Below are 115,343 nucleotides of genomic sequence, written 5' to 3'. Positions count from 1 at the left end.
GATTCCAGTCATCCAGCTTTACACGAGACAAGGGCCCCATTCCGATAGACAGAACGCCGGCATTGTTGAAGAGGATCTCGACAGTGTGTCCATCATTTTCAAGTGTGTTAAAAAAGCTTTCGATTTCTTCCGGATTTTCGTTATGGACTTGGTGAAAATGGGCCTTTCTGTCGCATTCACTCTCTACTTGAGCCCCTTTGTCGCTGTCTCTTCCCGTAAAATGAACAGTAGCTCCTTCCTTACAAAAGAAACGAACCACTTCCTTGCCAATTCCATCCGTTCCACCGTTAACAACCACTACTTTGTTTTCGAACATCATCTGATCTCCTCCAAACGTCATAGTAAAGTCATAAAGAATTTGTAATCAGTATATAGCATTCGGATCACTGTAGGAAATTTGGGTATCGCTACTCAAGTGCTATGGAGAGCTGCTTATCATAATTAAATGATTAATTATGTTATTTTTTTCTATTTATTCAATTTTTAATATGTATAATAGTGTAAGAGATTGTTGAAATCTCTGAAATTATTCTGTAAGTATAAAGTGCTTTTCTATTAAATATGGAGAATAGGCAAAGGGGATATAGCATGAAAAAGTTAGCAGTAACTTTAGTATTGGGATTGGTTATCGGGGCAATTGGGGTGTTTGCATTTTTACAAACAAATTTATTTGGCTTCGCTGAGGGGAATAGCTCAGAGACTGGCTTAGTCCATGATCAAATTGTAGAACTGTCGGAATGGACAACATTGAAATATGAATACAGCTATGCAATAGTCAGTCGGGATAACAATAATATTCCATTCACCGACATTAATATTGCCGAGACGATAAAGCTGATCGAGTATTCAGGGTACTTGAAAGCAGGATCGGACCTTTCGGGGCTAGAAGTAACAACTGATGATGGATCCGAAAAAATATCCCTCAGGGTTCCAAAAGCTAAAATACTCGATAATGTGGCAGAAACAGAAAAAGCAAAAGTAACAGATGTTAAAGGTAATATCTTCTCGGATTATCCTTCTCAGAAAATTTTTGATGAAGTAAATAAAAACAAGAAACAAATTGAGGAAGAAAAAATCGACCAAGGCTTACTGGATGAGGCGGACCAGAGAACAGAAGAACTGTTGACTGATTTCTTGAACGCGCAAGGGTATAGTGAGGTCGTCATCGAATTTTATTGATAAAAATAAGCAGGAAGCAATCGAGTTTAACAACTTGGATTGCTTCTTTTTGTATTATATACAGCTTAGTGACGAATGAAGACATGCGCTATCATTTCACTCCAAGCCCCGACTAGCGTAAAATCAAAACCAATAGATGAGAAAAGGTGGTTTTGAGGGATGGCCAGATTGCCGATAATGATCGATACAGACCCTGGAATTGACGATGCGATGATGCTGACTTTGGCGTTTGCGCATGAGGAATTCTTTGATATGCGCTTAGTGACGACGTGTTCGGGGAATATTTCGCAGGACAAGACGAATTATAATGCACGCACCTTCCTCAGTTATATCGGTGCACAGGTTGAAGTGGCGCGCGGTTTGGAGCAGCCGATGTTCCGCGAGCTCGAGATGGCGGAAGAGATCCACGGGGAGAGTGGTTTTGGGAATGTTGAGTTTCCGCCTCCGACTTTGCCAGTGAGCGAACGGCCGGCCGTGACCGCGATGCTCGAGACTTTGCTGGCGAGCGAGGAGAAAATGACCATCGTGGCAACGGGCCCTCTGACGAATGTGGCGGCCTTATTGCTGGCGCATCCGGAAGTAAAGCCGAAAATCGAGTGCATTTCGTGGATGGGTGGAGCGGCAGTCGGCGGCAATATGTCGCCGTCCGCTGAATTCAATGCCTATGTCGATCCGCACGCAGTCGAAATCGTCTTCCGCTCGGGCGTTCCGGTCGTCATGAGCGGCTTGGACGTGACACATAAAGCATTCGTGACGCTTGAGGAAACTAAGAGCATTTTGGCTATCGGGACGGAATTTGCGGAAAAAGCGTACGGCCTTGTTACGCATTATTTGGATGTTATTAAGAGAACTCCTTTTCATGAGGAGAATTACGACCAGGTGCTGCATTTCCACGACGTCTGTGCGGTTATGTATTTATTAAAACCGGAGTTGTTTGAAGGGCAGGATTGCTTTGTGGAGGCTTCACTCGAAGGCATTACGGCGGGTGCGACGGTAGTGGATTTCACGAACCGGACAGGCGAAAAGCCGAACGTCCATGTGTTGCATAGTGTGGACCGGGAAGCGTTCGTTGCGGAATTCGTGAAAGCCGTAAAAGTCATTTCGGACCGCGTGGAATCTCGTTGATTCGACAGCTCGACAACTCATAAGAAAGCAAGGTGAAGCGTGATGAAAATCATCATATTCGGGGCGACGGGCGGCGTGGGCCAATCGGTCGTCAAGCAAGCATTGGAGCAAGGCTATGAAGTGACGGCGTTTGTACGTACGCCGGACAAATTGAAAGTGACCGGTGAAAAGTTAACGGTAGTGCAAGGAGATGCGTTCCACGTGGAACAAGTGGCCGCAGCGATTGCCGGCCATGACGCGGTCGTATCCTGTTTGGGCTCGAATCAAGGGATGAAAAAGTCAGCGGATCTGCAAACGATGGCGAAAAATATCGTGGCTGGCATGCAACAGCATGGCGTCAAGCGCATCGTTTACACGGCATCTGCAGGAATTAACGATGAACTCCCAGGCATTGGCGGAAAGTTGATGATGGGCGTGCTGAAGCAGGTGCTCATCGATCACCGCGCCGCTGTCGATGCCATTCAAGAAGCTGGACTGACCTATACGATCGTCCGGCCGATGGGCTTGACCAATGATTCCTTTAGCGGGCAGTACCGTGAATCTGAAGAAGGCGTTCCGGGTAAATCGAAAACCATTCCGCGCGCAGACGTGGCGCATTTTATCGTCAAAGCACTGGGAAATGCAGAGTATGAAAACAAGTCTGTGGGGATTGCGACTTGAATCCTCGCCAAGACGAGCAGCTGCAAATATTGCGGCTGTTTTTTGGTTCATTTCCACGATTTTCTTTATTGAAATTTTGGCTTATAGTAGAAACATCTGTTTACAAGAACTTTTCCGCAGCAAAGAATGAGGTGCATCATGGCGTTTTTGTCACGATTTAAATTGAGTACAATCATTATCTCGTTTGTGCTATTGGTGGTGTTGGTGTCGCTCGTGATTACCAATCTGCTGGTGGCAGATACATCGGGCGACCGGATCGAGCAGCAGCTGGAAGATAAGGCCGTCAGCATTTCCCGCACCGCCGCAGAGTCGCAAGTGATTCGCCAAGGCTTGGAGAGGGAAGCGGCGGAAGCGAATATACAGGATTATGCGTTGGCCGTGCAACAAGCCGCAGACGTGTTGTTTGTCGTCGTCATGGACATGGACGGCATCCGCAAATCGCATCCGAACCCGGACAATATCGGCAAGGGGTTTGCCGGGGGCGATGAACGCCGTGTACTAGCAGGCGAGGAATACACGTCGCGTGCGGAAGGGACGCTCGGGCAATCGGTCCGAGCGTTCACGCCGGTGTTTGATCAAGACGATAAACAAATCGGCGCGGTCGCAGTCGGTATTTCCTTAGAGGAAGTGGAAGCGGCGATCGGGCAAAACCAAAAGACGCTATGGATTGGTTCGTTAAGCGGTTTATTGTTCGGCATTATCGGCGCATTGTACTTGGCGCGATATATCAAAAAGAGCCTGTTCGGGCTAGAGCCTCCCGAAATTGCGCGCATCCATGAAGAACGCAACCAAATGCTTCATTCCGTTTACGAAGGTGTCATCGCGATCGACCAACATTCACGCATCATGCTCGCCAACCGGTCGGCGAGAGAGCTGTTCGAAAAAGCGGGCTTCACGGGCCGTGAGCCGATCGGCAAGGAGATCCATGACTTTCTGCCAGGCCTCAAGACGCACCGTGTATTGCTTGAAAAACATACCGTTTTGGATGAAGAGCAGGAGCTTAATGGCCTGTCGATCTTGTCGAACCAAGTGCCTTTATTGGTAAATGGCCAAGTGATCGGCGCGATGGTGACGTTCCGGGACAAGACGGAAATCGATTTGCTTGCCGAACAATTGACCGGCGTCGAGATGTATGCGGAAACTTTGCGGGCGCAGTCGCACGAATTCATGAATCAACTGCATGTCTTGCTCGGCTTGATTAAAATGGAGCAATACGAGCAAGTGTCGCAGTTTATCGCAAAATTGGTCGACCACCAGGCCGTGGAAGTCGGCAATGTGACGCGTTCCATCAAGGATCCGGTGCTGGCCGGCTTTATCCTCGGGAAAATCAGTTTTGCGAGAGAAGCACAAGTGGAACTGATGATCAGCTGCGAGACCGATATCCCAAAACCGGACGATCCCGCGGTCACGCACGAGCTGATCACAATCATCGGCAATGTGGTCGACAACGCGATCGATAATGTCCAAGAGACCCAACACAAGCGGGTGCACGCCGCATTTTCCTATATCGATGAATTGCTGACAATCACGATCAGCGATACAGGAACGGGGATCGACGAGGAATTGCAGGAAACAATATTCGAAAAAGGCGTCTCCAGCAAGGAAGGCTACCACCGCGGATTCGGATTGCATTTGGTGAAAAATAGCGTAGACCATCTCGAAGGCTCGATTGAAGTGGTCTCCGAGAAAAACGAAGGCACGACCTTCGAGTTGGTGCTGCCGTATGAAGCAAGGGGTGAAACAGATGATTAAGGTAATGATAGTAGAAGATGACCCGATGGTGGCTGCCTTGAACCGGCAATTTGTCGGGCGCATGGACGGCTTTGAGGTGATCGGCGCCGCCGAAAACGCCCAGCAGGCCATCGCGATCCTCGCGGAGTCGGACATCGATTTGGTGTTGCTCGACATCCATATGCCGGGACTCACCGGCATCGAATTTTTGCAGATGCTCCGCGAACAACAGCAGGATCTCGACGTCATCTTGATCACGGCGGCCTCTGAAATCCAGCAAATCCAGCACGCCTTAAGGCTTGGGGCTTCCGATTATTTGATCAAGCCCTTCGAGTTCAACCGTTTCCAGGAAGCACTACTGCAATACCAAAATAATTTTCATAAATTGAACGATAATAAACAAATCAGCCAGCAGGAAATCGACAGCCTGCTCGGCAGAAAACAGACGCCCGTTTCGGCGTCAACGACTGTCCAAACCTTGCCAAAAGGGCTGACCAAAACGACCTTGCAGACCCTCCGGCAAGTGATCTTGTCGAACGAAGCCGCGGTATTTTCGACAGATGAACTGGCGCAGTCGGCTCATATTTCCAGGGTCTCCGTCCGGAAATACTTGAAATTCCTCAGCGCTATCGGCTATTTGCAGGAAGACTTGACCTACGGGGTAGGGAGGCCCATCTATCAATACCGATTAAATCCCCAAGGTGCCAGCCGCCTCGATCCATATCTATAAAAGCATCAAAGCCGTGCTTTATTTTCATGTGTAATCACAAAGAACCCGGCAAGCTTATCTTAAAAGCTTGCCGGGTTCTTTGATGTCATAAATTTGAAAAGCCTTTATTTTTGTAGCACCTCTAAAAAATGCCGGGAAACTTCTTTGACCGCATCGGCTGCTTGAGGGTAGTAGCCGAGCTTTCTGACAAAAGCATGATCCATCCCCTTGTATTTAAAATGACGGACTGGAATTCCTGCTTCGAGCAGTTGGGCGGAAAACTCTTCTCCTTGAATACGCAAAAAATCAAACTCTGCCGTGATCATCGTGAGTGGCGGCATCTTGGTTTTATCGTGGCGCAATAGCGGTGAAACAAGCGGCAGAAACACATCTTCTAGATTAGTCAGATAAAGCGTCTGAATGAAACTAAGGGAATCTTTCATGGTCACCAGCTCCTGGCGAATCAATTCATAATCTTTCGACATATCGTAATGCTTTATGTTCCAGGAAGTTCTTGATACATCCGATAAATCCACCAGTGGGCAAAGCATCCCAAGGTAACGGCATTCCCATGGTGCCTCTAAACTTAGCTGCTGGACTCCGAGCGCCAAGTTGCCCCCGACACTATCTCCCACAATTCCCATTTGGTCGACGTCAATCTGAAACTCTTCAGGGTTTTCATAAATATACCGGGCAGTTTCAAAACAGTCGTTCAGTCCGTCTTGATAAGGGTGCTCCGGCGCAAGGCGATATTCCACCCCGACCACTACTGAATTGGCCTCCTGTGCCAAAAACTTGCAGATATTTTCCATGACATCCATATCGCGTTCAAAAAAACCGCCTCCGTGAAGATAAATGAGGACCGGCTTTTTTTCTGAGGTGCGGTTATAAATATTTAAAGGGATTTTGCGGCCTTCCATGGATATTTCCGAGGTTTCTGAATGAATTCCGTTGCTTAAATCTTTGTTATTTACTTCCACTCTCTTGCGGGTAATCTCCAGGTCATCGACTTCGAGCGGGCGCCTGCCGTGCGGATCAGCTTCGGTAGTAAGGAATTCTTTTACTCGGGGGTCTAAACCTCGGCTGCCTTCTTGAAAAGGAATTTCCTTATTAATGATAGCTAATTTCTCTTTTTTTGAATGTGTCGTATTTTCCTGTAATCGTGCGGTTAGCTCTTCTTGCGTATGGCTCATCATGTATCATCCTCCTTAGCAACATAGCCAATTGTGAGTGTGTGGACTATCCTAGCTGGTAAATGCCTGAAATACCGACTTGTTTTGAACCGATCTCTACTGGAATTTTTTCTGAAAAAGCCCCGTGACCGAAAAACAATATTTCCTATTTATATTCACTTGTTTCTTTAAAAAGAAACATAGAATGAAGCAATCAAAAGATCTCTCCATCGTTATTTCGGGAAATACCTACCATCCGCAACCAATTCTTTTTCGGCTGCTTTTTTTAATTACAATAAAACCAATACTTTCATAAACTAGAAGTTGTCTGAAATTTGTCTAAAATATGAAATACATTGAAAGCGCTTACCTGAATAGCGCAAGCTCAAGAAAACGAGGTGTCCAACGATGAAGGAAACAAATAAGGTTCCGCCGCAGTTGCCGGCGAGAAATTTGAAAGACAAATTCACGATTTTCAATGTGCCGATTCTATGGTTCGGGGTTTTCGCAGCCATTGCGATTTATGCGATGTATACCGAAAACTTGCCGGCCGGCATGATCGGTGCCTTGCTCATTACCATGGTGCTCGGTGAATTATTGGGATGGTTCGGCAATCATATGCCGATCGTCCGCACATTCCTTGGAGGCGGCGCGATTGTCGCTATTTTCGGATCCGCCTATATGGTCTATAGTGGTCTTATGCCTGAAAGCACAACGGCGGGGATTACGGAATTCATGAAAGATGGCGATTTCCTCAACTTCTATATTGCGGCTTTGATTACCGGCAGTATTTTAGGAATGGAATCGAAGATCTTGGTAAAAGCGGGCGTCCGCTACGCCTTGCCATTGCTTGCTGCGGTGGCAGGAGCGGTGGGTCTGGCTGCCTTAGTCGGTATGGTACTAGGATTCAGCGTTCAAGAAGCAGTGCTCGTGATCGCCATGCCGATCATGGGGGGAGGCATGGGCGCAGGCGCTGTGCCGATGTCCCAAGTGTATTCCGAAATGCTTGGCAATGAACCTGGGTATTATTTATCGATACTCGTCCCAGCTTTGGCGCTCGGGAATGTCTTCGCCATCATCTTGGCGAGTGTGTTGAACATGATCGGCAATAAATACCCGAGCCTGACGGGAAATGGCCAGTTGATCCGCAATTTCCATTACGAGAAAAAAGAAACGCCTAGCTACGATTTGGCGAAAATGGGAATCGGCGTCTTGGCTGCGGTGTCGTTCTATATTTTAGGGAATCTATTGGGTGATTTTATCCCGCTTCATCCGTACGCCATCATGATCATTTTGGTGGCAGCGCTGAAAGTCGCCAATGTCATGCCGGAAATTATCGTAGAAGGCGCGAGCCAGTGGTATGAGTTCGTGGCGCGCAACTGGACCAACGCCTTGCTAGTGGGCATTGGGGTCGCGTATACGGATCTCGAAGCCGTGCTGAATGCCTTGAGCATTCAATACGTGCTCATTGTCTTGGCAGTCGTGATTGGTGCCGTCGTTGGAGCAGGAGTCGTCGGGAAATTCATGGGCTTCTATCCGATCGAAGCGGCCATCACTGCAGGGCTATGCATGGCAAATATGGGCGGAACCGGCGATGTCGCGGTACTGTCTGCGGCAAGACGCATGGAATTGATGCCATTTGCGCAAATTTCGTCCCGTCTCGGCGGCGCGTTGATCTTATTATTGGCCAGTATATTTATACCGTTTTTCATTTAATTAATTATAATCTGAGGGAGGGGAGAAATCCTTTCCCTCTTTCTGATGGAGAGTGAACGCCGTGATTGTCAGTGAAATCATCAATGTCATTTTGCCGGTCTTTATTTTGCTCGGCATCGGCTTTTTTGTTGGCCGATTCATGGACATCGAAAAGAAGCCGGTGTCGGATTTGTGCATCTACGTGTTCAGCCCGGCCTTATTTTTCCATTCCGTCACGACGTCATCATTGGACTTAGGGGATTTAGGAAGAATTGTGCTGTTTGCCGTATTGTTATTCGCTCTCTTTGCGGTGCTCATTAAGCTTCTTGGAATCGTATTTGGGTGGACTCTGTCGTATCGCAATACGATGATGCTCGCGAGCGCATTTCCGAACACCGGGAATTACGGCTTGCCGATCGTGTTTTTCGCTTTCGGGGACGAGGGGATGGCGATCGCCATTATTTACGTCGTCATGCAATCCTTGCTGATGAATTCGGCTGGCATCTTTTATGCCTCAAACCATGATGATGTTTCGAAGAAAGCGATTTTCATTACCATCATCCGCATGCCAGGGTTTATTGCCATCACAATCGGGCTGGTTCTGAAAATAGCGGGAATCGGGGTGCCTGAGGCGCTCGGCAATGCCACGGGATTGCTCGGGCAGGCGGCGGTGCCGGTGCTATTGACGCTGCTCGGAATTACCTTGGCATCGATTCAGATCAAGACCGTGCTGAAGTTCATCGGGACGGCGGCTGTGTTGAAATTGGCCGCGTTCCCGGCAATCGCGTTCGTGCTGCTGGCCTGGCTGTATCCGGGAGGGGCGCTGGAAGCGAAAGTGCTGCTCATTTCTGCGGCAACTCCTGCGGCTGCCACGACGACGCTTTTGGCCATCAAATTCAATATGAACCCGGACATGGTATCGAGCGCAATGTTCGTCAGCACCTTGGCGAGCATCGTTACCATTCCGGCATTGCTGTTGATCCTTTAAAACGGCAAGTGCCTGGACAAAATAAATAAGGAGTCATCCCTAAGTTGCTTGGGGATGACTCCTTATTTTTGTACGTGGAATTATTGAGCTGCTTCGTCCAACTCCACCGTCACTTCCTGCAAGCCTTCCTTGTCCAAAGTCGCAAAATACACACGGCGGTCATCGAGGAACACGCCGGTGGTACCGGACGTTCCCCAGTTGATATCCAATGAATTAGAAGAATTCAACTGGAGCTGATCATCCGAAATATGGACTGTGAAATAATTCGCGGGCAGCTGCGGGAAAACCAAGGTATTTCCTTCTATGGCAGGGGCGGCTTCCCGGACCAGGCGGGGGGAATCGATTTGGTCGAGGAGTTCTCCTTCTTTTGACAGCAATGATAAAGTGCCGCCTTGATCTGTCTGGGCAGCGACGACGTATTGTTGTGCTTCGGGTACATAAGAAACGCTGTAAATATAAAATTCCACTTGTGGTAATAATTCGGTTGGCGCGACGGTCAGTTCGTTTGCCTTTGGGTCATAAACGGCGAAACGGAGGGAGGCTTCGCTCGCATCATCATTGAATTGCTGCCAAACGAGCAGCGCATTGTCGTCGGAAGCGGCAAGCATCGGCCAGCTGTCGCGGTCACCTGCTTGCGATAGTTTGATGTCATGCAACACGTCTCCATCATCTGAAACGGTGGAGACGATGACTTCCTTACCCGAACCGAGGTCATTTACACCGCCGCCGTTGACCCAGCCGTGGGACCAGAAAAGGACGTGCTGCGCATCAGTTGAAGCCGCATGCCCGGAATGTCCACCATCCAGCAAGGTGCCTTCATGCAATAACTGCCAATTGTCATCATAGAGCTTATAGCGCTGGGAAACATTATTTTTTGAATCATAGCCGTCCTCGTAGGTGATGATGCTCGTTTCATTGGTTGAACTGGCACTGACCGGCTCTTGTGCTTCCGGATTGGAAACAAGTGTGTCGAACTGGCTTTCGCCGATTTCTTTTTTATAAATATCGTGGGTCCAGCCATCTTTGCGCTGTTCCTCACTTTTTTCGGACCATAGCACCGAATTTCCGACGATGGATACGCCGTGTGCATATTTCCTTGTATCCTCAGCTGGCTGGGCAGGCTGCATGGAACAGCCTGACAGCAGGAGGGAGGCTATCAGGGTAAGCCAGTTTTTCATTTTCATTCCGCCTTTACGATACGTTTTTCAGCGTGGCGGGAGAAGCGGGTAGGGGAACGGCCGGAATCAGATGAATAAGATCATCAACCAGTTCATTGAATAAAAAAGGAAAGCTCCCCTATAGAAAGGAGCTTCCTTATAAAGCATGCAGCAGCCATAACAGCTAGGGATCGGCTTCAACTCTTAGTTTTTTTCCAAGTAAGGAAGCAGCACATCCTCAAACGTAGTCTGGTTGACGATGATCCGGTTAATCCAATAATTATCATCATCCGGGCGAATGACTTGAGGGGCTAGGATGTGGCCAGCTTCAAGGCCTTGCTCTTTCAAGATGCGTGCTACGGGTTCATTGGTATCGCCATAGGGATATGCAAAGCTTTTTATGGTGACATCCAATTCCGACTCAATCGTTTCGACGCTTTTCTTCAGGTCTTCCCTGAATGCGTCCGCTTGCTCTGGAATTAAAAAGACAGGCGTGTCGCCTTCGAAGCGATGCATATCATAGGTATGGGAGCCGAAATCCGCCAATCCGCTGTCTCTCATTTCCCGCAGCTGATCCCATGTGGCCATTTCCAAGTTGCTGAAGTCTTCATTGCCTACTTGCCCGGCAATGACGAACATGGTGAATGGCACGTTTGCTTCTTTCAGTATCGGAAAAGCGTTGTCATACACCGACACGTCAATATCATCAAATGAAATCCACACACATTTTTCAGGAAAATCGCCATCTGCTTTCGCTTTCAATAGCTGTTCTTCATTCAGGAAATTGGCACCCGCGTCGACCAAGACGTCAATTTGCGACTTGAATTCGCTTTCCAGCACGCTGTATTGTACCAGTTCATTGGATTGCAGCACACTGCGCGCCGATTTGACGAATAAGTCATCATCCTGGACGCGGTGATAATTCAGTCCAAGGCAGCCATCTTCGATCAATGTTTCCGGGAAAGACATGGCGGGCTTGTCAGCTGAGAATGCCTCGACAAAAAGCTCTTTCCGCGACAAGAAAAACAGGCTAATTAATGCGATAATGGTCGTCCAGATAAAGATCTTTTTGATCAACACTCTCACCTCCAAGAGGGACAATCGGATTCGTTTCAAAAACGGCATAGTCTTCACTTTGCAGTTTCTCGATCGCTTCTATTTTCATCAGCCCCAACGATTGGAGTTCGGCATTGCTTGCCGGGGTAGGGTAGCGCCGTCTTCTCAAGGTGCCGAATCTCTTTTTATTGTAGACATGATTCAGGTACAGCAATGCATAGAACAGCAGGAAGACGCCCACGGCTGCCGCAATGAACAAGCGGATGTCTTGGTTGACCATGTTAAAGGAAGAATTCATGACCCGTGTCAGGATATTATTGAAGCCGAAAGTGGCCGAGACGATGAACGAGACCACCAATACACTATAAAGCCAGCAAAGCATGGAAAAGATGAAATCGACGCTGGCGTAGAGCCAGGAGCGCTTGACGACAATCAGGAAACTTTCTTCTTCATACCGCGGTCTGGGCTGTTCCATACAGCGTAACCTCCTTTTAGGCGAGATGAGATTGTTTTTGGGATGGCTGCGATGACGACAGCGGTATTGATCATCCAATAAATGGCCGGATACCAAGCGGCCCAGAAATAGTATTTCAATTTCCCGTTATAGCGGGAGTCGATGGACAGGGCGATGAATAATTGAATGAGGCTGATGAACACCAAGGCGAAGGAACTGAAGGTGAACCAGAATAGCATTTCCTGCAGCGTAGTAGCCGTGAACAATAATAATAGCGTGATGAACAGCCAGCAGAAAGCCCATAGGATGCTGAACCATTGTTCGAGATACACAAGCCAGATTCTGCGTTGTTTCCAGTTGAACAATACTTTCCAATGGCGCAGGATGACTTCCTGCCCGCCTTGCGCCCAGCGAACCCGTTGTTTCCAAATGCCCGATACTGTTTCTGGCACCAGCATCCAACACAGCGCACGGGGTTCATAGCGGATATCCCAGAAACGCTTTTGGAGTTTCCAGCTGACCGCGATGTCTTCGGTGATCATGTCGCGGTCCCATAAGCCGACATCGACGAGTGCTTTTTTGCGGTAGGCGACGACGACGCCGGAAACGGTCATCACTTTTCCGAGCAGCCTTTGTGTCCGCTTGATCGCCCCGATGATCGAAGCGTATTCGACCAGTTGCATCCGGCTCAGCAAATTGTTGCGATTGCGGATCGTGGGGTTGCCGGTGACAGCGCCGACCCGTTCTCCTTGTTTGAAGAACTGATGGATCAAATAATAGGGAGCGGTATCGGCCAGCATGGCATCCGAATCGACACATACGAGGTATTCGCACCTAGAAGCGAACAAGCCGACTTGCAACGCGTTCGCCTTGCCGCGGTTTTCATGCAGCTGGATAGCCCGCACGTCACCGTACTGCTCCGACAATTTTCTGAGGATCCCGCCCGTCCCATCTTTAGAGCCGTCATTGATTAAAATGATTTCCTTTTTCGGGTAAGACAGCCCCACCAAGTTGCGGACGGTTTCTTCAATGGTTTCCTCTTCGTTATAGCAAGGAACCAATATGCTGATCATGGGCCAGTCGAATGCTTCAATATCCAAAGGCTCGCTTTTTAACTCTTTAGTCCTGAGGAAAAGGATAGAACCAGCTATCCAAAACAAGGCCATTGCGAAGGGATATACAAAAACATATCCAGTGATGAAACTATAAGGTCCAGAGAAAAGTTGTGAAAAATCCATGATGCGCCTCCTAACAAAAATGTTTGATTTTCTCAAATATTTAAATAATTTAGTTGTGAGTATAACGGTGGTAGTTATAAAGTGTCAATGAAATTTCCAAATAATTAATATTTAATTTACAAATAGGTAAATATACTTGTGTTTTATTCAATATTAATAAAATAATGTTATGCTGATTGCCTTTTTATGCGCATTCAGACTCTTCGCTTGATGATTTATTGGTAAAAAAAGGAATTCGCGTGCCAATGGCCGCAACAAAAACAGCCTGCGCCACATGAATGTTGGGCACAGACTGTTCGTTATGGGTCGCTATTCGCTAGGGGAAAGCCGTAGTTTCAATTAAACCGGATCATGCTCACATAGCCATCCAGGCTCGACAGCAATACTTCGATTTTGCCGTCTCCGTCCAAATCCCCGGCAAGCGGCGTGCCTTCAATCCCGCCCTTGACATGGACTTGGCCGAGTTCTTTTCCGTGTTTCGCCAGAATCGTAAGTGTGCCCATCATATCAGGCACCAGAATTTCATCATGTCCATCTGAATTGATATCCAAAACAGTCGTCGACCCTCGCATATTTGCAGCCAGGTAGGTCCGCCAAATAGTATTCGCTTGGCTGTCCAAGCAATAGACGAAGCCAGCCAATCCGCCGAACACGACCGCTTTTTTTCCGGGTTCGTAATCGAAGACTGTCGCTCTTGAATTGGTTTCGCTGGTCGCCCAAACCGACCAATCCGTCGATTTGTATTTCGTCTCGCCCGTTACGCCGTCCAAATAAAGTGTCCGGCCACCGCGTCCGTTGATGATGTATTCGAGCATGCCGTCATCGTCCATATCCGCATAGCTCCCGAAACAGTCGATGCCAAATCCAGCATGATTATGCCATTTTAGTTTCCCGGTTTCAGCATCTAAGCAATAGACATGCTCGTCGATGCTATTGAACAGGCATTCCAGCTTTCCATCCCCGTCGATATCCACGATTGCCGGAAACGGTTCGTTCTGTTCGAGTGAACTGAATTTCCATATCAATTCACCTGTGCTGGCTTTCAGTTTGACGCATTGATTATCAAAGGAAGTCGTGTAGAGATACCAGGCATCCGCTTCTTCGACCAGCTGGCCGGCATGCTGGTAATAAACGTCGGATTCATGAAAAGGATGTATCTCGTAAGTTGAGGTGGCATCAGGCACGGTATCAAATGCTTCTGCGATCCAAATGACGTCCGGTTCGACGCCGCTGATTTTCCGGCTTTGCCCTGCGCCGGTTCCGGAAACAATGGCGAGCTCGGCGTGGTTGCTATCCGTCCTCAGAAACGAATTGGCCGCCCAATGTTTCGTGGAATCGGTAATTCCCCATTCATTCGCCGAAGTGACTTGGCCGCTGCCTTCCCGGTAATAGAGGTTCGAATGGAACCACATCCTTTCGCCTTTTTCATCCAAGCAGTAAACATGGCCATCGTGGGAAGCGCCGAAAATTTCGATTTTGCCATCTCCGTTGACGTCGGCTGCTTGGGCACGCCCGTAATTTGGCGCGCCGAACAGGTATCTCCACAGCAATTCGCCGGTTTCCACTTTGCGGACATAGAGATACCAGTCCCAGGACTGGTAGATGACGACTCGCTGCCCATTGCTGAAACGGGCAACGATGGGAGTGGAGTAGATGGGCTCGTCGCCGGTTTTCACTTGCCATACTATTTCATGTTTGAAATTACTGGTCATCTCTCGCATCGAATCATCTCTCCTTATGATTTGTCGGTCGGCTGCGAATCGGTTGTAAATGCGTTTTGATTTAATTTACACAGGAGAGGGCACAATCCCTGCATCCTCTCTTCAACTGGTATAATGGAGCAGTGTCAAAAGCGCAGGCTTTCGATGCTCTTTTTTTGCAGAAACATGGATTTTATTAGCTGGGAGTTGGAAATAGAGATGAACAAAAAAGACATTGCCGAGATCCGCAAGCAATTCAAGTTGGAGACGGATTTACTGAAAATCGCCGAAATTTACAATGTATATATCAAGCAGGACACAAGCGAGATCTTCCACGAGGAGAGCCGTTCATTTTCCTTGCTCGACCGGGAGCAGCAAGAGCTGTTTTTGGCCAATTTCAAGAAAGTGCTCGCCGGCAAGCTCGACATCAAGCTGTTCGAAGTAAAATTCCAGCGCCCGGAAGAAGGGCAAGCGGACCATACGCAGCATTTACTGTACGAAGGGCTTCATGCGGACGATGCAGAAGGCTGGAAAGGCAATATGCAGCGCGTCGCTTTGAAGATGGTCGAAGAAACGCCATACGAGAAAGACATGGTCATCACCTTTATCCGCGGCACGTATTTCAAGACGACGAAACGCGAACCTGACGAGACGGAAGCCGCCATGCGCGACGAAGTATACACGACGCCGTTCGTCCTCAGCAGCATGAACCAGACCGAGCTGCCGAAATCGTCGCTGGTGTTTGATTTTATCGAAAAGGAATTCAAGTCGAACATCATGGCGGACCCGGTCATCAAACTGTCGTCTCCAGTTGGCGGATTCTTGTTCCCGAGCTTTACGAACAATGCCGCAGACGTCAACCGCATTTTGTATTCGGCGGCGAAAGCCAATAAGCCGGATTTCCAGTTTATCGAAAACGTGCTGAACGGCGACGAAATCACCACCGCAGAAGACGATAAAGTGGTGTTCGAAGAAATCGTTAAGCACGTCATCGGCGATGAGGTCAATTCGAGAACGCTCGCGGGTGTCTACGACGAGATCAACAGCATGCTTGAAGTGGAAGCGGAAGACGAGGACGAGCCGGCGCCGATGCTTGATTCCAAGGAAGTCGAACGCGTCTTGAAGGCAAGTGGCATCAAAGACATCAGCACGGAGAAAGTGGAACAGGCTTTCCAGCAAGTGACCGATGACCGCCAGTACGAGATGAAAGCAAGCCACATCGTGCCGAAATACGGGGCCAAATCGATCAAGATCAACACGAAAGTCGCGGAAATCAAGATCGGCCCCGAAGACTTACGTTACGTCAAACAAGTCAATTACAATGGCCGGCGCTGCATCCTGATCGAAGTTGAAGAGGATACGGTCGTGGAAGGGTTTAAGTTATTGGCGGAGGAAGAGTTGGAATAGGACAGGCCTGTTAGAAACAGAAGGCGCTGCAGTGCATATGCATTGTGGCGCCTTACGCATTTTAGAAACAACGGCTTCGGATAAAGAGGACTATTCCTTTGTCGCTAGAATTGAAATAGAGAAAGTACAATACGAATAAAGCAGGATCAGCCCCCTTGTTCACCTTACATACGATTCGCAGAATTTAAAAGAGGAGGGAGCAAGATGGCGAGCAAATTATCAGCAATCAGTATAGCCTGTGCTGTAACTTTGACGGGCTGTGCAGAGCCTGTAGAAGTGGAAGAAGTCGTGGTGGCGCAAGAAGACGACGGAATGGTTTTGGATATCACGGTGCCGCAAGTGGAAGGGCTGGATGGATTCAATGAAGAGGCGTTGAGGCTTGGTGAACAGTTGGAGGCGCAAACCAGACAGTCTGAACAAGCAGTGACGGAAGGATATACGGATGTGCATGCAGACGGAGAAATGAATTTTGAGACAAAGCTTTTGGATACTGAAACCATTAGCGTGTTGTTAAATGGAGTTTTATACGAAGCTGGTGCAGCGCATGGATATACTTACAAAGAAACGTTGAACTATGAATTACAGTCAGGTTCAGCTATCAAAATGATCGATTTATTTGAAGGAGAGAATTACGAAGCCAACCTTTTAGCTGCGGTGAATCAAGAGATGGAGGCGAGTGGACTGAAAGAGAACTTATCTTTTCCATTCGATCAAATTAAAGAAGGACAGCAATTCTATTTAACCGAACAAGAGTTAGTTTTAGTGTTTGACCAATACGAAATCACTTCAGGATCTATGGGGCCGCAAGAAGTGGCCATTCTAAAGAGCGAGTTAGAGAATTTAAAAGATATTTATAAATGAAGAACTGGGTGGATCAAAATTTTTATGCAGGTGGGATATACTGGATGAGGAGCATTTAAAGGAGGACCACTATGATAACTGAAAAAGATTTACAGTATTTGAAGCGCTGCGTCGAACTCGCCGAACAGGCACTTGAAAAAGGGGACGAGCCGTTTGGTTCCATTCTCGTATCGGCGCAGGGAGAGGTGCTGTTCGAAGACCATAACCACGTAGCAGGCGGCGACCATACGCAGCATCCTGAATTTGCGATTGCGCGCTGGGCGGCGGAACACATGGCGCCAGATGAGCGGGCCGAAGCGACCGTCTATACGTCGGGTGAGCATTGCCCAATGTGCGCCGCGGCGCATGGCTGGGTCGGGCTCGGCCGCATCGTCTACGCGAGTTCGTCGAAGCAGTTGTGCGAGTGGATGCAAGAGCTCGGCGCCGAGCCTTCGCCTGTCCGCAATTTGTCCATCCCGGAAATCCTGAAAGACCCGAACGTCGATGGGCCAGTACCGGAGCTTGCGGAACAAGTGCACCAGCTTCAACAGCGTTTGCACGAAGCTAAACAATAAGCACATAAAAAAGGACTGCGAAGAAATTCTCTTCGCAGTCCTTTTGTCTTTATTACACCAAAACAGGGATATCGCTTCGGATAAGGTGGTCGAACGCGCTCAGTGAAGCCGTTGCGCCAGAGCCCATCGAAATGATGATCTGTTTGTACGGGATGTTCGTGCAGTCGCCTGCTGCGAACACGCCCGGCATATTCGTTGCGCCGCGCTGGTCGATGACGATCTCGCCGTGCGCTGTGCGCTCGACGAAGTCACCGAGCCAGTCGGTGTTTGGCACGAGGCCGATTTGGACGAAGACGCCGGATAGTTCGACATGCTTTTCTTCGCCGGTTTGAAGGTCGATATAGGAAAGGCCGTTCACTTTATCGGTGCCGGTAATTTCCTGTGTGCGTGCATTCGTCAGCATCGTGACGTTTGGCAGGCTCTTCAGGCGGTCCTGCAAAACGGAATCCGCTTTAAGCTCTGCGTTGTATTCCAGCACCGTCACGTGATTCGTGATGCCTGCAAGGTCGATCGCCGCTTCGACGCCGGAATTGCCGCCGCCGATCACCGCGACGTCTTTGCCGGCAAATAACGGGCCGTCACAATGCGGGCAATACGCCACGCCTTTGTTCTTGAATTCCTCTTCGCCAGGAACGCCGATATTGCGCCAGCGGGCACCTGTTGAAAGAATGACGGTCTTGCCTTTGACGACAGCGCCGTTTTCGAGTTCAAGCTCGTACAGCTCTTTTTTCTCCAAGCGTTTCGCACGCTGCAAGTTCATCAGCTCGATATCGTATTCTTTCACATGCTCTTCGAGGCTTGCCGCAAATTTCGGGCCTTCCGTGTGCTTGACGCTGACGAAGTTCTCGATGCTTAAGGTATCCATCACCTGGCCACCGAAACGCTCCGCGACGATGCCTGTGCGGATGCCTTTACGCGCCGCATAGATCGCCGCGCTGGCACCAGCTGGGCCGCCGCCGACGACGAGCACGTCAAACGGATCTTTGCCTTCGAATTCGGAAGCGTCTGGTGCGCTGCCGAGTTTCGCAAGCAATTCTTCAAGCGACATGCGGCCGCTTGCAAACGATTCGCCGTTCAAGAAGACTGTCGGAACAGCCATGATGTCTTTGCTTTCGACTTCTTCTTTGAAGGCAGCCCCATCGATCATCGTATGCGTGATGTTCGGGTTGAGGACGCTCATCAAATTAAGTGATTGCACGACTTCCGGACAGTTCTGGCAGCTCAGGCTGATGTAAGACTCGAAATGGTATGTGCCTTCGAGTGCTTTAATCTGTTCCATCGTTTTTTCGTCGGCTTTCGGCGCACGTCCGCTCACTTGCAATAAGGCAAGGACGAGCGACGTAAACTCGTGGCCGAGCGGGATGCCGGCAAAAGTGATGCCCGTTACTTCTCCAGGGCGGGTGACGCTGAAGCTTGGGGTTCTCTCAAGCTCCGTGCGCTCCATTTGAATGCGCGGGGACATGGCGGACAGTTCTTCCACCAAATCGACCATATCTGTTGATACCTTATCGGAGCCGGCGCTCACTTGGAGCAGCACGTCGCCTTCCAGTAGCTGCAAGTATTGCTCTAATTGAGATTTGATTTGCGCATCTAGTATCATTGTCAAAACTCCTTAAATTTTGCCTACAAGGTCAAGGCTTGGCTTCAATGTGTCGCCGCCTTCTTCCCATTTAGCCGGACATACTTCGCCTGGGTTGTTGCGCACGTATTGTGCTGCTTTGATTTTGCCGACAAGCGTGCTTGCGTCGCGGCCGATGCCGTCTGCGTTAATTTCTGCAGCTTGGACAATGCCTTCTGGGTCAACGATGAATGTGCCGCGCTGTGCAAGGCCTTCTTCTTCGTTAAGAACATCGAATCCGCGTGAAATGCGCTGCGACGGGTCACCGATCATGGTGTATTCGATTTTGCCGATTGCATCTGAATGGTCGTGCCAAGCTTTGTGAGTGAAGTGAGTGTCTGTAGAAACAGAGTATACTTCCACGCCAAGCTCTTTCAATGTTGCGTATTGGCTTTGGAGGTCCTCAAGTTCAGTTGGGCAAACGAACGTGAAGTCTGCTGGGTAGAAGCACACAACGCTCCATTGGCCTTTCATGTTTTCTTCTGTGACCTCAATAAAGTCGCCGCTCGCCGCCTGGTAAGCTGACGCGTTAAATGGTTGGATTTCTTTTCCGATCAAAGACATAGAATAATTACCTCCTGAATGTTTTTTTAGAATGACCACAATCGATAACGCCAAAAAAAATAATCGAAGTGGTGGCTTCAATTAATATCGTTATCTGATTATAATAATTCTAATTCTATTTCCATTGTCATATGAAACGAAGATTTTGTCAAAGAGAACCCTAAGGTGTAAACGCTTTCTAGTGAATACTAATGAAAATCTCATAAACAAGCAGTTTTCCCGGGAAATAAACAAATAGAAAGAACGGTAAAGATTGTGAAATTAATAATTATTAAATATTTCAGAATAGGGTTAATAAGAATTGGCGGGAGTGATTTCTCAATGCTGAGCCCCAACTGATAGAAGAGTAGGAGAGTTGAAAAAGGGGATTTGATTGAGAAAGGCGCAAAAAAAAAGCGGGCTCCGTTTAAGAGACCCGCTTTCTATTGCACGTGAAGCCAGGATGCATCCTGGAGCTACACCCACCACATCTCATCCACCGATTCTTTGACCATGACCGGCTTCAAATTCTCCACTGCTTTGGTGAAGCCTTCGTTGATCGACATCAAGCCGTCTTCATGCTCGATGCTGACGACGTAATCATAGCCGTAGAGGCGCAAGGTGCTGACGATGTCGGCCCAAGTTTTTTGCCCATGGCCGAATCCAACGGTGCGAAAATACCAAGCGCGGTCTTTCATCTCAGAGTAGTCGGTCATATCGGTCAAGCCGTTGCGGTTGGTGTTTTCCTGGTCGATGATGGTGTCTTTTGCGTGGAAATGATGGATGGCGTTTTCCCGACCGAGAATCTTAATCGCTTCGACCGGGTCGATGCCTTGCCACCACATATGGCTCGGGTCGAGGTTCGCGCCGATAGACGGGCCGCATGCTTCACGCAGGCGCAGCATAGTCGCGGGCGTATGGACGGAAAAGCCGCCGTGCAGCTCCAAGCCGATCTTGACGCCAAGTGATTCGGCCAAGGAGTTTTTTTCTTTCCAATAAGGAATCAATTTCTTTTCCCATTGCCAGGCGAGCACTTCCTGGAAATCGTTCGGCCAGGCAGCGACCGGCCAGTTTGGGTATAGTGCGTTCTCGTGGTCGCCCGGGCAGCCCGAGAAGGTATTGACGACCGGCACCTTGAGCTTGGAAGCGAGCTGCATCGTCTTGACGAGCAGCTCATCAGCCGCCCCGGAAATATCTTTTTGGGGATGCAGCGGATTGGCGTGGCAGCTGAGCGCGCTGATGAAGAGGCCGGCATCTTCGATTTGCTTCAGGAAAGCTTGCTGCTTGTCTGCGTCTTCAAGCAGCTCGTCCAATTTGCAATGGCCATCGCCCGGATATCCGCCGGTGCCCAGTTCGATCGCTTCAATGCCTTTTGAGGCCACATAAGCCAGCATATCTTCAAAGTTCCGATCAGAAAATAAGACGGTAAAAACCCCCAATTTCATGAAAAACCCTCCATTCAAGTTTTCAGATTATACTGACATGTAAACCATTACATTCTTAACATATAGAATAAAACAGTGTAAATCAATATATTTCACGCAATAAAAATAGTTATTGACAGATAATTCTGAACAAATTATGATGAAAATGTAAACGATTTCATTTCATAACAGAAGTGTCGCGTCAGAAAGAAGGAAAAGCATATGGCAAACATACAACAAGTAGCGAAGCATGCAGGGGTTTCAGTCGCCACGGTATCCCGGGTATTGAACGGCCACGACAAAGTAACGGCCAAAACGAAACTGAAAGTGGAGGAGGCGATCCAGTACTTGAACTACGAGCCGAGCATGCTCGGCAGGAATTTACGAAATTCGGAAAGCCGCATTGTGCTGATCTTGATTCCGACGATCTCCAACCCGTTTTATTTTGAAATCATCAAAGGCATCGAGAATATGGCGCTCAGCCAGAATTACAGCATCCTGTTATGCGAAACGGATTCCAAGCCTGAAAAGGAGGAGATTTATTTCGATTTGGTGCGCAAAAAAATGGCGGATGGCATCATTTCGATGGATCCGGCAGTGAATGTCGAGACCTTGAAAGAACTCGCGCAACATTACGCCATCATCCAATGCAGCGAATATGGGGGCGGCATCGGCATCCCGTATGTCACGATCGACAGCGAGGAAGCGTCTTACCGCGCCGTAAAGCATTTGATCCAGATCGGCCACAAAAAAATCGCACTGATGAATTCCGACGAAAAATTCCTATATGCCAGGGAGCGGCGGATGGGCTATGAACGGGCATTGCGTGAACACGATATTCCGGTGAATGGCGATTATATTTTCTACACGCATGAGCTCGGGTTCGAGCAGGGTCAGATGGCGATGAAGAAAATACTGCGCCTTGAAGACCGGCCGACTGCGGTCTTTGCGGTATCGGATCTACTGGCGATCGGTGCCTTGAAAGAAATCACTGCCGCCGGTTTGCATGTGCCGAATGATGTCGCGGTCGTCGGGTTCGACAAGATCGATTTCTCCAATATGACCAATCCGGCATTGACCACCGTCGCCCAGCCAATGTACAAGATGGGAACGGTCGCGGCACGTATGCTGATCGAGAAAATCCAAGGAAAAACCGTCGACAGCGTAGTGCTGGGTCATGAACTGGTCATCCGGGAATCGACCACCGGCTAACGGGCTCAAACCGGCGCTTGCTTATCATGGGGATGGTAGAAAGAACGCTGGTCCCGAGTAGTAATGTAATCGATTACATTTAACGGATCCATACAAAACTAAGGGGTGAATAAAGTGAAAAAACTATTGCTCATTTTATTGTCTTTCGTAACGATTTTTGGACTTGCGGCATGTGGCAGCACAGAAAACGAAAGTTCGGGTTCAACGGATGAAGGTTCAGGCGATGGAGATATGACGATCGGCATTTCGCTTCCTTCGGCAACGCACGGCTGGATGGGGGCTTTGATCGACAGCGCCGAGAAACAGGCGATGGAGTTGAAGGAATCAGAAGGCATTGACTACGTCATGACCAACGCAGCAGACCCGAACAAACAAGCAAATGACGTGGATGATTTGATCGCACAAGGTGTGGACGTCATCGTCATGCTGCCGATTGAATCCGCAGCATTGACCCCAGTCGGCCAGAAAATCAAAGATGCAGGCATCCCGCTCGTCATCGTTGACCGCGAACTGGAAAACGATGCAGCGACAGTGGTCGTCAAAGGGGATAACGAAGGAATCGGCGTCAATGCCGGCAAATACTTCGTCGAGCAATTGAATGGCGAAGGGAAAATCGTCGAAATCACAGGACCGCCGAGTTCGGTAACGGAACAGCGTGGATCCGGATTTAAAGAAGCAGTTGAAGGACAAGAAGGCATGGAAATCATCGCTTCACAAAGCGGCGACTTTTCCACTGAAAAATCATTGGAAGTCATGCAGAACATTTTGCAGGCCAACCCTGAAATCGATGCCGTTTTCACTCAAGATGATGGCATGGCATTAGGCGTCATGCAGGCCATTAAAGAAGCAGGCCGCACGGATATCCAATTCGTCACAGGGGCAGGCGGCGCGAAAGGCGTGTTCGAAGACATCCAAAACGACGGGCTGATGAAAGCGACGTTCCTGTATTCACCGACGATGGTCGAAGATGCGGTGACGATCGCTGGCGATTTGGCGCAAGGCGAGGAACCGGCTGAATCGATGGTCGTCAAGGAAGCGACGCAAGTGACCAAAGAAAACGTGGATGAGTATTACGATCCGGAATCGAAATTCTAAGCCAATAGCCGGGAAATGCAGTGGAGCCATTGCATTTCCTCTTTTCCTATAAGGAGGTTAAGACATGACTTCGCAGCCTTTCGTGGCGATGAACCAAATCGAGAAATCATTTAACGGCGTCCCGGTTTTAAAGAAAGTGACGCTGGAAGTGGAAAAAGGGGAGATTCATGCCTTGCTTGGGGAAAACGGCGCCGGCAAATCGACGCTGATGAATATTTTAGGCGGCGTCCACCAACCGGACAGCGGGCAGATCTTCATTGAAGGCAAACAAGTAACTATGGCGAACCCGCACATTTCCCAGACGCATGGCATCAGCTTTATCCATCAGGAATTGAATATGGTCGGCGATTTGAAAGTGTATGAAAACATGTTTCTAGGTTCAGAAATTCGCAACAAGGCCGGATTTTTGAACGTGGAAGAAATGTGTCGCCAAACGCGTGAGATCTTGGCGGAACTGGGCGTGTTTCTCAATCCGAAAGAATATGTGCGCAATCTCGCCACGTCCTATAAGCAATTGATCGAGATTTCCAAAGCACTGCTGCATAAATCACAGCTCATCATCATGGATGAGCCGACGACATCGCTCGCGGAACATGAAGTGGGCCGGCTGTTCGAATTGATGCGCAACTTGAAGAAATCCGGCGTGTCGATCATTTATATTTCCCATAAATTAAAGGAAATCCAAGCGGTATGCGATCGCTACACCGTGCTGCGCGACGGCCAGTTAGTGAAGACGGATGACATGCAGAGCGGGAATTTAGAGGAAATCACCAAGCTGATGGTCGGCAAAGCAATTTCACAGGAGCGCTTTGTCCATGAGCACGAATTCGGCGAGATGGCACTGGAAGTCGAGCGCTTAAGCAGCCCCGGTTTATTCAAGGATATCGATTTCACGGTCCGAAAAGGCCAGATTGTCGGATTTACAGGACTTGCAGGAGACGGCCGGACGGAGCTGTTTGAAAGTTTATTCGGCTACCGCAAAAAATACACGGGCACCATCAAAGTGAAAGGCAAAGCGATGAAAATCACCCATCCGCGAACGGCATTGCAAGCGGGCATGGGCTATGTGCCGAAAGACCGCAAAGAAAATGCCATCATCAAAGATTTGAGCGTTGTCCACAATATGAGCTTGTCATCGATGGGCAATTTTGAGCGATGGGGCTTTATTCAAGACAAGCGGGAGCTGGAAAAGTTCAGCAACTATGAAAAAACCTTGAATATCAAAGTGGCCAATCCGCGCATCACCATCGACAAATTGAGCGGCGGCAACCAGCAAAAAGTAATCATCGCCAAATGGCTCGAAGCGGATACCGATATCCTGATTTTCGACAACCCGACACAAGGTATCGATGTCGGCGCCAAGCAGGAAATCTATCAGGAGATCCTCGAACTCGCCAAACTTGGCAAAGCGATTATCATCCTGTCATCAGAAGCCCCTGAAGTGTTGCGCATATGCCACGTCATCAATGTCATGTACCACGGGGAAATCACGGCCAGGTTTATGGGCGATGAGACAAACGAAGAAGAAATCATGCATTATGCCACAGGCGCGAAAAGGGAGGGAGAGCACATTGGATAATATCAACACAAAGGAATACAGCCCTGAATCTCCAAGCATGAAAAGCAGGCTGTCCTGGCTATGGTCGGAATACAGCGTCATCATTGCGTTCATCATCATTTTCATCGCTGCTTCCGTGATGAATCCGAGGTTTCTCGATATCAACAACCAATTGAACATCCTCATGCAAGTGTCGATCATCGGCATCATTGCGCTGGGGATGACGGTCGTCATGCTGTCAGGCGGCATCGATTTATCGGTCGGCTCTGTCCTGGCGCTCGCCGGCGTCATTTCCGTCTTGGCATTGAACGCATCCGGCAGCATTTTAATCGGCGTGTTCACGGCCTTATTGGTCGGGGCGTTCGCCGGATTCCTGAATGGCCTGATGGTTGCGAAAGGCAGGATCGCGTCGTTTATCGCCACACTCGGCATGATGGCCGCGGCCCGTTCGATCGCACTGTATATTGCAGAAGGCGGCAGCGTCTCGGGCGAAGTGAGCGGATTCACCGCCATCGCCAATAACAATGTATGGATTTTTGATTTGCCGGTGCTCATTTTCTTCGCCATGGCGGTGCTGATTTATATCGTCATGCACAAAACGCGGTTCGGCAGGTACGTCTATGCGCTCGGGTCGAATGAAAAAGCGGCGATGCTGTCCGCTATCCGTGTGGACCGCATCAAGATCGGCGTCTATACGCTGATCGGGACGCTGGTCGGCGTTGCGGCGGTCATTGAAACGTCACGGTTGAACTCGATTTCGTCTTCAAGTTCAGGCGCGCAATATGAACTTGACGCCATTGCGGCCGTTATCATCGGCGGCACGCGCATGACAGGCGGGCGCGGTAAAATCATCGGCACGATTTTCGGTATCTTGATCTTGGGCATCCTCAACAATATGATGAACTTGATGAATGTTTCGCCCCATCTGCAGGGCTTTGTCAAAGGCTTGATCATCATCATTGCCGTCGTGTTCCAAAAAAGAGAATAGGAGGAGATCGCATGGGTATCAAAGTAGGCATTATCGGCTGCGGGGCCATTACGAAAATGCGCCACGCGCCGGAATATACAGCGAATCCATATGTGGATGAAATCGTCTTTTACGACCGCAATCTCCACCGTTCCGAAGCGATGGTCGAATTGTTCGGCGGCAGGAATGTCGAAAGCGTCGAAGAATTGTTCAACGATCCCGAGATTACAGCCATCAGTGACTGTTCGTCGAACGAACACCATCATTTATTCTCGGCGCAAGCGCTGTTGAGCGGCAAGCACGTGCTGTGTGAAAAACCGATTTCATTGACGGTGGAACACGCCAAGGAAATTTTGGCGGCGCAGAAAAAATCCGGCAAGAAACTGATGGTCGACCACAATCAGCGGTTCACGCGCGCCCACCAAAAAGCACGCGAAATCCTGGCCGGCGGAGAGCTCGGAAAAGTCTTGACCTTCCGCACCGCTTTCGGGCATTCGGGTCCGGAATCCTGGGGCATCAATAAAACCAAGTCGACATGGTTTTTCAAAAAGGAACGCTCAGGTTTAGGAGTCGGCGGAGATCTCGGCATCCACAAAATCGATTTGCTGCATTACCTGCTCGATGATGAAATTATTCAAGTAAGCGCCTTTCAAGGAGCTTTGCACAAAACGGATGAAAACGGCGAGCAGATTGAAGTATGCGACAATATCGTCTGCAGTTTGGCGACGCAAAAAGGGCGCCTCGGGAACGCCGCTTTTTCCTGGACCTATTACGGGGAAGAGGACAATAGCACCGTCGTCTATTGCGAGAAAGGCATCATGAAGATCTACCATGACGCCGAGTATCAGTTGGAACTCATCATGGAATCCGGCGAGAAAGTGAACTATCAGCTGGAAGCGATCCAAACGAATGACAATCAGACTCCGAGCGGCGTCATTGATGCATTCGTCGATTCCATCCGCCTGGACCAGGAGCCGATCGTTACGGGAGAAGATGCCTTGAAATCACTGAAAGTCATTTTGGGCATCATGGAAGCAGCCGACACCAAGCAAGTGGTCACTATCGAAAAAGAGTCTCTCCTTTATCAATAAGGAGAGACTCTTTGGTTTGTCGAGAAACATTGGTAGCTTTTTACGTTCCGTTTCAGCCGGACGCTTTCGGGCCCACAGGATGTGGGTCATGCAGCTGGCGCGACAGGACGTCGCGTTGCCAGCTGCCAGGGCACAGTCGCTATAAACCTCCTGCTCAACTCTCACAAAGTTCGAGCTTCGCAAACGAATGACTTCGCTCATTCGCTTGCAGGGTCTTCAGCTCGCGTCGCTCCTTCGCTTTGCTCAGTCACTGCTCCCGCAGGAGTCGCCGGCTCACACTTCACTAGCGTCAAAATAATATTTCTGTCACTCACTTTTATATCTCATTAGTTATTAAATAGAAAATGAAATAGACAGGTTATGAATGAAAAGGTGCGACTTATTTCACCTGCTAAAGAGTTTCTTCTTTTTCAATAGAGGGAGACTCTTTAAAGTGTTGAAAAGACCTACAAATTGCTACAAAAAAAGGCTCTCCTTTTATACGTTCAAAAATCAATGTGTTAGCTGAGTATTTGGAGAAGCGTTCGCTCGTAACCCCTTCTGCTCAATAATGCTGCGCATTACTTTCGCAAAGATAATGTCTCCCGTAGGTCGACCTTATCTTTCCTGTGGATCAGCGAGACGACCGAGACCCCGCAAGGAGCACAGCGACTGAGGAGGCTTGGGCGCGAGCCCACGGAAAGCGAGCGATAAGCTTCGGAAAATACGCCTTCTTAACTTTCTCGACAATCAAAAGAGTCTCTCCTTCATCATTAAGGAGAGACTCTTTTAAGTTCATAGTTTGAAACGGTTGAGTGAGAAGGGAGCGATGTCGAATTCGGTGTGGCCGCCTGTTGCCAATTGGCTTAACACTTCGCCCATGACGCTGCCGAATTTAAAGCCGTGGCCGGTAAAGCCGCAGGCAAAAATGACGCGCTCGTTGTCCGGATGGCGGTCGATGATGAAGTTATGGTCATCCGAGACGGTGTATAAACAGGTTTTGCCTTGTTTCAATTCTCCGCTCGCTTCCGGCATATACAGGTCCAGGAATCTTCTTAAGTCGCCCTCATCAAATTCGTATTGCCCGAAGTTCTGGGTTTGTTCGTCTGGGTCGATTGGCTGCCCGCCATCCGAGCGTCCGACTTTTACGCCAGCGCCGTCGATGCTCGGGAAGCCGTAGAACATCATCTCGGGGCCTTCCACAAAAAAACCGGGGAATTGATCGGCATTGTACATCTCCGGGGCTTCAAACCAGCCGACCGCTTTGCGCGTTGGTTGAATCGGCAATTGCAGCTCCGGCAGCAGCCTCTTCGCCCAAGCACCGGCCGTAACGATCACTTTTTCAGCATAGAAAACACCTTGTGCGGTCGAGATTTTCACACGGTTCCCATCCTGTATATCGATGTGCTGGACGGGTGTATTCGGCACATAGTGAACGCCGTTTTCGAGCGCCAGTTTCTTATAGGCACGGATGGCATTTTCACTGTACAACACGCCTGCCTGTGCTTCGAAGCAGCCGATGAAATGATCGGGCACAGTGAAGCCCGGCCATCTGTCCTGGATGGCGCCGCTGCTTAATATTTCGAGCGGCAAGCCGTAGCTATTGGCGGCTGCAATGCTTTCCAATAGAAAAGGCGAGTCTTCTGGACCGAGCCCGATGACGCCGGTCTTGTCGAAGACTTTATAGCCAGTCTGCTTCTCCAAGTCTTCCCATAATTGTTGCGCACGCAACACTAACCTAACGTAATGCCTGCCTTCCCCGTAAGCGTGGCGGATCAACCGGGTATCTCCGTGATGGCTTCCGTTCGCATGGGGCGGGTCAAATGCATCGATCACCAATGTCTTCTTGCCTTGCTGTGCCAAAAAAGCGCCGGCGGCCATGCCCATCGTTCCAGCCCCGACGATGGCGACGTCAAAAACAGTTTCTTCGCTCATCTTGTGTTCACTCCGCTCTTGTAGTGGATGCCTGCTGCCCGGTGAAAATCCGACAGCAATTGAATATTAAAATCGATGGTATGCAATGCGGCTCGGTTTGTTAATTTCCTCCTGAATTTTTATGCGAAATTTCGATTTATTTTCAAAAAGGGTTTGACATCAATGGTTATCTCAAATACTATCGTTAATATGTTAAAAAAATTAAATAACTTATCCAGAGAGACTGAGGGACAGGCCCTATGACGTCCAGCAACCATCATATTTATGAGAGGTGCTAATTCCTGCAGGATGTTTTCATTCTGAGAGATAAGAAATTGGTCGAAGCCTCTTTCCTATTGAAAGAGGCTTTTTTGCATCCAAAAAGTGGGGAAGGTGCCCTACATAAGGCGGAAAATCCAACCCTATCATAAAAAAACTACACACCAAAAGGAGCTTGAATTATGAAAAGAAACGCTTATGTATTCGCAACTGCCTGTTTAGTAGGTCTTGCCGGGACACTTGCCGGCTGTTCATCGGAAGAGACGGCGAACGCTGACGGAGACCAAGTGATCCGCGTCGGGACGCAAAACGACTATCCGCCTTTCGCTTTTGCGGATGATGCCAACCAGCTGACGGGCTACGACGTGGACATGATGAAGGCCGTCGATGAACAATTGGACGGATATACGTTCGAATACGTCGCCGTGCCGTGGGACAGCATGTTCCTTGCACTCGAGTCGAATAAAATCCAGGCCATTGCCGACCAAGTAGCGAAAACGCCGGAACGCCAAGAAAAGTATTTGTTCACCGATGAATCGTATTTCGCAGCGGAAACGGTCATCGCAGTAAAAGAAGGCCGTGAAGACATCCAAACGATTGAAGATTTGGAAGGCAAGGCAGTCGGGGCGTTGGCGGGTGACTCCTATACTTTATTGCTTGAAGAATATAACGAAACCGCCGCCGAGCCGATCGAATTGAAATACAGCGAAAGCGGCAACCCGTCGGAAATTCTGCAGGATGTGCAGAACGGGCGCGTAGATGCTTACGTCAATGACCCGATCATGATGAACGCGGTACTGGAAAAAAATGACCTTGGCGTGGAGATTGTCGGACAGCCTTTGGTCAATGACGATATGGGCATCGTCTTGAAAGACGAAGAAAAGGGCCAGGAATTGAAGGCTTTGATCGACCCGATTTTGAAACAGCTGAAAGAAGACGGCACCTTATCCGAACTGTCCGAGAAATGGACCGGCGGCGACTACATCCCTGAATAAGCTAGCGGAAGGACAGAGACAATGGAAAATTTACTGGACTTGAATTTCTTGATCGAGAGCTTTCCTGCCATTATTTCCAGGCTGCCGGTTACGATCGGCATAGCAGTCGGCTCACTGCTTTTGAGTCTGGTCATCGGCGTGGCTGCGGCATTGATCAAAATCTATAAAGTGCCCGTGCTCAGCGTCATCACGTCGATCTATATTTCCTTTATCCGGGGGACGCCGTTATTGGTGCAGATTTACCTAGTGTTTTACGGGATTCCGAAAATCATTTATTTTCTTCAAAGCGAATACGGCTGGCTTCAGTCGGCGGACGTCAATAGCATCGCGCCGGAATTCTATGCCTTGATGGCCTTTTCCATCAATTTGGGCGCGTATTTATCTGAGACGATCCGTTCTGCGATCGAATCGGTCGACCGCGGCCAGTTCGAAGCCGCCAAAGCGATTGGCATGACGCCTGTGCAAATGATGCTGAAGATCGTCTTCCCGCAGGCCTTGACAGTAGCGATTCCGAACCTCGGCAATATGTTCATCAGCACCATCAAAGACACCTCGCTCGTGTTCATCATCGGCGTCATCGATATCATGGGGCAGGCAAAAATCCTCGGCTCCCGCGGCTTGGCGTTCTTTGAAGTGTATATCGCCGTCTCGATCGTCTATTGGATCTTATGCATTGCCGTCGAGCGCTTATTGGTGAAGATTGAGAAGCGTGCACGCAGATATGAAAGAGGGATTGCCTGATGATTAAATTGGAGAAGCTGCATAAATATTACGATCGCCAGCATGTGTTGAAAGGCATCGATTTAACCGTCGAAAAAGGCGAAGTGGTGGCGGTCCTCGGGCCAAGCGGTTCCGGGAAGTCGACGCTATTGCGCTGCATCAATTTTCTCGAAGATCCGACAAGCGGCATCGTGGAAATCGGCGGAAAGCGGGTGGATGCGGCCACCGCCAAGAAAAAGGAAATCTTCGCGCTCAGGACTGCAACGGGGATGGTGTTCCAGCAATACAACCTGTTCAAGAATCTGACTGTGCTGCAAAATGTCTCCGTCGGTTTGACGAGCGTCAAGCGGATGAAAAAAGACGCTGCTGACAAGAAAGGCATCGAGATGCTCGAGCAGGTCGGCTTGTCTTCTAAATTGAGCCATTACCCTGCGCAATTGTCCGGAGGCCAGCAGCAGCGTGTCGGCATCGCCCGTGCGCTGGCTTTGGACCCGGAAGTGCTGTTATTCGACGAACCGACTTCTTCGTTGGACCCGGAACTGGTCGATGAAGTATTGGCCACCATCCGCCGCGTCGCGGACACCGGAAAAACGATGTTCATCGTGACCCATGAATTGAGTTTTGCGCGTGAAATTTCGGACCGCGTCATCTTTATGGAAGACGGCGTCATTATTGAGCAAGGCACGGCTGAGCAAATTTTCACCGAGCCCGCCGTTGAAAGAACGAGACAATTTTTAGGGAAAGCCGTCCAAGGCTGAGGGAATAAAGTGAAACGACTGAGAGCGGAAGGATGGTTTGGAATGAACCCGATTGAACAGATATTGAACGAGTTCCCGGTCCTCATCGTGGACGGGGCTATGGCGACAGAACTTGAAAACTATGGATGCAATTTAAACGATTCTTTATGGTCAGCGAAAATATTGATGGAAAATCCGGAGTTAATCAAGAAAGTGCATGTGGATTATTTCCAGGCTGGGGCGGATTGTGCCATTACGGCCAGTTACCAGGCGACCATTGAAGGCTATCAGGAGAGAGGGCTGACAGAATCACAAGCGATCGCATTGATCACGAAGTCTGTCGAGTTGGCAACACAAGCGCGCGACGAGTTTTGGGGCGCTGCAGCGGATCGCTCGAACAGGCCGAAGCCTTTAGTGGCGGCATCAGTCGGCCCGTACGGCGCGTTTTTATCGGACGGGTCTGAATACCGCGGCGGCTATGCGATTGGCGAAGAGCAATTGGCCGCATTTCATAGAGAACGCATCCGGGTGCTGGTGGAAGCAGGAGCGGATATTTTGGCGTGCGAAACTTTGCCGTGCCTTGCGGAAGCGAAAGCGATTGTGAGCGTGCTGGAAGAATTCCCGCAAGTGTCTGCCTGGTTCACATTCAGTGCGAAAGATGAGTTCCATATCAGCGACGGGGAGCGGATCGCGGATTGTGCAAAATGGCTCGAGCAGCAACCGCAAGTGGCGGCAATCGGCATTAATTGCACAGCTCCGCAGTTTATCGAATCCTTGATTCAGGAAGTGAAAAGCGCGTCTTCCAAACCGGTCATCGTCTATCCGAATTCCGGCGCCACTTACGACCCGGGAAGCAAAACCTGGAGCGAAGAACCGTCGGCTGGTGCGTTTTCCGCCAATTCGAAAGCCTGGCATAAAGCAGGAGCAGATATCATCGGCGGCTGTTGCAGCACGACTCCCGATGATATTGCAGCGATCGCTTCCTGGGCGCGCCAAGGGAAGGCTTCGGAAGTTTAAGGCAGCTCTTGATGCGGGTGATCGTTCATTTTATAAAACCTAGTTGACAAGTAGGTTTTAAATATAGTCTAATGTGAATAAGCTTTTTTCGCATTACTTCACATTAGAGGCAGTTAGTGGGCCTCCTGATTTTTAAACAGCTGAAGGAGGGATTGCATGAACGAACAATATCCTGTCATCCAAGGAGCGGAAGCCTTCTTTCTGAAAGGCGGAAGCACCGGCATTCTATTGTGCCACGGGTTTCTCGGTACGCCGCAAAGCGTCAGGGAATTAGGCGAAGCGCTCGGCAAACAAGGCTATACGGTTTCCTGTCCGCGGCTGCCGGGTCACGGCACCCATTTCAAGGACCTGCAACAATTCTCTTATGACGACTGGTTCCGGAGTGTCGAGCATGCCTATATCGAACTCAGAAAATCGTGCACATCGGTCTTTGTCCTCGGGCAATCGATGGGCGGCACCTTGAGCTTGGATCTGGCCAGCCGCCATTCTGAAATCCAGGGCATCGCGTTGATTAATCCGGCGATCGACATCCCGCAGTTTGAAACTTACCGCAGCCGCCCGGCCCATGCTTATGTCACAGAAGATGCGCCCGACATTAAAAAAGCGGATGCGGTGGAAATCACTTACGGGCAAGCGCCGGTCAAAGCGTATCAGCAATTGCTCGGCTATATGGATGCTGTCCGCGCAAAGCTCGGCGAAGTCCGCTGTCCGGTCGTGTGTTTCCAGTCGCTTGAAGATCATGTCGTACCGCCAGCCAACACCGATTATATTCTCGGCAAGGTCGGTTCGCAACACGCGTTCAAGCACGAACTCCATAATTCCTATCACATTGCTTCCATGGACCATGAATTGGATTTCATCGTCGCCAAATCCATTGAATGGATCGAACAGGCGCATGTCTTGCCGGCTGGCGGGCAAGCGTAAACCAAATCGAATTTCAGCTTCATGTAAATAAATTCAATTTCTTCAAAATAATGTTGACAAGCCGGATCATGGGCCGTAACATGAACTTTACAATTTAATCATCTTATCGAGATTGACTGAGGGACTGGCCCTGAGACGTCAAAGCAGCAGACCGCAATGCGGCACTGTGCTAATTCCTTGTACCGCGCGTACAGAGATAAGAGAGGCGATCGAACGTATGAAACCACTCCTCTTCTTGTCGGAAAGAAGAAGGGGTTTTTTTATTACGTTAAAACCAAGTAAACAGGTAAGATAAATTATTTTTGACGAAGGAGGTGCCTTCAATGGACAAATGGTTTTCGAAATACCGTCGGAGCTTGAGCGGCAGATTGGCGCATCAACACTTCGACGCTTCATTGAAAATCTGGGAACTTGGATAGGCTTTTAAGCAGTTGCATACATACTCGAGGCATCATTATTTTTTTAATCATAAGGAGGAACATCGTGAAGAATATCATCTTTTTAGTTATTACGTTAATTGCACTTATCGGATTGGCCGGTTGTTCCGGCAGTGAAGCAAGCCCATCAGATTCAAGCGCAGCTTCAGAACCTGTAGAAGGCGGAGAATTGAATGTGGCGATCGGCGCAGATCCGAACACGCTCGATTGGATGTATACGGGGGAAAGTGCCGCACGCAAAATTGGCTGGCATATTTATGAAGGCTTGTTTGCCTTGAACCAGGATTTTGAAGCGGCACCGCTGCTCGCGGAAGATTATGAAGTGAGCGAAGACGGAAAAACCTACACGATTACTTTGCGTGAAGGCGTAACTTTCCATAACGGGGAACCAGTGACGGCAGAAGATGCCAAAGCGTCCATCGAACGTTGGCTGAAAGTGTCATCTGTCGGCAAGATCACCAACGACCACGTGGAATCCGTAGAAGCAGATGGTTTGCAGTTAACCATTCAATTGAACAAAGCATACAGTTCTTTGCTTTCTGACCTGGCTGCCCCGAAATCGGCTGCCGTCGTCTTGCCGAAAGCAATCGCTGAAGCGGCCGGCGAAAAGCCGCTCGACCATGACCAGTATATCGGCACCGGGCCTTTCCAGTTTGATTCGTGGAAGCGCGGCGATGAAATCGTCTTGGCCAAATACGACGACTATGCATCCAGAACCGATGAGACAAGCGGTTTGACGGGAGAGAAAAAAGCGTATGTGGATTCGGTCCATTTCAAGATCGTCAAAGACCCTCAAGTGGTCGTCAATGGCTTGAAAACCGGACTTTACGATTTCGGCGATGAAGTTCCGCTCGATTTGTATGAAGTGATCGAAAGCACGCCGAATATCGAAGCAGGCACCGCCACGAACGGCTATACGGTCTTGACGCCGGATAAATCGGAAGCGCCGTTCGATGACTTGCAAGTGCGCCAGGCATTGAACGCTGCACTCGATAAAGAAGCGATTGCCAAAGCAACATACGGCAACGAGGAATTTTACGAATTGGACGGCGCTTTGTTCACGCCGAACCAAACCGCCCTGTATTCGGAAGAAAACACAGACGGCTTCCTGTCCTATGATGTGGATGAAGCGAAACGCTTATTGGAAGAAAGCAGCTACGACGGCGAGCCGATCAAAATTATCTTCTCGAGCGATTCCAACGACTATAAGAAAATTGCCGAGATCGCTGAACAGCAGCTTGAAGCAGCCGGCTTTGCGGTCGAGCTGGAATCCTATGAATGGGCAACATACCTTGAGAAATGGGGAGAGGCATCCAATTGGGATCTCGTTGTCGTCGGATGGTCCCCGTTCTTCTCGCCGAACCAGGCAGGCATGTTGAGCCAGGATTCGAACAGCAGCGGCTGGTACAACAGCGAGAAATGGCAGGAGCAAATCGCCCAGTGGGCACAAGCGGAAACCGAGGAAGAGCGACAGCAGATCCTCGCCTGCTTGAACGAAACGCTGTATGAAGAATTGCCGTTTGAAAAAGTGACGAACATCTCGAATTTGAATGCGCGCACAACCGATATCCACGACTATAGCGAATGGTACGGCCCGCGCTTCTGGAATACGTATAAAACCAATTAACGACGAGCCATCAAACAGGATAACTAAGAGAAGAAAATCGTCAGGAACGATGCTGGCGATTTTCTTCCTTTTATGGAGAAGGGGGAACAAGCAATGCTGAACTACACGATTCGCCGGCTGTTGTCGGTGATTCCCGTCATGCTGGTCGTCAGTGTCATCGTCTTTATGATCGTGCATCTGACGCCCGGCAACCCGGCGTTCCTCATTTTAGGGGAGGACAGTTCACCGGAAGCGATTGCTGATTTGGAGCGTGAACTGGGCTTGGACCAAGCGCTGTATGTCCAATTCTTTAATTGGTTTTCACAAGTCATCACGGGGGATCTCGGAACTTCCGTTTACTCTTCGCAATCGGTGACCTCGCTGATCGCTGAGAACTTCGGGCCGACCTTCAGCCTGATGGCGCTGTCGACGGTGATTTTGCTCGCCATTGCCATTCCGGTGGCGATCCTCATCGTCGCGCTGCGCAAAACCGTCTTGGATCCGATCTTCACATCGGTTTCCTTGTTCGGCGTATCGGTCCCGGAATTCTGGCTCGCGACGCTATTGGTGCTTGGTTTCGGCGTCGCGCTGCCGATCTTTCCAGTAGCCGGCTATGTGCCGTTTGCGGAAGGGGCGGATGCATGGCTTCACCATATCCTCTTGCCATCGTTTGTGCTGGCGATTGTTGAAGTGGGCATCATCGCACGGATGCTGCGCGACAGCATGCTCGATTCGGTCAATCAGGATTACATCAAAACGGCGCGCGCGAAAGGCGTAAAGGAACGTGAAGTATTGATGCGCCATGTCTTCGTCAATGCCTTGATCCCGACGACGACGGTGCTCGGCGCTACAGTGGCCGGCTTGCTTGGCGGCACGGTCATCATCGAGACTTTGTTCACGATTCCGGGCATCGGCCAGCTCTTGGTCGATTCCATCCACCGGCGCGATTACCCAGTCGTCCAGGGAATTGTGCTGTTCATTGCCGGCATTTATGTGTTCGTCAATCTATTGGTGGATCTGCTGTACACATTCCTCGATCCACGCATCCGCTATGATTGAACATTTGGAAGGAGACGAAACCGATGTTTACTAAGAAAACGAATCTGCTGGCGCTGGCTATGCTATTGATCGTCGCGCTTGCAGCCATCACCGCAAGTTCCTGGCTGCCTTTCTCTCCGGCCGCGATTTCCCCGGAACAGCGCTTGACCGGCCCTTCAGGGGCACATTGGTTCGGCACGGATGATTTCGGCCGCGACATTTTCTCGCGGACCATCGTCGCGGCCCGGGTGTCCTTGTCTGTCGGCGTCATCGTTGCGGTGCTGTCGACGGTCATCGGCACAGTGATCGGCTTGATCTCCGGCTATTTCCGCAAAGTGGATTTCGTGCTGATGAGAATCATTGACGGCTTTCTGGCGTTTCCAGCACTCATCCTTGCGCTTGCGCTGGTCGCGGCACTTGGCGGCAGCATCACCAATATCATCATCGCTTTGACGCTGGCGTTTTTCCCGGTCATGGCGAGAGTCGTCCGTTCGGCGACGCTGCAAGTGAAAAACCAATCCTATATCGAAGCGGCCCAGACGACCGGATCGAGCCATGCGGTGATCATCGCCAAATACGTATTGCCGAATATTCTGTCCCCGGTCATTGTCCAAAGCACCTTCATTTTCGCGAAAGCGATTTTAGCGGAAGCGGCGCTCAGCTTTCTCGGCGTGGGGGTTAACCCGTCAACGCCGACCTGGGGCAATATGCTGCAGGAAGCACAGATCTACGTGACCATCGCGCCTTGGTATTCCATTTTCCCAGGCCTTGCGATCGTCATCACTGTTCTGGCGTTGAATTTGCTCGGCGATGGGCTGAGGGACAGTTTTAATCCACATCAAGCGAAACGCAAGCGCAAAACCAAACTTGCCTAAAGGGGGCACTCGAATGTTGCAAGTAGAAAATCTTCATGTCCATCTTGATACACCGGGCGGCCTCGTGAAAGCAGTCGACGGCGTGTCCTTTTCCATCCAGAAAGGGGAGACCATCGGCATCGTCGGGGAGTCGGGGAGCGGCAAAAGCGTGCTTGCTCATTCCTTGATGAAGCTCAATCCGGAACCGCCTGCACTGTATCCGCAAGGCACGATTCATTTTGAAGGCCAGCCGGTATTGGAAATGGGCAAAACGGAACTGAGAAAACTGCGGGGCAACGACATCGCCATGATTTTTCAGGATCCGATGTCGAGCTTGAATCCCGTCTCCAGAATCGGCAAGCAATTGATCGAAGCCATACAAGCGCATCAAAAACGGCCGAAACAGCAAGCACGCGAAAAAGCGATTGAGTTATTGGAAGACGTCGGCATTGCCGATGCCAAAGCGCGCATGAACAGCTACCCGCATCAATTCTCGGGTGGAATGCGCCAGCGTGTCTTGATCGCCATGGCGCTTGCTTCCAATCCGAAACTATTGATTGCGGATGAGCCGACGACGGCGCTGGATGTCACGATACAGGCGCAAGTTTTGGATTTGCTGAAGGGCATCCAAGAAAAATACGGCACGGCCATTCTCGTCATCACTCACGACCTCGGCGTCGTGGCCCATTTGGCCGACCGCATCCTGGTCATGTATGCCGGGAAAATCGTCGAATCGGGAAGTGCTGAAGATATCTTCTATAGAACGTCAATGCCGTATACGTGGTCGCTTTTGCGTTCGGTCCCGGTCATTCGTGAAGGCGGCCCAGAGCGGCTCATCCCGATCGATGGGCAGCCGCCGAGTTTGATCGACCGGCCGGCGGGATGCGCGTTCGAACCGAGATGCCCGTTTGCACGGGACGCATGCCGGCAAGTTGATCCGCCGTTGGAGCATCGCGAAAGCAATCATTCTGCAGCGTGCATTCTTTCGAGCAATGAATTCGAAGAACAGAAAAAGCAATTGGAAGGGGTGCTGACAACATGAGCGCATTATTGGATATCAAAGGGCTGCATGTCCATTTCCCCGTCAAAAAAGGCTTGTTGCAGCGCGAGAAAAGCTACGTCAAAGCGCTGAACGGCATCGACCTCCAAGTCCAAAAAGGCGAGACACTCGGCATCGTCGGCGAATCGGGCTGCGGAAAAAGCACACTCGCGAGAAGCATTGTCGGCCTGCAGCAACCGACAGCGGGTGAAATCCTATTCCATGGAAAAGATTACGCAGATGCGAGCGCCAAAGAACTTCATGATATGCGGCGCAATGTCCAGATGATTTTCCAGGATCCCTACACCAGTTTGAATCCGCGCATGAAGATCGGGGATAGCATAGCGGCGCCGTTGAAAGCCTATAAAAAGACCGAGCGGCTGGAATCGAGGGTCAAGGAATTGCTTGAACTCGTCGGATTGAACCCGGACACGCATTACGATAAACTGCCGCATGAGTTTTCTGGCGGCCAGCGGCAACGTGTCGGCATTGCCCGCGCCCTTGCCCTGGAGCCGGAACTGCTAATCTGCGATGAGCCGGTCAGTGCACTCGATGTTTCGGTGCAGGCGCAAGTCATCAATTTGCTTCAGGATCTGCAGAAGCAATTGGGCTTGACCTATGTTTTCATCGCGCATGATTTATCCGTCATCAATCATTTGGCCGACCGTGTGGCTGTCATGTATCTAGGAAAAGTGATGGAGAAATCGGAAAAAGGCGCGTTCTATACAAAAGTCCAGCATCCGTATACGCAATCCTTGCTGTCGGCAGTGCCGGTTCCCGACCCGTTGCTCGAGCGCGGCCGGGAACGCATCGTCTTGAAAGGCGAGCTGCCGTCGCCGGCGAACCCGCCAAGCGGCTGCGTATTCCACACAAGATGTCCCATGGCCACCGAACGCTGCAAAAATGAAGTGCCGGCACTCGAACCGAGAGGGCTCTCGGGCCAAGAAGTCGCCTGTTTTTATCCACTTGTCGAAAAACAGCCGGCTGATGCGCCGAAAGATCCGCTATATGTATAGAAGAAAAGGCATCTTTCCCAGCACAAATGCGGGAAAGATGCCTTTTTTCGATGGAGATGCCAGCGTTCCTAGCAAAGTTCTATCTAACAAAAGTAGAAATATCTACTTAACAAAGGTGGAAACTTGCGAGAAGTTTTCAGTCATCCAATAAGCGCCCGTTGTCGTGCCACTGTCCGTACATTTTATTGGCGCGTGTATTCACAATGAATTTCTCCAGCCGTTTATCGAATATTTCGCGGTCATAGCTTTTATAGCCCTGTATATTATCGATCCGGATCCGGCGGTACAGTTCAGGGAAGTTCAAGAAGTTTTCATAGACTTGCGGATCTCGTTTCAAAGCAGATTCGATTTCTTCGTCGATCGCAAAAGACTCGGGCCGCATATCAGGAAGGACGCGGCGCCCTTGGCCAGTCATCCAGCCCAATTTCTCCAGCCTTCTGACGCGCTCTTTGTTCAATTCGGTCCAATTGCTGTTTTTCCGGCGCGGTGAAAGCCGCTGGGCCAATCGATTATCGGCTGTCTTTTTCGTGATGCCGTCAATCCAGCCAAAGCATAAGGCTTCTTCCACGGCATCCAAATAAGGGATCCCTTCTGGCCGTTCCTTGGTCCCGATCAGTACCCAGCAAAACTTCGCCGAAGCCGAATTTTTCTCCAGCCACTCCCTCAATTCCTGCCTGGAACGCGCGCCAAGCATATTGTCAATTTCCATTCGGCATGACTCCTTTCTCAATTGGCTGTTCGCTTATCATTTCCACTGCGATTTCACGCCCTTCGTCAAAAAAAGGTATTCGAGAGTTATGAAGAAACATAGGGGATAGTCTTTTGTGCCACTGCGATCTTTGATAAGAGAGGAGGGAGAAATCATGGTAAGGGAAGAACGGATAAGAAATGAACGCGGGTTGAACCCGTTCACCGATATTTGGCTGCGCACGCGTGAAACCGTCCGTTTTGTCATTGAACGGAAATCCTTCAAGTTCATCATACTGCTCATCGTCCTCACGGGTTTTGCTTCCGGCTTGATCGGGATGATGAACGAACGCAGCTCGGATATGCCGGCGTGGGCGGCCATTCTGCAGGCCTTGGTGACCGGGCCGATCGGCAGCGCGTTCGGCTATTTTCTTGGAGCCGCGATCCTGGTGCTTGTCGGCCGATTGTTTAAAGGAACGGCGACGTATCAGGAAATGTTCAAGGCGCTGGTCCCGGCCCAAATCCCGCAAATTTGGCTGTTGCCGCTTCTCATCATCTGGGTGCTGGCATCACCCGAAACCTTCCTGGCTGACCGGACAGATGTGAAAGGAAACCCAATCGTCGTCATCATGTCCATCGTGATGGCAGTGGTCTCCATCTGGACATTCATCATCGTCTGCAAGGCGGTAGGCAAAGCGCACCGGGTGTCGTCCTGGAAAGGGTTCTTCATCGTTGTGCTGCCGGGGATCATCATCACATTCATTGTCTTGCTGATCGTCTTTGTGCTGTTCGCTTCATTCTTCAGTGAGTTTTTCTGAAGTTGAAAAATGAAAACATATTATAGGAAGAAATTCGGGCAACTCTTGCTGTTTTAAACGAAGCAGAAAAAGATTTGCCCTCATTTTTATCCATATTGCTGTTCAGCTGTTCTCTAGTTTAGTATAATTCTAATGTAAGAATTATTATATGCAATTGGCAATACCCAACAACATGCGTGTTGGATAGAAGTTCACCTTTTTTCATTATCAATTGGGAGGTTTTTACAAGATGGATAACAACGAACAAAAGCGCCACACAGCTGCATCCGATGCACAATGCCCAATAACAGGCGCCGGCGGGCAACAGCCGACTGACCAAACGGGCGGACACCAAGACAGCGCCATCACGACTTCGAACAAGCCAGGCAAAACGCAAAATAAAGACTGGTGGCCGAATATGCTGAATTTGAATATTCTGCACCAGCATGACACGAAAACGAACCCTCTAGGGGTAGAATTTGATTACCAAGCGGAATTCGAGAAATTGGATTACGATGCATTGAAACAAGACCTTCGCGACTTGATGACCAACAGCCAAGAATGGTGGCCAGCGGATTATGGCCATTACGGCGGATTGTTCATCCGTATGTCTTGGCACGCTGCAGGTACTTACCGTACAACGGATGGCCGCGGAGGCGGTTCTACCGGCAACCAGCGTTTCGCGCCGCTTAACAGCTGGCCGGATAACGTCAACTTGGACAAAGCGCGCCGTTTGCTTTGGCCGATCAAGAAAAAATACGGAAACAAAATCTCATGGGCTGACTTGCTCGTTTTGACAGGCAACGTGGCACTTGAATCGATGGGCTTCAAAACTTTCGGATTCGGTGCAGGCCGTGAAGACATCTGGGCGCCTGAAGAAGACGTCTATTGGGGCAATGAAAAAGAATGGCTCGCGGATAACCGCTATTCCGGCGACCGCGAACTGGAAAATCCGCTCGCAGCCGTTCAAATGGGCTTGATCTACGTAAACCCGGAAGGCCCGAATGGCAAACCGGATCCGCTTGCAAGTGCAGTGGACATCCGTGAGACTTTTGCGCGCATGGGAATGAACGACGAAGAAACCGTTGCATTGATCGCAGGCGGCCACACATTCGGTAAAGCGCACGGCGCTGGAGATCCTTCCAACGTAAGCGACGATCCGGAAGCGGCGGTCATGGAAAACATGGGCCTTGGCTGGAAGAGTTCATACGGCTCTGGAAAAGGCCGTGACACGATTTCAAGCGGCATCGAAGGCGCTTGGACTGCCAACCCGATCCAATGGGATAACGGCTACTATGAGCAATTGTTAGGCTATGAGTGGGAATTGACGAAATCTCCTGCTGGCGCTTACCAATGGACAGCAGTAGACCTATCTGAAGGGCAGATGGCACCGGATGCAGAAGATTCTTCCATCAAAGTGAAAACGATGATGACGACTGCCGATATGGCGCTTCGTGTAGATCCGGAATATGAAAAAATTTCCCGCCGTTTCTACGAAAACATGGAAGAGTTCCAAGATGCGTTCGCACGTGCATGGTTCAAACTTCTTCACCGCGACATGGGCCCGAAAGTCCGCTACTGGGGACCAGAAGTTCCAGACGAAGAGTTGATCTGGCAAGATCCGGTACCAGCAGCTCCAGGAACGTTGAAAGACAAAGAATTAACTGAACTGAAAGCGAAAATCCTGGAAAGCGGCATCAACCCGCAACAGCTCGTCAAAGCAGCTTGGGCTTCTGCCAGCACATTCCGCGGTTCCGACAAGCGCGGCGGCGCAAACGGTGCGCGCATCCGCTTTGCACCACAGCGCAGCTGGGATGCCAACGAGCCGGAAGAATTGGAAAAAGTGCTTTACTTCTATGAGCATTTGAAAGCAGAAACAGGCGACAAAGTAAGCATCGCCGACTTGATCGTCCTCGGCGGTAACGCAGCGATCGAACAAGCGGTCAAAGCAGCCGGTTTCGATATCGAAGTGCCATTCACGCAAGGCCGCGGAGACGCTCTTGAAGAGCAAACCGATGCCGAGAGCTTCAAAGTGCTTGAGCCGCTATCTGACGGTTTCAGAAACTACCATAAGAAAGAATATGCAACAAGCCCGGAAGAAATGTTGTTGGATAAAGCACAATTGCTTGGCCTGACAGCTCCGGAAATGACCGTATTGGTCGGCGGGATGCGCGCACTTGGCGCAAACCACGAAGGTTCTACAGCAGGCGTTCTAACTGACAACGTCGGCGTCTTGACCAACGACTTCTTCACGAAGCTATTGGACATGGACATCGAATGGTCACCGGTTGAGTTCAATAAATACGAAGGCAAAAACCGTGCAACTGGCGAATCCGCTGGCACTGCAACGCGCATCGACCTCGTATTCGGCTCGAACTCCATCCTGCGTGCGGTTGCTGAAGTCTACGCACAAGACGACAACAAAGAAAAATTCGTCCGCGACTTCATCAAAGCATGGAACAAAGTGATGAATGCCGATCGCTACGATTTGCAGAACTAAATCAAACACTGACTGGCCAGCATTTTGCTGGCCGGTTTTTTTGTGGTTTCATTCACCGGACAGCGAGAGATTTCAGAAAAATGTAATTTCTTGATTAATTTAATGATAAACTGGAAATAAGAGCAATCATCCAAGAGCACGTTTTACCGACACCAGATGCGTCGCAGCCACTGGATTCAGTTCAAAACGGTAAGGAGAGGATTAGATTGCCGAAAAGAAAAAGTTTTTATCAAAAGAGTTTGAGTGTAGGAGTTATAAGCTCAGCTTTGTTCATAGCGGGGTGTGGAACTGGAGACACGATCGCAGACCAGCCGGCAGAAAGTGAGCCAACTGAAGTTCAAACAACGACTGCTTCGGACGGCTCCGGCGTAACGGAAGAATCGGAAGAAGAAGCAGCAGGAGAAGCTGCAGAGACAGATGAAGAGGAAACGCAAGCCCCAGAAGAAAATGCGGAAGCTGATGCTGGTACAACCGATGAAGAAGGGGAAGCGGTGCCTGCAGACCAGAAGGGCATCACCATGCCGCTTCCGCTTGGAACGCCTCTGGCCGATTTAATTGAGCATTACGGCCAACCGACTTACGATAACTACTTCCTCGGGAGCCGGCTTGTGGTTTTCAACAAGGAAGACGGTTATTTCCTGGATGATGACAATATCGCCAAAGGGTTTTTTGTCGGCAATCCTGAGGTCTCGGTCTTCGATACCCGCATCGGCATGACCTTCAAAGAAATCGATGAAATTCTGGGGGCAAAGGGAGAAGTAGGATACGATCAGTCGGAAACCCAGTACTATCTCAATATCCATTATGTCGAGAACTACAAAATCACGTATTCTGCTGAAACGGAAGATGGCCCGGTAGTGGAAATAGTGATCATAAGAAGCAAATAAGAGCTGAAACCTTCAGTAAGCGAGGGATGTGGATGATCCATCTCAAAGAAGTTAACCGCCATAATTTTTTCGATGTCATCGGTTTGGAAGTGGCGGAACACCAGAAGTCCTTTGTAGCATCGAACGTTTTTTTCCTTGGCACAGGCGAAAGCGTACCCGGAATGCGCCTGTTTAGCTATCTACTGCAGCGACGAACTCGTCGGGTTTACGATGTAGTGCCTGGATCAGGATGACCAAGAGTATTGGATTTACCGCTTGATGATCGATGCCAATCACCAGTCAAAAGGCTATGGAAAGGCGGCGATGGAACGGCTCATCGAGCAGCTCCAACAAGACCGGGAACATCGTGTAATGTACCTGAGTTTCGAGCCGGCCAATGAAGCTGCCAAGAAACTATAAGAAAAGCTTGGTTTTGTGGCAGACGGCCGCATCATTGACGGGGAAATCGTCTATAAACTGGTTTATTGAAAAACGCCCGCTGCATCAAGTGATGCAGCGGGCGTTTTTGATGTGAAAAGGAGAAAGATAGTGTCTATTGGTAAGTTGAGGAGATAATGGGTGTGTGTTCTTGCTATAAAATCATGGCTATTTATTTGCCGGAGCGGGTCGCGATATGGTCTTCGATGTCCACATCAACCGGTTCCGTTTTCATGTAGTATTTGCCTTTTGTCAGGGCCGCCAGCATCACTGTTAGAAGTGCGGCGAGCACAGCGGCGAAGAAAGCGGCAGTATTTTGCAGGAACGGCCCTATATAGCCGAGTGCCGCAAACGTGCCGAGGCCGCTCGAGATGACCAGCGCTACGACCCCTACAGGATTCCATTTATACAGATATTCCTGGCGGGCTTCATAGAACAAGGGTCCGATCTTCAACCATTTCTTGACAATCATGGCATCCGCGACGATGACTGCTGCCCAGGCGAGCAAAAAGACGCCCTGGAAGGTCATCGCAGTACCAAGATGATCAACAATGCCGCCGAGCATCAAGGCAATGGCGGACAAGGCAGTGACGACGATCCAAAACCGTCTGCCAGGCGTAAAGTTAAAAATGTTCTCGAAAAAGTTCGATAGCGATAAGGAACCACTGTAAATATTCGTGATATTGATGCGCAGCTGCGTAAGCAAAGTAAACATGACCCCGCCGAAGCCAAGCAATAGCACGATATAGACGCCCGGATTGGATTCACCGAGGCGCACGCCAAACCAGATGCCAAGGCCGCCCATGACGCCAAAGCAGAAAATTTGCGGGATGAAGCCAATCATGACCGATCCGAGCTTGACGTCTTTCGGTTTCAGGAAGCGAGCATAATCCGAGGCAAGTAAGGCCGTCAATCCCATGATGCCGTGCTGCATGCCGATGCACAGCAACAATGCCGCACCGCCCACTTGCACGCCTTCTGGCAAATAAGTCCAGAAGGCGCCGTCATAGCCCGACGGCGTATTGAAGGTGACGATAATGGTGACCAGGAGGAACACCAGGAAAATCGGCAAAGACCATTTTTGTAGTTTGTCCAATTGTTTGATGCCAAACCAATTGAGTGGAATGACCAGAAGCCCAAAAAAGATGATGAGCGCCCATTCGGGGATAGAGGGGAAGAACGTATGAACTGCGGCGACCAGAATCAGGCCTTCGAATGCGCAGTACATGATAAAGTTTGATGCGTAGATTAAGGAGGTCAAAGAGGCTCCGATATAACCAAATCCGCCACTTCTGGATAATAGATTGACATTCATCCCTGATTTTGCCGACAGATAGGCAATAACCGTCCCGAGAATTCCTGCAACAATAATCGCGTAAACAGCGGAAATAATGGCGTTCACCGCCCCGAATTGAAGGGCCATAACACTGCCGGTCTGGAAGTAGAATATAGCAGTCGCAATTCCGAACGTGATGTTGGTGATGCTGAGCCAACCCATCTTCCGTTCTTCGCGCGGCACACGATCCAAGGAATAATCATCTTGCCCTTCTGCCTGTTTTTTAACATTTAAGTCCATGGCTTCGTCTACAGTAGTAATCATTTCTTTCGTGATATCGATCATCTCCTATATATCCTCATTATCACTCCTGCCCATTTTTATTCTTTCTGCCACAATTTTCACTATATAAGCATAACAAAGAATTAAGTGAAATTGTTCACAATATGCTGATTTTTAATATTTTATTGGTAAATTTCTTTTATTTTAAGGAATTTAAGTTATGACACCATAGAAAATACAAACAATTTATTAGGCGACAGCCAGCAGCTCGGCGAAAATTAAATGAATCTTTCCCAAGCGATTTGCCGTAAATAAAGGAAATCAGGATTAAATAGCCAACTCCATATACAGGTCATCTATGCGGTGAAAAGGAAAGGGAGGAGAAGAGCAATGGCACAGCCTCAAGAGTATCTAACTGATGAACAGCAGCGAACTCTGCTCGAAGCCTTGAAACAGCGCTTCGAACAAAACGAACAGCGCCACGAAAAGATGGGGTGGGACAATGTTCGGCTGAAGCTAGACGAAGATCCGGTAAAATTGGCGATTTTGCATCAAATGGAGGAAACCGGCGGCGAACCGGATGTCATCGGCTATGAAGCGGAGACCGGGATGTTCTTGTTTTGCGATTGCTCAAAAGAAAGCCCGAAAGGACGAAGAAGTCTTTGTTATGACCGGTCGGCGCTTGAATCCCGGAAAAAAACAAACCCGAAAATTCGGCAGTCGACATGGCAGCTGAGATCGGCATTGAATTATTGACAGAAGAGCAGTACAGGCTGCTTCAGACTTTGGATGAGTTCGATTTAAAGACGTCGAGCTGGCTCGAGACCCCCCAGGAAATCCGGGAACGCGGCGGGGCGATTTTTGGCGATTCCAGGTACGGGCAGGTTTTTGTTTACCATAACGGAGCGGACTCCTATTACGCCGCAAGAGGGTTCAGGGGCATTTTGAAAGTATAGGCGATGAAAATGTTTCACGTGGAACCGAATGAAAGAGCATAACAGCAGAAACCAGAAAGGAAGTTATTATGAAGCACCTCTTTATCAAACAAAAAGTATTCAGCTTGAGCGAGAAATTCACGGTGAAAGACGAACAAGAACGGGATCGGTATTTCGTCGAAGGCAGTTTTTTGAAAATCCCAAAGACCTTTTCGATCTTGGATGCTGAAAACCAGGAAATCGGCGTAATCACGAAAAAGACCTTTAGTTTCTTGCCGACTTTCTTCGTGGAAGTGGACGGCCAGGAAGCGGTCATGATCAAGAAAGAGTTTACTTTTCTGAAGCCACGCTATGCCATTGAAGCAGAAGGCATCGACGTGCAAGGAAATTGGTGGGAAATGACTTTTGACATCCTTCGGCATGGACAAGTCGTCGGCTCGGTGAGCAAGCAATGGCTCAGTTGGGGGGACACTTACCAAGTAGATATCCTCGATGAAACGATGGAGCATCTGATCATTTCGCTCGTCGTGGCCATCGATTGCGTAAAAGCAGACCAGGCCGCAGCCGCTTCAAGCTGATGATCATGGTATTGATTAAGTGGACAATAGCTTGCGACACTCACTTCATAAGTGGGTGTTTTTTAATGTGCATGAATAAAATTCTGAAAAAATAGATTTGAAAATTAATTCCAAAAACTTTATACTTGGAGCTATCTTCCTTTCTCTAAAACTTCACTGTGCTAGAGAAAGAGTGCAAAAAAGGAGGCGGAAGCCGGTTGGAAAAGAAAATTCGTAACCTATTTTATTTTTTCATCACATTTGGAATTGTACTATTGGCTGGATGTTCAAGTGATAACGCACAAGACGAGGCCGGCACTGCAACCGAAGGCGATAAGAGCGGCGGCACTTTGGTTTACGGGCGCGGCGCCGATTCGGTCAGTTTAGACCCAATCAATGTAACGGACGGGGAATCGATCCGGGTCACGCACAATATATACGAAACTCTATTGGAATATGACCACAATTTGGAGCTGCAGCCGAAACTGGCAACAGAATACAGCTCGAGCGAAGATGGCTTGACTTGGACATTCCAGCTGCGCGAAGGCGTGAAGTTCCATGACGGCACCGATTTTAACGCAGACGCCGTCGTCTTTAATTTCGAACGCTGGATGGATCCGGAAAACCCGTACCATGAAGGAGATTTTCCTTATTATCCGTTTCTTTACGGCGGGTTTAAAGGAGACGAAAACCACCTGATTGAATCGGTAACAGCGACCGGCGAACACGAACTTGAAATTGTATTGAAGCGAAAAACCGCACCGTTCCTTAGCTATTTGGCGATTTCCATGTTCGGGATTGCAAGCCCTGCAGCGATCGAACAGTACGGCGCTGGCATCGGCGAGAACCCGGTCGGCACTGGGCCGTTCAAGTTTGAGGAATGGAACCGCAATAACACGATCACGCTATCAAAGAATGAAGACTATTGGATGGAAGGGAAGCCTTACCTCGACCAAGTCATCTATCAAGTTATTCCCGAAAACTCGGCACGCTTGAATGCCTTGCAGACAGGGGAAATCGATATTTTGGACGGCATGAATGCAAGCGATACGACGATTGTCGAAGACACGGAAGGCATTGAACTGATTAAACGCCCAAGTTTCAATATCGGCTATATGGCGTTCAATATGGAAAAAGAGCCATTCGATGATCCCTTGGTGCGCAAGGCCATCAATATGGCGATCGACAAAGAAGAAATTGTCGATGCGTTTTATAACGGACTGGCAGACCCGGCGACTAGCCCGTTGCCGCCGTCTCTCTGGAGCCATGACGAGTCGCTGGAGAAATACGATTACAACGTAGAAGAAGCGAAGAAACTATTGGCGGAAGCAGGACTTGAAGACGGCTTTACCACGGAACTGTATACGATGAGCAACCCTCGCCCTTATTTGCCGGAACCGATGAAAATTGCGGAAGCGATTCAATCGGACTTGGCTGAAATCGGCATCACAGCAGAAATCGTGTCGTCTGAATGGGCGACTTATTTGGAAGATACAAAGAACGGCAAGCACAGCATGGCGATGTACGGCTGGACAGGCGTTATGGCGGACCCGGACAACTTTCTCTATCCGAACCTCAGCAAAACGAACGCCGAAGTGCCTGCACAAAACATCGCGTTTTATAAGAGCGACGAATTCACCTCGTTGATTACGGAAGCGCGTGAAACAATCGACCAGGACAAGCGGACAGAGCTGTACCAAGAAGCCCAGCAATTGTTCCAGGAAGACGCCCCGTGGGTGATGCTTGCCTATACAACGCCGCCTTTGGCGCAAAGCGATAATGTGGAAGATTACAACCCGCATCCGATGAGCAACGATTTAATGACAGATGTATACCTATCAAACTAAGCCTGGAGTTGAGCCGTTTTGTATAAAGTATTGAAGGAATTATGTGGATTGGTGGGGCCAAGCGGCTTCGAGCAGGACGTCCAACGTTATATCAAAGGCGAAATAGAAGGGAAAGTGGCATCTTGCGAAGTGGACCCGCTCGGCAATATTATCGCGACGATTCCGGCAACGGATGCTTCTTTGCCATCGATCTTGCTCGCCGCGCATTCAGATGAAATCGGCTTTATCGTCAAAAAAATCGAAGCGAATGGCACATTGCGCTTCGAACAGCTCGGCGGCTTCGACAACCGCACATTGCTGGCCCAGCCAGTGACGATCAAAGGCGATGACGGCTATATTCAAGGCGTGATCGGCACGCTCGCTGTCCATTACGTGAAATGGGACGACCCGAAGCGCATCGCTTCGCACAGGGAGCTGTATATCGATATTGGGGCGGCTTCGCCTGAAGAAGTGGCACAAATGGGCGTCAGAGTCGGCCAACCGGTGAGTTACGGCAGCGAATTGAAGCTGATTGGCGATGCCAAGCAAAACCGCGTCGTCGGGAAAGCCCTGGATGACCGGGCGGGCTGTGCCGTCTTGCTGGAGTTGATCAATGAATTCCAGCAAGCAGCCGATCTGGCGCATGGCGATATCCATTTCGCCTTCACTGTACAGGAAGAAGTCGGGCTTCGCGGCGCTTCCGTCTTGAGCGCAAACCTGCAGCCGGATTTCGCTTTGGCGATCGATACGACGCCGACGAGTGACACCAATGATGTGCTCATGACCGGGACCCGAATACTGGGCGCTGGACCGTGCATCAAGATCACGGATAAATCCTTGATTGCGCATCCTTTGGTGACGGGGCTGTTGGAGAAAGTAGCCACAGAGCAAGCGATCCCGTATCAACAGGAAATCTTTATGGGCATCGGCACAGATGCGGGGGCAATCCATATGACACATAAAGGTGTCTCTTCCGGAGTTGTCTCGATTCCTTCCCGTTATACGCATACACCGATTGAAATCGTAGACCTGAAAGATTTGGAGCATACAATGGATTTGGTGAAACACTTTATTTTATCGTCGAATGAACTGAGCGGGAAAAGTTTCTTGGATACCTAACAGCATTCCAGAAACGCCTTTTTGCTTGTGAACCTTAGGGGGAACGAGTGGAAAGGCGTTTTTTTGTGAAAATATATGATTTATAAATGAGTTTCTTCAAATTCCAGAAAATTGAAACTTAAGCTTAATTATTTCGTATTATAAACAAAGGAGCTGGTCGGGATGCAGAAAGGAGCAAGTAAATTGAAGATGGCGCTGGCGGTATTGACTGCGCTCGCGGCAGTGTTAACCATAGGCGGGTGTGTGGCGGCGAAAGCGGACGACCCGAAAATGGAGACGATTGAGCGGGTCTTGGAGCTGCAATTCAACGGGCCGGACGAGGAGTTTTTGGAGGCGATGTGGAATCCTGCCAACAAACAAATCGTGGACGGCGTCGAAGTGAACGAGGCATTTGAGCAGCAAGTGGATGAGAAATACGGAGCCTATTTCACCGACAGTGAATTGGATCAATTTATGCGGGTATTCGGCACCTATTTTCCGGGATTGGCTGATATTTATGGTTATGAGCTGCGCTTGGAAGACGTGGACATCGAGTTGAGCGATACGGTGGCGAATCGCTACCTGTTCACGGCAGAAGTGGCGTTTCAGAAAAAAGGCGGAAAAGAGCAGCGCGCTGAAGTGGGAGGCGTCGTGTTGTTTTCAACCGTCCAAGAAGGCAAGATCGGCAAGTTCACTTACACGGACGACCAAGGCTTATCGGAACGCTTGAAACAATAACGATCGAGTGGGAGGGATGACGATGTTCGATGAACCACCGAAATGCCAAGTGTGCGGCAGGAAAATCGAAGGCGGTGAATTAGTGGAGCTCCAGATGCGCTATCCGAAGCGCAAAGGGTTCGCGGAGGTCAAAGCGTACTTAAAACTGGAGGCCAAGTTTACGTGCGATGCGTGCTCGAAAAGCAAAAAATAACGAAAGCCCCCGTCCGAACGGCTTCCGGGGGGTGTGGAAGGCCGTTCGGACGGGGGCTTTCAAATGGCTTAATTCTCGGCAAGGAATCCTTCTTCAAAGATGCCAAGCAAATGGTCAAGTGTGATCGGGTCGCTGTACGTTGAAGCTTTCGTATTGATTTCAATGACGCGCTCTTCGCTTACAGCAGGGATATTGTTCCAGACATCGGTTTCCATGAATGAGTTGTCGACATCCGGGTTTTTGCTGAGGACGACGTAATCCCCTGCAAAGTCAGGCAATACTTCAAGCGAGAACGTGTGGACGCCCGCTTCAAGAGCCAGTTCCTCGACTTTTTCAGGCATGTTCAAGCCCATTTCCTGATAGAGGATTTCAGTGCCGCGTGCGTAATTATCACCGAATACATAGAATTCCTTATTGCCGCTTTCGATGACCGAAACAGTGGCGTCTTCACCGATTTTGGCGCGGATTTCTTCACCGGCAGCTTGTGCGCGGCTTTGGAAATCAGTGACCCAATCTGTCGCTTCCTGTTCTTTATTGAGCAATTTGCCGATTTCCACTTGCTGTTCCAAATAATCGAGCTTGCCCCATGTAAAGGCAACGGTCGGTGCGATTTCGCTCATCTTGTCGAGATTTTTCATATGTGTGCCTGCGATGATAAGGTCCGGGTCCAATTCGATGATTTTCTCCAGGTTGTCTTCCGTGACGATTTCCACATCGGACAGCCTGTCTTCAAAAAGCGGGTTGGCATTGGTCCATTCGTCGATACCGACGATATTGCCTTCGAGCGCCAAGACATTCGGCCCGTTCGTCAAGGCGATGATGCGCTGAGGGTCTGTCGGCACTTCAACGGCGCCCGTTTCCGATTCGTATGTAAATGTTTCCGCTACTGCGTCCTGTTCCGGTTCAGCAGCGCCCGTCTCTTCAGACGATTCGGCAGAGCCGCAAGCTGCGAGTACGGCCAATAACAGTAAAAGCACGAACAATAATCCTGATTTTTTCAAGTTCTTCTTCTCCTTTGGTCGAGAACGATCAATCAATAATGATAATCATTTTCAATTAGATTCTAGTTTAATCCTACTTCTCTGCTCGTGTATTGTCAATAAACTTACGGAAGAGAATTTCGCCAAGCTTGTTGTTTTCTGCCAGATTGTGAAATGTTGAAAATTTTTAAAGGAAGTGATTCGAATGGATGTTGAGTTGACACGGTTTCGCGTGAAAAAAGGAAAGTCAGAAGTAGTGGACGAATGGCTGAAGTTCTTGAACAATCACATGGAAGAAGTTCTCGTTACCTTAGAAGGGGAGAAGATGTACGTCGAGACGATTTTCCGGGAAACGCTGGACGGGGCTGAGTATTTGTATTGGTATTCGGTGCAGGGGGAAGGCGGGCAGGCGGTGGAAACCTCAACGCATTGGATCGACGAAAAACACATGGCATACTGGCAAGAATGCATCGATCCTGATTTTGAAGCCGTCGATTTATCGGTCGAAGCGATCATGATTCCCCGCCATATCCGAAATCATATGAAATAAGGCGGGCTAAAGCAGGAGCCGCGTTCTTTTTTATGAAAACGACTATCTATTTCCTCAAATTTCCATCTTCATATTCCTTTGATTCCTTAAAAATGATAGGATGAAAAAAATGGGAATTTATAGACTGCCCGGATGCGCCAATACGCATTGGAGCAGTTGCGTAAGAATGGGGAATAGCGATGCTGAAAATAATTCGGATTATCCTTCAATTAAGTGTTATCGGAATAGGAAGCTATACATTATTTACCGAAAAATTGGTTTTGACGCCGCTCGTCATGCTGCTCGCGGGATTGTTCATGCTCGTTGCAGGATTCGAACGGATCGAGAAAAACCAAAAAGAATTCTGGGGTTATGCTTTCGTGGTCATTTCGCTGTTTTTATTGACTGTCTCATGGCAAAACTTGTTCTTGACGACTACTTAACGAAGGCCTAATCAGATATGAAATGGGGGAGCGGGGTGTCGAATATGGGGATGTTCGGAATGGGCAGTTGGGTGGGCATCGTTTCAGCCCTTTTATTTGTAGCCAGCTTTTACTTTACGTTAACGTTTTTCGAGCAATTGAAATCGGAAGATGGGCGCGTGAGCAAACAAGCGAAAATCGCGGCCGTGATTTGTTTAGCCGTCGCGTTATTGCTGCCGGCTGTTTATCAGTTGTATTTTGTTAATGAAATGATGCGATAAATGAGTCGCTTGAGCACCAAAAAGCCAAAGCCCTTCGTCGTGAGGGTTTCGGCTTTTTGTTGAGTTGAATGAGTATTAATTTCAAGCGGATTTATGAAAGAAACCCTCAATATTGACTGTATGCGGCGATAAAGGGTTTTCCATGAGGTTTGTAGAAGTTTATACCAAGATTGGAAGGGGATATGAATTGTGGATAATATGATGATGTTCAATATAGGCGATATCATTGCAACGTTCTTCCTCCTCGGCTTTTTCATTTTGGCGATTGTGCTAGTAGTAGCTGCTGTAAAGGCAGCGGCCAACAAGAACAAAAAGCTGCCGGCGGATGAACCGGATTTGCAAAACCGCATCAAAGCACTGGAAATGCGTGTGGAAACGCTGGAGAATAAACAATGAAAAGAGCTTAAGGAACAATAGCGAAAGGGGGAAACAGAAATGGAAATGCCTGGTGGAATAACAGTGGCGCTCATCATCTTTGGCCTTTTTCTGCTCATTACCGGGCTTTTGGTCGGCAGTATCCTTGTGATGCTGAAAAAGAGCAAGTCCAATAAAGTGGACGATGTGCCGAATCAACAAACACCTGTAAAAAGTGTCAAAGTAGAGGAACGGGAAACGCCGGAAGACGATAATCGGTAAAGAAGCGGGAAGGATTGCCGCTTCTTTTTTTCATCATAAAAAAACAGGAAGAGGTGCTCCAATGGCGCAATGCGAATGGCCGAAAGGTGACGAACGGATGCAGGCCTATCACGACGAGGAATGGTGCCGGCCGAGCCGCGATGAACGCTATTTATTTGAAATGCTGAGCTTGGAAGGCGCCCAAGCAGGCTTGTCCTGGCAGATCGTGCTGTCAAAACGCGATAGCTACAAAGACGCTTTTCACAACTTCGATATAGACTATTGCGCCGCATTGACGGATGAAGCACTTGCTGAGATCAAGGAGCAATACGGCGTGATCAAACACGGTGCCAAGCTCCAATCCGTCCGCACGAATGCACAGGCGGTGAAGGAGATTCAATCGGAATTCACTAGTTTCGCCGAGTATCTATGGAGTTTCACAGACGGCAAAGCGGTGATCAATGAATGGCAATCAGACGGGCAGATTCCCGCCCAATCGGAATTATCGGTAAAGCTCAGCAAGGATTTGAAAAAACGTGGCTTTAAATTTGTCGGCCCGGTCACGAGCTATTCGTTTCTTCAGGCAGTAGGAATGGTCGACGATCATATAATAAGCTGCCCATTCCACAGCGCAAACCGAAAATAAATTAAAAAATTGGGAACAGTTGGAATTCTATATAGGCGTTTTTTCATTTTTATGCTAAAATATGGAAAAAGGGGTGAGCGGGATGAAGCTGATATGCCAGGCGGCAGCCGGGGCCATAATGGCCCATCTTTTGTATTGGGTTATTACATTTACGGTCGGATATGCGAAAACGATGCTGTACCAGCCGAATATCGAAGCGTTATGGGCGAATGAGCACGTGCTACAATCGGAAGTATCATTCGGTTATGCCGTTTCCCCGTCTCCGATCGAGTACGTGGCCAGTTTTTTCGCCACGGCTTTGCTGTTCTGGTGCCTTCTTGTCCTCTATAAGAAATTTGCTTCCAAGCCAAGTTGGTGAAACTCAATTGTCCTGAAAACTTTGCAGAGACTGTCAAAATGACGGTCTCTTTTTGTATAGGCGCACATTGTGAAATAAAATAAGCTGCTCGTTCAGAGCCTGATTCCACGCTTTCGAGGCAGGATTCCGCTTTTTCATCTTAAGGCTTGGCGCAAAAGGCGTATTTTCTTTAATCCTTACGCAAAATGGTTTATAATTATCTGTTAGTAGTAGAAATTTTGTGTCAAACAGGCATACAATAGATGGTGGATTTAACACGGAAGCGGCGGACTTGAAAAGCCGCTAATACTCGCGTAGAAAAGGAAGGTATACATGAGCAATAGAGAAACTGATACAGATGTAATCTTAATCGGTGCCGGTATTATGAGTGCGACTTTGGGGATTCTTTTGAAAGAATTGTCTCCAGACATGAAAATCAATGTGTTCGAGAAATTGTCGAGTGCCGGCGAAGAAAGTTCGAACGAATGGAACAATGCTGGTACAGGCCACGCAGCCCTTTGTGAGTTGAACTATACGAAAGAAAAGCCGGACGGCACGATGGATATCAGCAAAGCCATCGACGTCAACGAACAATTCCAGGTATCGGCCCAGTTTTGGTCCCACCTTGTGAAAACGGGATTGTTGAAAAACCCTGAAGAATTCATCCGTCCGCTTCCGCACATCAGCATGGTGCAAGGCGAAGACAATATCCGTTTCCTGAAAAAGCGTTTTGAGGCAATGGCTAAAAACCCCCTCTTTACAGGCATGGAATTTTCTGATGACCCGGAAGTGCTGAAAGAATGGATGCCGTTGATCATGGCAAACCGCCAAGACAACGAGCCGATTGCGGCGACAAAAATCGATACAGGCACGGACGTCAACTTCGGCGCTTTGACGCGCATGCTGTTCGACCGTCTCGTAAAAGAAGACGTAAACGTTCATTACCGCCATATGGTGCAGGACTTGAAACAAATGAAAGATGGCCGTTGGTTGCTGAAAGTCAAAAACCTGGAGACCGGCAAACTCGATGTACACACAGCGAAGTTCGTCTTTATCGGCGGGGGCGGCGCAAGTATCCACTTGCTCCAAAAATCCGGCATTCCGGAATCGAAGCATATCGGCGGATTCCCGGTCAGCGGCCTGTTCATGGTCTGCAAAAACCCGGAAGTCATCGAACAGCATCACGCGAAAGTCTACGGCAAAGCGAAAGTCGGCGCACCGCCGATGTCTGTTCCTCACTTGGACACACGCTTTATCGACGACAAGAAATCCTTGTTGTTCGGGCCATTCGCAGGCTTTACGCCGAAGTTCCTGAAAACCGGCTCCTATATGGACTTGGTGGCATCCGTCAAGCCGAATAACGTATTGACGATGCTGTCAGGCGGAGCGAAAAACTTGTCGCTGACGCAATACCTGATTCAGCAAGTTATCCAGTCGAAAGAACAGCGTATGGAAGAATTGCGTGAATTCATCCCGGCTGCGAAAAGCGATGACTGGGAGCTCGTTGTCGCAGGACAACGCGTCCAGGTCATCAAAGACACCGATGCAGGCGGCAAAGGCACACTGCAATTCGGCACGGAAGTCGTCAGCTCAGCAGACGGCACAATCTCTGCGCTGCTTGGCGCATCCCCGGGTGCATCAACAGCGGTCCACGTCATGCTTGATGTACTGGCACGCTGCTTCCCTGAAGATTTGGCGAAATGGGAGCCGCAAATCAAGGAAATGATTCCGTCTTACGGCAAATCCTTGATGAACAACGAAGAGCTATTGAAACACGTCCATAAATATACAGCAGAAACGCTGGATTTAAATGAAGTGAAACCGGCCGACCATGCGCCGGAAGATTTGACACCGCAAATTTAATCGTTTAGAAAACCGCTGAGAATTTCTCAGCGGTTTTTTTTGTATCAGTTGGGGAGCCAGTTCCAAAAGAGCCGATAGAAAACCCCCTGCCGATTTTTCGGAGGGGGTGGTGGGTGCTTAATTTCTGAAGTAAGGTGTTTTCTTCAACGCGGCTACGACGGGGATGGCGAGTGCCAAACCGACTGCGTTTTGCACGAGGTTTCCTGGAATGGAGGCTGCCGGGATGATCCAGCTGCTGAAGATGATCGCTTCACCGATATAGTAGATGGCGACCATGACCGGAATGGATAGTGCGGCAGCCAGGATGTTGAAGCCAAGGCTTTCGCCGCCGCGCCCGCCGGACCAAGCGATTTTTCCGACCAAGTAACCTTGCAAGCCGCGGGCGATGATGGTGATCGGCGCCCATAGCGTCCAGCCTGATACTAAATCGAAGAGCCCCATTCCGACAGCTCCGGCGATGGCGCCTTTTTTCGGCCCGAACAACAAGGCTGCGGTGAACAGCATCGTCGTGCCAAGGTGGACCAGCCCGCCATTTGCCGCGATCGGCAAGCGGATATTGAGCAGCATCGTCGCGACAAAAACAAGTGCGATGAGCATCGAAGTGATGATCAAATCATAAGTTTTGGAACTGGAATAAGTCGTAGTTTTTTGCATGAAACGATTCCTTCTTTCTTGGACATCCACCAGGCGTAAGGCCCACCAGCGATGCCATGTAGTTTTGAACTACTGTAGCAAGGAATTGACCCAGTTGAAAGTATCAATTCTGAATAATTTTTAGGGGTCAGTTTTGAAAGAAGAGGTAGAGCATCCGGATTTCCCGAGTTGACAGGGATCGGCACATAGGCTATTGTTAACTACGCGATGAGCTAAGCTGCATAAGACGGACAGGCATTCCTTTACGGAACACGTTGTGGAGCGTGGCCTGATACGCCGCAGCTATCGATACATCCCGCATTTATGCGGGGTGTTTTTTAATACCCAAAAAACCCCGTATGCAAGAATTCAGCATACGGGGTTTTCGATAAGTTCAATAAGCGAGCCAGCCGGAATCCGCAGTGATGACGGTGCCGTTGACGAAGCTTGATTCATCGGAAGCGAGGAACAAGGCAACGTAGGCGATTTCGTCCGGTTTGCCGATGCGCGGGTTGATGGCCATGCCGGGCTGTGTGCGGCCCATGCCGAACTCGCTGATATGGGTCATGGTAGAGCCGATGTTGGTCTCGACCCCACCGGGTGCAATCGCGTTGCAGCGAATGCCGCTATTGGCATACATAAAGCCGGTATTTTTCGTGAAGCCGACAACGGCATGTTTCGATGCGGTATAGGTGGCACCGGCTCGCGCTCCTTGCAACCCTCCCGCAGATGCAATGTTGATGATATTGCCGGAGCCTTTTTCTAGGAATACTTTCAGCGCTTTTCGGGTGGCGCGCATGACGCCGGTCGTATTGATTGCAAAAATCCGTTCCCAGCTGTCGTCTTCAATGTCTGCGGCAGCTTCGAAATTGTCCATGATACCGGCATTATTGACGAGGATATCAAGCGTGCCATATTCGGCGACAGCGCTGTCGACCAGCGTTTGGATATCTTGTTCTTTTGCGACGTTGCAAGCGACGGCGATGGCTTCGCCGCCAGTTGATTTAATCTCTTCTGCGACTGCATCGGCCCCTTGCTGGTTAATATCAGAGACCACGACTTTCGCGCCTTCTTTGGCGTACAAGGCGGCGATGGATTTTCCCATGCCGGAAGCGGCCCCGGTGACGATTGCTACTTTTCCTTCCAATCTCATCTGATTCATCCTTTCGGCAACAAGATTTTAACGATCCAATTCGCAGGCGGCTTTGAGATTTTCAAGCGTATGCCGAAGTGTATTTCTCTCCAGCCGGTCATATACCAGACGCTCGGTGAAACGGTCAAATGCACTGTGGGGCAGATCGATTTCCAGTTCGAAGACGGCTTCCGTCCCGCCATCCATCGAGCGGTAATGGCTTTTTTGGTGGGCGATAAAGCTGCCGGTGATGATGCCTTCCCAAAAACCTTCAGCGCCGTCGCGTTCACAGCGGATCACATTGATCGTCACCGGAAAGCGCAAGCCGACAATGGAAAACACCGTCTCGACTTCTGTGCCTGCTTCGCCGGTGCCTTCGATCCGGTCCGGTTTGGATAAATGGTTATAGAAACTCGTCCAGTTTCCGGGTTTCTTGGCGAACTGAAATACTTCGTCGATCGGCGCTTGGATGAATATGCTTTGATGGGCACTGGCCATTGCGATCTCCCCCTTGGAATCAATCTATCAATTAATATCTGAAAATTAAGTCTATTATAAGTCGAAAGCACTGCCTGTGTAAAGCGCCTCCGCTTGAAGACGAACGCGGCATGTCGGATAATGAAAGCAAGACAATATCACGCAGAAGAAAGGGGCCGCTATGGAATTTTGGATCAGCGATAAACACATCCGCAAATTATGCGGCCAGGCTGCCTATAAAAAAGGCCAGGCGTTTCAAATGGCCGGAAAAGTCAACATTACAGAAGCTAATGACCAGTCCATTACAGCCGTCGTCGAAGGGCGCAGTTCATTCCACGTCAAGCTGGCCCGCTCACAAGCTGGGACCATCCAGGCGGAATGCAGCTGTCCGCCTGTCGGATTCATCCATACATATTGCCATCACATTGCAGCGGTGATGATCGCCGCGGAAGAGCTTGGCCAGCGGGAGCGCCCGCTAGCTGAGCAGATGTTCGGCTTGTTTGAAGATGACGATAAGCCTTCTGCACGGCTTCATCGCTTCGACCGGCGCGTGCCGTATCACGTCGAAGCAACCATCCGCAGCAGAGGCAAAGAGCAATTGGCGCTGACGTTCAGAAGCGGCACGGCAATCTTGAAAAATGTCCGGGATCCCCTGCGCTTCGTCTCGGCCCTGTCGAACGGCCAATACGAGGAGACCGCAGCGATTCCGTACGACCCAGGCCGCCATGCGCTCGAACAGCCGGTCCTGGAATTGCTCCAGGTGCTCGATAAAAGCAACCCGCAGCCGGATGAAAAGGGGAAATTGCTAGTGTCCGCAAGTGATTGGGAGCGCTTGTTGCCTGTGCTTCGCGAAATAACGCATGCCAAATTCGAAAATCCGCTCGGGGAAGTGCTGCCGTTTCACGTGACGGATACACTGCCGGTGTCGTTTCGGCTGGACCAAGGCAATAGCGGATACCGCTTGATTGTCCGGGGATTGGAACGTCTTCAACTCTTTCCGAAATACGGCGTCGCCTTGACGGAAGAAGCGATTGTCCAGCCGGCCGCAGCCGATATGAAGCGCCTGTCAGGCTTACAGGAATTGATGCAAGGGGCGGGCGAGGAGCTGCCGATCGACGAAAGTCAAGTCGCCCATATGATGAAAGCCGTCTTGCCGGGGCTGGAAAAGCTCGGGCCGGTCATCGTGACAGAAAAGGCGATTGAGAAAATCGGGGAAACGCCGTTGCGCGCGAAGCTCTATCTCGATCGTGTGCGCAGCCGGTTGCTTGCGGGCCTTGAATTTCATTACGGCCAGCTCATCATCAATCCATGCGAAGAGCCCGACGAAACTTATCGTCAGTATCCTGGCGTATTCCGCCAGCTCGAAAAAGAACGGGCCATCATGGACTTGATGGAGTCGGGACGGCTGACAAAAACGGACGGCGGCTTCTATCTGCAGGATGAGGAAGCTGAATACGATTTCCTTTACGATACAGTGCCGATGCTGGAACAATGGCTCGAGGTCTATGCCACGACCTCGGTGAAAATGCGCATCCAAAAAACCTTGCCGGGGCCGAAAATCCGTGTCAATCTGCCGAAAGACCGGACCGATTGGCTGGAGTTCCGCTTTGATCTCGGGGGCATACCGGAAGAAGAATTGCGGGGCATTATCCGCGCCATCCGGGAGAAAAAGCGTTATTTCCGCATCCCTAACGGTGCGTTAATGTCGCTCGAGACACCAGGTATGGCGGCGTTTGAGGAATATTTGGCTGTCATGAACATCGATGAAGATAATTTTGAACGCGTCCAGCGCGTGCCGCTGCTTGAAGGCATGCGGCTTGCTGGCAGCCTCGAACAGCACGAGTTATCGGAGACCGGCGCGGAATTTGCGCGCTTGTTAAAAGAACTGCACCATCCGTGGACGCAGGCCCAACAATTGCCGGATCAATTTGAAGGCATTTTGCGGGATTACCAAAAGCGCGGATTCAGCTGGTTCCGTTTGCTGGCGAAGTACGGGTTCGGCGGCATACTGGCGGATGAGATGGGACTCGGAAAAACGGTCCAAAGCATTGCGTTTGTGCAATCGGTGCTAGAAGACATCCGCAAGAGAGATGAGCCGGCGCTGATCGTTGCGCCTTCTTCGCTCATGTACAATTGGCAAGCCGAATTCGAGCGTTTTGCACCGGACATCCAGACGGTTATCGTCGATGGCCCGAAAGCAAAGCGGGTGCAAGCTTTGAAAGAGACCGGCGATGTGTACATCACTTCTTATCCGGCTCTGCGGATGGACCGGGGCGCCTATAAAGACTGGGCGTTCCATACGATTTTCTTCGATGAAGCGCAAGCCTTTAAAAATCCGGCGACCCAAACCGCTAAAGCCGTGAAAGAGCTGGACGCACGGCATCGTTTCGCACTCACCGGGACGCCGATTGAAAACTCGCTCGATGAATTGTGGTCGATTTTCAACGTCGTCTTCCCGGCGCTGCTTCCGGACCGCAGCCAGTTTGCGGAACTGCGCAACGCCGATATCGCCAAGCGCGTACGGCCGTTTCTGCTGCGCCGGACGAAAGCGGAAGTTCTCGGGGAAGTGCCGCAAAAAATCGAGCGCATCGAACATTCGGAGCTCCGCGAAGAACAGAAGAAACTGTACACGGCGTATCTAGCGGAACTGCGCCACGAAGCCTTAAAGCATCTGCGCGACAATAGCATGCGCAAAAACCGCATCCGCATCCTTGCGGGACTGACGCGCCTGCGGCAATTGTGCTGCCACCCGTCGTTGTTTGTAGAAGATTATAAAGGCGGCTCGGCGAAATTCGAGCAATTGCTGGAGATCTTGGAAGAGGCGCGTTTGACGGGGCGCCGCGTGCTGGTGTTTTCGCAGTTTACGGGCATGCTCAATCTCATCGGGCAGTCGCTTTTGCGCTCAGGAAGGTCGTATTTCTATTTAGACGGTTCGACGCCGCCGAAAGAACGCGTGGAATTATGCGACCGCTTTAACGAAGGCGAAGAGGACTTGTTTTTGATTTCCTTGAAAGCGGGCGGGACCGGGCTCAATTTGACGGGGGCCGATACGGTCATCTTGTATGATTTGTGGTGGAACCCGGCCGTCGAACAGCAGGCAGCGGACCGTGCGCACCGGATGGGGCAGAAGCGGGAAGTGCAAGTGCTGCGCTTAGTGGCGAAGGGGACTATCGAAGAGAAGATGTATGACTTGCAGCTGCGCAAGCAGGATTTAGTGGATGAGATGATCCAATCCGGTTCAGAAGCCGTACAGTCGATGAGTGAAGAGGATATTCGGGAGATTTTGATGATTTAAATGAAGCTCTGATAGTTGTGTATGCAAAAGATTCCGCTCTAAGCGGAAATGCGAAGCAGCGGCTACTGTGTCGAATATTGAATCCAAAAACTGCAAAAAAGTTTAGCTGTCGCACCTACTCTAAAAACACGAAAAGCTCTCCCTATGCGGAAGAGCTTTTTGCTATTTCTTGACGATATAAGCCATATGGCGTCCGCATTGTCTGTCTTCGCGGTAGGAGAAGCCGTCTGGACTCTTGAAGGTGCAGCTCCGGTCGATGTCGATATATTCGGCTGGAATGCCTGCGCGTTCCAGCTGGGTTTTGACAGTGAGTTGATTGTCGATATGATATTTCCCGGTTTCTTCGTTGAATTCGATGAACGGATCGGCATAGCCGAGTGCTTTGAATTTCACGTAGACGTCTTCATCCACTTCAAACTTCTCCTGGCTGAGCGCCATGCCGATCTGGACGCGGAATCCTTCCGGCGCGCAGTTTTCATTGGCGATCAAATGGGCAAACAAGTGCGGCACGAGTTCTTTTACAGTGCCTTGCCATCCGGAATGTACGGCGCCGACCAACTCTTCCGTTACGTGATAGAAGGTCACCGGCACACAATCAGCAGCGAAACTCGAGAGAACTAGGCCCGTGTCGCGCGTATAGAGCGCATCGGTATCCGCAATTGCATCGTCTAAAATGCGGGCGCCTTTACCTGCGTCCGCATGGGTCATTTTTTGAAAATGGTTGCTGTGGGTTTGATTGGCGCATACGAGTTCATCGATGCTGTAGCCAAGTGAAGCAAGCAAGGCTTCCCGGTTTTCGAGTGAATGCTCGCGATGGGTTCCGGCGTGCAGCGCCAAGTTATTGCCGCCCTTTGCCTGCGGGTCTTTTACGGTCATGCCCGCAATATAGGAATCGTTGTTGATATATGTTTTTCGGTTCACGTCTATCCCCTCCGCTCCCATTGTAGCGAAGGCGCCCCCCCGTTCGCCAATAGATGGCAAGAGAATTCGGATTTTTCATCTTTCTGGAGCGATTGAAAGGCAGGTCCCATTGATTATTTGGTAAGATAGGAAGAAAGAAAGTCGAGGTGATGGCATGGAACCGGAAAAGATTTTGAAAAAAGTCCAAGGGCGGGTGCCTGAAGTACTCGGCAACCGGGATTTCTCGAAATATGCGATTCTTCTTCCATTGATTGAAAAAGAAGACGGCGTCCATATCCTATTTGAAGTGCGTTCGTTTGAAATGAGGCGTCAGCCTGGGGAGATTTGCTTTCCGGGTGGGCGCATTGATCACGGGGATGAAGATGAGGAAGAAACAGCTTTGCGTGAAACGATGGAAGAGCTTGGCATCCGCAAAGAGGCGATCAGCAATGTGTTTCCACTCGATTACATCGTCTCGCCGTTCGGCATGATTGTTTATTCGTTTGCGGGCTTTATCGACCCTGAAACGGATTTTGTGCCGAATGAAGCAGAAGTTGATACGGTCTTCACAGTACCGCTTCAATTCTTCCTGGATAATGAGCCGCGCGTGTACCGCATCGATTTCGATATCCAGCCGGAGGAAAGTTTTCCGTATGACTTGATTGCCGGCGGCGAAAACTACAGCTGGCGTGCGCGGCAAGTGGATGAATTCTTCTATTTATACGAAGACCGCGTCATTTGGGGATTAACGGCGAAGATTCTCATGCATTTCATGGAATTGATCCGCTGAGCCGATTGGCCGATATTTGGCGAATTTGATGAACAGCCTTTTCAGTACGTGGAAATGTGTGTATAATTATTCGAAATTGTGAAAATAAAATTGCTGCATAGAAGGGGACATGACCATGACGACTTATCAATTGGAAGTAATCGAGAATACTGCGAAGAAAGACAAGCCGGCGCAAGACCAGATTCCATTCGGCCAAACTTTCACTGACCATATGTACATCATGGAATACGAAACGGAGAAAGGCTGGCATGAACCGAAGATCGTTCCATACGGTCCGATTTCCTTGGATCCGGCAGCGATGATTTTCCATTACGGGCAGACGGTTTTTGAAGGCATGAAAGCATACCGCACAGAAGACGGGCGCGTATTGCTGTTCCGTCCTGAGAAGAACTTTGAACGCCTCAACTTGTCGAGTGAGCGCCTCAGCATTCCGCCGATCGACGAAGACTTGGCGCTTGAGCACCTGAAGCAATTGATCAAGCTCGAAAAAGACTGGGTGCCGAAAACACCGGGCACATCACTTTATATCCGCCCGTACATTATCTCGACGGATGCCAATTTGGCAGTAGGACCATCATCTACATATAAGTATATGGTCATCCTGTCTCCTGTCGGCTCCTATTTCCCAGGCGGATTGCAACCAGTTGTCATCCATGTCGAAGACAAGTTCACGCGCGCAGTCAAAGGCGGCACGGGAATGGCAAAAACGGCCGGGAACTATTCTTCCGGCTACCAGGCGCAAGCGAATGCCAAGAAAGAAGGAAATGCGGACGTGTTGTGGCTCGATGGCGTCGAGAAGCGCTATATTGAAGAAGTCGGCAGCATGAACATCTTCTTTAAGATCGATGGGGAAGTATTCACACCTGAGCTCAACGGTAGCATCTTAAAAGGCATCACGCGTATGTCGATCATTGAATTGTTGAATTCATGGGGCGTTCCGGTAACGGAAAAACGCATGGCCATCGATGAACTTTACGAAGCGTACCAAGCTGGAAAAGTCGAAGAAGTCTTCGGGACGGGAACGGCTGCGGTCATTTCCCCGGTCGGTGAACTCAACTGGCAAGGCCAGAAAATGATCATCAACAACCACGAAATCGGTGAATTGTCGCAAAAGCTGTACGACACAATCACTGGCATCCAGACAGGAAAAGTCGAAGACACACTGGACTGGACCGTGGAAATCAAGTAAATCACCGCATGTAAAAAGCCCAGACATCAATTGTCTGGGCTTTTTTTCTGTTCGTATTTCTTTAATAGATATGATAGCCATTTGGCAGGAGCGTAATCGTAGATATTGGCCTGCAAGCCGTGGAGGATCGCGCGTCTTGGCGTTTCCAACTGGAGCTCTTCGGCAAGCAGCGAGAACGATTCGGCCATGAGCGGCGGGTGCTGTCCGTCTTCCAGTAACTCGGCGATTACCGACAGCAATTTTTCTTCGGTGGTCACTTCCTCGGGACCAGGCATCGGCAATTCGACCATTTCTTCTGTCAGGTAAGCCGTAGTGGAGTAGGCGGCCAGGACGTTGGTCTTTTCGACGAGAAGCTCTGCAATTTTTTCGATATCGTGTGGATATGGATGGAACAACACCAGCTGCGAATAAATGCGCACGAAGCCTTTGATGGAAATGAGCAAGTCATAGCGGCGGCCTCGCAGCTGCTCCCCATACAACTCGTCCAATAACGACAGCAGCGAACGGTCGATCCACGTATCGTAATGGATGAGTTTCTCCAAAATTTCCTCGTTTAGGGCATGCATCGGCTCCTGTGCGTAGATCTTGGCGAAATCCGCATGCTTTTCGAGCAATGCCAGATGGGCAAGAAAATAGAGGCGCAGTTTTTCATCAGGTTTTTGCAAGCTGTTGACTACTCGGTCAATATCAGCGACAAAGCCTTTCATGAATGAATCGATGATTTCTTTGATCAATGACTCCTTTGAAGGGAAAGACAAGTAGAACGCGCCTTTTGATATGCCTGCTTCTTGGGTGATGTGCTGGACAGATGTAGCTTCAATGCCGTTTTCAGCAAAGAGTTGAAGCGCTGATTCCAGGATCTGTTGCTTTTTTGACATATTTGATTCCTCTTTTCCCCTTACTTGTTTGACGCTTGACCAATCGGTCATTACTATAGAGTAGTAAATGGATTTCGTCAAAGAAAGGAAGAATTTGTGTGCAAGGATTCGTGCGTTTTGTGCTGAAAAACAAATTTGCCGTGTGGCTGTTGACTTTAATTGTAACCTTTGCCGGCATTTATTCAACAACCCAAATGAAGATGGAGTCGATCCCTGATATTTCGATTCCCTACTTAATCGTCTCGGGGGTCTACCCGGGGGCTGCACCTGAACAGGTGATGGAAGAAGTATCGATACCTGTGGAACAGGCAGTCGAAAGCCTGGAGGATGTCAAAGCAGTTTATTCAAATTCCTCTTCGAATGTCTCCCAAATCCAGATCGAATACGATTACGGAGTCGATATGGATGAGAAAAAGCGGGAACTTGAATCCGCAGTCGATGGCGTAAACTTGCCTGAGGAAGTGGAGACTCCGTCGATCATGTCAATCGGCCTCAATATGTTCCCGGTGGTTGCACTGTCTGTCAGCAGTGAGACGGAATCGATTGTCGAATTGACGGACCGTGTCCAGACAGCCATTTTGCCTGAAATCGAGAAAATTGATGGCGTCGCCTCTGCGACTGTCACTGGACAGCATGTCGAAGAAGTTCATCTGACCTATGACGAAGAAGCGATGGCTGCCCGTGAAGTGACGGAAGAAGACATCCAGCAGATGATCGAAGCGAGCAATATTGCCTTGTCGCTCGGCCTTCGTGAATTTGAAGAAGGCGAAGAAGCGGTCTATATCGATGGTTCGGTTGCTTCTATTGAAGAGTTCGGTGACTTATTGATTCCGGTGACGCCTTCAGAAGACAATCCGGAACCATTTGTTGCCTTGTCTGAACTGGCCAATGTGGAACTGGTCGGGAAAGTGCAGTCGATTTCCCGGACTAATGGCGAAGATGCGATAGCGATTCAAATCGTCAAAGGCCAGGAAGCCAATACGGTCACTGTGGTCAATGAAGTAAAAGACTTGATGGCGGATTTGGAAAGCGAAGTGGACGGCTTGATCGTCGACATTACGCTTGATCAAGGCGAGCCGATCGAGGAATCGGTCTTTGCAATGGTGGAAAAAGCCTTGTTTGGCGGCTTGATCGCCGTGCTGATCATTTTGGTATTCTTGCGTGATTTCCGTTCGACGCTCATTGCAATCGTCTCGATCCCAGTATCTATTTTCGTGGCATTGCTCCTGTTGAACTGGCTCGATATCACCTTGAACATCATGACGCTCGGTGCCATTACCGTGTCGATCGGCCGGGTCATTGATGACTCGATTGTCGTCGTCGAGAATATTTACCGGCGCATGCATTTGAAAGAAGAGAAATTATCCGGCCGCAAATTGATCCAATCGGCGACGATCGAAATGTTCAAGCCGATCTTGTCGTCGACGCTTGTAACGATCGCAGTCTTTGCGCCACTGGTCTTTGTCGGTGGAATGGTCGGCGAATTGTTCTTGCCGTTCGCACTGACAATGTCGTTTGCTTTGCTTGCGTCGCTTGCAGTGGCGGTCAGTATCGTGCCGGCAATGTCGCATAGTTTCTTCAAGAAGAAATTATATGGCAAGAAAACAGCAGCGAAGCATCAAGAAGTCGGAAAGATGGCGCTTTGGTTCCGTTCATTCCTTGAAAAGGCCTTGAACCATAAGTGGATCACATCGATCATTGCAGTCGTGTTGCTCGCGGGGTCTTTGGCGCTGACACCGTTGATCGGCTTCTCGTTCCTCGGCTCGCAAACCGAGAAAATGATGTATATCACGTATTCTCCTTCCGCAGGGGAGTTGCAGGAAGAGACGGTCGAGAACATCGAAGCGGTTGAGCAGGACTTGCTTGAACGCGAAGACATCGACGTTCTTCAATTATCGATCAACGATTCAGCCAATGCCGATATGTCCCAGATGATGATGGGCGGCGGAGACGGTGCATTATTGTATTTGATCTTTGATGATTCGATTTCTGTCGATGAATTCGAAGAAGCCCGCACTGAAGTCGCGGACTATCTTGCAGGACTCGGCCAATCAGGCGAGTGGGGCGAACAGGATATGATGGGCGGCGGCATGATGGCCTCGAGCGAAGTTGCCTACACTTTGTACAGCGAAGACCTCGATGACTTGATGGATACCGTTGCACAAGTCGAAGGCGCGATGAGCGAAGTCGACGGCTTGGAAGAAGTGACCTCCGATACGGAAGATCCTTATGTCGAACATACTTTACGCATCGAACAGCAGGAAATTCTCCAATATGGCCTGACGGCGGGACAAGTCGCGATGGCTTTGTCCGGCGGGGGCCAAAATGAAGTGCTGACGACCGTCAATACAGACGGCGGCGAACTTGAAGTCATTGTCCAGCGTGATGCCCAGCAAGACGCAGCGACTTTTGAAGAGCTTCTGGAGACGCCTGTGCCAACAGCTGCAGGTACCATGATGACTGTCGGCGAATTGGTCGAAGTCGAAGAAGGCACCACCTTGAATACCTTGAGCCGTTCGGAAGGCGCTTATTATGCGACTGTTTCCGGCACGGTGACGGGCAATGACGTGTCTGCGCCAAGTGCGGCCGTCCAGGAAAATGTGGATCAACTGGATCTTCCGACAGGCGTGACGGTAGAAACCGGCGGCGTGACGGCGGATATCAATGAAACCTTCACACAGCTTGGCCTGGCGATGGCAGCGGCAATCGCGATCGTTTACTTTATCCTGGTCGTGACGTTCGGCGGCGGGCTTGCGCCATTCGCCATCCTATTCTCGCTGCCGTTTGCGGTCATCGGTGCATTTGTCGGCCTATATGTCACAGGCCAGACAATTTCCGTATCGGTCATGATGGGGCTGCTCATGCTCATCGGGATTGTCGTAACGAACGCCATCGTCCTTGTCGACCGGGTCATCCATATGGAACGCGAAGGCATGACGGTGCGCAACGCCTTGCTTGAAGCAGGAACGACGCGTCTGCGGCCGATCCTGATGACAGCCATCGCTACGATTGGGGCCATGATTCCAATGGCACTCTCAAGTGGTGGCGGTGGCCTCGTCTCCCAAGACTTGGCGATCACCGTCATCGGCGGCTTATTGTCCTCGACCTTGCTGACACTCGTGGTCGTGCCGGTCGTCTATGAAATACTCCGTAAATTCCAGAAAAACAAATCACTCGTCGATCCCGAAGATTGATCGGCCAAAAACCGGCTTCCTTAATGGAGGCCGGTTTTTAATTTGGAAATCCCCCCGAAATTATTTCCCGGGAAATAGAATTTCTTTAACAAATTCCATACACGCCCTCAACAATTCCTTAATATTCCTTCGATACACTGACGATGGTCAACAAACACGAGGAGGAATGCCAGATGATCCGAAAATCAATGAAAAAAATTGTTCCAGCCGCCGTGGTGGCAGCAGTCGCCGTGACGAGCTTTACCCCGTCCGCGCCAGCTGAAGCGCACGGGAATGGCAAAGCCGAAGTACATAAAGAACACAAAAATCCTGGAAAAGGGAAAGGGAAAGAGAAGGGCAAAGACAAGGATGCACCGAAAAACGTCATTTTCCTGATCGGCGATGGCGTCGGCACGTCCTATACATCCGCTTACCGTTATTTGCAGGACGATCCATCTGCGCGTTTCGCGGATGAAATGTCGTTCGATTCCTATTTGGTTGGACAGCAAATGACCTATCCGGAAGATGCGCAACAAAATGTCACCGATTCGGCTGCCGCCGCGACAGCCATGGCAGCGGGCATCAAAACCTATAACAACGCAATTTCCGTAGATAACGATGAATCGGAAGTGAAAACCGTCCTGGAAGCGGCGAAAGAACAAGGTAAAGCGACTGGGCTTGTCGCGAGTTCTGAAATCACCCACGCGACACCGGCGTCATTCGGCGCGCACGACATCAGCCGCCGCAACATGAACGCCATCGCTGATGATTATTTCGACGAGCGCATCGACGGCGAACATAAAATCGACGTCTTGCTCGGCGGAGGCACCAAACTATTCGACCGCACAGATCGCGATTTGACGGAAGAATTCCAGGAATCTGGCTATGGCTATGTGACATCGAAAGAAGAACTGCTCGCAAATGACGACGGGCAAGTGCTCGGTCTGTTCGCAGAAGGCGGATTGCCGAAAATGATCGACCGCGAAGACAGCGTGCCGTCTCTTGAAGACATGACGCGTTCAGCGATTGACCGCTTGGAACAGGACGAGGACGGTTTCTTCCTGATGGTGGAAGGCAGCCAAGTCGACTGGGCAGGCCATGACAACGATATCGTCGCGGCGATGAGTGAGATGGAGGATTACGACCGTGCATTCCAGGCGGCGATCGAATTCGCCAAGCAAGATGAAAATACATTGGTTGTGGCGACAGCTGACCACTCGACAGGCGGTTTCTCGATCGGCGCAGACGGCGTCTATAATTGGTTCGCGGAGCCAATTCTCGCTGCACAGCGCACACCGGATTTCATGGCTTCTGAGATTGCAGAAGGGGCTGGCGTAGAGGAAACCTTGGAACGCTATATCGACTTGGACTTGACTGAAGAAGAAATCGCTTCTGTCAAAAAAGCAGCCGATGAAGGTGAATATTTGGACATCGATAACGCCATCGAGCGCATTTTCGATAAACGTTCGCACACGGGCTGGACAACTGGCGGCCATACCGGAGAAGACGTGCCGGTTTATGCTTACGGGCCAGCGAGCCAGAAATTTGCAGGGCAACTGGACAATACGGATCATGCCGGCATCATCTTCGACTTGATGGGCGCGGACGTAACGATCGACGACAAACAATAAACGATAGCAGGGAGCGGATTGGATGAAAGCGAGATTAGCATGGCTGCTCGTCCCATTGGCAATGTTATGGGGCTGCCAGGATGAAACAGCACAAGGGACGGCGAACGCAGCGTCTTTGTCGGAAGCGCCCGCGTACACGGAACAATATGTCCTCAACCCGCAAGTGAGCGACGACCGACGCTTGCAGGAGCCTGGACAGAAAGCGCGTGATGCGAAAGGCGGCTTGGAGCTATTGGCGGCTGATATGGAAGCTCGGACGGTGCAGATCGGCGATATTGAGCTGACCATCCATGAAGCGAAGCTGCTGCAGTACACGCCGGATTATAGCCTGATCGATTTCTATCATTCCTACACGCATGACCAGGAATTCGAGCTGGCAAAGTTCTTTGTTGAAATCAATAATACTTCTAGCGAAGAAGTGAATTTTGCGCCAGTCGCATTGATCGAGACAGAAAGCGGCGAAGTGAAGACTTGGGAAGACGATGTGTATTTGGAATCGTTGAATGAAGGGCTGAAACCCGGAGAAGTAAAATCAGGGAATGTCGGCTTCATCGTGGAAGATGGTGCACAAGAAATTAAATTAACCACCAGCAAGCTATTCGCTGCAGATGGAGAGCTGCTCGCACCCGCGCAAACCATCACAATCAAGCTCGATTGATGAAATATAGTTTTCAATAGAAGAAGAAACCCCGGCTGTTGACCATACAGCCGGGGTTTGTCGTAGAAAGAGGGAACCAAAGTGAATTTTAATATCGGAATAATCTGATTATTATGTTGAATTTTCCAGAAAAATCCTTCATGATAGAGCTAATAATAGGCCGCCTCAAAAGGAGATGGGGTTATGAAGCTAAGTGAACGGTATATTCGGGCAGTGCTCGAACGGCTGCCGCAAGACAAACGCCAGGGCGCGGAAAAAGACCTGAGAAGCAAATTGTCGGAACGGCTCACGGCAGACAGTAGCGAAAGCGAAGAACACGCCGTCCTCCAGGAATTCGGCCATCCAGCACTCATGGCGGAGCATTACGGAAAAGTGAGGCGTTACTTGATCGGCCCGCGCTATTTCGATTTGTATGTCCGCTTGCTAAGGCTGGTCATCCCGTTGGCAGTTCTCATCACACTCATTGTCGTGACCATCGTCGGCATTGTTTCAGGGATCGGCCAGGACGAGACGCTAATCACGGTGCTCGGCTCATTGATCGGTAACATCATCGGCGCGATCTTCAATACCATCATGCAAACCTTGTTCTGGATCACAATCGTCGTTGCCGTGATGGACTGGGCGGATAAATCGGGCGTGGAGACGCCGCTCGGGCTGACGATGGGCGAATGGACGCCTGATGATTTGAAAGAATGGGGAGGGCAGGAGGCGCTGCTCGAGCCGGTTGAAGCGAAAGTGGCGAAAAGCCAGATCTTCGGCAGCTTGATTTGGATGGTCATCTGGACGACGGTCTATTTCAACGCCGATAAAGTACTCGGGATCTACACTGACGATGGGGAAGGCTTGCGCTTTCAAATGGCAGTATTTAACCAGGATGTGCTGTTGTCATATTGGCCATTCATTGCACTCGTCATCGTTTTGGAGTTGTCGCTCGCCATCTGGCAATGGCGCGCAGGCTACTGGAATTACCGGTTGGCCACATTCAATGCCGCAGTGCAAACAGTTTCGGTACTTGTGTTCATCCTGATCTTCATCAATTCCGAATTGCTCAACCCGGAGTTCCGCCAGTTCCTCACGGATACATTTGGCAGATCCAATGCACTCACGTGGATTTTCGGGGGCATCTTGGTCATCATGATCGTCGGGGCGTTGAGCGATATTATCCAAGGATACCGGCGAGCCGCCAAGCGTGGGCAGAGTGACGCGCCACTTAATTGAAAAAGGAATTTTAGATAGTGGTACTTTAGAATGAAATAGCAACACTTGTACGTGTTTTGCCCGTATCCCTTGTGGTGCGGGCTTTTGTGAATCCTTAAATATGTCTTTATACCCACTTTATATGTAAAATGAAAGCCCTTTCATAAGGCGAAATCCCCTCCCCGAACTTGATATACCCTCTGGTTATGTTACACTTGCTACTTGTGATTGGCGTGTTGCAGGCGATCAGTTGCCGGTTGGAATTCTAGCCGGCGAAGAAAGCGCAGCCGCCATCTCCGGAACTGGAAATGGTTTATGAGGAAACATGCCTTTTTGTATAAATATTCATATTTATGCAAGAAATAAAATTTCGGTGACCGTTTTATAAGTATCTTCGAAATTAACAGTTGACTTAAAATGCATTTGATTGCATAATAATTCTTATTATCAGACAACGAAAGTCAGCCATTGTAAAGCGTTTTACGGAGACCGGGTTCTTCCGCTTTTGATCGTAATGGGAGAGCTCATTAAATAATCAAAATCGGGTGGTGACTGCAACAATGGAAAAGAAAAGAATAGTAGTGAAAATAGGAAGCAGCTCATTGACGGACAGCCACGGTAAATTGTCCATCACGAAGTTGCGTGAACACGTCGGGGCGTTGGCCCGTTTGAAAGAAGAAGGTCATGACGTCATCTTGATCTCATCTGGCGCGGTTGCAGCTGGATGCACGAGCATGGGGTATTTATCACGCCCGGATACAATTGTCGACAAACAATCAGCGGCAGCCGTCGGGCAAAGCCTGCTTGCACAAGCGTATGCGACGGAATTCAAGAATTTCGATATCGTCTCTGCACAATTGCTGTTGACGAAAGACTTGTATCAAAAAGCGGACGATACCATTTCAAAATTATTGGAGCGCGGCATGATGCCGGTCATCAACGAAAACGATTCGGTAGCGGTCGAGGAATTGACCTTCGGCGATAACGATATGCTGTCGGCGCTTGTCAGCGGGCTTGTGCGTGCGGATCAATTGATCATTTTGACGGACATCAATGGCATTTACGCCGATAATCCGAAGACCAATCCATCCGCTGAACGATATACCCATTTGAAGGATATTCCAGATGAATTGATGGAAGCCGCATCCGGTGCTGGGTCCGATGTCGGAACTGGCGGCATGAAGACCAAAGTGGAAGCTGCGAAAACAGCCCATAACTTCGGCGTCGATGTGTTCATCGGTACGGGAGAAGGCAGCGAAAAGCTCGTCGAGATCATGAGTGGAAGCGGCGACGGGACGTATATTGCAAAACCCGTTAAAGAATTAGCGTAAGGCACGGAAATTCGAAAGGAGAAGATTGGATGACAGAAGTTCTTCAAAAGGAAGCAGCTTTGGAGACAGAACTGGTACAGAAAGCGAAAAAAGCGAAAGCGGCAGCGGGGGAACTCGCAAAAGCCGACACCACCCTGAAAAATAAAGCGTTAGAACTTATCTCTAAACAATTGATGGCTGAAAAAGCTTTCATTTTAAAGGAAAACTTAAAGGACATTGAAGCTGGGCGTGCAAACGGCATGAGTGAATCGCTCGTCGACCGCCTCAAGCTCGATGAAGGGCGTCTGGCAGATATGGCGGATGCGCTTATCCAATTGACCAAACTTACCGATCCGGTCGGTGAAGTGCTCGAGCATTGGCAGCAGCCGAATGGCCTCGACATGAGCAAAGTGCGCGTACCGCTTGGCGTAGTGGGCATGATTTACGAAGCCCGCCCAAACGTCACGGTGGATGCGTCGAGCCTTTGCCTGAAAACCGGCAATGCGGTCGTCCTGCGCGGCAGTTCGACAGCGATCCACTCGAACACAGCAATTGTTTCGGTCATCCACCGCGCGCTCGAACAAAGCGAATTGCCGGTCGATTCCGTACAATTGTTGGAAGATACGAGCCGGGAAGCGGCATCTGCCATGTTCAAGCTGAACGACTATTTGGACGTGTTGATTCCACGCGGCGGCGCCAATTTGATCAAGACGGTCGTAGCGAACTCGACCGTACCGGTACTTGAGACAGGCGCAGGAAATTGCCATGTCTATATCGACGAGACGGCGGACAAGGACATGGCGATTGATATCGCGTTAAACGCGAAAACCCAGCGTCCATCCGTCTGCAACTCCTGCGAAACCATCCTCGTCCACGAGAAATGGGCTGAGCAGCATCTGCCGGAATTGGTTAAAGCCTTGCAGGCAAAAGACGTAAAAATCCACGGCGATGAAAAGACGCAGCAATCAGGCAGCGACATCATCCCGGCGGAAGAAGCCGATTGGGGTACTGAATACTTGGCTTATGAACTCGCGCTGAAAACGGTAGGAAGCGTAGATGAAGTGGTCAAGCATATCAACCAGTACGGCACGAAGCATTCTGAAGCGATCATTTCGGAAAATGCGGAAAACGTCCAGCAATTCTTCACGGAAGTGGATGCAGCAGCAGTCTATCATAACGCGTCGACGCGCTTCACGGACGGCTTTGAATTCGGCTTCGGCGCCGAAATCGGCATCAGCACGCAAAAGCTCCACGCACGAGGGCCAATGGGCTTGCCAGCGTTGACTTCTACGAAATACATCATCAAAGGCAATGGCCAAACAAAATGAAAAAAAGCGGAGACTGCGGTCTCCGCTTTTTTCTGTCCATTTATAAAGCGATCAATAATCCGTTTTTGCCCGGCGGTGTTTCCACATCATCAGCTGATAGCGCACGGTGCAGCCGATGCAATAGCCCATAAGCGCCACGCCGGCAGCGATGATGACCATAGCTCCGAATACCGCAGCGATAATCGGAAGGCCGGCTGCTAAAAAGATGAGCGCGAACCCGAGGCAGACCGTGGCGATCCATTGGTTGAATAATTGCTGGTCACGGTCTTCCTGCGGATAGCTGCTCGGAGGATTCGGCAAAAATCGGCGGCTGAATGCGATGAGCGGATTTTTTTTGGTGACCAAAGTGACAACCCCAACGGCGAATGGCATGAGCAGAATAGATGTATGGACGGTGAGCCCCGCCAGTACTGTGGCGACAAGAAAGGCTTGATTGAGCTGGACGAGTGGTTTTGGAATGGTCATCTGGAATCCCTCCGAGTTTTTTATGGGCGATCGGCTCAAAAAAACCGATGTGTATAGAAGAAAAGTGCTGCATAAAGTTTAAGGTTATTATACATAGTTGATTACTAGGAATAAAGAAAAAAGCTCAAAAAAAACGCTGTTCACATCAAACGAGAGATGAACAGCGAAGCAAGGCCAAAATAAATGAGCAACGAGAAAATATCGTTGATGGTCGTGATCAGCGGCCCTGATGCGACAGCCGGGTCTATTTTCAAACGGTATAGAATGAGCGGGATGATGGTGCCGGCGAGCGTCCCGATGATCAATGTCAAAAGCAGCGAACTGCCAACGACCATCCCAAGTACCAGGCTTCCTTGCCAAATATAGGCGATCAGCAAAATCAAGACAGCGCAGGTGACGCCGATGATGATGCCGACCCATAACTCGCGCAGGATGAGCTTGAATGTGCCTTTTTTGTCGGGTTGTTGGCCGACCAATCCGCGCACGACGACTGCGAGCGAATGGGTGCCTGTGTTGCCGGTCATGCCGGCAATCATCGGCATGAAGAATGCTAAGGCAACAACTGTCTGCAAAGTGTCTTCAAAGCGGCTGATGATGCCGCCGGAGATCAACCCGATAAACAACAGCAAAATCAGCCAAGGCAACCGGCGATAAGCAGCGACGAAAGGCGGTGTCTGGAAATCGATCGATTTACCGGATGCGGAAAGCTTTTCAATGTCTTCATTCGCTTCCTGCAAGACAACATCGATGACATCATCGACCGTGATGATGCCGAGCAGCCGGTTTTCGGTGTCGACGACCGGCAAGGTGATGAAGTCGTAGCGCCCGATAATGGCTGCCGCTTCTTCCTGGTCCGTCAGCGCGTCGACTTTAACGACGCGTGTATACATGACATCATCGATTTGTTCATCGAGTTCGCCGAGGATCAAATCTTTATAGGAGACGACGCCGAGCAGTTTCTTGTCATCATCGACGACATATAAATAGTTCAAGTACTCGGCAATTTCCGCGAAATCGCGGATTTTATCGATCGCTTCACGGATGGTGTAATGGCGGGGGATCCAGACGTAGCGGTTGTTCATGATGCGGCCCGCGGTTTCCGGCGGGTAATTCATGGTCTTTTGGATATAGGAAGATTCTTCGCGGTTCATGCGCGATAGAAGCTCTTCAATCATCGTCGGTTCTAGATCGGACAATAGGGAAACGAGATCGTCATTGTCCATCAAGTCGAGCACTTTGGTCGACTGGTCGACCGACATCCGCTCGAGCAAGCGGACTTGATCGTTCCGGTGAAGCTCCTGCATGAGCTCGGTCAATTGGCGGACCGTCAGATGAAGCAGGAAGCGCTCACGGTGCTTTTCCGGCAAATGACGGTATTGGACGGCGACATCGTAAGGCTGCAGTTCATCGAGTATGTGCTGGAAATCTTGCGCCCGGCCGTCTTTTAACGATTGGATCAATGCTAAAGTGATTTCGTTTTCTGTCATCGTAAGACGGCAGCTCCTTTCGGGGAGGCTCTAGTAAGGTAGGTCCTCTGTTCTTTATTCCCCAAAAGGGAGGCGGGCAAGCTCATTGGCCAGTTTTAAAAACCGTTAACGTTCCGGCGCGTAATTGGCGATCAGGACACCTTGGTCTGTCGAAAAGCTTTTAAGCAATTTAAATGCTTTCGGCGATACGCCATCGCGGAACAGTTTTTTTCCTTCGCCCAATAGCAGCGGAAAGGTCATCAAATGCAATTCGTCGACCAAATCATGTTCAATTAAGGTATCGATGAGCTCGGCGCTGCCGTAAACGAGCAAGCGCTGACCGGTTTTCTTCAGCCGTTTGATTTCCGAAGCGAAATCGTGGTTGATCAGGCGTGCATTCCATTCGGTGCGCTTCAGCGTATGTGATACGACATACTTCGGAATTTCGTTCATCCGGTCCGCAAAGCCATGTTCATCTTCAGCAGTCGGCCAAGTAGCAGCGAATCCCTCATACGTGACGCGCCCGAGCAGCAAGGCATCGTTATTGTAAAGCTGGCCTAGTTGAAACTGGGCGAGTTCATCATCCCAATAGGCAGCGGTCCATGACGGCTCTTCCATGACGCCATCAAGTGTCACATACATCGAAACAGTCAATTTTCCCACGGTCATCTTCCCCTTTCCATAACTGGATGCCGGAAGCTAAGGCAATATGGTTACACTTCGGGGTGGGACGGAGAGAATCCTGCATTGAACTATTCCGAATTCCGAAAAATCTATGTAATCTGAAAATTTTTATGGCAATGAAATCAGTATAGTGGCAAAATAAATACAAGCATTTATTCCATTTTCACAAAGGGGTTAGAGAACATGAAAGAGGAGAAGAAACGCCCGAAACAGCAAGAGATTGAAGTGCCCTTTTGGCTGGCTTTACTGCCGCTGATTTTCATGGTGGCGGCCATGGCTGTGACCATCATCATTTTTGAAGGCAGCCCGCATATTCCCTTGCTTCTTGGCACGACAATCGCGGTCATCATCGCTTGGCGGTTGGGGTACCGCTGGCATATGATCGAAGAAGGGGCATACAAAGGAATCCGCCTCGCGCTTCCGGCTTTGGTCATCATCATCATGGTCGGCATGATCATCGCTTCATGGATCGGCGGGGGGATTGTCGCGACGATGATTTACTATGGCTTGAAAATCATTACGCCGTCATTATTCCTTGTTACGATCTGTTTGATCTGTGCACTGGTTGCCGGGGCGATCGGCAGTTCCTGGTCGACGATGGGCACTGTCGGCATCGCCGGCATGGGCATCGGCGCGAGTATGGGAATTCCGGCGGCGATGGTCGCTGGAGCGGTCATCTCGGGTTCTTATTTCGGCGATAAGATGTCACCACTGTCGGACACGACCAACTTGGCGGCAGGGGTGACGAACACCAATTTATTCGTCCACATCCGCCACATGATCTACACGACCATCCCGGGCATGATCATTGCCCTCGGCGCTTACTTTTTCCTGGGCCGCCAGTTTGCCGGAAACGCGGTCGACAGCGGCAATATCAACACGATCCTGGCGTCGCTTGAAGAAAATTTCGTCATCTCGCCGTGGCTCTTGCTCGTGCCTTTGGCGGTCATCGTATTGGTGATGAAGAAAGTGCCGGCATTGCCGGCGCTCGGCATCGGTATCGTGCTTGGCTGGCTGTGCCACATCTTGGTGCAAGGCGGTTCGGTCGCAGAAGCGGTCAATGCGCTACATGATGGCTATGTCATCACGTCCGGCAACGAAGTCGTCGATTCCTTGTTCAATAGAGGCGGCATTGATTCGATGATGTTCGTTATTTCCTTGACGATTTTCGCTATGACGTTCGGTGGCGTGTTGGAACATACGGGCATGTTGAAATCGATCGTCACTAAGATCTTGATGCTGGCGAAAACAGCCGGCAGCCTGATCGCTGCGACTGTGGCTTCCGCGTTCTTGACGAACGTCACGGCATCTGAACAGTATATTTCGATTCTATTGCCTGGGCGGATGTATGCGAGGGCATACCAAGACCAGGGCTTGCATTCGAAAAACCTGTCGCGTGCACTGGAAGACGGCGGGACGATCACCTCGCCGTTCGTTCCGTGGAACACATGCGGCGTGTTCATCCTGGCGACGCTCGCCGTCCATCCCTTCGCCTATGCGCCGTACGCGGTGTTGAATTACTCGGTGCCGATCATCGCCATCCTCATGGCGTTCCTCGGCTGGAAAGTCGAATTCATGACCGACGAGGAAATGCAGAAACTTAAAGACCGCGAAGCGCGTATGGAAATGGATGCGCAGCAAGAACCGGTTTAACAACAGCAAAACGGCTCACGTCCCGAAAAGGGGGCATGAGCCGTTTTTTTATTTCTTCATTAGTAAATAAACGAAATACGGTGCGCCGATCAAAGCTGCCATGACGCCAGCCGGAATGCCCGACGGTTCAAGCAAGTTGCGCCCGATTGTGTCTGCCGCAAGCAGCAGCCAGCCGCCGAGCAAAATGGCGACGGGCAGGAACAATTGATGGCGCGGCCCGACAAGCGCTTTCGCGAGGTGAGGGGCCATCAAGCCGATAAAGGCAATGCTGCCGGTGACAGAAACCGCAGCGGCAGCGAGCGCGACGGCCGCAAGCAATAGGACGGCGCGTTCTTTGCCGATATTGAGCCCGAGGCCGATTGCGGCGGATTCGCCGAGCCCGAGGATGTTCAGCCGGTTCGCTTTATACAGGACAAACGGAATCAACACGATAAGCCAAGGCAAAAGCGCCAGGATAAACGGCCAGTCGGTGCCCCAAATGGAACCTGCAAGCCACTGGGCAATGAAATCCACTTTTTCCCGCTCTGCAGATGAGATCAGGACAATCATGACGCCGGATAGCGCCATGGAAAACCCAATCCCCACCAGGACGAGACGGACCGGTTGAAGGCCAGTACGCGGATCACGGGAGAACAAGTAAATCAGGATCGCCGTGATAAACGCGCCTAAAAACGCGACGAATGGCATCAAGAAAGCAAAAGAGCCCGGCTCAACAGGGATGAATAAAAAGAAAATGGCAATGGCGACACCGGCACCGGAATTGATGCCGATGATGCCCGGGTCGGCCAAATCATTGCGCGTAATGCTCTGTAGCACTGCGCCCGATAAAGCGAGTGCCATCCCCGCTAGAAACGTAATGAGCAGCCTTGGCATCCGGATGGAATACAGCACGAACTCTTCTTTGAAATCGCCTTGCCCCATCAAAACGGGCACAATTCTCCCGAAACCGAGCGTCGAATAGCCGAGCCCTAAACTCAAGACGGCGGTGACCAACAGGATGATGGTGAGCACGAGCAAAGTGATGCGCTGTTTGCGGATTAAATGTTGTTGGATCATGTGAACGCACCTCCACCTTTACGGACGATCAGCAGGAAGAATGGCAAGCCGAGCATGGCGACCACCGCTGCGACCGGCGTTTCAAATGGTGCGTTGACCGTGCGTCCGAACAAATCGGCGAGCAGCATGAAGATGGCGCCCGTGACAGCGGACATCGGAATGATGAAACGGTAATCGCTGCCGACGATCACACGGACGATGTGTGGGATCATCAAGCCGATGAACGCCAAGTTGCCGGCTAACGCTACTGCAGCGCCGGCAAGCAAGGTGACGACGACAAACAGCATTGCTTTGATCTGGCCGGTCTTTTGGCCAAGCCCGATCGCCGCTTCTTCACTTAAGCTCAACACTGCCAGTTGGCGGGATAGCAATAAAGCGACAAACAAAGCGATGGTGATAAATGGAACGATAATCTGCAGCTGTCCCCAAGACGTGCCGATCAAGCCGCCGGCAGTCCACATGGAGACGTCTTTGGAAATCTTAAACAGCAAGCCGATCGCTTCTGCAATGGCGGTCAAAAACGCTGATACAGCCGCTCCGGCCAGGACGATGCGAAATGGCGAGAAGCCGCCGCGCCGTGAAGCCCCGATGCCGAAGACGAGCCCGGCCCCGATGGCCGCCCCGATAAAGCAGGCGATCATGATGCCGAAATAATTGGCTCCGGGGATGAACGCCAAGGTCGCGGCCAGTGCAGCATTGGCTCCGGCAGTCAAACCGAGCAAACCGGGGTCTGCCAGCGGGTTACGGGTCATGCCTTGCATGATGGCGCCTGAGACGGCGAGTGCCGCGCCGACGAAAATCGCGGCGACTTCACGCGGCAGGCGAATTTCCTGGATGACCGAAATTTGCTGTCCGGTGCTGTCGGAAAACAGTGCCAGCCAGAGATTCTTCAGGCTGACATCAGCAGCGCCAAAGACCATCGACACAACAAAAGCCAGCACAAGTGCCAGCAGGCTGATTCCAAATATGTATGAAAAACGGGCGTTATAACGCATGCATCATCATCTTTTCTATAGAAAGGATAAAGGGATTCCGCTGCGCAGAATCCCTTTTGTGTTTATTGGCCAAGGAATTTTTCCTGGAACAACTCAAGCTGGTAATCAAGTGAAATCGGATCATTGAAGTACAATTTCTTCGCATCCGCTTCGAATACTTGGTCGTTCTTTACAGCTGGCGTGTTTTGGTAAAGGTCCGTTTCTTGGAAGGAGTTATCCTGTTCGGAGTCTTTGCTGAAGATTACGTAATCGCCCATATATTCAGGGAGGACTTCTTGTGACAAGGCATAGTACCCATCAGTAAGAGCCATTTCTTCAACTTTTTCCGGCATGTTCAAGCCCATTTCCTGATACAGGATCTCGGTGCCGCGGCCCCAGTTGTCGCCGTATACGTACAATTGCTTATCAAAGTTCTCGATGACAGAGACCGTTGCATCTTCGCCGATTTCCGCTTTGATCTCTTCACCCGCAGCTTGTGCGCGTTCTTTAAAGTCGTCCACGAATGCTTGTGCTTCGTCTTCTTTATTCAATAGTTTCCCGATTTCCAGGTGTTGTGTCAAATAGTCGACTTTACCGTAAGTGTAAGTGACAGTTGGTGCAATTTGTTCCAGTTTATCGACGTTTTGAAGAGTCGAGTAACCGATAATCAAATCCGGATCCAATTCGATGATTTTCTCCAGGTTCTCTTCCGATACTTCTTCTACGCCGTCCAAGTATGGTTCGTAGTTCGGGTTGTCGATCGCCCAAGCGTCGATCCCGACAAGCGGCACATCAAGTGACATGACGTTTCCGCCGTAAGCCAATGCTACCACGCGCTGCGGGTCAGCCGGAACTTCTACTGTGCCATTTTCTGATTCATATTGGATGGTTTCGGCTCCGTTTGCTTCGCCTTCCGAACCGCCCGTTTCCTCTGTCGTTTCTTCTGTAGATCCACAAGCGGCAAGTGCCAGCATAACGAGTAAAGCGATGGACAAGAAAAGTAATTTTTTCATAATCTGGTTAAGCTCCCTTGATTAAATTATAAGTTAAGCAAATCGGTTTTTGTGTTCGTGGGTCAAGGCCGATTTCCGCATCGATGCGGAAAACTTCGCGAAGTACATCCGGAACAATGACTTCTTCAGGCGATCCGGCCTTGATGATCTGGCCGTCTTTCATCGCGACGATATGGTCGGCGAAGCGGGCGGCGTGGTTCAAATCGTGCAGCACCATGACAATAGTACGTTCTTCTTCGGCATTGAGTTCGCGGAGAAGCTCCAAGATTTCCAGTTGATGCGCCATATCGAGGTAAGTCGTCGGTTCATCGAGGAAAATCATTTCGGTCTCCTGCGCGAGCGCCATGGCAATCCAGACGCGTTGGCGCTGGCCGCCGGATAAAGCATCAACGGGGTGGTATTTGAAAAATTGCGTGCCGGTCACATTGAGTGCCCAGTCGATCATTTCATAATCCCGTGTGCTGAGCTTGCCGAAACCTTTTTGGTAAGGGAAGCGGCCGTAAGAGACAATTTCGCCGACGGTCAGGCCAGCCGCGTTTTCCGGCGATTGTGGCAAGATGGCAAGCTTTTTCGCCAATTGCTTCGTCTTTTCTTCAGCAATTTGCTGGCCGTCGAGAATGACCGAACCCGATTCGTGGGGAATGACGCGTGTCATCGCTTTCAAGAAGGTCGATTTCCCACAGCCGTTCGGCCCGATGATTGCCGTAATCTTTTTATCTGGAATCGACAGGGACAAGCCTTTGACGATTTTCCTTTCGCCATAGCTGACTTCCAGGTTTTCTGTAAAAAGGCGTCCCATCGACAGCCCTCCTTTTCGTTAAACCGTAATTTTGGAGCAAAAAAATAAAAATAGGATATGTGTTGATAATGATTCTCACTTTCATTACAATGTATACTATAAAGTTATTGAGAATCGTTGTCAATCGGAATTTACTATAGAACGGGGATGGAAAAAATGGCCAATCACGACATCTTTGACGTAACCATCATCGGGGGAGGTCCCGCCGGCTTGTATTCAGCTTTTTACAGCGGGCTTCGGGGCATGAAAACGAAAATTATCGAGTTCCAGCCGCGCCTTGGCGGCAAGCTCCATGTCTATCCTGAAAAAATGATCTGGGACGTCGGGGGGCAGACGCCGATCCGCTGTGAACAGCTGATCACCCAATTGGTTGAACAAGGTCTGACGTTCGATCCGACGGTATGCTTGGATGAGAAAGTGGAAAGCATGGCCAAAAACGAAGACGGCTTGTTTGTATTGGCTGGTGCTTCAGGTGAAGTCCATTACTCGAAATCGGTCATCGTCGCAGTAGGCGGAGGCATCCTGAAACCGCAGAAGCTGCAAATCGAAGGAGCCGAGCGCTTTGAAGTGGCGAACCTTAATTATACCGTCAAAACACTCGAGCGTTTCCGTGGCAGCACGGTGCTCATTTCAGGAGGGGGAAATTCGGCAGTCGACTGGGCAAACGAGCTTGAGCCGATCGCTGAAAAAGTCTATGTCGTCCACCGCAAATCCGAAATGGCCGGACACGAAGCGCAAGTGCGCCAACTGCTCGAAAGCCGCGCCGAGTGCTTACTGGATTCCGCCATCACGCGGCTTGTGGCATCGGATGCAGGCGACCGCGTGGAACTCGTGGAAGTGATGAACCAAGTGACGGGGGAACGGCGCATGCTGCCGGTCGACCAGCTCGTCATCAACCATGGCTATGAGCGTGATGCGAGCTTACTCGAAAATAGCCCGCTCGATCTGGAAACAAAAGATGACTTCTATTTACAAGGTACGCCGGCAAGCGAAACTTCCGTACCGGGAGTGTTTGCGGCAGGGGACATTCTCCAGCATGACGGCAAGCTCAATTTGATCGCCGGCACGTTCACCGACGCCGCCAATGCCGTCAATAAAGCGAAGAAGTTCATCGAACCGGACGCTGCCAATATCGCCATGGTGTCTTCCCATAATGATGTGTTCAACTCCCGCAACCAGGCGCTCAAAAAACAAGCCTTGCGCTGAACCGTTTGTTTATGTCCGATGCTCGCAGGGTAGAGAAGAGCAGGACAGAACAACAAATCGGAGGAGGAACCACACATGGAATTAAAAGATTATGGTGCTGAATCATTTGTCGTCAATATCGAAGATGCGACAAAACAAAACGATACGTTCCGGACCGCTCTTTGGACCGGGAAAAACTTGCAGGTTACATTGATGAGCATCGCAGCAGGCGATGACATCGGGCTTGAAGTCCACGAACACGGCGACCAATTCCTTCGCATCGAAGAAGGGGAAGGCCTCGTGCAGATGGGCGACAGCGAAGACAATTTAAGCTTTGAAGAAAAAGCTGAAGACGATTACGCCATCCTCATCCCCGCAGGCAAATGGCACAACGTCACCAATACAGGCGATAAGCCGCTGAAGATCTATTCCATCTATGCACCGCCAGAACATCCGCACAGCACAGTGCACGAAACAAAAGCGGAAGCGGACGCAGCAGAAGAGGAAGAATAAATGCAAATAAAGAACGGCCGACAGATGACTGTCGGCCGTTCTTTTATTGTGCAGCCGTTCAACGAGCGGAAGCGGAGAGCTGGCGTTCTTTTTTTCCGTGGAGGAAATAATACGGCACGATCAACGCGAATACCGCGATTCCAAGCAATCCATAAAGCGCGCTGTAGCCGGTGAACGGGATGATAAAGCCGAGGATATACGGCCCCATGCCGAGCCCGCCGTCCATCGCGACAAAAAAAGTCGATGTCGCAAGCCCCATGCGGTGGGGAGGCGTCAGCTTGATGGCGACCGCTTGCGTCGTCGATTGCATATTCCCGAACCCGAGCCCGATCAAAGCACCTGCAAACAACAGCCCTAAGCCTGAATCGGCGACACTGAGCAGCAATAGTCCCGCTGCAAGCGATACGAGCGCAGGATACATAATGTAATTGGCGCCGTACAAATCCATGATGCGTCCCGTAAAAGGCCGCGTCAGCAGGATGACGACAGCATACACCAGGAAGAAGAAGCTCGCTGCTTCCACTAGCCCTTTGTCATTGGCGTAAAAATTGATGAAGGACAAAACGCTCGAATAACTGAGCGCGATCAAAAACATGACGATGGCAATCGGTACAGCATTCGCTTCTAAATAATTGGAAAGCTGGAAGCCGGATTTCGCTTCTCCGCCAGACGGTTTCTCCAGCGGCGGGACTTTCACAAAAGTACTGAGCGCCAGAGCAGACACAGCAATCGCGACACAGGCAGCAAAAATCGCGTTATAGCCGGTCCATTGGCTCATCAGCAAACCGATAAACGGCCCGAAAGCTGCACCTAGCGTAGCGCTCATGCTGAAGTAGCCAATGCCTTCGCCTTTGCGCGTGTGCGGAATGACTTGCGCTGCAATCGTTCCAGCGGCGGTGCTCGCAATGCCAAGCGTCACCCCGTGCAAAAAGCGGTTGAGCATCAAGAAAGGCAAGCCGAGCGGCAGGAAATACAGTGCCGTCATACCGACAAATAAAGCGGAACCGAGCACCAACGCCCGTTTGCGCCCGATCATATCGAGTGTCCGGCCGATGACCAAGCGTCCCGCTAGCGCTCCTAGGATGAAAATCCCGGTGACAAGACCGGCTTCACTAGTTGAAGCGCCGTATTCTTCAACGGCATATAAAGCGATCGTGACGATCAATAAATAAAAAACGAGCAGTAGCAGGAAATGGACGACGGAAACGCCGATAAAGTCCCGCGTCCATAATTTAGGTTTGTTGTTACTCAACTGAAAGACTCCTTCGAAAGCACAATAGCAGCGCTATATATAATACATCTTCGGCTTTTGCCATTATTAACCGTAGCAGACCCCGGGCGTGCCGTCCAATATGCGGCACTTGAAAAAGCGCCGCCTCGAGAGGCAGCGCTTTTAGATCCTTATGGGTATTGGTGAAGCGAAAAGGCATTTCGGCTTGTTCATTCCGAGGCAATATCCCTGTAAAACGTCGTCTGGCTTTTGCCGTTTTCCTTGGACACGTAAAGCGCGGCATCTGCATACGACAGCAAAGTATAGAGGTTTTCTGCGTTATCAGGGTAAATGGCAATCCCGATGCTGCATCCCAGTTGCACACGCCCAGCCTCCACGGTAATCGGTTTGCTCAACCGGTCGATCAGCCGCTGCGCCAACTTTCTCGTCGACGACTCGCCTAATCCTCCACATGGGAACAACAAGACAAATTCATCTCCGCCGATCCGGGAAATGAACGCTTCTTCAGGCAGTTCCGCCGTCAGCCGTTCAGCCACTTTCTGCAGTACATGGTCACCCGCTAAATGCCCCAAACTATCATTCGCTTTTTTGAAGCCGTCCAGATCCAAATAGAAAAAAGCCAATTTTCCATCCGTGGTGCGTGCCTGCTTCATCATGCGATCCGCGGCCTCTTCAAGCGCGATGCGGTTCGGCAAGCCTGTCAGTGGGTCACGTTGTGCCAAATCCTGCATGCGCACCAAATCGGATTCCGTCGTGCCAAGTGTCATGACCAGGCTCTCAAGCGAGTTGGATAAGTCTTCAATTTCACGGACTCCCGTATTTTTTGGCAGAACCAATTGGCTGCCTTTGCGGAAGGCTTTCGCTTTGTTGGAGATTTCATTGAGCGGGCGGCTGATGCGCCCGGCTACTAACCAGCCGGCTAAGGCAAAAAGAACAGCGCTTGCCAAACCGCTCAACATGATGATGCGGCTCAAGTCGCGGGCGGCGGCGAAGGCCGTTTCTTCGGGTTGGCGGACCAGCACAGTCCATTCAAGCCCCGGATACTCCCAATTGGTTCGGCCGCCGGTGAAGCCAGTTAAATACGAATTGCCATCTGGCCATTGTTCCAGTACCCAACCGGCTCGTTTTCCTTGTGACAGGGTGTAGGAATCGATCGGAAGCGGCTTGCCGAGAAATTGTTCAGGACCGAGAATGACGCGATTGTCCCCTGGGCTTAAGACGAAAACCTCCAGTTCATTTTCGCTGCGGTTGAGCGGTCGCAACACGAATTGCATCACTTCTTGTGCCCAATCCCAGCTCAAATGGGCGGCTACTACGCCGCCGAATGAACCATCCGAGTAAAAGAAAGGGACGCTGATATCGACAAATTCGAGCTCATGGCCGCCGGGATTCGGCAATAAGTCTGCCAAAAGCAGCGCTTCGTGGACATCGCCGACGTAATCCGCTTGGCGTGCTTCGGAATAAACGGGTCTATCGGACAAGTCCATTCCTTCCAGCAATTCGTTAGTGGAAGCAGTCACGACGCCGGCCGAATCGGTGATGCCAATCCAGGAAAAAGCCGGCACTTGGTCTTGCAGCATTTCAAGCGTGGCACGCTTTTCTTCAATGGACGTAGTCAGCGCAAGTTCTTCGATTTCCCCGAAGGTCTTGATTTCGCTATAGCGTCCCCACATGTATTGATCCAGTCGGTCTTTCATCTGGAACGCTGCACTCGATAAGGCATTGCCCCGTTCTTCTTCCAGCCGCTTCGTGCTCACTTCGGAGACGAGGACGCTGAGTACAGCAGCAAAAAGCAGGATGAAGACCGCGAATATCAGGCCCCAGTAATTTCTCAGCGATAATGATTTCATATGTATCCCTTCCAGAATAGGTAATTTTCACGAACACTTTAAGTATATCAAAAGTCCTGCATAAAAGGGGAAAGAAGGCAAAAAGAAACAGGCAGCAAAAGCTGCCTGTTTCCATTATTTAGCTGCTTCGATGACCGAAGCAATTTTTGTGATGACGAGTTGGCTGCCGAGCATCGGCGACTCATTTTTCTCTTCGCCTTCTGCTGGTTCAGGACGTTTATGGGCTTGCTTGAAAACATCGCTGGATTTCCATGCTTCGTAATTGTCGAGTGTTTCCCAGTACATATTGACGTTCAGTTCATCGTATTCTTCCAGGTTCTGCGTGACGGTCACTTCGACTTTATGGAAGCCTTCCATTTCCTGCAATGCGCCTGGACGGGTGAAGTTGGGTGCCATTTTTTCAGCAAATCCCGGTTTCATTTTAATGCGGTTGGTTACGATATACATAACTGCATGTCTCCTTTTTCAATGGGATACGAGATACTCCCACTGTATCACAGAGCTCCATGTTTTGTCCGCAGCGAGTCGTGTTAAGCCTTGGCCGTGCCGCGTCTTTTCTCGCTTTGGTCGATCAATTTCGAGCCAGCCAAATCGCCTGTCACATTGAGCATTGTGGCGCCCATGCCGACAAGTGCATCGATTGCTGTCAGGAGCGCGACGGCTTCCATCGGCAATCCAAGCTGGACGAAGACAGTGGCGATCATGACGATGCCAGCGCCTGGAATGCCGGCGGTTCCGATGGTTGCGAGCGTGCCGATCAAGACGACCATGAACATTTCAGACAAGCTGAGCGGGTCACCGATGATGTTGGCAGCAAATATGGCTGAAACGGCGATGCGGATGGCCGCACCATCCATATTGATTGTCGCGCCGAGCGGCAGGCTAAAGCCGTACAAACTTTTCGGGATGCCGAGCCCGCGCGCCGCATCAAGCGTCAATGGCAAGGTGCCGGAGCTGCTTTGCGTGACGAACGCCGTTAGCATCGGTGTCCGCGCGTGTTTGAAGAAATGCAGTGGATTGACTTTGAACACCAGCATGGCGATCGTATAGAGCGCAATCTGCACCGCGATGGCGATGTAAAGAACGGCGACCATGCCGAGCAGCGATCCCAGTGTATCCAATCCTTGCGAACCGACTGTCTGCGCCATGATGGCGAAAATGCCGATCGGCACGTATTGAAGGATCGCTTTCAAGACGATCAAAGTCGCTTCGTTCAACGCGTTGATCGTTTTCATTAAGTGGTTGCCGAGTTCGCCGAATTCCGCAGAGCTTCTCATATAGGAGATGGCGATGCCGAACGCGAACGCCGTAAAAATGATCCCGAGCAAGTTCATTTCACTGAATGCCGAGATGATATTGGACGGTACAATGTTCAACAGAACACTTGTAAAGCCGGGGTTGTCCGGAACATCAAAGGTTTCCGAGCCGTCGAGCTGCATGCCCGAACCCGGCTGGAAAATACTTGCGACCGTTAAGCCGACCACGATGGCGAATGCCGAACTCAATGTATAGAACAGAAAGACTTTTCCGCCCATTCGGCCTAGGTCGCCGATTTTCGATTGGTTGATTCCGACGATCAAGGTGAAGAAGATGAGTGGCACAATCAGGAAGGTCAAGAGCCGCAAGAGCAGATCCCCAAGCGGTGCCAAGACGGCTGTGTCCGGCCCGAAGATCAAGCCGACGATAACGCCGAGGATGAGCGCCACAGTGATTTTTAAGATAAGCGATACATTTGCGTAGGATTTCCAAAGAGCTTTCATAAGTGCCTCCTTTAATGTTAATTTATTTTTTAAAAACCATATAAACTTAGTCGGATTTGACTTAATTACGATAGCCTATGCCCTTTGTTTTGTCAAAGAAGCGAACTCGGCAGGAGAACGGAGCGCAAAAGGCGAAAAAAAGATGAACGAACCGCCGGTTATCAGAAAAATTAAAAATATTCTATAATTTCCCAAAAGCTCGTGATACGATAAGACTAGTAGCATAAACGTATTTCGGCATGAAGCGGAAAGTTGAGGGCGATAACATGGGTGGAGTCGGTGAAACAGATGGAATGGGTTATTACGAAGCGCAATACGATTGGGTATGGCCGCTGATCGGTTTTATTGCGGTCACGGTCCTGGCAATCATGAGCGTGAATTGGATCCTGCGCAAGATTTTAAGGGTCGAACGCAAGAAACTTTTTTCCAGTTCGTCGAATTTCGTCAATGATCGCCATGAAAAAGTGGATGCTTATTTCCGCTGGAGCGGGGCAGCGATTTCCATCGGTGCACTCTTTGTCTTCCAAGAAACCCGTTCGTTTCTTCCTTTAGCTGCGCTGCTTGCCGTCAATGGGGTGCAGGGGGCTTACACTGTTTATATGGAAAGAACCCATTCCGACAATCCGAATGATTATAAATACAGCTTTCTGCAATTTGTCACCGGTACAGTCATTGTCGTCACATGCATGGTTGCATTTTTCCCGGATTTTTCCGAATTCATATTGGATGATATCCGTTTGTTGACCGATTTTATGAATTAAATAAAAGCAGGTAATCGATAGAATGAAATAAGGAGGAGAGCGGAATGGTCCATCAAGGAAAAGTGCAGCGCTGGCTGCTCGTCATCATGTTATTGGCTGTCAATTTGCCACCGCTGCTCCTGAGTTCGTTTCCGGCTGGGTTTGCGCTATATTTTCAATTATTCGTTTCGGCATTGATTGTACTGGCTTTGTTCATCAAAGCGCGCGTTAAGGTCCGGGACAGCAATATTATTTATCGTGTCGAATTGTGGGGCCTGCCGCTTTATTATAAAACGGTATACACAGAGGAAATGCGCCGCATTGAATTCAAGCGCAGCAATTGGGCTTCGAAAGTGGCGGTGGTCCGTGTGGAAAAGGGATTCGATTTGCGCTTCGCTTTATTCGGCGACGGATTATTTGAGGATTTATCGCAATTTGCCAAACGTAACGATCTGGAGCTCCGGAAGTCCAAAGATTACCAAACCATCGAAAAGCTTGGCAGCAATAGGCTTCGTTAATGGAAGATTTCTGAAAAATGTTTCACGTGAAACGGCGAAAGGGGCAAGTGGACATGGGATTGGAGAGTGGGCGCTTGCTGCTGCGCCGTTACCGGGATGAGGATTTTGAATTTCTGTATTCTTTATTGAAGCAGCCGGAAGTCATGCGGCATATCGGAGACGGCAAGGTGAAGAGCCGCCAGCAGGCTTTGGAATTCCTATACTGGATCTACCGCATGTACAGGGAACACCCCGAACATGGCTTGTTTTTGCTGGTGCGGAAAGAAGACGGCAAGCGGATCGGCCATGCTGGACTGGTGCCGCAATCAGTAAATGGGCAGACGGAACTGGAAGTCGGCTACTGGCTCGCACCGGAATTCTGGGGCTTTGGCTATGCCCGTGAAGCGGCCAGACTGCTTTGCGAGCGGGGATTCACGAAGCATGGGCAAAGCGCACTCATTTCACTCATTCAACCGGACAACCATGCCTCGCAAAAAGTAGCGGAAGCACTTGGCATGGAATGCGGAGCACCGGTTTTGCGCACCGGACTATATGTACTCGTTTACCGGGTGCAAAAGGAGCGATGGCATGCAATTTCCCATACTTGAGACGGAGCGGTTATTGCTGACAGAAATTACAGAGCAGGACGCGGATCGTTTTTTCGCGCTCTTGCAGCGTGAAGACGTGACTTATTATTACGGCATGGACCGGCTTTTGGAAAAAGAAGAAGCGCTTGAGATGATCCGTGCTTTTCGCGTCGTGTTCGAATTCATGCGCGGCATGCGCTGGGGCATCCGCTTGCGCGGCGAGGAAGAATTAATCGGGACAATTGGCTTGAACCAGCTTCAGCTGCGCTCGAAAAAGACCGAAGTCGGCTATGAATTGCATCCGGATTATTGGCGCAAAGGGCTGATGGAAGAAGCGCTCTCGGCTGTACTGGCCTATGCATTCGATGAGCTTGGGCTTTACCGTGTAGGCGCCACGACTTATCCGGCCAATACCGGCTCGAACCGGTTGTTGAAGAAACTGGGCTTTACGGAAGAAGGGCGGCTCCGAGGCTATTTGTATCAACGCGGAGAGTCGCACGATGCACTGATCTTTTCGCTGCTGGCACCTGAATGGCAAATGCAGCAACGAGGCAATCAATGATGAGAAGGGAAGCGGCAGGATGTTAGGAAAACAAGGATTCAATGAATGGGCAGCGGAATACGACAACACGGTGCGGGAAAGCGAGCGCCAAGGAACGTATCCGTTTGCGGGCTACAGCGATGTACTGACAGAGATTTTCGAAGCAGTTGACGAGAAACAACAGGCATCGATTTTGGATATCGGCTTTGGGACCGGCGCATTGGCGTCTGCTTTATACAACAAAGGGCATCGTATTTTCGGGATTGATTTTTCTTCTGAAATGATTGAGCGTGCCAGGAAGAAAATGCCGGAAGCGCAGCTGGTGGAATGGGACATGGCGGACGGCTTGCCGCCTGCTTTTGACGGGCTGTTTTTTGATTGCATCGTCAGTACATACGCGCTTCATCACTTGGAAGACGCGGATAAATGGAAGCTCCTCAAGCAATTGCTGAAAAGGCTGGCGCCGGGAGGCACATTATTGATCGGCGATATCGCTTTTCGGACAACGGAAGACCGGCAAGCTTGCCGGAATGAATACGAAAATGTCTGGGACGGTGACGAAGCTTATGTTGTTTTTGACGAGTTGGAAACGGCCTTGTCCAATATCGCAAAATGCGAATTCAAAGCGCATTCCCATTGCGGCGCCGTGATCCAATTACGCCCCGAGTGCCCGTTTTGCCATCCGGTTTACGACCTGGAGCAGCGCATCGTTTTTGAAACCGCCAATTGCTGGTTCTTGCAGCACGGGAAAGCGCAAGGCGTGCTCGAAGGATCGGGTGTCATTGTGCCGAAACAGCATCGCTCGTCGCCGTTCGAACTGACGCCTCACGAATGGCAGGAGACACAGGAGCTGCTTGGGCTTGTAAAACCTTTTCTCGAGAAGATAGCGCCCGACGGCTATACGCTCGGATGGAACGTCGGCGAAGCGTCCAATCAATCGATCGGCCATAGCCATCTCCATGTCATCCCGCGTTTCAACGACGAACCGTATGCCGGAAAAGGCTTGCGCCATTGGCTGAAAAAACCGGAGAACCGGCGTCCTGGCCAAGGCAGGGAGGAACGGTGAAATTTAAAGAACAGGCGATGACAGAAGAAAGCGCGCGTGACATCCTCAGCTGGCGCTATCCGTATCCGTACGATTTCTATAACGGGGAAGCGTCGGATGAAAGTTTACAGGAGTTGATGAACGGCAGTTACCGGGTGGTGACGGAGCATGGGGAGTTATTCGGTTTTTATTGCACGGGCAAGGGTGCGCAAGTGCCTGCTGGCCATGCATCGAACGCCTATCCGGATGGCCCCGTCGATATCGGGCTCGGCATGAAACCGGAAAAAACCGGAGCGGGGCGAGGGGCTGCGTTTTTGGATTTCCTGCTCAGTGAAATCGAAAAGCATCATCCTGGACAAGCACTGCGCCTCACCGTCGCCCAGTTTAATGTCCGCGCAATTCATTTATATGAAACAGCGGGGTTCGTGAAGGCCGGTGAGTTCAACAACGACTACGCCGCGTTTCAAGTGATGCTGAAGGATGAGTGACTTTCAGCCGGCTTAAGCATCTGCTATAGTAAAAACAGGGTGGTATCCATTAGGAACTGCACCTGTAAAAAAGCTTAACAACTCAATAGATCTGCCTTGATCTGAAAAACGACAGGGACGGAGAAACCGACGCAATCAAATTCTGTCCGTCCGCTCTGTTGCGGCGGGCTTTTTTCAAAGGTTTCCTTCCCGGAAGGAGAGAACAATGGAAAATACAGCTTCATTGATGAAGATGAAACAGCAAGGGAACAAAATCGCGATGCTGACGGCCTATGATTACCCGTCCGCTAAAATCGCAGAAGCGGCAGGGGTGGATGTGCTGCTAGTCGGCGATTCGCTCGGCATGGTCGTACTCGGCTATGATTCAACCGTCAAGGTGACTGTTGAGGATATGGTCCATCACGGAAAGGCGGCACGAAGAGGTGCACAGGATACATTCCTAGTCGTTGATATGCCGTTCGGCTCGTTCCACGGCAGCTGGGACCGCACGCTGGAAAACGCCATGCGCATCTTCCAGCAAACGAGCGCTCAAGCCTTGAAACTCGAAGGCGCAGGAGAAGTACTTGAAGTGACGCGAAAGCTTGTCGGAGCCGGCATTCCAATTGTCGCCCACCTCGGTTTGTTGCCGCAATCAGCGGCTGTGCTCGGCGGCTATAAAGTGCAAGGCAAAACCGCCAGCGCCGCCAAGCAATTGATCGAAGACGCCAAAGCGTGCGAAGCGGCAGGCGCCTGCATGCTTGTACTCGAATGCATTCCGCATCAATTGGCCGCACAAGTTACGAAAGAACTGACGATCCCGGTTATCGGCATCGGCGCCGGCAGCGAAACTGACGGGCAAGTGCTCGTCTACCACGACACCGTCAAGTACGGCTCGCACCATTTGCCGAAATTCGTCCAGTCCTACGCAGAAGCAGGCGACACCATGCAAAAAGGGCTTGCCCAGTACGTCGAAGAAGTGAAGAGCGGCGCGTTCCCGAAAGAACAGCACCGCTTCACGATGAAAGAAGAAGAGCTCGAGCAGCTATACGGGTCGAAATAAAAAAGATTGTCTTCAAAAGCCATTTTCATGGCGGATGAGGGCAATCTTTTTTAATGGGTGCTTTTGGAAGTGTAGCCAATATACAAAAAACCAAGGCCGGTAATCAAAGTCACAAGTGCGAAGGCCATGCCGACAGCGCTCGCCCCGATTCCAGAGCCGACAAAGGGCCCGATTATTCGAAGGAACACCGCCATCACCAGAAAAGGCAGCAGGAAAGCCGTAATGTATCCGGAATGGATCCACCGATGAGCTTGCTTGCCAGCGAAGGCTTTCACCGAAAAAACCAGCAAAGCAATATACCCAGCCAATACAAAAATCATGAAAAGCCCCCAATTCTATTTGTAGTCAATGGATCATGGTTCCTGAAAACCGAACATCGCAACAAAAAGCAAGACGGCATACAACATGAAAAGAACAGCATGTCCGCTCGTGAGCAGCATTCGGTAAACAGTCCTGACCCCGAACCAAGCCGCAGCGAATCCGATCACGGCTAGCACGAGCGGCGAGTAGAAGCCGAGCGCGAATAGCCCTTCGAATAATAGCGTCCCCAAACGGCTGGAAGAATAAGCGAAGGGGATGAGAAGCGCGAGAAATAACAGGAACGAAAAGATGGACAGCAATTTCTGTTTCATTGAAGGCCTCCTCAGCTAGAGAATACTACTAAAACAAACGGTGAAATTATTAGTAAAACCGAAGTGCCGACCAATAAAGTCGTAATAGGCCGCCGCAGTTTGTCGCGTCCGGTTCCTTGATGCCAGCCAGAGAACTGCAATTTATTGCGGTACAGCACAAAAATCAGCATCAGCACCGCGACGCCGCCGAGCCAGCGATACGGTTCGGTGTCAGGGCTGTTCGAGTAAAATCCTGCTAAAATCAACCCGCCGCCCATTCCCAGGATCGCCAAGATGGCAAAGATGCGGATCAGTTCGAGAAGTGTCTTCATCCGACTGTCTCCTTTCCATAGCTTATTGCGTTCGATTGTTTAAAATCCGGTGACCACGACTAAAAGAGACATCACCGAAACAAACCCTTGGAGCGCGCCTTCCCATCTTTTTTTCTCCCGAAAGCTTTCGATGCTTTGCGATAAGAACATCAATGCTAAAAAAGCGAAAATGAAATTCGGGAAAGGCTTAAATTCATTTCCGGTCAATAGGAGAGCTAATAAAAGTAAGGCTACAATCACCATCCCGATATTGATTTTCCCCAACACAAGGAAACGCCTCCTTAAATGCTAATGGAGCTTTTGCAAACGACTATTATATAGAAAGAAATCTGTTTATTTACTTCAGTCTAACATAAAAAAGGAAGAATTTAACTCCTCGTCAGAATTCGATAAAAGCAAAAAAGGCAGCACCCGAGATTTTCGGGTACTGCCTTTCTTTTCGATCGGCTAGCTCTTAACCACCGATGTATGATGCTGGGTTGACTGCGTTAGAACGAGCGCCGTTCCATCCGCCGATGTGGATTTCAAAGTGCAAGTGTGGGCCAGTTGAACGCCCAGTATTGCCCATGCCGCCGATATTCTGTCCTTGTGAGACAGCTTGGCCGACAGAAACATTGATGGAATTCAAATGTGCATAAGTAGTTGCGTAACTTTGTCCGTTAATTACATGTGTAATGATGATGACGTTGCCGTAACCGCCCATTGAACCAGCATGTGAGACATAACCGCTTGCTGCTGCATGGATTGGTGTTCCTGGGCTGTTGGCGATGTCATAGCCAAGGTGTGTTTCAGCTCCTGCGCCGATATCACGCCCGCCGAATCCTGAAGTGTGGCGGCCTGCTGCAGGACGGATGAATCCAGCGCTTGATTTAGGGGCTGCCGCTTGTGTAACAGTGGCTGAAGAAGCGTTGGATTGCGCTGCTTTCTTCGCTGCTGCTTTACGGGCTGCAGCTTCTTTCGCTTTGCGTTCTGCTTCCGCTTTACGCGCGATTTCCGCTAAGCGTTTTTGTTCTTTGCCGATTTTTTTCTCAAGTGAAGAACTGATGTTCATTGTTTTTGCGTGTTCTTCTTCAAGTTTCGATTTTTCTTTGGCCAAGCGTTTCTGCTCGGCTTTCAAATCATCCTGCAAATCGTCTTGTTTTTTCTTTTGTGCGTCCAATGAATCTTTCAAGTCCACAAGTTCTGCTTTTTGGCTTTCTTGTTTTGCGAGCTTTTCTTCAACTTCTGCTTTTTGTTCAGCCAAAAGTTTTTTATCCGCTGCCTGTTCACGCATGATTTCACGGTCTGCTTCAATCAATGTGTTGACGGCAGAAGCACGGTCGATAAAGTCGACAAAGCTGTTCGCTCCAAGCAAGACATCGATATAATCAACGGAACCGCCGCTCAATTGGATAGCGCGCGCCCGTTCTTTCAATAGTTCTTCGCGTTCTGCGATTTTGCGTTCGAGTTCTTCGATCGATTCTTTCAATTCATCGATTTCCACTTTCGTTTGGTCGATTTGTGCTTGAACACCGTCGATCTTGCCTTGAGTTTCTTCGATCTCGCCGTTCAATTCCTGGATCTTGTTCATGATTTTTTCAAGTTTCGTCTGATTTTCGACGATAGCGTTGTTTTTTGACTGGATTTCCGAATTCAAGTTGTTCTTCTTTTGCTCGACCTGTTGTTTTTCTTTTTCGAGGTCGGACAATTTATCAGCACTTGCTGTCGGCAAGAAAATCGACAGTGCCAGTACAGCGGATAATGCTGCTACGAACCATTTGGACCATGTGTTCAATTTGTTGTGCTCCTTTCGCGTTCCCTTGATTATTATTGTTTCTCTATATAAGAATTCTTTTCTGCAGTAATAAAGCATGGTTGATGCCATGAAAAAAAGCCGTCAAAAATTCCGGCAGACCCATTGTACCACCGCATAAACCTATTTATTATTACAGTTTCTTATCAAATGACGGGACAAACTGTCATAAGCGACATATAAGGCTAGAAAATGTAATCTTTTATAAGGATAAAGTAATGTTTTTGCAGAATAATTCATGTTTTCTATTATTTCAGATAGGGCTGGGGTCAGCAGAAGCTTCTTGTTTCGTATTACGAAGGAATCGTTTTCAATATTTGGGCAGGAAAAGAAGCTGGATAAACGGAAAGGGTAGGATGGCAACAAACAAAAAGGAGTGATGGATCGATGAAATCATTGAAAAAAGGGGCATTAACATTATCATTGGCGGGGGCTCTTGCGTTAAGTGCAGTCCCGTTGAACTCTTCGGTAGTGGAAGCGGTCGGCAACGGGCCTGGATATGGCGGTAATGAAACAATCAACACGTCCATTTTGACCACTTATTCGGAAATGGCTGACTTTTTGCAAAAGCAGGAAGCCAAACAAGAAAACATGGAACTTGAAGTCATCGGGCAAAGCGTAAAGGGACGCGACTTGTACGTAGCGAAATATATGAGCAACCCGGAAAATCCGACCATCCTATTCTTGACGCAGCAACATGGAAATGAACAGCTGACGACAGAAGGCGCGCTTGAATTCATCAAGCATCTCGGCACTGGAAAGATGAAAGGCGTCACGGATAACGTCAATATCCTGGTCGTGCCGATGCTCAATGCGGACGGCGCCATGGGAGATGTCGATTTCTCACTGGATGATTACGTAGCGTCAGGGGACCGCAATTTGACGCGTTACAACGCAGTTGGAGTGGACTTGAACCGCGACCATATCGATAAAATACAGCCGGAAACAAAAGCATTGCACGATAATGTCATGAGCAAATACGATATCGATTATATGATCGACTTGCATCATCAAGGGGCCAGCAGTGAACGCGATGGCGAATTGGTTTCTGGCTCGATCCTTTATCCAACCACACCAAACGCTGACCCTGAGGTCGTGGAAGGATCGAAAAAGCTCGGGGCCGTCGTATTTAACGCCGTCGATTCCACAGGGTGGGGCCACCTTGGGAAATACCGCGGCGGCGACGCTGAAACCATCAGCCGCAACGGCATCGCCGTCGAATATGGCATTTCGACATTGCTATTCGAGATGCGCGGCATGTCTGACCACGAATACGAGCCTTATGTTCTTGGGCAGAAGAGCAATGGCTATTTGATCAAGCAAACCATCACCACATTGGAATCGACTGTACGGGCGATTGCGGATGGTTCGATTAATACACAAGATACTTCATTCTGGGATACGCTGGCATTCCAGCAAACCCGCGAAACGGAGTAAGACGAAGAAAAGCCTTTCCCGCTTTGGCCGGGAAAGGCTTTTCTTATTGTGGAGCTTGTTACTCGTCTGCGTCGATGTCTTCTTGGTTTCTGCGGACCACGAGCACGTCGCATTTGGCTGTGCGGACGATGCGCTCGGAAACGCTGCCCATGATTAGGCGTTCCGCTGCATTCAAGCCGGTAGCGCCACAAACGATGACGTCCACTTTCAGCTCATTCGCCAGTTTCTTCGGAATGACCGTTTTTGGTGAACCATATTCGATCATCGTATGGACATTCGTTGCACCATGTGAAGTGGCTTCTTCCTTGTAACGGGCAAGCAATTCTTCACCGCTTTGCAGTGCGCGGTCTGCAATCGTGCGGTCGTACGCTTCAATGGAGCCGAATGAACGGTTATCGATGACGTGCACCAAGTAAAGTTCTGCATTGTTCCGGGAAGCTGCAGCAGCAGCTTTTTTGAAAGCCCATTCCGCTTCCTTGGAACCATCCACTGCCACCATAATTCGGGAATATTTCAAAGTCATTATTCATTCCTCCTTCTATACTGCTACCTTTCGATACATCATCCGGGACTTCCTGCTTTTTTCAGAAAATTTCCTGCGAGCCTTGACTGAATTGTGAAAACGGATCCAAATTTCGTAAAATCTGTGGTACGCTTGAGAAAAGCATGAGCAAGAGAGAGGAGGGAGAACCCTTTGGAATCAGGAATCGACAAGTTGACACCAGAGCTCGAAAAGTTATTGACGATCAGCCATCAAGTGAAAGAATACCAAAAAGGCGACTATCTTTTCCGTGAAGGGGAGGCGGTAAAAGGCCTTTATATTCTCCGTTCCGGAAAAGTGCAGATCGGAAAAGTAACACCGGACGGCCGTGAACTGGCATTGAAGATTTGCGGCACTGGCCAGATGGTCGGCGAGATCACCGTGTTCGCAGAAGGCGCCACGTATTTGCTGGACGCCCGTGCGCTCACCAAAACTAGCTGTTTAAAAATTCCCGTCGAGGAGTTGGAACAATCACTCGAAAAAGACCCCTCGCTTGCGATGGCGTTCATGAAATGGATGGGCATCGACCAGCAGAAAACGCAAACCCGTTTCCGCGACTTGATGCTCCATGGCAAAAAAGGGGCTTTATATTCGACGTTGATCCGCCTTGGCAATAGCTACGGCGTAGAAGCGGAAGGTGGCTTACTGATCGATGTCGTGCTGACGAACCAGGAATTGGCGAATTTCTGCGGCATGAGCCGGGAAATGGTCAACCGGATGCTCAGCGACTTGCGCAAACAAGGAACCGTCGGCATGAAAGACGGCAAAATCGTTCTATACAATATTCCAAAACTGAAATTCGACATCAATTGCGAAGAATGCCCAATCTACCTCTGCAAAATCGACTGATTGCAAAGCCTGCCGTAACGGTAGGTTTTTTGTGTGCTCTGGTAACTTCATTTTTTACTCCTTAAGAGTGTGGTGCAGAGGGGGAGATGCAACTGAAACAAAAAGAGCCATGAAAGGAAAAGCTTCCGCTTTTCGACTGCGTTGCAGGGGGCTGCTTGGGGCTCGCCGGGTGCGAGTCATGCAGCTGATGCGACAGGACGTCGCGCTTTCAGCTGCCCGTGTATGGGGCGGGTGTTGAGCCAATGAGCTGCAAAGATCGCAGCTCATTTGTCTCGCCAGCCCGCGCGGTCCCTCAGGCGTCGGCCCCTTCCACTCCGTCTTTATGTTTAGATTGGAAGATAATTTCTTCAATCCATTCATTATTAAATGTGAAATGCATCATTTTTTATAGTTTAAGTCATCTTAATCGCAGGAAACGTGGTAGTTAATTCTGATCCCTTCACAAAATCTAGAAGTAAGCCCATGTGTGTCAGATGCTTAATCCAGGAAGCGATTTTCCCACTAGCCGGCAATTGCATATTGAAGCAGATCAGATTAAACTCATCCGATTCAATGAAATCTCTCAGCCGCCGAGCGTAAAAGGGTGAGCCGACGTCGTAAGACAGGTGTTCTTCCTGGCTTATGGCAAGAGGCCAACCCAAAGACCGGTGGCGACTACCAAGATGAAACTTCAACAGAACAGGGAAACAATGCCACTCGCTAACCCTAGCTATCCTCAAACACGCCCGATCCGGGAAGCGATTCCCCCGCTAGCCGGTAACTCGTAAAGAAGCAGATCAGATTAAACACACCCGACTCAATGAAATCTCTCAGCCGCCGAGCGTAAAGGGGTGAGCCGACGCCGTAAGACAGGCGTTCTTCCTGGCTTACGGCAAGAGGCCAACCCAAAGCCCGACGGCGACTACTAACCTGAAGCTTCAACAGAACAGCGAAACAATGCCACTCGCAAACCCCAGCTATCTCCGCCATTCATTCCAACAAATAGCAACTTCCAAAAGCCTGCCCATCCGCAGGCTTTCTTTTTTTGGCGAAAATATGGACAGCTAAAAATAAAAACAGCTAGGTGTGATTTATGTCACAGCTAAACCGAAACTTAGGTCCTATGCTAAAGGAAACAGCAAACAAGTGATGAGGTGGAAGCAATGGATAAGAAGCAATCGGACCATGATATGAATTTGAGGGGAACACTCGTCAGTGTGTTCTTCGTCGGCATCGTCATCGTTGCCATGTGGGTTGCCGTGTATTTGATGTATGTAGCGAGATAAAAAAAGGAGAGATTTATCATGCATTTCCATAAATATGAAAAGATTTGGCTCAGTTTCGGCATCGTCTCGCTCATCGTCTTTTTGAGCGTCGTCGGCGTCAGTGCGTTTTCGCAAAATCACACGCCGTCCGGGGGGATGGACACCATCGACCCCGAGAAAGTGAACGAAACCGCCCCATTCGATAACCCAGGCGTGACGCAATTGGATGAAGATACATATCAAGTAGCGATCGTTGCACTGGCTTTCGGCTACAATGCACCGGACTTGCGGGTGCCGGCCGGCAAAGAAATCATTTTTAAAGTCACCAGCACGGATGTGGTGCACAGCTTTACGATCGATAATACGAAAGTCAATATGATGGTCGTTCCCGGACGGATTACGACCAAATCCTACACATTTGAAGAACCGGGCAAGTATTTGATTCTATGCAACGAATACTGTGGAACCGGGCACCATATGATGTCTACGGAAATTGAGGTGTACTGAAATGATTGCCCAACCAGAACGTAAAATCGCTTTATGGCACTTAGGTGTCGCTTATACCGCATTTTTGATCGGCACGCTCATGGGCGTATTGCAGGTATTTATCCGAAACGACGCACTTCAGCTCCCGGCTTGGCTTGATTATTACCAAATCCTTACTGCGCACGGCGTCTTGCTTGCACTTATTTATACGACCTTTTTCATTTTTGCCTTCTTTATCACCGGCATGAGCAAAAGCCTTGGAAGCTTCGGCCCGAAAGTCCGCTTGTTTTCATGGATCGGCCTGTGGGTGACATTGCTCGGAACGGTCATGGCCACGGTGATGATTATCGCCGGGGAAGCTTCCGTACTTTATACCTTTTATGCCCCGCTGAAAGCGAACGGTTTTTATTACGTCGGCCTGGCTTTGGTCATTGTCGGCACATGGATCTCGAGTTTTGCGTTGGTCGGTCATTATATGGTCTGGCGCCGTAACAATAAAGGGCAATTGAGTCCCTTGTTTGCCTTCATGACGATCACGACCATCGTGTTATGGATCATCGCCTGTCTCGGCGTTGTTGCGACCGTGTTGTTCCAATACATTCCGTGGGCGTTCGGTTGGACGGATACGATCAATGTGGAATTGAGCCGTTCGCTATTCTGGTATTTCGGCCACCCGCTTGTGTATTTCTGGCTGCTTCCGGCGTACATCGCCTGGTACACGATCGTGCCGAAACTGCTCGGCGTGAAAGTATTCAGTGATTCCTTGGCACGGCTTGCGTTCGTCTTGTTCATCCTGTTCTCGATTCCAGTCGGGTTCCACCATCAATTGACGGAGCCAGGCATCTCGAATTTCTGGAAGTTCCTGCAGGTGGTCTTGACCTTCATGGTCATCGTGCCATCGCTCATGACAGCATTCTCGATGTTTGCGACCTTTGAAATTTCAGGGCGCAAAAAAGGCGGCACCGGCCTCTTTGGCTGGTTTAAGAAACTGCCGTGGCGAGATGTCCGTTTCACTTCGATTTTCATCGCCATGGCGTTCTTCATTCCTGGCGGCGCTGGCGGGATCATCAATGCCAGTTTCCAATTGAATGAAGTCGTCCACAATACTTTATGGATTGTCGGGCATTTCCATATTACCGTGGGGACGCCTGTCGCGATGACGTTTATGGGCTTGACCTTCTGGCTCATCCCGTACTTGACGGGTCGCCGTTTCACGAAGCGCATGCAGCGCCTCGGCTTTGTCCAGATCATCACATGGTCGATCGGCATGCTGCTCATGTCGACCGCGCAGCACGTGTTGGGGTTGATGGGAGCGCCGCGCCGTACAGCGTACAGCGGCTATAACGATCATCCACAGGCCATGGAATGGTTTGAGGGCATCATCTCGAACCATGTGACGATGGCGATCGGCGGCACGATTTTGTTCCTGTCCGCGATGATCTTGATGTATATCGTCATCATGACGATGTTTGTCTCGCCGAAAGCTGAAACCCCTGAGCAGATGGTGGAATTTCCGCTGGCGGAAAGCGATATGTCCAATACGCCGAAATGGCTTGAGAACTGGTGGATTTGGATCGGCATCGCTGCAGCGTTGATCGTCATCGCATACGCCATCCCATTAACTGAAATGATCCAACATGCACCACCTGGCTCAAAAGGATTTATTACATGGTAGGAGTTGAGGACAATGTTCACGATGGTAATCGCATTAATGGCCATTTTTATCGTTTTCACCGCGATGCTCGTTGAGTTGTCGGTGACGGACGAAGACTAAAGAAGAGCTGTTCCGGCAATGCGCCGGGGCAGCTTTTTTCTATGCGCCACAAGTTGGAAATTGTATTTGAGCGGCATCTTCTATAGTATTTTAAGGAGAAGAAAGAGGTGGATGTGATGGGGTGGATGGACTGGGTTTTCACCGCCGTGAGCGTTATCTGGCTGGTCGAATTCATCGTTTTTAAAAACCGTGAGACCGGGCAAGGCGACCCGGTCGAAAAAAAGACATTCTTTGGGATTCTGTTGTCGTTGCTCGCCACCATCGTGGTTGGTTTTTGGCTTCAGGAGCTAGCAGAAACTGAAATTGCATCGGTGCTCAGGCCGATTGGGCTCGTGCTTCTTATTGTCGGCGTCTTTTTGCGATTTTGGGGAATCATTCATTTAAAATCACAATTTACACGCCACGTGACGGTTAGGGAAGGCGATACGATCGTCAGCAGCGGCCCTTACCGCAAGCTGCGCCACCCGCTTTATACCGGCTTGTTCTTGATTGGCATCGGCATGGCACTATTCTTTACGAGCCTAATCGCGGCGATTGCCGGAGGCTTATTTCTCGCTTTTGCACTCAATAAACGCATGCAGCACGAAGAAGCCTTGCTCGTCGAAAAGTTCGGCCCCGAGTATAAGGAATGGATGAAGCACCGCGCCCGCTTGATTCCTTATATTTATTGAAGCTCAGCTATCGCGAATAAAAAAATGGAAATCCCGGATCTTGCATCCGGGATTTTTCTTTTGGACAAAACCAAAGCGTTTCATTTTACATCGTGTACGATTTAAATTAATATAGATCGTGTAAGATATAATTCTTGGAGGGATATAAAAATGAAACCAATTTTTGAAACGACGATGATCAACAGCGGTGGACGCGAAGGCACAGTTTATTCGCCGGATAATATTTTCAATCTTGACGTGGCAAAGCCAGTCGCGCTTGGCGGCCAACCGAATACAGCGACGAACCCTGAGCAATTGTTTGCAGCAGGCTACAGCTCTTGCTTCAACAGCGCGTTGGACTTCGTGTTGGAACGTGATAAAGTGGAAGTAACGAACAGCGAAGTCACAGCGACGGTTTCCTTGCTGGGCGATAAAACAGACGGCGGCGTGAAACTCGCAGTGCGCCTCGAAGTGGATATCGACGGACTGGAAGACAGCAAGAAACAGGAGTATGTCGACAAAGCCCACGCGTATTGCCCATATTCCAAAGCCATTAAAGATTCAGTGGACGTGGAGATTGTCGTTCGATAAGCAGAAAAACAGGTGATGACATGGACAAACCAACCAAGCTGGAACAGCAACTATGCTTTGAAGTGTATAAAGCGTCGAGCAATTTCTCGAAACTTTATGCGAAGACCTTAGAACCGTTTGGCCTGACCTTTACGCAGTACTTGGTCTTGCTCGTGTTGTGGGAAGAAGACGGCTTGACGATGAAAGAAATCGGTGGGCAACTCGGCCTCGGCACCGGCACGCTCAACCCGATCATCAACCGGATGATTCAAAATGGCCGCATCGTGAAAGAACAATCGGCTGAAGACCGCCGCGCTTTCCGGATTTCTTTGACGGAAAAGTCGCGTGCGGATGAAAAGCCGATTGAGCAGGCCATTCACGACAAGATCACCAGCTGCAATTATCTCGATGTCAATGCCATCGAACTGATGAATAACTTGAAAGCCTTAAATGCATTTTTCGGCGAGATGGATCTGTGAAAATTCATGGAAACAGGAGTGATGAATGATGGGAATCTATGATATTAAGGTCACCGATGCCAGCGGGGAAGAGTATAAGCTCGAACGCTACAAAGGCCAGCCGATGGTCATCGTCAACACGGCGACCAAATGCGGCCTGCGCGGCCAGTTTGACGGCCTCGAAAAGATTTACCAGCGCTACAAAGATGAAGGCCTAGTCGTACTTGGCTTTCCGTCCGATCAGTTCGGCCAGGAAGTCGGGGAAGCGGCCGATGCCGAATCGTCGTGCCGCATGACTTACGGCGTCACGTTCCCGATGCACGACATCATCAAAGTGAACGGAAAGGATGCGCATCCTTTATTCGATCATTTGACGTCGAACACGAAAGGCTTTCTGTCGAGCGGCATCAAATGGAATTTCACGAAGTTCCTTGTCGACCCGAATGGCAAAGTCGTGGCGAGGTTCGCACCGAAAGATACACCCGATTCGATGCACAAAGACATCCAGAAAGTGCTCGAGGCCTAAACACGAACTGTTCACGAAAGCGGCGGGATGTGGTAAGCTGAACGTCACGATGAGTGAACGGGAGTGAAAGAAATGGGCAAAGCGAAAGCAAAATCAAAAAGCGGCGTAGGCCAAGGAACCGGCAAAAAAGGCTGGAACCGTTGGGAAAAAGGCAAAAACAAAGCCAAAAGTTTTAAGCCGTATACAAGCAAAGACAATAAAGAAGCCACGAACCAAAAAGGGAAACAGCCAGAAGCTGAATCTGAATGGGTCGATGGATAAACAGAGCCGCGCAGGCAATTGCGCGGCCTTTTTATTTCCCGGGAAATAGAAATGGTGGTGGAAAGCGGCGGGGATTTTGTTGCAGGCTGCACCAAAGCAAGACAGCGACTATGAAGCCGAAGCACAATTAAAACACCGGAACGATTCCATAATCAATCTCTTACTACCTAATTACAAGCTCAATCCGGGAAGTGATTTCCCCACTAGCCGGCAACTATCTAAAGGAGCAGATTTAATTAGACATACAAGAGTTTATGAAATATCTTAGCCGGTCAGCGACAAGGGTGAGCCGACGCAGTAAGACAGACGGTCTTTCTAGCTTACTGCCAAAGGCCAACCCAAAGCAGGCTGGCGACTACCAAGATGATGCACAATCACAACACTATATGGATTCTACAAGAAAACCCTCGCTATCTTCACAGAAACAGAAAGTTTGAAGAACCTCGTATCAAAAAATAACTACAAATTGAAAGTTTTATACGAAAAACCTGCCACCGACTAGACCCTTTTTCACTTTCTGCAGGAAGTACGAGAAAATCCTTGCGACGAAATTCGAACTGGTCTATAGTGAAACTACAAGATTTGGTGATGATGTAAAAATTCAACACCATATATAGTGATACCGCAACAAAGGTGCCCACTACGGGCTGAATAGGGAATCCGGTGAAATCCCGGAGCTGTTCCCGCAACTGTAAGCGCAGACGAACCATGAAATCCCACTGTCCAATGGACGGGAAGGGCATGGGGAGAGTGACGCGCGAGCCAGGAGACCTGCCTCTGTTGTCGTTTTGCACTTCTCCGGGAATTGGGAAGGATGACAAAGGTTTGGTTTGTGCGGCCCAAGTGTGCCCACTTCATTAACTTGCGTTTATGCCCCCATTCTCTCCGGAGAGTGGGGGCTTTTGTGTTTTTATAAGGAGGAAGTCGTTATGGATAGAGAACAACTTCCGGCTGGCGTATCCAGGACCATCCAGTCCCGGCTCGTCTTGCCGCCGGATACCAATCATATGGGCACGATTTTCGGGGGCACCGTCCTCGCGTATATCGACGAAATCGCCGCCATCTCGGCAATGAAACATAGCCGGCGCGCAGTCGTGACCGCATCGATCGACAACGTCAATTTCCTATCCTCGGCAAAAGTCGGCGATATCTTGATCTTGGAAGGCGTCGTCATTTCGACAGGACGTACTTCGATGGAAGTATACGTCAAAGCGGAATGCCAGCACATCGAAAGCGGCACGCGCAGCTTAACGACCACTTCGATCTTGACGATGGTCGCAGTGGACGCAGAAGGCCGTCCGACGCCGGTCGCGAGTGTGGTGCCGGAAACGGAAAATGAAAAACGGTTATTTGAGAACGCACAGGAACGAAAAGAACGCCGAATGATAGCAAACGAATACGCAAAGGAGCTGTGTTGAAATGACTTTAGGAGCAGTAGAGCGCGATAGAAAAATTCAAGATGCATTAGACCGGGTGTCGATGGACGAACCGCATTGGACGTTTGAGGCGGCAGGATTATATTTGGAGAAATTATACGAGCAAGCGGCACAAACGCGCGGCTACAGCGCAGCGAACAAATACGATGATTTTTACGGATTGATTTACGGGCTTAGCCGACTTGGCATTTATTCGAAAGATTTATTGGAAGCTTACTCCGAAGACGAGATTCGCCTATTGGGACAAGAAATTTCACCGGAGCGCGATGAATTGTTCAATTACATAGGATTGTTCTTGCTGGCGGACCGTTATTTGGCAAAAGACTATGACGGCCGTGTGTGGGAATTGCCGCAGGAGCGCTTTCTCATCATCGCGATGACTTTGATGCAAAAAGAACCGAAAGTGAGCCGCTTGGAACTCGTCAAGGAAGCGTATTGGGCGATGAGCAATTTGTATATGACGGTGGCGACGCCGACTTTATCGAATGCCGGGAAAAGCTTCGGGCAACTGTCTTCGTGCTTTATCGACACCGTAGCGGATTCGCTTGATGGCATTTACCAGAACAACTGGGATGTCGCGCGCCTGAGCAAAGACGGCGGCGGTCTCGGTGTCTATTACGGAAAAGTGCGCGCACTCGGCTCGGACATCCGCAAATTCAAAGGCAATTCATCCGGCGTTATTCCGTGGATCCGCCTGCTCAACGACACCGCAGTCAGCGTCGACCAACTTGGCCAGCGCCAAGGCGCAGTGGCCGTCTATTTGGACGTGTTCCATAAAGACATCATGAACGGCTTCCTGGATTTGAAAACGAACAATGGCGATGAGCGCCGCAAAGCACACGATATTTTTACCGGCGTCTCGATTCCGGATTTGTTTATGCAAAAATTGCAGGAAACAGATGAAAATGGCCGCAGCATCGGTGAATGGCATACATTCTGCCCGCACGAAGTTAAGCAAGTGATGGGATGGAAAGACGATCAGGGCAATCCGCTTGGCCTGGAAGATTTCTATGACGAAACGGACCGTAAATACTTTACGGAAAAATACGAAGAAGCGGTTAACCATCCTTTATTGGCAAGAAAATCGTTCCGTGCAATGGACGTTATGGCGCGCATCATGGTGTCGCAGCTTGAGACCGGCACGCCGTATATGTTCTACCGCGACGAAGTGAATCGCCAAAACCCGAACAAGCACTTGCGCGGCATCGGCAAAACGTCCATCTACTGCAGCAATCTGTGCAGTGAAATCGCACAGAACATGTCGCCGACTGAAATCATCAAAGAATACAAAGACGAAGAAGGCAATTTGGTCACTGTGCGCAAACCGGGCGATTTCGTCGTCTGCAATTTGTCGTCGATCAACTTGCCAAGAGCAGTCCAAGCGAACGTCTTGTCCCGTCTCATCCCGATTCAATTGCGCATGCTTGATAATGTCATCGACTTGAATACCATTTCGGTCGGCCAGGCGGAAGTGACGAACCTAAAATATCGCGCCGTTGGAATGGGTTCATTCGGTTGGCACCACTTGCTCGCGCTTCGCGGCATCCATTGGGAAACGCAAGAAGCGGTCGATTATGCCGATACATTGTATGAAGAAATCGCTTGGCACGCCATCCGCGCATCAGCGGGACTGGCGGAAGAAAAAGGCGCCTTCAGTGAATTCACAGGTTCTGAATGGCATACCGGCGAGTATTTCGAGCGCCGCAGCTACAAGGGCGAACGCTGGGACGCATTGCGCCGAAAAGTTGCAGCATCCGGCGTCCGCAATGGCTGGATGATGGCTGTCGCGCCGAACTCGTCGACCGCTAAAATCGGCGGTTCGACAGACGGCATCGATCCGCTGTATGCCGTCGAATACGCAGAAGAGAAAAAGAATTTCCGCTTTAATGTAACGGCACCGGATTTAAATCACCGGACATATGACTATTATCGCCGCGCACGCCACGTGCTGGACCAAAAATGGAGCATCCGCCAAAATGCCGCGAGACAGCGCCATATCGACCAGTCGATCAGCTTTAATTTGTATGTGCCGCACACGATCCGCGCCAAGGAATTGCTGGAGTTGCACCTCGAAGCGTGGAATTGCGGATTGAAGACGAGCTATTATGTGCGCAGCACGTCGCAGGAAGAAATCGAAGCATGCGAGGCATGTGAAAGCTAAGGAAGGATGAGGAGTATGCAAACTTTAACGAAACAACCATTGATGGATCCGGATGCACCGAACCGCTCGACCGCCATTGTCGGCGGGGCGAGCTCCGGCTTGCTCAATTGGAATGACATCGCCCATCCGCATATGTATGAATTGTACCAAGCGCTGCTCGCGAACTTCTGGAAAGCGCAGGAAATCAATATGCAGGATGATATTAAAAATTGGGACTCCCTATCGGATACCGAGAAAGATGTCTTTTTGCGCATCAACACGCAGCTCGCGTCTCTCGACAGCCTGCAGACCCCGACGATGACTCAAGTCATGGACTATATCAGCGATTCGAGCTTCAAGTCGATTTTTGCCGTCATCGCCCAGCAGGAAGCGGTCCATACCGAGTCGTATTCCTACGTGCTCAGCTCGCTCGTGCCGCTCGATGAACAGAACCGGCGCTTTGATGAAGCGAAGAACGACCCGCTCGTCAGAAAGCGCAACGCACGGATCTTGTCTGCGTACGAAGCCTTCCGCACCGAGCCTGATTTGAAAAACTTATTGAAGCTTGCGGTCAATTCGATTAATTTGGAAGGCATTTATTTCTATGCCGGCTTTGCGTTTTTCTACCACCTCGCGCGCCAGCAGAAAATGCTCAAAACGAGCACGATGATCAGCTATATCCAGCGTGATGAAATGCAGCACGCCTATTTCGTTTCCCAGTTTATCCGTATCTTGATTGCAGAAAACCCGGAACTCGCGACAGATGAGATGAACGACTGGATCCGCGATGAAGTAGCGCACGCCGTCGAACTCGAAAAAGAATGGGCACAGCATATCCTAGGGGAGATCGACGGCCTGGATCTGGATGAGTTCAACGAATACGTCGAGTATTTGGCAAACAAGCGACTGCGCCAAATCGGCCTCGGCAACCTCTATGAAACACGCGATAACCCGATGCCATGGATCCGCGTCTTCGGCGACGATATGATGAACAGCACGAAGTCGGATTTCTTCGAACAGAAATCACGCGCCTATACGAAAGTATCGGAGTCGAACGGCTTTGACGAATTATAAACCGATCATTGCAATTGTCTATGCTTCTGCGACGGGGCACACGGAAAGCCTCGCCCAAATGGTTGCGGATGCGCTAGTTCGTCAAGGGGCTCAACCGGATGTTTTTTGTGTGAAGGAATTCGATCTTACCGAACTATGCTGTTACGATATAGTTGTGGTCGGTACTTATACGTGGATGAACGGGGAAATCCCGAAGCAGTTGCATGGCCTGTTCGAAGCGATGGAACAGCAAGACAAGACTTCCATTACAGGCGTATTCGGCACAGGCGACCGCTGCTTTGCGACGTATTGCGGCGCGGTAGATTTGTTCCGGGATATGCTTCATGCGAAAACCATCTTAGCCGCAACGCTCAAAGTCGAACAGATGCCATCTGCGGATGACCGCATGCGCTGTGATGCGTTCGCGGAAAGTGTGTTGACGAAATACAGCCATCATAAAGGCGTGACCTTAGCCGCCAACTTTTGAAAGTCTCCTGTAGTTTCTCCTTTTGACAAGCGGGTATAGAGAAAATAAGGAAGTGAAACAGAGGAGGAAGGTCTATGGCACAACAGAAATGGCTGAAAGTCAGCGCAGCGGCAATATTGTCTGCGGGAATGCTTGCTGCTTGCGGCGGCGGGGAAGACGAGCCGGAGATGGAGCAAGAAACGGATGTCATGCCGGGCGAGAATCAAGGGGATTCGGAAGATAATGAAGACGATGAGGAAGATGAAGAAGATTGATCTTGTATAAGTGAGTGTAGGCCTATAGTTTCCCTTTTTAGACGATTTATCTTATACTATTCACGAACGGGAAGCCATAGTATTTCCGATCAGGCATTAATTATCACTGCTCAAAAACATACAACTCTAATTTGGTAAAATGGAACAGACTATAGCGCTGGAACCAACGCCGAAAAAAGCCCTTGCTTGGGGTTTTTTTCGGCGTTTTCTTTTCGGCGTAATTTGCTTTAAGAAAGGGGAACGATATGAAAATCGAACACACTATCATGGACCTGGCACAACAGGTCGGTAACTTGCTTGAGGCAGAAACCGATACCACGGATATGGAATGCCTGATCAAGAAAAACCGCACCGTAACCATTCAATTGCATGATAAAAGTTTTGATTGCACGCTGGAACACGATATATCGTTTCGAAACCTGAAATCCGATGGCTCTGCCATGAATGAAGCAGACATCTACCTGCTCCCTGAAGAAGTGACGTTATTTACGCAAGCATTGCAGCAATACCCGATTGCCTTGCCGACAGAATTTGAACAAAGCATCGACTCGAACCCGAATATTGTGTGTCTGCGCCTGATTGCAGAGGAACCGCCGGAGAATTTCGCCGCACGGCTCGCTGCCGCATTGCGCCAGATCGATTAAATAGACAAAACCCGGACGCCTAGCGATCCGGGTTTTTAGTGTTCATCCTTTATTTGGAAAATGAGGGTCAACATGTTATGGTGGGCATGCTGGCATATCCAGATTCAGTGGGAGGCTTGGACATGCGTGAATTTATAATGTATTTTATAGGATTTTTGGTGCTCGTAGCTTTAAATAGTTGGATGGATTACACAGAGCAAGGCACATGGCATTTACAAGAAAATATCGGTAAAGCTTTGTTCATCATGCTATTTATAAGAGGCGGATTTTGGTTTGAGAAGAGGGTAAAAAGAAAAGAAGCGCAAGAACAGAATGATGCCAAACGAGAATGATCCCCTTATCGGCAATACTTAGCCCCAAACGCTGCCTTAGATAATCGATGCTTAATCGCCTCACTCCCTTTATAATGAAACTACGCAACATTTCACTTGAAGAGGAGTTTTTCCCGTGATTGTCATCATCGATCATTATGATTCATTTACATATAATCTGGTCCATTACTTCGAACGGCTCGGTGCGCGTGTGGAGGTCTTCCAGAATGACCGGGCCGTGCTGCAAGACATCGAAGCCTTATCGCCGGAGCTGATTGTGCTGTCGCCAGGGCCGGGCAAGCCTTTGCAGCCAGGCGTCGGCAAGCTGGCGCTTGAGCAGCTTGGCGGAACTGTGCCAATACTCGGCGTGTGCCTGGGCCACCAGAGCATTGTCGCGTTTTACGGAGGCAAAGTCCGTAAAGGCGCACAGCCTGTCCACGGCAAAGTATCGGAAGTGGTACACAGCGGGCAGGGAGTTTTTGCGGGGTTGAGTTCACCGACGCCGGTCGTGCGTTATCATTCGCTCGTGGCAGAAATCGATACGCTTCCAGACATTCTCGAAGTGACGGCAACAGCAGAGGATGGCAGCATCATGGGCGTGCGCCATAAGGAATTGCCGGTCGAGGGCATACAGTTCCATCCTGAATCGATTTTGACGAAGGATGGTTTTCAAATGCTTGTGACCGCCTACCAGAACGCCCAATTATGGAATCGTGAAAAGAAAGGAGGCGCACATGATGGCCCCTTATCTGCAGTTTGATTTTGCGAAAGACGACGGAACACCGGAGACGATCGCCTTTTCCGAGCCGCATGCGGTACTTGAAGCGAAGTCGCTTAAGGACGTGGCAGCCGTTTTTGAACAAGTCGACCGTTACACGTCACAAGGCTATTACGCGGCGGGCTATGTCTCCTACGAAGCGGCGCCTGCTTTCCATCCGGAAATGGCTGTGCATGAGGGAGCCGAAATGCCGCTCGTCTGGTTTGGCATCTATAGCGAAACACAAGCGCCAACACCTTCAGGCGATGGAAATTATGAAGTGTCGGCCTGGACGCTCGAAGGCTCCGTGGCTGAGTACAAAAACGGCATCCAGAAAATCCGCCAGGCGATCGAAGAAGGCGATACGTATCAAGTGAATTACACGGAACGCCTCACCGCTGGATTCAAAGGGGATGCGAAAGCATTTTACCAGCAGCTTGCACGTAACCAGCAAGCGGATTACAGCGCTTACTTAGATATCGGGCCTCATCAGATTTTGTCGGCATCGCCCGAATTATTCTTCCGCATCGACGGCCCGCGTATCCGCACGAAGCCGATGAAAGGCACCGCACCGCGCGGCAGGACGAGCTGGGAAGATGAGGCCATTTTGGATGTGTTGCTCGAATCGGAAAAAGAACGCGCCGAGAACTTGATGATTGTCGATCTATTGCGAAACGATATGAGCCGACTCGCCAAGCGGGGAACAGTGCAAGTGCCGAAGCTGTTTGAAGCGGAAAAATACCCGACTGTCCATCAGCTCACGTCAACAGTAGAAGCTGAACTGCCGGAAGGGCTCAGCGTATTCGACTGGTTCCAGGCATTGTTTCCGTGCGGCTCAATCACTGGCGCGCCGAAAGTCAGCACGATGAGCTACATCGCCGAACTCGAACAGACGCCGCGGGAAGTCTACTGCGGCGCAATCGGCTACATTACGCCAG

General features: G+C 50.0%; 117 protein-coding genes, 2 pseudogenes and 3 riboswitches (2 of these 122 running past the window's edge). Of the genes and pseudogenes, 83 read left to right on the top strand and 36 right to left on the bottom strand.

The annotated features are described in order from the left end of the window. Positions 1-319 carry the 5' portion of an SDR family NAD(P)-dependent oxidoreductase gene (locus DFR62_RS07950; RefSeq protein ID WP_121299371.1) on the bottom strand. Its footprint begins 431 nt before the window's first position, so only the first 319 of its 750 coding nucleotides appear in the window; it begins with the start codon at positions 317-319; its stop codon lies off the left edge, out of view. 269 nt (positions 320-588) lie between these two features. On the opposite strand from DFR62_RS07950, the gene DFR62_RS07945 reads away from it, so the two are divergent. The 5 genes from DFR62_RS07945 to DFR62_RS07925 all read left to right on the top strand — a co-directional run bounded on the left by DFR62_RS07945 (position 589) and on the right by DFR62_RS07925 (position 5,425). Then, complete coding sequence (locus DFR62_RS07945; protein WP_158290805.1) at positions 589-1,179, top strand: DUF4230 domain-containing protein; 591 nt, start codon at positions 589-591, stop codon at positions 1,177-1,179. Between the two features lie 159 nt (positions 1,180-1,338). Continuing rightward, positions 1,339-2,304 carry a nucleoside hydrolase gene (locus DFR62_RS07940; protein ID WP_121299367.1) on the top strand — a complete coding sequence of 322 codons (966 nt, stop codon included), beginning with the start codon at positions 1,339-1,341 and terminating at the stop codon, positions 2,302-2,304. 42 nt (positions 2,305-2,346) lie between these two features. Next, positions 2,347-2,964 (top strand): NAD(P)-dependent oxidoreductase, encoded by a 618-nt coding sequence (locus DFR62_RS07935; protein WP_101192075.1) that lies wholly within the window; start codon positions 2,347-2,349, stop codon positions 2,962-2,964. Between the two features lie 138 nt (positions 2,965-3,102). Beyond that, positions 3,103-4,716: a DcuS/MalK family sensor histidine kinase gene (gene dcuS, locus DFR62_RS07930; RefSeq protein WP_121299365.1), complete on the top strand. Its 1,614-nt coding sequence runs from the start codon at positions 3,103-3,105 to the stop codon at positions 4,714-4,716. Continuing rightward, positions 4,709-5,425: a response regulator gene (locus DFR62_RS07925; protein ID WP_121299363.1), complete on the top strand. Its 717-nt coding sequence runs from the start codon at positions 4,709-4,711 to the stop codon at positions 5,423-5,425. The genes dcuS and DFR62_RS07925 overlap by 8 nt, the downstream gene beginning before the upstream one ends. Positions 5,426-5,529: 104 nt before the next feature. Here DFR62_RS07925 and DFR62_RS07920 read toward each other — a convergent pair whose 3' ends face one another. Beyond that, entirely contained in the window at positions 5,530-6,600 is a 1,071-nt protein-coding gene (locus DFR62_RS07920; RefSeq protein WP_121299361.1) for an alpha/beta hydrolase, read from the bottom strand. Between the two features lie 384 nt (positions 6,601-6,984). Between DFR62_RS07920 and DFR62_RS07915 the strand changes: the two genes are divergently transcribed. Both DFR62_RS07915 and DFR62_RS07910 read left to right on the top strand, forming a co-directional pair. Then, entirely contained in the window at positions 6,985-8,292 is a 1,308-nt protein-coding gene (locus tag DFR62_RS07915) for a 2-hydroxycarboxylate transporter family protein (protein WP_241663178.1), read from the top strand. Between the two features lie 61 nt (positions 8,293-8,353). After that, positions 8,354-9,259, top strand: coding sequence for an AEC family transporter (locus tag DFR62_RS07910; RefSeq protein ID WP_158290856.1), 906 nt, complete (start codon positions 8,354-8,356; stop codon positions 9,257-9,259). Between the two features lie 80 nt (positions 9,260-9,339). Here the strand turns inward: DFR62_RS07910 and DFR62_RS07905 are convergent, their stop codons facing one another. From DFR62_RS07905 to DFR62_RS07885, 5 genes are all read right to left on the bottom strand, one after another. Next, positions 9,340-10,437, bottom strand: a complete 1,098-nt coding sequence (locus tag DFR62_RS07905) for a hypothetical protein (protein ID WP_121299357.1) — start codon at positions 10,435-10,437, stop codon at positions 9,340-9,342. 183 nt (positions 10,438-10,620) lie between these two features. Continuing rightward, a complete protein-coding gene (locus tag DFR62_RS07900) occupies positions 10,621-11,493 on the bottom strand; it encodes a polysaccharide deacetylase family protein (protein WP_158290855.1) in 873 nt (290 codons plus the stop codon). Continuing rightward, positions 11,447-11,947, bottom strand: a complete 501-nt coding sequence (locus DFR62_RS07895) for a hypothetical protein (RefSeq protein WP_121299353.1) — start codon at positions 11,945-11,947, stop codon at positions 11,447-11,449. The genes DFR62_RS07900 and DFR62_RS07895 overlap by 47 nt, the downstream gene beginning before the upstream one ends. Beyond that, positions 11,905-13,092, bottom strand: coding sequence for a poly-beta-1,6-N-acetyl-D-glucosamine synthase (gene pgaC / locus DFR62_RS07890; RefSeq protein WP_241663179.1), 1,188 nt, complete (start codon positions 13,090-13,092; stop codon positions 11,905-11,907). The genes DFR62_RS07895 and pgaC overlap by 43 nt, the downstream gene beginning before the upstream one ends. Positions 13,093-13,499: 407 nt before the next feature. Next, a complete protein-coding gene (locus tag DFR62_RS07885; protein ID WP_121299349.1) occupies positions 13,500-14,885 on the bottom strand; it encodes an outer membrane protein assembly factor BamB family protein in 1,386 nt (461 codons plus the stop codon). A 198-nt stretch (positions 14,886-15,083) separates the two neighbouring features. On the opposite strand from DFR62_RS07885, the gene DFR62_RS07880 reads away from it, so the two are divergent. The 3 genes from DFR62_RS07880 to DFR62_RS07870 all read left to right on the top strand — a co-directional run bounded on the left by DFR62_RS07880 (position 15,084) and on the right by DFR62_RS07870 (position 17,686). After that, positions 15,084-16,271, top strand: a complete 1,188-nt coding sequence (locus DFR62_RS07880) for a DUF4317 domain-containing protein (protein ID WP_121299347.1) — start codon at positions 15,084-15,086, stop codon at positions 16,269-16,271. Between the two features lie 204 nt (positions 16,272-16,475). Continuing rightward, positions 16,476-17,132, top strand: a complete 657-nt coding sequence (locus tag DFR62_RS07875; protein WP_121299345.1) for an RsiV family protein — start codon at positions 16,476-16,478, stop codon at positions 17,130-17,132. 71 nt (positions 17,133-17,203) lie between these two features. After that, positions 17,204-17,686 (top strand): nucleoside deaminase, encoded by a 483-nt coding sequence (locus DFR62_RS07870; protein WP_121299343.1) that lies wholly within the window; start codon positions 17,204-17,206, stop codon positions 17,684-17,686. Positions 17,687-17,738: 52 nt separating this feature from the next. Here the strand turns inward: DFR62_RS07870 and ahpF are convergent, their stop codons facing one another. The 3 genes from ahpF to DFR62_RS07855 all read right to left on the bottom strand — a co-directional run bounded on the left by ahpF (position 17,739) and on the right by DFR62_RS07855 (position 21,292). Then, complete coding sequence (gene ahpF, locus DFR62_RS07865) at positions 17,739-19,286, bottom strand: alkyl hydroperoxide reductase subunit F (RefSeq protein WP_121299340.1); 1,548 nt, start codon at positions 19,284-19,286, stop codon at positions 17,739-17,741. A gap of 12 nt (positions 19,287-19,298) precedes the next feature. Beyond that, on the bottom strand, positions 19,299-19,868 hold the full coding sequence (gene ahpC, locus DFR62_RS07860) for an alkyl hydroperoxide reductase subunit C (RefSeq protein ID WP_121299338.1): 570 nt from the start codon (positions 19,866-19,868) through the stop codon (positions 19,299-19,301). 455 nt (positions 19,869-20,323) lie between these two features. Next, positions 20,324-21,292 carry a sugar phosphate isomerase/epimerase family protein gene (locus tag DFR62_RS07855; RefSeq protein WP_121299336.1) on the bottom strand — a complete coding sequence of 323 codons (969 nt, stop codon included), beginning with the start codon at positions 21,290-21,292 and terminating at the stop codon, positions 20,324-20,326. 201 nt (positions 21,293-21,493) lie between these two features. Between DFR62_RS07855 and DFR62_RS07850 the strand changes: the two genes are divergently transcribed. From DFR62_RS07850 to DFR62_RS07830, 5 genes are all read left to right on the top strand, one after another. Then, positions 21,494-22,483 (top strand): LacI family DNA-binding transcriptional regulator, encoded by a 990-nt coding sequence (locus DFR62_RS07850; RefSeq protein ID WP_121299333.1) that lies wholly within the window; start codon positions 21,494-21,496, stop codon positions 22,481-22,483. Between the two features lie 114 nt (positions 22,484-22,597). Beyond that, complete coding sequence (locus DFR62_RS07845) at positions 22,598-23,578, top strand: substrate-binding domain-containing protein (protein ID WP_121299331.1); 981 nt, start codon at positions 22,598-22,600, stop codon at positions 23,576-23,578. A gap of 64 nt (positions 23,579-23,642) precedes the next feature. Beyond that, a complete protein-coding gene (locus DFR62_RS07840) occupies positions 23,643-25,157 on the top strand; it encodes a sugar ABC transporter ATP-binding protein (protein ID WP_121299329.1) in 1,515 nt (504 codons plus the stop codon). Further along, positions 25,150-26,124, top strand: coding sequence for an ABC transporter permease (locus DFR62_RS07835; protein WP_237150650.1), 975 nt, complete (start codon positions 25,150-25,152; stop codon positions 26,122-26,124). The genes DFR62_RS07840 and DFR62_RS07835 overlap by 8 nt, the downstream gene beginning before the upstream one ends. A gap of 11 nt (positions 26,125-26,135) precedes the next feature. Further along, complete coding sequence (locus tag DFR62_RS07830) at positions 26,136-27,194, top strand: Gfo/Idh/MocA family protein (RefSeq protein WP_121299327.1); 1,059 nt, start codon at positions 26,136-26,138, stop codon at positions 27,192-27,194. 774 nt (positions 27,195-27,968) lie between these two features. Here the strand turns inward: DFR62_RS07830 and solA are convergent. Further along, on the bottom strand, positions 27,969-29,108 hold the full coding sequence (solA, locus tag DFR62_RS07825) for an N-methyl-L-tryptophan oxidase (RefSeq protein ID WP_121299319.1): 1,140 nt from the start codon (positions 29,106-29,108) through the stop codon (positions 27,969-27,971). 207 nt (positions 29,109-29,315) lie between these two features. Continuing rightward, positions 29,316-29,421, top strand: a riboswitch (SAM riboswitch). A 127-nt stretch (positions 29,422-29,548) separates the two neighbouring features. On the opposite strand from solA, the gene DFR62_RS07820 reads away from it, so the two are divergent. The 10 genes from DFR62_RS07820 to DFR62_RS07775 all read left to right on the top strand — a co-directional run bounded on the left by DFR62_RS07820 (position 29,549) and on the right by DFR62_RS07775 (position 39,749). Then, positions 29,549-30,361: a transporter substrate-binding domain-containing protein gene (locus DFR62_RS07820; RefSeq protein ID WP_121299317.1), complete on the top strand. Its 813-nt coding sequence runs from the start codon at positions 29,549-29,551 to the stop codon at positions 30,359-30,361. A 21-nt stretch (positions 30,362-30,382) separates the two neighbouring features. Continuing rightward, a complete protein-coding gene (locus DFR62_RS07815) occupies positions 30,383-31,102 on the top strand; it encodes an amino acid ABC transporter permease (RefSeq protein WP_058382321.1) in 720 nt (239 codons plus the stop codon). After that, positions 31,102-31,839 (top strand): amino acid ABC transporter ATP-binding protein, encoded by a 738-nt coding sequence (locus DFR62_RS07810; protein WP_058382322.1) that lies wholly within the window; start codon positions 31,102-31,104, stop codon positions 31,837-31,839. The genes DFR62_RS07815 and DFR62_RS07810 overlap by 1 nt, the downstream gene beginning before the upstream one ends. 42 nt (positions 31,840-31,881) lie before the next feature. Then, entirely contained in the window at positions 31,882-32,835 is a 954-nt protein-coding gene (gene mmuM, locus DFR62_RS07805) for a homocysteine S-methyltransferase (protein ID WP_121299315.1), read from the top strand. 156 nt (positions 32,836-32,991) lie between these two features. Beyond that, complete coding sequence (locus DFR62_RS07800) at positions 32,992-33,759, top strand: alpha/beta hydrolase (protein ID WP_121299314.1); 768 nt, start codon at positions 32,992-32,994, stop codon at positions 33,757-33,759. 100 nt (positions 33,760-33,859) lie between these two features. Continuing rightward, positions 33,860-33,962, top strand: a riboswitch (SAM riboswitch). A 280-nt stretch (positions 33,963-34,242) separates the two neighbouring features. After that, a complete protein-coding gene (locus DFR62_RS07795) occupies positions 34,243-35,823 on the top strand; it encodes an ABC transporter substrate-binding protein (protein ID WP_121299312.1) in 1,581 nt (526 codons plus the stop codon). Positions 35,824-35,916: 93 nt separating this feature from the next. Further along, positions 35,917-36,861 carry an ABC transporter permease gene (locus tag DFR62_RS07790; RefSeq protein ID WP_058382326.1) on the top strand — a complete coding sequence of 315 codons (945 nt, stop codon included), beginning with the start codon at positions 35,917-35,919 and terminating at the stop codon, positions 36,859-36,861. Between the two features lie 23 nt (positions 36,862-36,884). Then, positions 36,885-37,715, top strand: coding sequence for an ABC transporter permease (locus DFR62_RS07785; protein WP_121299309.1), 831 nt, complete (start codon positions 36,885-36,887; stop codon positions 37,713-37,715). 13 nt (positions 37,716-37,728) lie between these two features. Beyond that, positions 37,729-38,736 (top strand): ABC transporter ATP-binding protein, encoded by a 1,008-nt coding sequence (locus DFR62_RS07780; protein ID WP_121299307.1) that lies wholly within the window; start codon positions 37,729-37,731, stop codon positions 38,734-38,736. Then, on the top strand, positions 38,733-39,749 hold the full coding sequence (locus DFR62_RS07775) for an ABC transporter ATP-binding protein (protein ID WP_101192046.1): 1,017 nt from the start codon (positions 38,733-38,735) through the stop codon (positions 39,747-39,749). The genes DFR62_RS07780 and DFR62_RS07775 overlap by 4 nt, the downstream gene beginning before the upstream one ends. 136 nt (positions 39,750-39,885) lie before the next feature. Here DFR62_RS07775 and DFR62_RS07770 read toward each other — a convergent pair whose 3' ends face one another. Beyond that, a complete protein-coding gene (locus DFR62_RS07770; RefSeq protein ID WP_112233379.1) occupies positions 39,886-40,458 on the bottom strand; it encodes a YdeI/OmpD-associated family protein in 573 nt (190 codons plus the stop codon). Positions 40,459-40,612: 154 nt separating this feature from the next. Here DFR62_RS07770 and DFR62_RS07765 point away from each other — a divergent pair, with 154 nt between their 5' ends. The 5 genes from DFR62_RS07765 to DFR62_RS17510 all read left to right on the top strand — a co-directional run bounded on the left by DFR62_RS07765 (position 40,613) and on the right by DFR62_RS17510 (position 45,019). Beyond that, the gene (locus DFR62_RS07765; protein WP_121299305.1) at positions 40,613-41,254 is read left to right on the top strand and encodes a Yip1 family protein; all 642 of its coding nucleotides are present in this window, start codon (positions 40,613-40,615) and stop codon (positions 41,252-41,254) included. A 229-nt stretch (positions 41,255-41,483) separates the two neighbouring features. Beyond that, positions 41,484-43,733 (top strand): catalase/peroxidase HPI, encoded by a 2,250-nt coding sequence (katG, locus tag DFR62_RS07760; RefSeq protein WP_121299303.1) that lies wholly within the window; start codon positions 41,484-41,486, stop codon positions 43,731-43,733. A 206-nt stretch (positions 43,734-43,939) separates the two neighbouring features. Further along, positions 43,940-44,620: a hypothetical protein gene (locus DFR62_RS07755; protein ID WP_147433803.1), complete on the top strand. Its 681-nt coding sequence runs from the start codon at positions 43,940-43,942 to the stop codon at positions 44,618-44,620. Positions 44,621-44,652: 32 nt separating this feature from the next. Beyond that, the gene (locus DFR62_RS17515; protein ID WP_244201654.1) at positions 44,653-44,853 is read left to right on the top strand and encodes a hypothetical protein; all 201 of its coding nucleotides are present in this window, start codon (positions 44,653-44,655) and stop codon (positions 44,851-44,853) included. Between the two features lie 25 nt (positions 44,854-44,878). Further along, complete coding sequence (locus DFR62_RS17510; RefSeq protein WP_244201653.1) at positions 44,879-45,019, top strand: GNAT family N-acetyltransferase; 141 nt, start codon at positions 44,879-44,881, stop codon at positions 45,017-45,019. A 190-nt stretch (positions 45,020-45,209) separates the two neighbouring features. Here the strand turns inward: DFR62_RS17510 and DFR62_RS07745 are convergent, their stop codons facing one another. Continuing rightward, a complete protein-coding gene (locus DFR62_RS07745) occupies positions 45,210-46,637 on the bottom strand; it encodes a cytosine permease (RefSeq protein ID WP_121299592.1) in 1,428 nt (475 codons plus the stop codon). Between the two features lie 348 nt (positions 46,638-46,985). Between DFR62_RS07745 and DFR62_RS07740 the strand changes: the two are divergent. From DFR62_RS07740 to DFR62_RS07715, 6 genes and pseudogenes are all read left to right on the top strand, one after another. Then, a pseudogene (locus DFR62_RS07740) lies at positions 46,986-47,551 on the top strand (DUF4256 domain-containing protein). A gap of 68 nt (positions 47,552-47,619) precedes the next feature. Continuing rightward, positions 47,620-48,108, top strand: a complete 489-nt coding sequence (locus tag DFR62_RS07735) for an LURP-one-related/scramblase family protein (RefSeq protein ID WP_121299299.1) — start codon at positions 47,620-47,622, stop codon at positions 48,106-48,108. Positions 48,109-48,305: 197 nt separating this feature from the next. Beyond that, complete coding sequence (locus DFR62_RS07730) at positions 48,306-49,934, top strand: ABC transporter substrate-binding protein (RefSeq protein ID WP_241663073.1); 1,629 nt, start codon at positions 48,306-48,308, stop codon at positions 49,932-49,934. Positions 49,935-49,952: 18 nt separating this feature from the next. After that, positions 49,953-51,032 (top strand): M42 family metallopeptidase, encoded by a 1,080-nt coding sequence (locus DFR62_RS07725; protein ID WP_121299296.1) that lies wholly within the window; start codon positions 49,953-49,955, stop codon positions 51,030-51,032. A gap of 162 nt (positions 51,033-51,194) precedes the next feature. Further along, positions 51,195-51,749: a hypothetical protein gene (locus tag DFR62_RS07720; RefSeq protein WP_121299294.1), complete on the top strand. Its 555-nt coding sequence runs from the start codon at positions 51,195-51,197 to the stop codon at positions 51,747-51,749. A gap of 22 nt (positions 51,750-51,771) precedes the next feature. Continuing rightward, the gene (locus DFR62_RS07715) at positions 51,772-51,942 is read left to right on the top strand and encodes a Fe3+ hydroxamate ABC transporter substrate-binding protein (RefSeq protein ID WP_338324976.1); all 171 of its coding nucleotides are present in this window, start codon (positions 51,772-51,774) and stop codon (positions 51,940-51,942) included. A 68-nt stretch (positions 51,943-52,010) separates the two neighbouring features. On the opposite strand, the gene DFR62_RS07710 is transcribed toward DFR62_RS07715, so the two are convergent. Beyond that, positions 52,011-52,943, bottom strand: coding sequence for an iron-hydroxamate ABC transporter substrate-binding protein (locus DFR62_RS07710; RefSeq protein WP_121299290.1), 933 nt, complete (start codon positions 52,941-52,943; stop codon positions 52,011-52,013). A gap of 184 nt (positions 52,944-53,127) precedes the next feature. Here DFR62_RS07710 and DFR62_RS07705 point away from each other — a divergent pair, with 184 nt between their 5' ends. The 8 genes from DFR62_RS07705 to mqo all read left to right on the top strand — a co-directional run bounded on the left by DFR62_RS07705 (position 53,128) and on the right by mqo (position 57,615). Then, positions 53,128-53,472 (top strand): DUF6176 family protein, encoded by a 345-nt coding sequence (locus DFR62_RS07705; RefSeq protein WP_121299288.1) that lies wholly within the window; start codon positions 53,128-53,130, stop codon positions 53,470-53,472. Between the two features lie 179 nt (positions 53,473-53,651). Then, positions 53,652-53,894 (top strand): hypothetical protein, encoded by a 243-nt coding sequence (locus tag DFR62_RS07700; RefSeq protein ID WP_121299286.1) that lies wholly within the window; start codon positions 53,652-53,654, stop codon positions 53,892-53,894. Between the two features lie 59 nt (positions 53,895-53,953). Beyond that, entirely contained in the window at positions 53,954-54,154 is a 201-nt protein-coding gene (locus tag DFR62_RS07695; protein WP_135449384.1) for a hypothetical protein, read from the top strand. 189 nt (positions 54,155-54,343) lie between these two features. After that, positions 54,344-54,550, top strand: a complete 207-nt coding sequence (locus DFR62_RS07690) for a hypothetical protein (RefSeq protein ID WP_121299282.1) — start codon at positions 54,344-54,346, stop codon at positions 54,548-54,550. A 39-nt stretch (positions 54,551-54,589) separates the two neighbouring features. Continuing rightward, positions 54,590-54,790: a hypothetical protein gene (locus DFR62_RS07685; protein WP_121299280.1), complete on the top strand. Its 201-nt coding sequence runs from the start codon at positions 54,590-54,592 to the stop codon at positions 54,788-54,790. A gap of 61 nt (positions 54,791-54,851) precedes the next feature. Continuing rightward, positions 54,852-55,415, top strand: coding sequence for a DNA-3-methyladenine glycosylase I (locus DFR62_RS07680; RefSeq protein ID WP_121299279.1), 564 nt, complete (start codon positions 54,852-54,854; stop codon positions 55,413-55,415). An 82-nt stretch (positions 55,416-55,497) separates the two neighbouring features. Continuing rightward, complete coding sequence (locus DFR62_RS07675) at positions 55,498-55,773, top strand: hypothetical protein (RefSeq protein ID WP_121299276.1); 276 nt, start codon at positions 55,498-55,500, stop codon at positions 55,771-55,773. A gap of 312 nt (positions 55,774-56,085) precedes the next feature. Next, a complete protein-coding gene (gene mqo, locus DFR62_RS07670; protein ID WP_121299274.1) occupies positions 56,086-57,615 on the top strand; it encodes a malate dehydrogenase (quinone) in 1,530 nt (509 codons plus the stop codon). 117 nt (positions 57,616-57,732) lie between these two features. Here the strand turns inward: mqo and DFR62_RS07665 are convergent, their stop codons facing one another. The 3 genes from DFR62_RS07665 to DFR62_RS07655 all read right to left on the bottom strand — a co-directional run bounded on the left by DFR62_RS07665 (position 57,733) and on the right by DFR62_RS07655 (position 59,878). After that, entirely contained in the window at positions 57,733-58,269 is a 537-nt protein-coding gene (locus tag DFR62_RS07665) for an ECF transporter S component (RefSeq protein WP_058382354.1), read from the bottom strand. Positions 58,270-58,642: 373 nt separating this feature from the next. Then, entirely contained in the window at positions 58,643-59,401 is a 759-nt protein-coding gene (locus DFR62_RS07660; protein ID WP_121299272.1) for an SDR family oxidoreductase, read from the bottom strand. 27 nt (positions 59,402-59,428) lie between these two features. Next, positions 59,429-59,878: an SRPBCC family protein gene (locus DFR62_RS07655; RefSeq protein WP_121299270.1), complete on the bottom strand. Its 450-nt coding sequence runs from the start codon at positions 59,876-59,878 to the stop codon at positions 59,429-59,431. Between the two features lie 160 nt (positions 59,879-60,038). Here DFR62_RS07655 and DFR62_RS07650 point away from each other — a divergent pair, with 160 nt between their 5' ends. After that, the gene (locus DFR62_RS07650; RefSeq protein WP_121299268.1) at positions 60,039-63,152 is read left to right on the top strand and encodes a DEAD/DEAH box helicase; all 3,114 of its coding nucleotides are present in this window, start codon (positions 60,039-60,041) and stop codon (positions 63,150-63,152) included. 162 nt (positions 63,153-63,314) lie between these two features. Here DFR62_RS07650 and DFR62_RS07645 read toward each other — a convergent pair whose 3' ends face one another. Beyond that, positions 63,315-64,073 (bottom strand): purine nucleoside phosphorylase YfiH/LACC1 family protein, encoded by a 759-nt coding sequence (locus DFR62_RS07645; RefSeq protein ID WP_121299266.1) that lies wholly within the window; start codon positions 64,071-64,073, stop codon positions 63,315-63,317. A gap of 154 nt (positions 64,074-64,227) precedes the next feature. Here DFR62_RS07645 and DFR62_RS07640 point away from each other — a divergent pair, with 154 nt between their 5' ends. Together DFR62_RS07640 and DFR62_RS07635 are read left to right on the top strand one after the other, a co-directional pair. Further along, positions 64,228-64,842 (top strand): NUDIX hydrolase, encoded by a 615-nt coding sequence (locus tag DFR62_RS07640; protein WP_121299265.1) that lies wholly within the window; start codon positions 64,228-64,230, stop codon positions 64,840-64,842. 115 nt (positions 64,843-64,957) lie between these two features. Continuing rightward, positions 64,958-66,031, top strand: coding sequence for a branched-chain amino acid aminotransferase (locus DFR62_RS07635; RefSeq protein WP_101192023.1), 1,074 nt, complete (start codon positions 64,958-64,960; stop codon positions 66,029-66,031). A gap of 26 nt (positions 66,032-66,057) precedes the next feature. Here DFR62_RS07635 and DFR62_RS07630 read toward each other — a convergent pair whose 3' ends face one another. Further along, entirely contained in the window at positions 66,058-66,909 is an 852-nt protein-coding gene (locus DFR62_RS07630; RefSeq protein WP_157824189.1) for a TetR/AcrR family transcriptional regulator, read from the bottom strand. Positions 66,910-67,007: 98 nt separating this feature from the next. On the opposite strand from DFR62_RS07630, the gene DFR62_RS07625 reads away from it, so the two are divergent. The 6 genes from DFR62_RS07625 to DFR62_RS07600 all read left to right on the top strand — a co-directional run bounded on the left by DFR62_RS07625 (position 67,008) and on the right by DFR62_RS07600 (position 76,206). Beyond that, positions 67,008-70,103, top strand: a complete 3,096-nt coding sequence (locus tag DFR62_RS07625) for an efflux RND transporter permease subunit (RefSeq protein ID WP_121299263.1) — start codon at positions 67,008-67,010, stop codon at positions 70,101-70,103. 173 nt (positions 70,104-70,276) lie between these two features. After that, complete coding sequence (locus DFR62_RS07620; RefSeq protein WP_121299260.1) at positions 70,277-71,713, top strand: alkaline phosphatase; 1,437 nt, start codon at positions 70,277-70,279, stop codon at positions 71,711-71,713. 22 nt (positions 71,714-71,735) lie between these two features. Next, positions 71,736-72,371 (top strand): DUF4352 domain-containing protein, encoded by a 636-nt coding sequence (locus DFR62_RS07615; protein ID WP_121299258.1) that lies wholly within the window; start codon positions 71,736-71,738, stop codon positions 72,369-72,371. A gap of 183 nt (positions 72,372-72,554) precedes the next feature. After that, positions 72,555-73,589, top strand: a complete 1,035-nt coding sequence (locus DFR62_RS07610; RefSeq protein WP_121299256.1) for a hypothetical protein — start codon at positions 72,555-72,557, stop codon at positions 73,587-73,589. A 539-nt stretch (positions 73,590-74,128) separates the two neighbouring features. Next, positions 74,129-74,899: a glutamate 5-kinase gene (gene proB, locus DFR62_RS07605; RefSeq protein ID WP_121299254.1), complete on the top strand. Its 771-nt coding sequence runs from the start codon at positions 74,129-74,131 to the stop codon at positions 74,897-74,899. Positions 74,900-74,928: 29 nt separating this feature from the next. Next, entirely contained in the window at positions 74,929-76,206 is a 1,278-nt protein-coding gene (locus DFR62_RS07600) for a glutamate-5-semialdehyde dehydrogenase (protein ID WP_121299252.1), read from the top strand. 51 nt (positions 76,207-76,257) lie between these two features. On the opposite strand, the gene DFR62_RS07595 is transcribed toward DFR62_RS07600, so the two are convergent. From DFR62_RS07595 to DFR62_RS07585, 3 genes are all read right to left on the bottom strand, one after another. Next, on the bottom strand, positions 76,258-76,671 hold the full coding sequence (locus tag DFR62_RS07595; RefSeq protein ID WP_121299250.1) for a DUF4395 domain-containing protein: 414 nt from the start codon (positions 76,669-76,671) through the stop codon (positions 76,258-76,260). Positions 76,672-76,811: 140 nt separating this feature from the next. Next, positions 76,812-78,158, bottom strand: a complete 1,347-nt coding sequence (gene mgtE, locus DFR62_RS07590) for a magnesium transporter (protein WP_121299248.1) — start codon at positions 78,156-78,158, stop codon at positions 76,812-76,814. A 105-nt stretch (positions 78,159-78,263) separates the two neighbouring features. Then, positions 78,264-78,800, bottom strand: coding sequence for a dihydrofolate reductase family protein (locus DFR62_RS07585; RefSeq protein WP_121299246.1), 537 nt, complete (start codon positions 78,798-78,800; stop codon positions 78,264-78,266). A 204-nt stretch (positions 78,801-79,004) separates the two neighbouring features. On the opposite strand from DFR62_RS07585, the gene nhaC reads away from it, so the two are divergent. Further along, positions 79,005-80,474, top strand: coding sequence for a Na+/H+ antiporter NhaC (gene nhaC, locus DFR62_RS07580; protein WP_121299244.1), 1,470 nt, complete (start codon positions 79,005-79,007; stop codon positions 80,472-80,474). 48 nt (positions 80,475-80,522) lie between these two features. Here the strand turns inward: nhaC and DFR62_RS07575 are convergent, their stop codons facing one another. The 4 genes from DFR62_RS07575 to DFR62_RS07560 form a co-directional block, all read right to left on the bottom strand. After that, positions 80,523-81,530, bottom strand: coding sequence for a FecCD family ABC transporter permease (locus tag DFR62_RS07575; RefSeq protein WP_121299242.1), 1,008 nt, complete (start codon positions 81,528-81,530; stop codon positions 80,523-80,525). Continuing rightward, a complete protein-coding gene (locus DFR62_RS07570) occupies positions 81,527-82,525 on the bottom strand; it encodes a FecCD family ABC transporter permease (protein WP_121299240.1) in 999 nt (332 codons plus the stop codon). Before DFR62_RS07570 ends, DFR62_RS07575 begins: the two co-directional genes overlap by 4 nt. A 62-nt stretch (positions 82,526-82,587) precedes the next feature. Continuing rightward, positions 82,588-83,517 (bottom strand): iron-hydroxamate ABC transporter substrate-binding protein, encoded by a 930-nt coding sequence (locus DFR62_RS07565; protein ID WP_121299238.1) that lies wholly within the window; start codon positions 83,515-83,517, stop codon positions 82,588-82,590. 7 nt (positions 83,518-83,524) lie between these two features. Beyond that, positions 83,525-84,316 carry an ABC transporter ATP-binding protein gene (locus DFR62_RS07560; RefSeq protein WP_121299236.1) on the bottom strand — a complete coding sequence of 264 codons (792 nt, stop codon included), beginning with the start codon at positions 84,314-84,316 and terminating at the stop codon, positions 83,525-83,527. Between the two features lie 156 nt (positions 84,317-84,472). Here DFR62_RS07560 and DFR62_RS07555 point away from each other — a divergent pair, with 156 nt between their 5' ends. Next, positions 84,473-85,522 carry an NAD(P)/FAD-dependent oxidoreductase gene (locus DFR62_RS07555; protein WP_121299234.1) on the top strand — a complete coding sequence of 350 codons (1,050 nt, stop codon included), beginning with the start codon at positions 84,473-84,475 and terminating at the stop codon, positions 85,520-85,522. A gap of 75 nt (positions 85,523-85,597) precedes the next feature. Further along, positions 85,598-86,014 carry a cupin domain-containing protein gene (locus DFR62_RS07550; RefSeq protein ID WP_101192008.1) on the top strand — a complete coding sequence of 139 codons (417 nt, stop codon included), beginning with the start codon at positions 85,598-85,600 and terminating at the stop codon, positions 86,012-86,014. 58 nt (positions 86,015-86,072) lie between these two features. Here DFR62_RS07550 and DFR62_RS07545 read toward each other — a convergent pair whose 3' ends face one another. From DFR62_RS07545 to DFR62_RS07530, 4 genes are all read right to left on the bottom strand, one after another. After that, positions 86,073-87,266, bottom strand: a complete 1,194-nt coding sequence (locus tag DFR62_RS07545) for an MFS transporter (RefSeq protein WP_121299232.1) — start codon at positions 87,264-87,266, stop codon at positions 86,073-86,075. Between the two features lie 188 nt (positions 87,267-87,454). After that, a complete protein-coding gene (locus DFR62_RS07540; protein ID WP_121299229.1) occupies positions 87,455-89,095 on the bottom strand; it encodes a diguanylate cyclase domain-containing protein in 1,641 nt (546 codons plus the stop codon). Positions 89,096-89,209: 114 nt separating this feature from the next. Beyond that, complete coding sequence (locus DFR62_RS07535) at positions 89,210-89,542, bottom strand: heme oxygenase (protein ID WP_121299227.1); 333 nt, start codon at positions 89,540-89,542, stop codon at positions 89,210-89,212. 83 nt (positions 89,543-89,625) lie between these two features. Beyond that, the gene (locus tag DFR62_RS07530) at positions 89,626-90,855 is read right to left on the bottom strand and encodes a dicarboxylate/amino acid:cation symporter (RefSeq protein ID WP_058382379.1); all 1,230 of its coding nucleotides are present in this window, start codon (positions 90,853-90,855) and stop codon (positions 89,626-89,628) included. Positions 90,856-91,121: 266 nt separating this feature from the next. On the opposite strand from DFR62_RS07530, the gene DFR62_RS07525 reads away from it, so the two are divergent. The 8 genes and pseudogenes from DFR62_RS07525 to panB all read left to right on the top strand — a co-directional run bounded on the left by DFR62_RS07525 (position 91,122) and on the right by panB (position 95,792). Beyond that, complete coding sequence (locus DFR62_RS07525) at positions 91,122-91,616, top strand: DUF4181 domain-containing protein (RefSeq protein WP_158290791.1); 495 nt, start codon at positions 91,122-91,124, stop codon at positions 91,614-91,616. Positions 91,617-91,660: 44 nt separating this feature from the next. Beyond that, positions 91,661-92,113, top strand: a complete 453-nt coding sequence (locus DFR62_RS07520; RefSeq protein WP_121299223.1) for a hypothetical protein — start codon at positions 91,661-91,663, stop codon at positions 92,111-92,113. A gap of 53 nt (positions 92,114-92,166) precedes the next feature. Continuing rightward, entirely contained in the window at positions 92,167-92,700 is a 534-nt protein-coding gene (locus DFR62_RS07515) for a GNAT family N-acetyltransferase (protein ID WP_121299221.1), read from the top strand. Next, complete coding sequence (locus tag DFR62_RS07510) at positions 92,681-93,241, top strand: GNAT family N-acetyltransferase (protein WP_121299219.1); 561 nt, start codon at positions 92,681-92,683, stop codon at positions 93,239-93,241. Before DFR62_RS07515 ends, DFR62_RS07510 begins: the two co-directional genes overlap by 20 nt. Positions 93,242-93,260: 19 nt before the next feature. Beyond that, a pseudogene (locus DFR62_RS07505) lies at positions 93,261-93,758 on the top strand (class I SAM-dependent methyltransferase); the annotation flags it as partial. A gap of 111 nt (positions 93,759-93,869) precedes the next feature. Continuing rightward, positions 93,870-94,286 carry an HIT family protein gene (locus tag DFR62_RS17470; RefSeq protein WP_175578508.1) on the top strand — a complete coding sequence of 139 codons (417 nt, stop codon included), beginning with the start codon at positions 93,870-93,872 and terminating at the stop codon, positions 94,284-94,286. Then, on the top strand, positions 94,283-94,753 hold the full coding sequence (locus DFR62_RS07500; RefSeq protein WP_241663074.1) for a GNAT family N-acetyltransferase: 471 nt from the start codon (positions 94,283-94,285) through the stop codon (positions 94,751-94,753). The genes DFR62_RS17470 and DFR62_RS07500 overlap by 4 nt, the downstream gene beginning before the upstream one ends. Before the next feature lie 205 nt (positions 94,754-94,958). Beyond that, complete coding sequence (panB, locus tag DFR62_RS07495) at positions 94,959-95,792, top strand: 3-methyl-2-oxobutanoate hydroxymethyltransferase (protein ID WP_121299217.1); 834 nt, start codon at positions 94,959-94,961, stop codon at positions 95,790-95,792. 50 nt (positions 95,793-95,842) lie between these two features. Here the strand turns inward: panB and DFR62_RS07490 are convergent, their stop codons facing one another. From DFR62_RS07490 to DFR62_RS07470, 5 genes are all read right to left on the bottom strand, one after another. After that, positions 95,843-96,112 (bottom strand): hypothetical protein, encoded by a 270-nt coding sequence (locus DFR62_RS07490; protein ID WP_058382385.1) that lies wholly within the window; start codon positions 96,110-96,112, stop codon positions 95,843-95,845. A 33-nt stretch (positions 96,113-96,145) separates the two neighbouring features. Further along, a complete protein-coding gene (locus DFR62_RS07485; protein ID WP_121299215.1) occupies positions 96,146-96,424 on the bottom strand; it encodes a hypothetical protein in 279 nt (92 codons plus the stop codon). An 11-nt stretch (positions 96,425-96,435) separates the two neighbouring features. Further along, positions 96,436-96,735: a hypothetical protein gene (locus DFR62_RS07480; RefSeq protein ID WP_121299213.1), complete on the bottom strand. Its 300-nt coding sequence runs from the start codon at positions 96,733-96,735 to the stop codon at positions 96,436-96,438. Positions 96,736-96,774: 39 nt separating this feature from the next. Then, positions 96,775-97,002: a hypothetical protein gene (locus DFR62_RS07475; protein ID WP_121299211.1), complete on the bottom strand. Its 228-nt coding sequence runs from the start codon at positions 97,000-97,002 to the stop codon at positions 96,775-96,777. 187 nt (positions 97,003-97,189) lie between these two features. Then, positions 97,190-98,509, bottom strand: a complete 1,320-nt coding sequence (locus DFR62_RS07470) for a murein hydrolase activator EnvC family protein (protein WP_121299209.1) — start codon at positions 98,507-98,509, stop codon at positions 97,190-97,192. 405 nt (positions 98,510-98,914) lie between these two features. Here DFR62_RS07470 and DFR62_RS07465 point away from each other — a divergent pair, with 405 nt between their 5' ends. After that, positions 98,915-99,964 (top strand): M14 family zinc carboxypeptidase, encoded by a 1,050-nt coding sequence (locus DFR62_RS07465; protein WP_421958180.1) that lies wholly within the window; start codon positions 98,915-98,917, stop codon positions 99,962-99,964. Positions 99,965-100,022: 58 nt separating this feature from the next. Here DFR62_RS07465 and DFR62_RS07460 read toward each other — a convergent pair whose 3' ends face one another. Beyond that, a complete protein-coding gene (locus tag DFR62_RS07460) occupies positions 100,023-100,487 on the bottom strand; it encodes a universal stress protein (RefSeq protein WP_121299207.1) in 465 nt (154 codons plus the stop codon). Positions 100,488-100,658: 171 nt separating this feature from the next. Between DFR62_RS07460 and DFR62_RS07455 the strand changes: the two genes are divergently transcribed. The 18 genes from DFR62_RS07455 to pabB all read left to right on the top strand — a co-directional run. After that, complete coding sequence (locus DFR62_RS07455) at positions 100,659-101,354, top strand: Crp/Fnr family transcriptional regulator (protein ID WP_175578507.1); 696 nt, start codon at positions 100,659-100,661, stop codon at positions 101,352-101,354. Between the two features lie 1,142 nt (positions 101,355-102,496). Continuing rightward, positions 102,497-102,619, top strand: a complete 123-nt coding sequence (locus DFR62_RS07450) for a cytochrome C oxidase subunit II (protein WP_121299205.1) — start codon at positions 102,497-102,499, stop codon at positions 102,617-102,619. An 18-nt stretch (positions 102,620-102,637) separates the two neighbouring features. Next, positions 102,638-103,105, top strand: coding sequence for a cytochrome c oxidase subunit II (locus DFR62_RS07445; protein ID WP_058382394.1), 468 nt, complete (start codon positions 102,638-102,640; stop codon positions 103,103-103,105). A 1-nt stretch (position 103,106) separates the two neighbouring features. Further along, complete coding sequence (locus DFR62_RS07440) at positions 103,107-104,759, top strand: b(o/a)3-type cytochrome-c oxidase subunit 1 (RefSeq protein ID WP_121299203.1); 1,653 nt, start codon at positions 103,107-103,109, stop codon at positions 104,757-104,759. Positions 104,760-104,974: 215 nt separating this feature from the next. Beyond that, the gene (locus DFR62_RS07435; RefSeq protein WP_121299201.1) at positions 104,975-105,529 is read left to right on the top strand and encodes a methyltransferase family protein; all 555 of its coding nucleotides are present in this window, start codon (positions 104,975-104,977) and stop codon (positions 105,527-105,529) included. Positions 105,530-105,679: 150 nt separating this feature from the next. Further along, the gene (locus DFR62_RS07430; protein WP_121299199.1) at positions 105,680-106,099 is read left to right on the top strand and encodes an organic hydroperoxide resistance protein; all 420 of its coding nucleotides are present in this window, start codon (positions 105,680-105,682) and stop codon (positions 106,097-106,099) included. Positions 106,100-106,119: 20 nt separating this feature from the next. Next, positions 106,120-106,557, top strand: a complete 438-nt coding sequence (locus DFR62_RS07425; RefSeq protein ID WP_058382398.1) for a transcriptional regulator, SarA/Rot family — start codon at positions 106,120-106,122, stop codon at positions 106,555-106,557. Between the two features lie 28 nt (positions 106,558-106,585). Beyond that, complete coding sequence (locus DFR62_RS07420) at positions 106,586-107,062, top strand: glutathione peroxidase (RefSeq protein WP_101191993.1); 477 nt, start codon at positions 106,586-106,588, stop codon at positions 107,060-107,062. Between the two features lie 72 nt (positions 107,063-107,134). Continuing rightward, positions 107,135-107,323, top strand: a complete 189-nt coding sequence (locus DFR62_RS07415) for a DUF3934 domain-containing protein (RefSeq protein WP_058382400.1) — start codon at positions 107,135-107,137, stop codon at positions 107,321-107,323. A gap of 614 nt (positions 107,324-107,937) precedes the next feature. Next, a riboswitch (cobalamin riboswitch) is annotated at positions 107,938-108,116 on the top strand. Positions 108,117-108,252: 136 nt separating this feature from the next. After that, positions 108,253-108,741: an acyl-CoA thioesterase gene (locus DFR62_RS07410; protein ID WP_121299197.1), complete on the top strand. Its 489-nt coding sequence runs from the start codon at positions 108,253-108,255 to the stop codon at positions 108,739-108,741. A 1-nt stretch (position 108,742) separates the two neighbouring features. After that, a complete protein-coding gene (locus DFR62_RS07405) occupies positions 108,743-110,920 on the top strand; it encodes a ribonucleoside-diphosphate reductase subunit alpha (protein ID WP_121299195.1) in 2,178 nt (725 codons plus the stop codon). Positions 110,921-110,926: 6 nt separating this feature from the next. Continuing rightward, on the top strand, positions 110,927-111,973 hold the full coding sequence (locus tag DFR62_RS07400) for a ribonucleotide-diphosphate reductase subunit beta (RefSeq protein ID WP_121299193.1): 1,047 nt from the start codon (positions 110,927-110,929) through the stop codon (positions 111,971-111,973). Next, positions 111,960-112,439: a flavodoxin domain-containing protein gene (locus DFR62_RS07395; RefSeq protein ID WP_241663076.1), complete on the top strand. Its 480-nt coding sequence runs from the start codon at positions 111,960-111,962 to the stop codon at positions 112,437-112,439. The genes DFR62_RS07400 and DFR62_RS07395 overlap by 14 nt, the downstream gene beginning before the upstream one ends. A 74-nt stretch (positions 112,440-112,513) precedes the next feature. Beyond that, complete coding sequence (locus DFR62_RS07390; RefSeq protein WP_121299192.1) at positions 112,514-112,693, top strand: hypothetical protein; 180 nt, start codon at positions 112,514-112,516, stop codon at positions 112,691-112,693. 245 nt (positions 112,694-112,938) lie between these two features. Further along, positions 112,939-113,337 (top strand): DUF1259 domain-containing protein, encoded by a 399-nt coding sequence (locus DFR62_RS07385; RefSeq protein WP_121299190.1) that lies wholly within the window; start codon positions 112,939-112,941, stop codon positions 113,335-113,337. A 122-nt stretch (positions 113,338-113,459) separates the two neighbouring features. After that, complete coding sequence (locus DFR62_RS07380; RefSeq protein WP_135449387.1) at positions 113,460-113,669, top strand: hypothetical protein; 210 nt, start codon at positions 113,460-113,462, stop codon at positions 113,667-113,669. 115 nt (positions 113,670-113,784) lie between these two features. After that, positions 113,785-114,408, top strand: a complete 624-nt coding sequence (locus DFR62_RS07375) for an anthranilate synthase component II (protein WP_121299186.1) — start codon at positions 113,785-113,787, stop codon at positions 114,406-114,408. Beyond that, positions 114,383-115,343: the 5' portion of an aminodeoxychorismate synthase component I gene (pabB, locus tag DFR62_RS07370; protein WP_121299184.1), read on the top strand. 800 nt of this gene lie beyond the right edge of the window; the window shows 961 of its 1,761 coding nt (coding positions 1-961); its start codon is at positions 114,383-114,385; its stop codon lies beyond the right edge, outside the window. The genes DFR62_RS07375 and pabB overlap by 26 nt, the downstream gene beginning before the upstream one ends.

The sequence above is a fragment of the Planococcus citreus genome (assembly GCF_003664125.1).
In the GTDB taxonomy this organism is placed as follows: domain Bacteria; phylum Bacillota; class Bacilli; order Bacillales_A; family Planococcaceae; genus Planococcus; species Planococcus citreus.
The sequence above is the reverse complement of the archived record's forward strand: the minus strand, read 5'-3'. Positions and strand labels throughout refer to the sequence as shown.

Bases quoted from the DNA above. Each gene is read 5' to 3' on its own strand.
- DFR62_RS17515 (WP_244201654.1), top strand. From the start codon at position 44,653: ATGATCCATCTCAAAGAAGTTAACCGCCATAATTTTTTCGATGTCATC.
- DFR62_RS07765 (WP_121299305.1), top strand. From the start codon at position 40,613: ATGGTAAGGGAAGAACGGATAAGAAATGAACGCGGGTTGAACCCGTTC.
- DFR62_RS07565 (WP_121299238.1), bottom strand. From the start codon at position 83,517: ATGAAAAAATTACTTTTCTTGTCCATCGCTTTACTCGTTATGCTGGCA.
- DFR62_RS07935 (WP_101192075.1), top strand. From the start codon at position 2,347: ATGAAAATCATCATATTCGGGGCGACGGGCGGCGTGGGCCAATCGGTC.
- DFR62_RS07705 (WP_121299288.1), top strand. From the start codon at position 53,128: ATGGATGTTGAGTTGACACGGTTTCGCGTGAAAAAAGGAAAGTCAGAA.
- DFR62_RS07520 (WP_121299223.1), top strand. From the start codon at position 91,661: ATGGTCCATCAAGGAAAAGTGCAGCGCTGGCTGCTCGTCATCATGTTA.
- DFR62_RS07655 (WP_121299270.1), bottom strand. From the start codon at position 59,878: ATGGCCAGTGCCCATCAAAGCATATTCATCCAAGCGCCGATCGACGAA.
- DFR62_RS07715 (WP_338324976.1), top strand. From the start codon at position 51,772: ATGTTCGATGAACCACCGAAATGCCAAGTGTGCGGCAGGAAAATCGAA.
- DFR62_RS07640 (WP_121299265.1), top strand. From the start codon at position 64,228: ATGGAACCGGAAAAGATTTTGAAAAAAGTCCAAGGGCGGGTGCCTGAA.
- DFR62_RS07450 (WP_121299205.1), top strand. From the start codon at position 102,497: ATGGATAAGAAGCAATCGGACCATGATATGAATTTGAGGGGAACACTC.
- DFR62_RS07460 (WP_121299207.1), bottom strand. From the start codon at position 100,487: ATGACTTTGAAATATTCCCGAATTATGGTGGCAGTGGATGGTTCCAAG.
- DFR62_RS07465 (WP_421958180.1), top strand. From the start codon at position 98,915: ATGAAATCATTGAAAAAAGGGGCATTAACATTATCATTGGCGGGGGCT.
- DFR62_RS07575 (WP_121299242.1), bottom strand. From the start codon at position 81,530: ATGATCCAACAACATTTAATCCGCAAACAGCGCATCACTTTGCTCGTG.
- proB (WP_121299254.1), top strand. From the start codon at position 74,129: ATGGAAAAGAAAAGAATAGTAGTGAAAATAGGAAGCAGCTCATTGACG.
- DFR62_RS07780 (WP_121299307.1), top strand. From the start codon at position 37,729: ATGTTGCAAGTAGAAAATCTTCATGTCCATCTTGATACACCGGGCGGC.
- DFR62_RS07480 (WP_121299213.1), bottom strand. From the start codon at position 96,735: ATGAAGACACTTCTCGAACTGATCCGCATCTTTGCCATCTTGGCGATC.
- DFR62_RS07390 (WP_121299192.1), top strand. From the start codon at position 112,514: ATGGCACAACAGAAATGGCTGAAAGTCAGCGCAGCGGCAATATTGTCT.
- DFR62_RS07785 (WP_121299309.1), top strand. From the start codon at position 36,885: ATGTTTACTAAGAAAACGAATCTGCTGGCGCTGGCTATGCTATTGATC.
- DFR62_RS07570 (WP_121299240.1), bottom strand. From the start codon at position 82,525: ATGCGTTATAACGCCCGTTTTTCATACATATTTGGAATCAGCCTGCTG.
- DFR62_RS07880 (WP_121299347.1), top strand. From the start codon at position 15,084: ATGAACAAAAAAGACATTGCCGAGATCCGCAAGCAATTCAAGTTGGAG.
- DFR62_RS07555 (WP_121299234.1), top strand. From the start codon at position 84,473: ATGGCCAATCACGACATCTTTGACGTAACCATCATCGGGGGAGGTCCC.
- DFR62_RS07820 (WP_121299317.1), top strand. From the start codon at position 29,549: ATGAAAAGAAACGCTTATGTATTCGCAACTGCCTGTTTAGTAGGTCTT.
- DFR62_RS07905 (WP_121299357.1), bottom strand. From the start codon at position 10,437: ATGAAAAACTGGCTTACCCTGATAGCCTCCCTCCTGCTGTCAGGCTGT.
- DFR62_RS07425 (WP_058382398.1), top strand. From the start codon at position 106,120: ATGGACAAACCAACCAAGCTGGAACAGCAACTATGCTTTGAAGTGTAT.
- DFR62_RS07430 (WP_121299199.1), top strand. From the start codon at position 105,680: ATGAAACCAATTTTTGAAACGACGATGATCAACAGCGGTGGACGCGAA.
- DFR62_RS07660 (WP_121299272.1), bottom strand. From the start codon at position 59,401: ATGAGATTGGAAGGAAAAGTAGCAATCGTCACCGGGGCCGCTTCCGGC.
- solA (WP_121299319.1), bottom strand. From the start codon at position 29,108: ATGAGCGAAGAAACTGTTTTTGACGTCGCCATCGTCGGGGCTGGAACG.
- mmuM (WP_121299315.1), top strand. From the start codon at position 31,882: ATGAACCCGATTGAACAGATATTGAACGAGTTCCCGGTCCTCATCGTG.
- dcuS (WP_121299365.1), top strand. From the start codon at position 3,103: ATGGCGTTTTTGTCACGATTTAAATTGAGTACAATCATTATCTCGTTT.
- DFR62_RS07945 (WP_158290805.1), top strand. From the start codon at position 589: ATGAAAAAGTTAGCAGTAACTTTAGTATTGGGATTGGTTATCGGGGCA.
- pgaC (WP_241663179.1), bottom strand. From the start codon at position 13,092: ATGGCCTTGTTTTGGATAGCTGGTTCTATCCTTTTCCTCAGGACTAAA.
- DFR62_RS07435 (WP_121299201.1), top strand. From the start codon at position 104,975: ATGGGGTGGATGGACTGGGTTTTCACCGCCGTGAGCGTTATCTGGCTG.
- DFR62_RS07515 (WP_121299221.1), top strand. From the start codon at position 92,167: ATGGGATTGGAGAGTGGGCGCTTGCTGCTGCGCCGTTACCGGGATGAG.
- DFR62_RS07895 (WP_121299353.1), bottom strand. From the start codon at position 11,947: ATGGAACAGCCCAGACCGCGGTATGAAGAAGAAAGTTTCCTGATTGTC.
- DFR62_RS07665 (WP_058382354.1), bottom strand. From the start codon at position 58,269: ATGCAAAAAACTACGACTTATTCCAGTTCCAAAACTTATGATTTGATC.
- DFR62_RS07685 (WP_121299280.1), top strand. From the start codon at position 54,590: ATGGAAATGCCTGGTGGAATAACAGTGGCGCTCATCATCTTTGGCCTT.
- DFR62_RS07420 (WP_101191993.1), top strand. From the start codon at position 106,586: ATGGGAATCTATGATATTAAGGTCACCGATGCCAGCGGGGAAGAGTAT.
- DFR62_RS07635 (WP_101192023.1), top strand. From the start codon at position 64,958: ATGACGACTTATCAATTGGAAGTAATCGAGAATACTGCGAAGAAAGAC.
- DFR62_RS07595 (WP_121299250.1), bottom strand. From the start codon at position 76,671: ATGACCATTCCAAAACCACTCGTCCAGCTCAATCAAGCCTTTCTTGTC.
- DFR62_RS07525 (WP_158290791.1), top strand. From the start codon at position 91,122: ATGGGTGGAGTCGGTGAAACAGATGGAATGGGTTATTACGAAGCGCAA.
- DFR62_RS07630 (WP_157824189.1), bottom strand. From the start codon at position 66,909: ATGTCAAAAAAGCAACAGATCCTGGAATCAGCGCTTCAACTCTTTGCT.
- DFR62_RS07695 (WP_135449384.1), top strand. From the start codon at position 53,954: ATGGGCAGTTGGGTGGGCATCGTTTCAGCCCTTTTATTTGTAGCCAGC.
- DFR62_RS07840 (WP_121299329.1), top strand. From the start codon at position 23,643: ATGACTTCGCAGCCTTTCGTGGCGATGAACCAAATCGAGAAATCATTT.
- panB (WP_121299217.1), top strand. From the start codon at position 94,959: ATGGAAAATACAGCTTCATTGATGAAGATGAAACAGCAAGGGAACAAA.
- DFR62_RS07535 (WP_121299227.1), bottom strand. From the start codon at position 89,542: ATGTATATCGTAACCAACCGCATTAAAATGAAACCGGGATTTGCTGAA.
- DFR62_RS07380 (WP_135449387.1), top strand. From the start codon at position 113,460: ATGCGTGAATTTATAATGTATTTTATAGGATTTTTGGTGCTCGTAGCT.
- DFR62_RS07810 (WP_058382322.1), top strand. From the start codon at position 31,102: ATGATTAAATTGGAGAAGCTGCATAAATATTACGATCGCCAGCATGTG.
- DFR62_RS07600 (WP_121299252.1), top strand. From the start codon at position 74,929: ATGACAGAAGTTCTTCAAAAGGAAGCAGCTTTGGAGACAGAACTGGTA.
- DFR62_RS07675 (WP_121299276.1), top strand. From the start codon at position 55,498: ATGAAGCTGATATGCCAGGCGGCAGCCGGGGCCATAATGGCCCATCTT.
- DFR62_RS07415 (WP_058382400.1), top strand. From the start codon at position 107,135: ATGGGCAAAGCGAAAGCAAAATCAAAAAGCGGCGTAGGCCAAGGAACC.
- DFR62_RS07650 (WP_121299268.1), top strand. From the start codon at position 60,039: ATGGAATTTTGGATCAGCGATAAACACATCCGCAAATTATGCGGCCAG.
- ahpF (WP_121299340.1), bottom strand. From the start codon at position 19,286: ATGATACTAGATGCGCAAATCAAATCTCAATTAGAGCAATACTTGCAG.
- nhaC (WP_121299244.1), top strand. From the start codon at position 79,005: ATGAAAGAGGAGAAGAAACGCCCGAAACAGCAAGAGATTGAAGTGCCC.
- DFR62_RS07830 (WP_121299327.1), top strand. From the start codon at position 26,136: ATGGGTATCAAAGTAGGCATTATCGGCTGCGGGGCCATTACGAAAATG.
- DFR62_RS07925 (WP_121299363.1), top strand. From the start codon at position 4,709: ATGATTAAGGTAATGATAGTAGAAGATGACCCGATGGTGGCTGCCTTG.
- DFR62_RS07510 (WP_121299219.1), top strand. From the start codon at position 92,681: ATGCAATTTCCCATACTTGAGACGGAGCGGTTATTGCTGACAGAAATT.
- DFR62_RS07410 (WP_121299197.1), top strand. From the start codon at position 108,253: ATGGATAGAGAACAACTTCCGGCTGGCGTATCCAGGACCATCCAGTCC.
- DFR62_RS07610 (WP_121299256.1), top strand. From the start codon at position 72,555: ATGAAGCTAAGTGAACGGTATATTCGGGCAGTGCTCGAACGGCTGCCG.
- DFR62_RS07800 (WP_121299314.1), top strand. From the start codon at position 32,992: ATGAACGAACAATATCCTGTCATCCAAGGAGCGGAAGCCTTCTTTCTG.
- DFR62_RS07855 (WP_121299336.1), bottom strand. From the start codon at position 21,292: ATGAAATTGGGGGTTTTTACCGTCTTATTTTCTGATCGGAACTTTGAA.
- mgtE (WP_121299248.1), bottom strand. From the start codon at position 78,158: ATGACAGAAAACGAAATCACTTTAGCATTGATCCAATCGTTAAAAGAC.
- DFR62_RS07940 (WP_121299367.1), top strand. From the start codon at position 1,339: ATGGCCAGATTGCCGATAATGATCGATACAGACCCTGGAATTGACGAT.
- katG (WP_121299303.1), top strand. From the start codon at position 41,484: ATGGATAACAACGAACAAAAGCGCCACACAGCTGCATCCGATGCACAA.
- DFR62_RS07385 (WP_121299190.1), top strand. From the start codon at position 112,939: ATGAAAATCGAACACACTATCATGGACCTGGCACAACAGGTCGGTAAC.
- DFR62_RS07885 (WP_121299349.1), bottom strand. From the start codon at position 14,885: ATGCGAGAGATGACCAGTAATTTCAAACATGAAATAGTATGGCAAGTG.
- DFR62_RS07560 (WP_121299236.1), bottom strand. From the start codon at position 84,316: ATGGGACGCCTTTTTACAGAAAACCTGGAAGTCAGCTATGGCGAAAGG.
- DFR62_RS17510 (WP_244201653.1), top strand. From the start codon at position 44,879: ATGATCGATGCCAATCACCAGTCAAAAGGCTATGGAAAGGCGGCGATG.
- DFR62_RS07790 (WP_058382326.1), top strand. From the start codon at position 35,917: ATGCTGAACTACACGATTCGCCGGCTGTTGTCGGTGATTCCCGTCATG.
- DFR62_RS07920 (WP_121299361.1), bottom strand. From the start codon at position 6,600: ATGATGAGCCATACGCAAGAAGAGCTAACCGCACGATTACAGGAAAAT.
- DFR62_RS07550 (WP_101192008.1), top strand. From the start codon at position 85,598: ATGGAATTAAAAGATTATGGTGCTGAATCATTTGTCGTCAATATCGAA.
- DFR62_RS07680 (WP_121299279.1), top strand. From the start codon at position 54,852: ATGGCGCAATGCGAATGGCCGAAAGGTGACGAACGGATGCAGGCCTAT.
- DFR62_RS07440 (WP_121299203.1), top strand. From the start codon at position 103,107: ATGATTGCCCAACCAGAACGTAAAATCGCTTTATGGCACTTAGGTGTC.
- DFR62_RS07700 (WP_121299286.1), top strand. From the start codon at position 53,652: ATGCTGAAAATAATTCGGATTATCCTTCAATTAAGTGTTATCGGAATA.
- DFR62_RS07745 (WP_121299592.1), bottom strand. From the start codon at position 46,637: ATGATTACTACTGTAGACGAAGCCATGGACTTAAATGTTAAAAAACAG.
- DFR62_RS07870 (WP_121299343.1), top strand. From the start codon at position 17,204: ATGATAACTGAAAAAGATTTACAGTATTTGAAGCGCTGCGTCGAACTC.
- DFR62_RS07540 (WP_121299229.1), bottom strand. From the start codon at position 89,095: ATGAAATCATTATCGCTGAGAAATTACTGGGGCCTGATATTCGCGGTC.
- DFR62_RS07875 (WP_121299345.1), top strand. From the start codon at position 16,476: ATGGCGAGCAAATTATCAGCAATCAGTATAGCCTGTGCTGTAACTTTG.
- DFR62_RS07615 (WP_121299258.1), top strand. From the start codon at position 71,736: ATGAAAGCGAGATTAGCATGGCTGCTCGTCCCATTGGCAATGTTATGG.
- DFR62_RS07775 (WP_101192046.1), top strand. From the start codon at position 38,733: ATGAGCGCATTATTGGATATCAAAGGGCTGCATGTCCATTTCCCCGTC.
- DFR62_RS07400 (WP_121299193.1), top strand. From the start codon at position 110,927: ATGAGGAGTATGCAAACTTTAACGAAACAACCATTGATGGATCCGGAT.
- DFR62_RS07490 (WP_058382385.1), bottom strand. From the start codon at position 96,112: ATGATTTTTGTATTGGCTGGGTATATTGCTTTGCTGGTTTTTTCGGTG.
- DFR62_RS07485 (WP_121299215.1), bottom strand. From the start codon at position 96,424: ATGAAACAGAAATTGCTGTCCATCTTTTCGTTCCTGTTATTTCTCGCG.
- DFR62_RS07770 (WP_112233379.1), bottom strand. From the start codon at position 40,458: ATGGAAATTGACAATATGCTTGGCGCGCGTTCCAGGCAGGAATTGAGG.
- DFR62_RS07735 (WP_121299299.1), top strand. From the start codon at position 47,620: ATGAAGCACCTCTTTATCAAACAAAAAGTATTCAGCTTGAGCGAGAAA.
- DFR62_RS07720 (WP_121299294.1), top strand. From the start codon at position 51,195: ATGCAGAAAGGAGCAAGTAAATTGAAGATGGCGCTGGCGGTATTGACT.
- DFR62_RS07915 (WP_241663178.1), top strand. From the start codon at position 6,985: ATGAAGGAAACAAATAAGGTTCCGCCGCAGTTGCCGGCGAGAAATTTG.
- DFR62_RS07620 (WP_121299260.1), top strand. From the start codon at position 70,277: ATGATCCGAAAATCAATGAAAAAAATTGTTCCAGCCGCCGTGGTGGCA.
- DFR62_RS07815 (WP_058382321.1), top strand. From the start codon at position 30,383: ATGGAAAATTTACTGGACTTGAATTTCTTGATCGAGAGCTTTCCTGCC.
- DFR62_RS07445 (WP_058382394.1), top strand. From the start codon at position 102,638: ATGCATTTCCATAAATATGAAAAGATTTGGCTCAGTTTCGGCATCGTC.
- DFR62_RS07530 (WP_058382379.1), bottom strand. From the start codon at position 90,855: ATGAAAGCTCTTTGGAAATCCTACGCAAATGTATCGCTTATCTTAAAA.
- DFR62_RS07405 (WP_121299195.1), top strand. From the start codon at position 108,743: ATGACTTTAGGAGCAGTAGAGCGCGATAGAAAAATTCAAGATGCATTA.
- DFR62_RS07850 (WP_121299333.1), top strand. From the start codon at position 21,494: ATGGCAAACATACAACAAGTAGCGAAGCATGCAGGGGTTTCAGTCGCC.
- ahpC (WP_121299338.1), bottom strand. From the start codon at position 19,868: ATGTCTTTGATCGGAAAAGAAATCCAACCATTTAACGCGTCAGCTTAC.
- mqo (WP_121299274.1), top strand. From the start codon at position 56,086: ATGAGCAATAGAGAAACTGATACAGATGTAATCTTAATCGGTGCCGGT.